70 protein-coding genes, 1 tRNA gene and 3 pseudogenes are annotated in these 83,104 nt (G+C 72.9%); 62 read left to right on the forward strand and 12 right to left on the reverse strand.

Going from position 1 to position 83,104, the window contains the following annotated elements; genetic code table 11:
* Positions 1 to 1,393 (reverse strand): annotated as a pseudogene (locus BJP40_RS29010) (hypothetical protein); the annotation flags it as partial.
* 92 nt (positions 1,394 to 1,485) lie between these two features.
* On the opposite strand from BJP40_RS29010, the gene BJP40_RS29015 reads away from it, so the two are divergent.
* Positions 1,486 to 1,938, forward strand: coding sequence for an SRPBCC family protein (locus tag BJP40_RS29015; RefSeq protein WP_071283507.1), 453 nt, complete (start codon positions 1,486 to 1,488; stop codon positions 1,936 to 1,938).
* A 39-nt stretch (positions 1,939 to 1,977) separates the two neighbouring features.
* Positions 1,978 to 2,049: transfer RNA gene (locus BJP40_RS29020), tRNA-Val, on the forward strand.
* A gap of 86 nt (positions 2,050 to 2,135) precedes the next feature.
* Here BJP40_RS29020 and BJP40_RS29025 read toward each other — a convergent pair.
* Positions 2,136 to 2,864 (reverse strand): 3'-5' exonuclease, encoded by a 729-nt coding sequence (locus tag BJP40_RS29025; RefSeq protein WP_071272156.1) that lies wholly within the window; start codon positions 2,862 to 2,864, stop codon positions 2,136 to 2,138.
* Positions 2,865 to 3,183: 319 nt separating this feature from the next.
* On the opposite strand from BJP40_RS29025, the gene BJP40_RS29030 reads away from it, so the two are divergent.
* The 5 genes from BJP40_RS29030 (at position 3,184) to BJP40_RS29050 (ending at position 8,231) form a co-directional block, all read left to right on the forward strand.
* Entirely contained in the window at positions 3,184 to 3,666 is a 483-nt protein-coding gene (locus BJP40_RS29030) for a DUF4365 domain-containing protein (RefSeq protein ID WP_071274376.1), read from the forward strand.
* On the forward strand, positions 3,666 to 4,796 hold the full coding sequence (locus BJP40_RS29035) for a hypothetical protein (protein WP_107416895.1): 1,131 nt from the start codon (positions 3,666 to 3,668) through the stop codon (positions 4,794 to 4,796). The genes BJP40_RS29030 and BJP40_RS29035 overlap by 1 nt, the downstream gene beginning before the upstream one ends.
* A 114-nt stretch (positions 4,797 to 4,910) precedes the next feature.
* Positions 4,911 to 6,887 (forward strand): threonine--tRNA ligase, encoded by a 1,977-nt coding sequence (thrS, locus tag BJP40_RS29040; protein WP_071283513.1) that lies wholly within the window; start codon positions 4,911 to 4,913, stop codon positions 6,885 to 6,887.
* Positions 6,888 to 7,035: 148 nt separating this feature from the next.
* Positions 7,036 to 7,596: an HIT domain-containing protein gene (locus BJP40_RS29045; protein ID WP_071269029.1), complete on the forward strand. Its 561-nt coding sequence runs from the start codon at positions 7,036 to 7,038 to the stop codon at positions 7,594 to 7,596.
* A 167-nt stretch (positions 7,597 to 7,763) separates the two neighbouring features.
* Positions 7,764 to 8,231, forward strand: coding sequence for an NADAR family protein (locus BJP40_RS29050; RefSeq protein ID WP_071283516.1), 468 nt, complete (start codon positions 7,764 to 7,766; stop codon positions 8,229 to 8,231).
* Between the two features lie 179 nt (positions 8,232 to 8,410).
* On the opposite strand, the pseudogene BJP40_RS32460 reads toward BJP40_RS29050, so the two are convergent.
* The 3 genes and pseudogenes from BJP40_RS32460 to BJP40_RS29065 all read right to left on the reverse strand — a co-directional run.
* Positions 8,411 to 8,614, reverse strand: a pseudogene (locus tag BJP40_RS32460) (helix-turn-helix domain-containing protein); the annotation flags it as partial.
* 189 nt (positions 8,615 to 8,803) lie between these two features.
* Positions 8,804 to 10,426 (reverse strand): hypothetical protein, encoded by a 1,623-nt coding sequence (locus BJP40_RS29060; RefSeq protein ID WP_175499929.1) that lies wholly within the window; start codon positions 10,424 to 10,426, stop codon positions 8,804 to 8,806.
* A gap of 216 nt (positions 10,427 to 10,642) precedes the next feature.
* Positions 10,643 to 12,844 carry an elongation factor G-like protein EF-G2 gene (locus BJP40_RS29065; protein WP_071283522.1) on the reverse strand — a complete coding sequence of 734 codons (2,202 nt, stop codon included), beginning with the start codon at positions 12,842 to 12,844 and terminating at the stop codon, positions 10,643 to 10,645.
* A 251-nt stretch (positions 12,845 to 13,095) separates the two neighbouring features.
* Between BJP40_RS29065 and pgsA the strand changes: the two genes are divergently transcribed.
* Genes pgsA through BJP40_RS29080 form a run of 3 tightly spaced genes read left to right on the forward strand, consistent with a single transcriptional unit; the run spans position 13,096 to position 15,916 of the window.
* Positions 13,096 to 13,827, forward strand: a complete 732-nt coding sequence (gene pgsA / locus BJP40_RS29070) for a phosphatidylinositol phosphate synthase (protein ID WP_071267398.1) — start codon at positions 13,096 to 13,098, stop codon at positions 13,825 to 13,827.
* The gene (locus BJP40_RS29075) at positions 13,824 to 14,756 is read left to right on the forward strand and encodes a phosphatidylinositol mannoside acyltransferase (RefSeq protein ID WP_071283525.1); all 933 of its coding nucleotides are present in this window, start codon (positions 13,824 to 13,826) and stop codon (positions 14,754 to 14,756) included. Before pgsA ends, BJP40_RS29075 begins: the two co-directional genes overlap by 4 nt.
* Entirely contained in the window at positions 14,753 to 15,916 is a 1,164-nt protein-coding gene (locus tag BJP40_RS29080) for a glycosyltransferase family 4 protein (RefSeq protein ID WP_071283528.1), read from the forward strand. The genes BJP40_RS29075 and BJP40_RS29080 overlap by 4 nt, the downstream gene beginning before the upstream one ends.
* Before the next feature lie 212 nt (positions 15,917 to 16,128).
* On the opposite strand, the pseudogene BJP40_RS36435 reads toward BJP40_RS29080, so the two are convergent.
* Positions 16,129 to 16,449: pseudogene (locus tag BJP40_RS36435) on the reverse strand (DUF6193 family natural product biosynthesis protein); the annotation flags it as partial.
* Positions 16,450 to 16,621: 172 nt separating this feature from the next.
* On the opposite strand from BJP40_RS36435, the gene BJP40_RS29085 reads away from it, so the two are divergent.
* The 12 genes from BJP40_RS29085 (at position 16,622) to BJP40_RS29140 (ending at position 29,207) form a co-directional block, all read left to right on the forward strand.
* On the forward strand, positions 16,622 to 17,170 hold the full coding sequence (locus tag BJP40_RS29085; RefSeq protein ID WP_071267393.1) for a hypothetical protein: 549 nt from the start codon (positions 16,622 to 16,624) through the stop codon (positions 17,168 to 17,170).
* A 226-nt stretch (positions 17,171 to 17,396) separates the two neighbouring features.
* Positions 17,397 to 18,317 (forward strand): pyridoxal 5'-phosphate synthase lyase subunit PdxS, encoded by a 921-nt coding sequence (pdxS, locus tag BJP40_RS29090; protein ID WP_071267391.1) that lies wholly within the window; start codon positions 17,397 to 17,399, stop codon positions 18,315 to 18,317.
* Positions 18,318 to 18,323: 6 nt separating this feature from the next.
* Positions 18,324 to 18,917 carry a pyridoxal 5'-phosphate synthase glutaminase subunit PdxT gene (gene pdxT / locus BJP40_RS29095; RefSeq protein WP_071283530.1) on the forward strand — a complete coding sequence of 198 codons (594 nt, stop codon included), beginning with the start codon at positions 18,324 to 18,326 and terminating at the stop codon, positions 18,915 to 18,917.
* A 62-nt stretch (positions 18,918 to 18,979) separates the two neighbouring features.
* Positions 18,980 to 19,729, forward strand: a complete 750-nt coding sequence (locus BJP40_RS29100; RefSeq protein ID WP_071283533.1) for a YebC/PmpR family DNA-binding transcriptional regulator — start codon at positions 18,980 to 18,982, stop codon at positions 19,727 to 19,729.
* 200 nt (positions 19,730 to 19,929) lie between these two features.
* Positions 19,930 to 20,463 (forward strand): crossover junction endodeoxyribonuclease RuvC, encoded by a 534-nt coding sequence (ruvC, locus tag BJP40_RS29105; protein ID WP_071283536.1) that lies wholly within the window; start codon positions 19,930 to 19,932, stop codon positions 20,461 to 20,463.
* Positions 20,460 to 21,080, forward strand: coding sequence for a Holliday junction branch migration protein RuvA (gene ruvA / locus BJP40_RS29110; protein ID WP_071283539.1), 621 nt, complete (start codon positions 20,460 to 20,462; stop codon positions 21,078 to 21,080). The genes ruvC and ruvA overlap by 4 nt, the downstream gene beginning before the upstream one ends.
* A gap of 49 nt (positions 21,081 to 21,129) precedes the next feature.
* On the forward strand, positions 21,130 to 22,212 hold the full coding sequence (ruvB, locus tag BJP40_RS29115; protein WP_071273562.1) for a Holliday junction branch migration DNA helicase RuvB: 1,083 nt from the start codon (positions 21,130 to 21,132) through the stop codon (positions 22,210 to 22,212).
* A 213-nt stretch (positions 22,213 to 22,425) separates the two neighbouring features.
* Positions 22,426 to 22,911 carry a preprotein translocase subunit YajC gene (gene yajC / locus BJP40_RS29120; RefSeq protein ID WP_226962711.1) on the forward strand — a complete coding sequence of 162 codons (486 nt, stop codon included), beginning with the start codon at positions 22,426 to 22,428 and terminating at the stop codon, positions 22,909 to 22,911.
* Positions 22,912 to 23,058: 147 nt separating this feature from the next.
* Positions 23,059 to 24,867: a protein translocase subunit SecD gene (secD, locus tag BJP40_RS29125; protein WP_177204508.1), complete on the forward strand. Its 1,809-nt coding sequence runs from the start codon at positions 23,059 to 23,061 to the stop codon at positions 24,865 to 24,867.
* Between the two features lies 1 nt (position 24,868).
* Positions 24,869 to 25,957: a protein translocase subunit SecF gene (gene secF / locus BJP40_RS29130; protein ID WP_071273559.1), complete on the forward strand. Its 1,089-nt coding sequence runs from the start codon at positions 24,869 to 24,871 to the stop codon at positions 25,955 to 25,957.
* Entirely contained in the window at positions 25,954 to 26,496 is a 543-nt protein-coding gene (locus BJP40_RS29135) for an adenine phosphoribosyltransferase (protein WP_071273556.1), read from the forward strand. The genes secF and BJP40_RS29135 overlap by 4 nt, the downstream gene beginning before the upstream one ends.
* 173 nt (positions 26,497 to 26,669) lie before the next feature.
* Positions 26,670 to 29,207: a bifunctional (p)ppGpp synthetase/guanosine-3',5'-bis(diphosphate) 3'-pyrophosphohydrolase gene (locus BJP40_RS29140; RefSeq protein WP_071283541.1), complete on the forward strand. Its 2,538-nt coding sequence runs from the start codon at positions 26,670 to 26,672 to the stop codon at positions 29,205 to 29,207.
* A gap of 90 nt (positions 29,208 to 29,297) precedes the next feature.
* Here BJP40_RS29140 and BJP40_RS29145 read toward each other — a convergent pair whose 3' ends face one another.
* Together BJP40_RS29145 and BJP40_RS29150 are read right to left on the reverse strand one after the other, a co-directional pair.
* Positions 29,298 to 30,527: a DUF349 domain-containing protein gene (locus BJP40_RS29145; protein WP_071273550.1), complete on the reverse strand. Its 1,230-nt coding sequence runs from the start codon at positions 30,525 to 30,527 to the stop codon at positions 29,298 to 29,300.
* Between the two features lie 234 nt (positions 30,528 to 30,761).
* Positions 30,762 to 31,547 (reverse strand): peptidylprolyl isomerase, encoded by a 786-nt coding sequence (locus BJP40_RS29150; protein ID WP_071283544.1) that lies wholly within the window; start codon positions 31,545 to 31,547, stop codon positions 30,762 to 30,764.
* A gap of 154 nt (positions 31,548 to 31,701) precedes the next feature.
* Here BJP40_RS29150 and BJP40_RS29155 point away from each other — a divergent pair, with 154 nt between their 5' ends.
* From BJP40_RS29155 to BJP40_RS29170, 4 genes are all read left to right on the forward strand, one after another.
* Positions 31,702 to 32,409, forward strand: a complete 708-nt coding sequence (locus BJP40_RS29155) for an MBL fold metallo-hydrolase (protein WP_071273544.1) — start codon at positions 31,702 to 31,704, stop codon at positions 32,407 to 32,409.
* 12 nt (positions 32,410 to 32,421) lie between these two features.
* A complete protein-coding gene (gene hisS / locus BJP40_RS29160; protein WP_071283547.1) occupies positions 32,422 to 33,684 on the forward strand; it encodes a histidine--tRNA ligase in 1,263 nt (420 codons plus the stop codon).
* A 186-nt stretch (positions 33,685 to 33,870) separates the two neighbouring features.
* A complete protein-coding gene (locus BJP40_RS29165; protein ID WP_071273568.1) occupies positions 33,871 to 34,491 on the forward strand; it encodes a vitamin K epoxide reductase family protein in 621 nt (206 codons plus the stop codon).
* A gap of 69 nt (positions 34,492 to 34,560) precedes the next feature.
* Positions 34,561 to 35,919, forward strand: coding sequence for a replication-associated recombination protein A (locus BJP40_RS29170; RefSeq protein ID WP_071283549.1), 1,359 nt, complete (start codon positions 34,561 to 34,563; stop codon positions 35,917 to 35,919).
* A 27-nt stretch (positions 35,920 to 35,946) separates the two neighbouring features.
* Here the strand turns inward: BJP40_RS29170 and BJP40_RS29175 are convergent, their stop codons facing one another.
* A complete protein-coding gene (locus BJP40_RS29175) occupies positions 35,947 to 36,729 on the reverse strand; it encodes a DUF2470 domain-containing protein (protein ID WP_079171553.1) in 783 nt (260 codons plus the stop codon).
* 191 nt (positions 36,730 to 36,920) lie between these two features.
* Between BJP40_RS29175 and rpsD the strand changes: the two genes are divergently transcribed.
* Entirely contained in the window at positions 36,921 to 37,535 is a 615-nt protein-coding gene (rpsD, locus tag BJP40_RS29180) for a 30S ribosomal protein S4 (RefSeq protein ID WP_071273532.1), read from the forward strand.
* Positions 37,536 to 37,623: 88 nt separating this feature from the next.
* On the opposite strand, the gene BJP40_RS29185 is transcribed toward rpsD, so the two are convergent.
* Positions 37,624 to 39,768 (reverse strand): AAA family ATPase, encoded by a 2,145-nt coding sequence (locus tag BJP40_RS29185; protein ID WP_071283554.1) that lies wholly within the window; start codon positions 39,766 to 39,768, stop codon positions 37,624 to 37,626.
* 178 nt (positions 39,769 to 39,946) lie between these two features.
* Here BJP40_RS29185 and BJP40_RS29190 point away from each other — a divergent pair, with 178 nt between their 5' ends.
* From BJP40_RS29190 to nusB, 14 genes are all read left to right on the forward strand, one after another.
* Positions 39,947 to 40,396 (forward strand): DUF948 domain-containing protein, encoded by a 450-nt coding sequence (locus BJP40_RS29190; RefSeq protein ID WP_071283557.1) that lies wholly within the window; start codon positions 39,947 to 39,949, stop codon positions 40,394 to 40,396.
* A gap of 8 nt (positions 40,397 to 40,404) precedes the next feature.
* On the forward strand, positions 40,405 to 40,749 hold the full coding sequence (locus tag BJP40_RS29195) for a hypothetical protein (RefSeq protein WP_071283560.1): 345 nt from the start codon (positions 40,405 to 40,407) through the stop codon (positions 40,747 to 40,749).
* Entirely contained in the window at positions 40,749 to 43,418 is a 2,670-nt protein-coding gene (gene alaS, locus BJP40_RS29200) for an alanine--tRNA ligase (RefSeq protein WP_071266996.1), read from the forward strand. Before BJP40_RS29195 ends, alaS begins: the two co-directional genes overlap by 1 nt.
* Positions 43,418 to 43,891: a Holliday junction resolvase RuvX gene (gene ruvX / locus BJP40_RS29205; RefSeq protein ID WP_071266993.1), complete on the forward strand. Its 474-nt coding sequence runs from the start codon at positions 43,418 to 43,420 to the stop codon at positions 43,889 to 43,891. Before alaS ends, ruvX begins: the two co-directional genes overlap by 1 nt.
* 101 nt (positions 43,892 to 43,992) lie before the next feature.
* The gene (gene mltG / locus BJP40_RS29210) at positions 43,993 to 45,711 is read left to right on the forward strand and encodes an endolytic transglycosylase MltG (protein ID WP_071283562.1); all 1,719 of its coding nucleotides are present in this window, start codon (positions 43,993 to 43,995) and stop codon (positions 45,709 to 45,711) included.
* On the forward strand, positions 45,692 to 46,534 hold the full coding sequence (locus tag BJP40_RS29215) for a shikimate dehydrogenase (RefSeq protein WP_071266989.1): 843 nt from the start codon (positions 45,692 to 45,694) through the stop codon (positions 46,532 to 46,534). The genes mltG and BJP40_RS29215 overlap by 20 nt, the downstream gene beginning before the upstream one ends.
* A 373-nt stretch (positions 46,535 to 46,907) precedes the next feature.
* Positions 46,908 to 48,092, forward strand: a complete 1,185-nt coding sequence (gene aroC / locus BJP40_RS29220; protein ID WP_071266987.1) for a chorismate synthase — start codon at positions 46,908 to 46,910, stop codon at positions 48,090 to 48,092.
* On the forward strand, positions 48,089 to 48,607 hold the full coding sequence (locus BJP40_RS29225) for a shikimate kinase (protein ID WP_071283564.1): 519 nt from the start codon (positions 48,089 to 48,091) through the stop codon (positions 48,605 to 48,607). The genes aroC and BJP40_RS29225 overlap by 4 nt, the downstream gene beginning before the upstream one ends.
* Entirely contained in the window at positions 48,604 to 49,692 is a 1,089-nt protein-coding gene (gene aroB, locus BJP40_RS29230) for a 3-dehydroquinate synthase (RefSeq protein ID WP_071283566.1), read from the forward strand. Before BJP40_RS29225 ends, aroB begins: the two co-directional genes overlap by 4 nt.
* The gene (gene aroQ, locus BJP40_RS29235; protein WP_071283568.1) at positions 49,689 to 50,129 is read left to right on the forward strand and encodes a type II 3-dehydroquinate dehydratase; all 441 of its coding nucleotides are present in this window, start codon (positions 49,689 to 49,691) and stop codon (positions 50,127 to 50,129) included. Before aroB ends, aroQ begins: the two co-directional genes overlap by 4 nt.
* 134 nt (positions 50,130 to 50,263) lie before the next feature.
* Positions 50,264 to 51,097: an AAA family ATPase gene (locus BJP40_RS29240; RefSeq protein ID WP_071283570.1), complete on the forward strand. Its 834-nt coding sequence runs from the start codon at positions 50,264 to 50,266 to the stop codon at positions 51,095 to 51,097.
* A gap of 128 nt (positions 51,098 to 51,225) precedes the next feature.
* A complete protein-coding gene (locus BJP40_RS29245; protein WP_071283649.1) occupies positions 51,226 to 52,341 on the forward strand; it encodes an aminopeptidase P family protein in 1,116 nt (371 codons plus the stop codon).
* 67 nt (positions 52,342 to 52,408) lie between these two features.
* Positions 52,409 to 52,975, forward strand: coding sequence for an elongation factor P (efp, locus tag BJP40_RS29250; RefSeq protein ID WP_071269366.1), 567 nt, complete (start codon positions 52,409 to 52,411; stop codon positions 52,973 to 52,975).
* A gap of 2 nt (positions 52,976 to 52,977) precedes the next feature.
* The gene (nusB, locus tag BJP40_RS29255) at positions 52,978 to 53,406 is read left to right on the forward strand and encodes a transcription antitermination factor NusB (RefSeq protein WP_071269365.1); all 429 of its coding nucleotides are present in this window, start codon (positions 52,978 to 52,980) and stop codon (positions 53,404 to 53,406) included.
* 932 nt (positions 53,407 to 54,338) lie between these two features.
* Here the strand turns inward: nusB and bldD are convergent.
* Positions 54,339 to 54,839 (reverse strand): transcriptional regulator BldD, encoded by a 501-nt coding sequence (gene bldD / locus BJP40_RS29260; RefSeq protein ID WP_030607052.1) that lies wholly within the window; start codon positions 54,837 to 54,839, stop codon positions 54,339 to 54,341.
* Between the two features lie 199 nt (positions 54,840 to 55,038).
* Between bldD and pyrR the strand changes: the two genes are divergently transcribed.
* The 14 genes from pyrR to BJP40_RS29330 all read left to right on the forward strand — a co-directional run bounded on the left by pyrR (position 55,039) and on the right by BJP40_RS29330 (position 72,486).
* Positions 55,039 to 55,617, forward strand: a complete 579-nt coding sequence (pyrR, locus tag BJP40_RS29265) for a bifunctional pyr operon transcriptional regulator/uracil phosphoribosyltransferase PyrR (RefSeq protein ID WP_071269363.1) — start codon at positions 55,039 to 55,041, stop codon at positions 55,615 to 55,617.
* Positions 55,618 to 55,853: 236 nt separating this feature from the next.
* Positions 55,854 to 56,822 carry an aspartate carbamoyltransferase catalytic subunit gene (locus BJP40_RS29270; protein ID WP_071283572.1) on the forward strand — a complete coding sequence of 323 codons (969 nt, stop codon included), beginning with the start codon at positions 55,854 to 55,856 and terminating at the stop codon, positions 56,820 to 56,822.
* Between the two features lie 30 nt (positions 56,823 to 56,852).
* Entirely contained in the window at positions 56,853 to 58,139 is a 1,287-nt protein-coding gene (locus BJP40_RS29275; RefSeq protein WP_071283574.1) for a dihydroorotase, read from the forward strand.
* Complete coding sequence (locus tag BJP40_RS29280; RefSeq protein ID WP_071283576.1) at positions 58,136 to 58,720, forward strand: hypothetical protein; 585 nt, start codon at positions 58,136 to 58,138, stop codon at positions 58,718 to 58,720. Before BJP40_RS29275 ends, BJP40_RS29280 begins: the two co-directional genes overlap by 4 nt.
* On the forward strand, positions 58,717 to 59,856 hold the full coding sequence (gene carA / locus BJP40_RS29285) for a glutamine-hydrolyzing carbamoyl-phosphate synthase small subunit (protein WP_071283579.1): 1,140 nt from the start codon (positions 58,717 to 58,719) through the stop codon (positions 59,854 to 59,856). The genes BJP40_RS29280 and carA overlap by 4 nt, the downstream gene beginning before the upstream one ends.
* On the forward strand, positions 59,849 to 63,157 hold the full coding sequence (gene carB, locus BJP40_RS29290) for a carbamoyl-phosphate synthase large subunit (protein WP_071266662.1): 3,309 nt from the start codon (positions 59,849 to 59,851) through the stop codon (positions 63,155 to 63,157). The genes carA and carB overlap by 8 nt, the downstream gene beginning before the upstream one ends.
* A gap of 62 nt (positions 63,158 to 63,219) precedes the next feature.
* On the forward strand, positions 63,220 to 64,329 hold the full coding sequence (locus tag BJP40_RS29295) for a quinone-dependent dihydroorotate dehydrogenase (RefSeq protein ID WP_071283581.1): 1,110 nt from the start codon (positions 63,220 to 63,222) through the stop codon (positions 64,327 to 64,329).
* The gene (gene pyrF / locus BJP40_RS29300) at positions 64,326 to 65,171 is read left to right on the forward strand and encodes an orotidine-5'-phosphate decarboxylase (protein WP_071283583.1); all 846 of its coding nucleotides are present in this window, start codon (positions 64,326 to 64,328) and stop codon (positions 65,169 to 65,171) included. Before BJP40_RS29295 ends, pyrF begins: the two co-directional genes overlap by 4 nt.
* A gap of 353 nt (positions 65,172 to 65,524) precedes the next feature.
* Positions 65,525 to 65,848, forward strand: coding sequence for an integration host factor (locus BJP40_RS29305; protein WP_071266668.1), 324 nt, complete (start codon positions 65,525 to 65,527; stop codon positions 65,846 to 65,848).
* A gap of 51 nt (positions 65,849 to 65,899) precedes the next feature.
* Positions 65,900 to 66,493: a guanylate kinase gene (gene gmk / locus BJP40_RS29310; RefSeq protein WP_071266670.1), complete on the forward strand. Its 594-nt coding sequence runs from the start codon at positions 65,900 to 65,902 to the stop codon at positions 66,491 to 66,493.
* 32 nt (positions 66,494 to 66,525) lie between these two features.
* Entirely contained in the window at positions 66,526 to 66,798 is a 273-nt protein-coding gene (rpoZ, locus tag BJP40_RS29315; protein WP_003982715.1) for a DNA-directed RNA polymerase subunit omega, read from the forward strand.
* A gap of 94 nt (positions 66,799 to 66,892) precedes the next feature.
* A complete protein-coding gene (coaBC, locus tag BJP40_RS29320; protein ID WP_071283585.1) occupies positions 66,893 to 68,119 on the forward strand; it encodes a bifunctional phosphopantothenoylcysteine decarboxylase/phosphopantothenate--cysteine ligase CoaBC in 1,227 nt (408 codons plus the stop codon).
* 521 nt (positions 68,120 to 68,640) lie between these two features.
* Positions 68,641 to 69,849 carry a methionine adenosyltransferase gene (metK, locus tag BJP40_RS29325; protein ID WP_071283587.1) on the forward strand — a complete coding sequence of 403 codons (1,209 nt, stop codon included), beginning with the start codon at positions 68,641 to 68,643 and terminating at the stop codon, positions 69,847 to 69,849.
* A 477-nt stretch (positions 69,850 to 70,326) separates the two neighbouring features.
* Positions 70,327 to 72,486, forward strand: a complete 2,160-nt coding sequence (locus BJP40_RS29330; RefSeq protein ID WP_071283589.1) for a primosomal protein N' — start codon at positions 70,327 to 70,329, stop codon at positions 72,484 to 72,486.
* A gap of 325 nt (positions 72,487 to 72,811) precedes the next feature.
* Here the strand turns inward: BJP40_RS29330 and BJP40_RS29335 are convergent, their stop codons facing one another.
* Entirely contained in the window at positions 72,812 to 73,357 is a 546-nt protein-coding gene (locus tag BJP40_RS29335; protein ID WP_071266678.1) for a hypothetical protein, read from the reverse strand.
* Positions 73,358 to 73,590: 233 nt separating this feature from the next.
* Here BJP40_RS29335 and fmt point away from each other — a divergent pair, with 233 nt between their 5' ends.
* The 7 genes from fmt to BJP40_RS29370 all read left to right on the forward strand — a co-directional run bounded on the left by fmt (position 73,591) and on the right by BJP40_RS29370 (position 82,983).
* Positions 73,591 to 74,523 (forward strand): methionyl-tRNA formyltransferase, encoded by a 933-nt coding sequence (fmt, locus tag BJP40_RS29340; RefSeq protein ID WP_071283591.1) that lies wholly within the window; start codon positions 73,591 to 73,593, stop codon positions 74,521 to 74,523.
* Between the two features lie 265 nt (positions 74,524 to 74,788).
* On the forward strand, positions 74,789 to 76,228 hold the full coding sequence (locus BJP40_RS29345) for an RsmB/NOP family class I SAM-dependent RNA methyltransferase (protein WP_071266682.1): 1,440 nt from the start codon (positions 74,789 to 74,791) through the stop codon (positions 76,226 to 76,228).
* A gap of 866 nt (positions 76,229 to 77,094) precedes the next feature.
* Positions 77,095 to 77,778 carry a ribulose-phosphate 3-epimerase gene (rpe, locus tag BJP40_RS29350; protein ID WP_071283594.1) on the forward strand — a complete coding sequence of 228 codons (684 nt, stop codon included), beginning with the start codon at positions 77,095 to 77,097 and terminating at the stop codon, positions 77,776 to 77,778.
* Between the two features lie 95 nt (positions 77,779 to 77,873).
* Positions 77,874 to 78,923 (forward strand): sugar-binding transcriptional regulator, encoded by a 1,050-nt coding sequence (locus BJP40_RS29355; protein WP_175499858.1) that lies wholly within the window; start codon positions 77,874 to 77,876, stop codon positions 78,921 to 78,923.
* 177 nt (positions 78,924 to 79,100) lie between these two features.
* On the forward strand, positions 79,101 to 80,543 hold the full coding sequence (locus BJP40_RS29360) for a GuaB1 family IMP dehydrogenase-related protein (protein ID WP_071283597.1): 1,443 nt from the start codon (positions 79,101 to 79,103) through the stop codon (positions 80,541 to 80,543).
* A gap of 498 nt (positions 80,544 to 81,041) precedes the next feature.
* Entirely contained in the window at positions 81,042 to 82,517 is a 1,476-nt protein-coding gene (locus BJP40_RS29365; protein WP_071283600.1) for an amino acid permease, read from the forward strand.
* Positions 82,518 to 82,527: 10 nt separating this feature from the next.
* Entirely contained in the window at positions 82,528 to 82,983 is a 456-nt protein-coding gene (locus tag BJP40_RS29370) for an Lrp/AsnC family transcriptional regulator (protein WP_023589679.1), read from the forward strand.
* Positions 82,984 to 83,104 lie beyond the last annotated feature (121 nt).

An 83,104-nucleotide genomic window follows, 5' to 3' on the forward strand; every position in this document is an offset into this window, starting at 1 on the left:
CCGCCGCACCCAGCAGCGCCGCCACCACCAGCAGCTGCACCGCCGGCACCGCCGCGTACGGCAGCCCCGCCGCCACCGGCAGCGCGCACACCACCAGCGCGCCCAGACCCAGCGCCCCGCACCGCGCGGCCACCCGCACGCCCGGACCCCCGGCCCCGGCGGGCACCGCGGCCCCCGACACCAGCACCCCCGCCACGAGGGCCACCGCGACCACCGCCGGCCACACGGCGAGCGGACCCACCGTGGCCGGCCCCGCCGGGACCGCACCCGACCACACCTCCGGCACCCGCGCCGCCTGCACCAGCACCAGCGGCGGCACGGCCACCAGCAGACCCGCCCACATCAACCCGTCCGACGCCCACACCAGCCCGCGCCGCACCCCCTGCGGCACCACCCGAGTCGCCGGCCGCACCGCCACGGCCACCGCCGGCAGCGCCGCGCACACCACGTACCCCGTCCACACCCACGCGGCGGGCGCCACCGCGCGCAGCAGCCCGCCGCCCGCAGCCGTCCACGCCGACGCCGCCACGACCGCGCACGCCACCGCCCCGACGCCCGACACCCGCCACGCGACCGCCGTACCCAGCACAGCGCCCGCCAGCAGCAGCACGGCGGGCTCCACACCCCCCCGCAGCGACGCCTCCGCACCGGTCAGCAGGGCCGGCCCGGCGGTCAGCGCGGCCGCCACCCACGCGGACGCGCCCACCGCCGCCGAGCGCACCCGCAGCGCCAGCGCCGCATCCGCCGCACCCGTCGCCAGCAGCGCCCACGCGACCGCCTGCCCGTCGCCCCCGAGGGCCACCACCGCCAGCACCGGCGGCAGTTGCCCCGCGCAGACCGCCGCCGGCAGCGGCGCCCGCAGGCCCCGGACCAGCAGCCCGTACCCGGCCCACACCACGGCGAGCAGCGCCGCCGCCACCGCCGCGTACCCCGAAGCGCCCCACGCCCACGGCTCCGCGACGAGGTACAGCGCCAGAGCGTCGAGCAGCGTCAGCACCAGCGCCAGCGCCGCCACCGCCTCCGCCGTCGCCGACAGGCCGCGCCGCAGCAGCAGCACCGGGACACCGAGCGCCACGACCGTCACCACGCTCAGCACCGCCGTACGGCCACCGATTCCGAGCGCCCCCCAACTCACCAGCGTGAACGCCAGCGCGGCGACCGCCAGCAGCGTCCCGCCCAGCGTCAGCAGCGCCGTCCGCACACCCCGCGGCGACGCCTCACCACCCGCCCGGCCGCCCCACCCCGGGGCGTCCGGTGCCTGCGCACCCTCCACCCGCAGAACCCCCAGCAGCCACGTGCGGCGTGCCAGCAGCCACGAGCGGCGTGCGTCCAGGCGTTCCAGTTCGCGATCGATGAGCACCAGCTCCTGAGCCGGTGAAGGGAGGCTGTCCATGCCAGGCAGTGTGGGGCCCGTCACGCCCGCGCGACATGCGCGCGCCTACTCAGATCCGGGTGAGTACGCCTTCCCCGGCGCACACTTCCCCCATGGACTGGAGCCACTACCGCTTCCGCAGCGTCTGGACCCTTCCCGCCGCGCCCGACACCGTCCACGCCATCCTCGCCGCTCCCGAGGACTACCCGCGGTGGTGGCCCCCCGTGCGCGACGTGGCCGTCCACGGCGACACCGCGACCGCCCGGGTCCGCTCCGTCCTGCCGTACACCCTCACCGTGCACCTGTCCCTGACCGAGCGCCGCCGAGACGGCCCCGCGCGCGTCCTCGAAGCGGCCCTCACCGGTGACCTGGAGGGCTGGGCCCGCTGGACGCTCACCCCCCGCCGCGGCCACCGCACCCGTGCCGTCTACGAACAGGACGTCCACGCCCGCGCCCCCCTGCTCCGCCGCCTCGCCCTGCCCGGACGACCCCTCTTCCGTGCCAACCACGCCTGGATGATGCGCGCCGGCCGGCGCGGCCTCACCGCCCGGCTCCGCGCGGTTTGATCGATGCAGCCCGGGGCCTGTATGGTTCAGTGCGTTCCCGGGCGATTAGCTCAGCGGGAGAGCGCTTCGTTCACACCGAAGAGGTCACTGGTTCGAACCCAGTATCGCCCACCGACCGGAAGGCCGGCCCACGTTTCACCGGGTCGGCCTTCGGCCGTTCCCGGCCGTGCGCCGTGGACCCCGGTACCGGTACGCGATCACGCGGCCGCCGCCGACTGCTCGGGTCGCAGCGGCCACGCCGGATCCACCGCCTCCTCCGAGCCGTTCCGCGCGAACCACGCCTGCAGCCCCCGCGCCTGCGCGGCATGCCAGACCGCCTGCCGGGCGTGCAGCTCCGCCACCGACAGCTCCGCGACCCGCTCGGCGAACCGCCGCCCCACCGCCCGTACGACCTCCAGCGCGGCCGCCGCGTCCTGCGCCGCGTCATGCGCCCCGTCCAGCACCACCTCGTAGTGCGCGCACAGGTCCGTCAGCGTGCGGCGCCCCTTGCGGTACCGGTCCAGGTGCTTGTCCAGCACCCGCGGATCCAGCACGCACAGCGACACGTTCTGCAGGTACCGCCCCAGTGAGGACGCCCGGTGCCGCCGCAACTCCCGGTCCAGCAGCGTCAGATCGAAGGGGGCGTTCATCACCACCAGCGGCCGCCCCGCCGCGCACTGCTCCACGAGCAGCCGCGCTATCTCCTCCATCACCGGCGCGGGCCACCGCCCGAACCGCTGGAGGTGCCCGTCCGTCAGACCGTGGACCTCCGTCGCCGCGGCGGGCACCGGGACACCGGGGTTCACCAGCCACCGCGTCGCCCGCAGCCGGCCCCCCGGCACGTCCTGCACCACCACCGCCGCCGAGACGATCCGGTCCCGCTCGACGTCCACACCCGTCGTCTCCGTGTCGAACGCGGCCAGAGGACCCTCGTACCAGTGCGCCATAGCCCGAACTCCTCGCACATCACCGGCAGATGGACCGATCCCCTGCCGAACCGGTGATACCCGGACCGTTTGCCCCGTACGCCGTCCGGTCACAACAACCCTGAAAGAGCACGCAACTGACGCTCAGCCAGCCCGGAAGGCACAAGGAGCCATGGCGCTCGCGGCGTACCCTGACCCCGCAGACCCGGGAGGCTCAAGAGCCCGGGAACACCCCGCCACCCCCCACGCCCCACCCACCACGGCGACCGACAGCACCCCGCCCCCCGCACCGGCACCCCACGTTCCTCACGCGCGCGGCTCCCTCGCCCCCACCGCCTGCATGGAGACCCTCCAGGTGGGCTACCTCCACGCCGTCGCAGCCGCAGCAGGATGCACGCTCTCCCAACCCTTCCCCGACAACGGCATCGACTGGCACGTCAGCCACAGCGCCCCCGGTCACACCGTCGACGACGAAGTCACCATAAAGATCCAGCTCAAGGCCACGTACCAGATACCACCGCAACCCCCCGGACCTGCCTTCTCGTTCACCCTCGACAACGCCCACCTCGCCAAACTGGCCCGCACGCCCGTCGCCGTCCACAAGATCCTCGTCGTCATGCTCGTCCCCCGCACCCAGGACGACTGGCTGCGCGCCCACCACGACCGGCTCGACCTGCGCCACTGCTGCTACTGGACCAACCTCGCCGGCCACCCCGTCACCGGACGGCACCGCACCACCGTCCGCATCCCCACCTCACGGATCTTCGACGACCGGGCCCTCTGCGCGATCATGACCCGGGTCGGCGCGGGAGGGAGACCCTGATGCACCACCGGCCCACCGGACCGGCCGACCCCGACCCCCGCGTCCTCACCGCCCTCCTCCACCGGCACGGCTGGCAGCCCCACGGCAGCCGCACCGGACCCTGCACCCGCTGGACCCCGCCGCCGGGCCACACCGCAGGCCCCGTCAGCCTCCTGGTGCCCGCCGGACGTATCTTCCCCGACTCCGGCGACCTCCTCGCCGAAGCCGTCGCCGCCCTCGTCCGCTGCCCCGACCCCACCGCCCGCGACATCCTCACCGGCCTCACCACCCCCAGCGACGAGATCCGATGGACCCGCGACACCCCCCACCCCGCCGCCCATGACGCCGCACCCTGGACCGCGGACGCACACCTGCGCGCCTCCGCCCGGCAACTCCTCCTCGCCGCCGCCCTCGCCGTCCACGGACCGGCCCGCCACCACGGCGCCCGCCACCGCCGCAGCGCCCGGCGCCTCCTCGACCCCGTCCTCGTCGGCACCGCACCCGCCTCCCGCGCCCTCACCGCCTTCGTTCCCGTCGACCCCGGCCGCCCCCTCACCGAACGCCTCCACCACGCCCTCCACGCCACCCGCGACGCCGTCGACTACCAGCGCGCCACCGGCCGCGCCGACGCCTTCGACACCGCCGTCGCCGCAGGCGCCAGCCGCGAACTCACCGAAGCCCTCATCGCCCTCGTCCACGGCACCCAGGGCGCCGCCGTCACCCTCGCCTGGGCCCCCGCGCCCGGCCCTCCCCGCGACTGCGCCGCCCGCCCCGGGCCCGTCGAGTTCACCCCCGGCGACCTCCCCGCCCTGCGCCGCGCCTCCAGCCGGTACCTGAACGACGAACCCGCCGTACCGGCAAGGATCACCGGCACCGTCGTACGCCTCCGCCGCGCCGCCCCGAGCGGGCCGGGCACCGTCCGGCTCCGCGTGCTGGCCGGCGCCGACGTGGCCCACCTGCGCGTCACCCTCGACGAGGACGGCTACCGCACCGCCGTCCGCGCCCACCTCGCCGGGCTGCCCCTGCGCGTCTCCGGCCGGCTGGAGAGCCGCGGCGGCTTCCGCAGGCTCACCGGCGCCCACGGCGTCGCACCGGTGCAGGTGGACGCGGCGGAGCGGGAGCGGCTGCTCAAGGCGCACGACGAGGACTGAAGGGCCGGGGCGGAACGGTTTCGCGGAGGAGGAGCGCGGCTCGGTACCATGCCAGGACGTATCGCGCGCGCCGTGGGAACGGCCGCGCTGCCCCCCTTCAGTCAGGAGAGACCGGTGTCAGACGTCCGTGTGATCATCCAACGCGATTCCGAGCGGGAAGAGCGCGTGGTGACGACGGGCACTACGGCCGCCGACCTCTTCCCCGGCGAGCGCACCGTCGTCGCGGCCCGCGTGGACGGCGAGCTGAAGGACCTCGCGTACGAGCTGAAGGACGGCGAGACCGTCGAGGCCGTCGGGATCTCCTCCGAGGACGGCCTCGCCATCCTGCGCCACTCCACCGCGCACGTCATGGCCCAGGCCGTCCAGGAGCTCTTCCCCGAGGCCAAGCTGGGTATCGGCCCGCCGGTCAAGGACGGCTTCTACTACGACTTCGACGTCGAGAAGCCGTTCACGCCCGAGGACCTCAAGGCCATCGAGAAGAAGATGCAGGAGATCCAGAAGCGGGGCCAGCGCTTCTCCCGCCGCGTCGTCACCGACGAGGCCGCCCGCGAGGAACTGGCCGGCGAGCCGTACAAGCTGGAGCTCATCGGTCTCAAGGGCTCCGCCTCCAGCGAGGACGGCGCGGACGTCGAGGTGGGCGCCGGCGAGCTGACCATCTACGACAACCTGGACCCGAAGACCGGCGACCTGTGCTGGAAGGACCTGTGCAGGGGCCCGCACCTGCCCACCACCAGGAACATCCCGGCGTTCAAGCTCATGCGGAACGCCGCCGCCTACTGGCGCGGCAGCGAGAAGAACCCCATGCTCCAGCGGATCTACGGCACCGCCTGGCCGTCCAAGGACGAGCTGAAGGCGTACCTGGACTTCCTCGCCGAGGCCGAGAAGCGCGACCACCGCAAGCTCGGCAGCGAGCTGGACCTCTTCTCCATCCCGGAGCAGATCGGCTCCGGCCTCGCGGTCTTCCACCCGCGCGGCGGCATCATCCGCCGCGTCATGGAGGACTACTCGCGCCGCCGGCACGAGGAGGAGGGGTACGAGTTCGTCTACACCCCGCACGCGACCAAGGGGAAGCTCTTCGAGACCTCGGGTCACCTGGACTGGTACGCCGACGGCATGTACCCGCCCATGCAGCTCGACGAGGGCGTGGACTACTACCTCAAGCCCATGAACTGCCCCATGCACAACCTGGTCTTCGACGCGCGGGGCCGCTCGTACCGCGAGCTGCCCCTGAGGCTGTTCGAGTTCGGGACGGTGTACCGGTACGAGAAGTCGGGCGTCGTGCACGGTCTGACCCGCGCCCGCGGCTTCACACAGGACGACGCGCACATCTACTGCACCCGCGAGCAGATGGCCGAGGAGCTCGACAGGACGCTGACCTTCGTCCTGAACCTGCTGCGGGACTACGGTCTGACCGACTTCTACCTGGAGCTGTCGACCAAGGACGAGACGAAGTTCGTCGGCAGCGACGAGGTCTGGGAAGAGGCCACCGAGACCCTGCGCAAGGTCGCCGAGAAGCAGGGCCTGCCCCTCACCCCCGACCCGGGTGGCGCGGCCTTCTACGGCCCGAAGATCTCCGTCCAGGCGCGGGACGCCATCGGCCGCACCTGGCAGATGTCGACCATCCAGCTCGACTTCAACCTGCCGGAGCGTTTCCATCTGGAGTACACGGCGGCCGACGGCACCAAACAGCGCCCGGTCATGATCCACCGTGCGCTGTTCGGCTCCATCGAGCGGTTCTTCGCCGTGCTGCTGGAGCACTACGCGGGCGCCATGCCCCCGTGGCTGGCCCCGGTCCAGGCGGTCGGCATCCCGGTCGGCGACGCGCACGTCGCATACCTCCAGGAGTTCGCCGCCGAGGCTAAGCGGAAGGGCCTGCGGGTCGAGGTGGACGCCTCGTCGGACCGGATGCAGAAGAAGATCCGCAATCAGCAGAAGCAGAAGGTCCCGTTCATGATCATCGTCGGCGACGACGACATGAGCGCGGGCACGGTCTCCTTCCGCTACCGCGACGGTTCGCAGAAGAACGGCATTCCGCGTGACCTCGCGCTGCAGGAGCTCGTCGACGCTGTCGAGCGCCGCATTCAGGTGTGACGCTGTCCCCGTGTGAGCGGGGGTGATCCCGGCCCGGAGAAGGCCGTCGGGTGGGACGCAGTCCGGTCCCCTCACACGCGGGGGTCGTAGGGGGCGGTACCCGGCCGGGTACCGCCCCTCGGCGCATCCGCCGTCCCCGTGAGCCCATATGCTGATCCGCATGACGAATGAGCCGGAGCAGCAGATCGGAGTGGGGACGCCGGACGCGTTCCAGCGCCTGTGGACGCCCCACCGGATGGCCTACATCCAGGGCGAGAACAAGCCCACCGGCTCGGGGGCCGACGACGGCTGCCCGTTCTGCTCGATCCCGGCCAAGTCCGACGAGGACGGTCTGATCGTCGCCCGCGGCGAGAGCGTCTACGCGGTGCTGAACCTGTACCCGTACAACGGCGGGCACCTCATGATCGTCCCGTTCCGGCACGTCGCCGACTACACGGAGCTCGACGGGCCCGAGACCGCCGAGCTGGCCGAGTTCACCAAGCGGGCCATGAAGGCGCTGCGCGCCGCGTCCGGCGCGCACGGCTTCAACCTCGGGATGAACCAGGGAGACGCGGCCGGCGCCGGCATCGCCGCCCACCTCCACCAGCACATCGTCCCCCGCTGGGGCGGCGACACCAACTTCATGCCCGTCACCGCCCACACCAAGGTCCTGCCCCAGCTCCTCGCCGACACCCGGCGCATGCTCGCGGAGGCGTGGCCCGCCGTCTAGTGCTGTGACCGCATAGGTTCACCGGCTTGGCGATGCCGGCGCGCGAAACGGTGGGGGTTCCCGCCCCGTGGGATGAGTCGAGGGCCGTGAGGGGCGAGCGAAACCGGTTGCGGGTGCGGACCGGTGCCTGAGAGCGTGTGGGTTCCCGCAACTGCGACGAGGCTTGGATGACGATCTACTTCTACGGCGCGGACGAAGTCCCCTACGGCTGCTTCTCCAACTTCTCTGCGCACGACCTGGAACTCGATGGGCACATGTGGCCGACCTCGGAGCACTACTTCCAGGCCCAGAAGTTCATCGGCACCCGTCATGCCGATCTCATCCGTCGGGCTCGCACGCCGCTGCGTGCCGCCGAGTTGGGCCGGGACTCTTCCAGGCCGTTGCGGCGGGACTGGGAGCGTGTCAAGGACGACGTGATGCGCCGTGCCGTGGCGGCCAAGTTCCGAGCGCATGCGGACATCCGCGGCATCCTGTTGTCCACCGCCGACGAGGAGATCGTCGAGGACACCGGCACCGACCACTACTGGGGCCGCGGCAGGACCGGGACCGGCAAGAACATGCTGGGCCGGATCCTGATGCGCACCCGCAATCAACTCCGCGCCGAAGCCGACGGAGGTCACGGTCACTTCGGGTAGCGCACTCGGGCCGTGCTGCCCATGCCGGGGCCCGGGGACGGGCGGGGCGGTCAGGCTGCAGCGGCGCGGGAGCGTCCGCCCCAGCGGATGCCCTTCTCGCTCCGGATGCGGGCGCGTTCGCAGCGCTGGGCGGCGAGCACGTCCGGGTGGCGGGCGTTGGCGTTGCGCCAGCGCAGTGTGAGCAGGCGGGGACGGCCTCCCGCCCACCGAGGGTCCAGGCAGGCCAGGCCGATCTCGTTGAACCGGTGGATCACATCCCGCACCGTGTCCTCGTCCGCCTGCACGAGCCGGGCGATCACCGGCACCCGGTTGCCACCGGCCGACGCGAGCAGCATCATTGCCCGCCGGTAGCGCACTGTGTTCGCGCTACCCCGACGCACGATCCGCTGTAACTGCTGACCTTCATGATCGGTGAGATTGCGGATCCTGACCGGCTCTGCCGTGGCGCCCTCCGAGCTGCACGTCTCGCGACATCCAACCGGCCGAGGGCGCGCCGGCGCCACCCCGGTGAACGTTGTCAGTCACAGCACTAGGCCCGGCCCCCGGCCGCGTCGGTCCTCGACCCCCCGGCCTCACGCGTCGTACACGTCGGCCTTCTTCGGGGCCGGGTCCGCGGAGAAGCTGCTGCCCGCCATCGAGCTGGTGTCCACGCCGTGCTCCTCCAGCATCTTCACGGTCGCCGCGTGGACCGCGCGCATCACCGGAGTCGCCGCGCGGATGGCGTCGTCGGCCATGAACCGGTGCTTCCACGGGGCTTCCGCCCACACGTGGCGCAGACCGAAGGGCTCGGGCAGCACCAGCTTCCCGCCGAGGAAGTCCAGGACCGGCGGGAACCACGTCAGGGGGGCGCGCACCGCCAGCCGGACGACCTCGTTCGTCTCGATCAGGGGGAGCTTGACCTCCTTGGTCTCCCAGAACCGGAACGTCTTCGGGACGGACTTCGACCTGCCCGCCGGCTTGTCGAAGAAGAGCCCGTGGACGGGACCGAGGGCGTGGCCGGAGACCTCGATGCGGAGGGTGTGCAGCAGCGCCGTGACGGTGACCAGCATCGTCAGGACGAGCTGGCCGTCCCATAGGACGAACTGGACGCCCAGATAGTGGCGGTTGCCCTTGCCGAACTGGTTCTCGTTGCAGACCCGCTGGATCTCGTGCGGTTTGACCTGGAAGGCGACGACGTCCTCGCCGTCGGGCCGGGACACCGCCTTCGCCCCGTCGCCCACGGGGACCACGATCCAGTGGTTGACCGAAGGGACCGGGAAGCCGCTCTTGAGCGAGCCGCGTTCCAGGAGCTTCAGCTGGTCGTGGATGGGGCGTATGACGTCCCAGGTGCGGAAGGCGTGGATCTCCTTGCCGTCGCGGGGCTTCAGTTCCTCCGCGAGGTGCCAGCCGCCCCAGCGGGTGCCCATGCCGAGTATGCCCCGGGGGCCGGCGTAGAAGACGACGTTGGAGCGCTGCTCCGCGGTGAGCTTCTCCAGGTTCTGGCGGAGCTCCTCGGCAGCCGTCTCGCCGGGGTTGCGGGGCACCGCCTCGGGGATCTTCGCGGCGACGCCGCCGCCGCTGAGGAGGCCGTCCCAGCGGGCGCGCAGGTCCTTCGCGGTCTTCTCGCAGACGTGCTTCGCGAGGTACCAGCCGATCACCGGGGCGATGACCATGGCGCGCACGTACAGCGACCAGAAGCCGGTGACGGGGAGCTTGACCAGGACGAGCACGGCCAGGATCCCGGCGCCGATCAGGAGGGCGGTGCTGAGGGCCCCGGCCTTCTTGCCGTCCGCGCCGGACATGCTGCGGCGGAGCTGGAAGACGACCAGCCACAGCAGGAGCCCGGGGAGGAAGGCGACGCCGCACAGCAGGGTGATGAGGGTGAGGCGGGTGTCGCGCTGCTTGCGGATGCGGTTCGCGGCCAGGCAGTGCTCGACGACGGGCTGCGGCTCGGTGCCGAAGGACTGGATGACGGGTGCGCGGCCGCCGCCGAGCATGCGCACGGTCACGGCGCGGCAGAACGCCTCGCCGAGGTTGGGTTCGAAGAGGCTGAACTTGCCCTTCTTGACGGTGGATTCGTACCAGTCGTTGTTGGCCTTGAGGATGTCCTCGACCGGGCTGTCGCGGTAGGCGGCGGACGCCAGGGCGTTGGTGGCCACCGTCTGCGCTGCCGAGCCCTGGAGCGGGACCTGTGCCCCGGGGCCGAATCCGTCCATTGTCACTGCCGCCCCCATCGACGCCTGTGCCGCCACCGCTGCCCTTGCCTGCCGTGCTCCGCCTTGCGGCCTTCCCAACTCGGTGGCGGCGCACACCTGGTGAGCTGGGCGCTCCAGCCTATCGGGGACACGGGCCGCGCGGCAGGGCGCTTCCCGGCACATGCGGCGCAGCCGGTCGTACCGCCCTCCGCGGGCGGCACGACCGGCTGCGTGCGGTCAGGAGGCGGCGTCGGCGCGCACCTTCTCGGCGAGGTGCGGGGGCATGGCCTCGTGGCGTGCGTAGGTGCGGTGGAAGCGGCCGGTGCCGTGGGACAGGGAGCGCAGGTCGATGGCGTACCGGTCGATCTCCGACTCGGGGACGTCGGCGCGGACGAGCGTCCTGCCGGGGGCGGCCTGCTCGGTGCCGACGACCCGGCCGCGGCGGCCCGACAGGTCGCTCATCACGGGCCCGACGTACTCGTCGGGGATGAGAACCTGCACGTCCGCGACGGGTTCCAGCAGGCGGATGGCGGTGTCGGCGGCGGCTTCGCGCAGGGCCAGGGCGCCGGCGGTCTGGAAGGCGGCGTCCGAGGAGTCCACGGAGTGGGCCTTGCCGTCGAGCAGGGTGACGCGGACGTCGACGAGGGGGTAGCCGGCGGTGACGCCACGGGCGGCCTGGGCGCGCACGCCCTTCTCGACGGAGGAGATGAACTGGCGGGGGACGGCGCCGCCGACGACCTTGTCGACGAACTCGATGCCGGAGCCCTGGGGGAGGGGTTCGACCTCGATCTCGCAGATGGCGTACTGGCCGTGGCCGCCGGACTGCTTGACGTGGCGGCCGCGCGCCGAGGCCCTGCCGCCGAAGGTCTCGCGGAGGGCGACCTTGTGGGGGACGGCGTCGACGTGGACGCCGTAGCGGCTGCGCAGCCGTTCCAGGGCGACCTCCACATGGGCTTCGCCGAGGCACCAGAGGACGACCTGCCGGGTGTCCTGGTTCTGTTCGAGCCGCATGGTCGGGTCCTCGGCGGCGAGCCGGGCCAGCCCCTGGGAGAGCTTGTCCTCGTCGGCCTTGCTGTGGGCCCGGATGGCGACGGGCAGCAGCGGGTCGGGCATGGCCCAGGGTTCCATGAGGAGCGGGTCGTCCTTGGCGGACAGGGTGTCCCCGGTCTCGGCGCGGGTGAGTTTGGCGACGCACGCGAGGTCGCCCGCGACGCACTGGCCGAGAGGGCGCTGCTGCTTGCCGAAGGGGGCGAAGAGCGCGCCGACGCGCTCGTCGACGTCGTGGTCCTCGTGCCCCCGGTCGGTGAGCCCGTGCCCGGACACGTGGACCGTGTCGTCGGGGCGCAGGGTGCCGGAGAAGACGCGGACGAGCGAGATGCGGCCGACGTACGGGTCGGAGGTCGTCTTGACGACCTCGGCGGCCAGCGGGCCCGCGGGGTCGCAGGTGAGGGCCGGACGCGGCCGGCCGTCGGGGGTGGTGACCTCGGGGACCGGGTGTTCGAGGGGGGTGGGGAAGCCGCGGACGATGAGGTCGAGGAGTTCGACGGTGCCGAGGCCGTGGGGGGTGCCCGGGGCGGCGGGGGCGGCGGCGAGCACCGGGTGGAAGGTGCCCCGGGCCACGGCCTTCTCCAGGTCGTCGACGAGGGTCTTCAGGTCGATGTCCTCACCGCCGAGGTAGCGGTCCATGAGGGACTCGTCCTCGCTCTCGGCGATGATGCCTTCGATGAGGCGGTTGCGCGCCTCCTGGAGGAGCGGGGCCTGTGCCTCGTCCGGGAGGTTCTCCTGCCGTTCCCCGGTGGAGTAGTCGAAGATCTTCTGGGTGAGGAGCCCGACGAGCCCGGTGGCGGGCGCGTGTCCGTCGGGGGCCTCGGGGCCGAGGACGGGAAGGTAGAGGGGGAGTACGGCGTCGGGGTCGTCGCCGCCGAAGATCTCGGCGCAGATGCGGGTGAGCTGCTCGAAGTCGGTGCGGGCGGTGTCGAGGTGGGTCACGACGATGGCCCGGGGCATGCCGACGGCGGCGCACTCCTCCCAGAGGAGGCGGGTGGACCCGGCGACGGCGTCGGCTTCCTGCGCCGCGGAGACCACGAACAGCGCGGCGTCGGCGGCGCGCAGTCCGGCGCGGAGCTCCCCGACGAAGTCGGCGTACCCGGGGGCGTCCAGCAGGTTGATCTTGCAGCCGTCCCAGGTGAGGGGCACGAGGGAGAGCTGGACGGAGCGCTGCTGGCGGTGCTCGATGTCGTCGTGGTCGGAGATGCTGGTGCCGTCCTCGACGCGTCCGGCGCGGTTGACGGCGCCGGCGGTGAGGGCGAGCGCCTCGACGAGGGTGGTCTTGCCGGAGCCGCTGTGGCCGACCAGTACCACGTTCCTGAGGGATGAGGGCTGGTCGACCGTCGGAGCCCTGCCGGCGGCCCCGGGGTTGGTGTTCGCCTTGTCGCCCATGGTTCTTCCTCCCGATCGCTGCTGGACGGTGAGGTGGGGGGCGCGGGCGCGGGGGAGCGGTGCGGGTGCGGTCCCGGGCGCGGCGGGCACGGGTCCGGCCCGGTCGGGCAGCTCCGGCGGTGCCCGCGGTCGTCCTTCGAGCTTTCCACTGTGTCGGGTCCGCGTCCATACGGCGGACACCTCGCGCGGCCGCGTCCGGCCGGGGTGTCGTGCGGGTGCCCGGCGGTGCCGCGGTGCGGTGCCTGGCTACGATGGGCCCGCCGGTGGCCGTGGGGGCCGCCCGGCACCTCCGGACCCTCGGGAAGGCCATGCTGAACAAGTACGCGCGTGCATTCTTCACGCGTGTTCTCACGCCGTTCGCCGCGTTTCTGCTCCGCCGTGGGGTGAGCCCCGACGCGGTGACGCTCGTCGGGACGGCGGGTGTCGTGGCGGGGGCGCTGGTGTTCTTCCCGCGGGGGGAGTTCTTCTGGGGCACGATCGTGATCACGCTGTTCGTGTTCTCGGACCTCGTGGACGGGAACATGGCACGGCAGGCGGGGGTGTCCAGCCGCTGGGGCGCCTTCCTCGACTCGACGCTGGACCGGGTCGCGGACGGCGCGATCTTCGGCGGGTTCGCGCTGTGGTACGCGGGGGGCGGGAACGACGACGTGCTGTGCGCGGTGTCGATCTTCTGCCTAGCGAGCGGCCAGGTGGTCTCGTACACCAAGGCGCGCGGCGAGTCGATCGGGCTGCCGGTGGCGGTGAACGGGCTGGTGGAGCGGGCCGAGCGGCTGGTCGTGTCGCTGGTCGCGGCGGGTCTGGCGGGCCTGCACGCCTTCGGTGTGCCGGGCGTCGACGTGCTGCTGCCGGTCGCGCTGTGGTTGGTGGCCGTCGGCAGCCTGGTGACGTTGGGGCAGCGGATGGTCACGGTACGGCGTGAGGCGGCGGAGGCGGACGCCGCGGACAATGGAGGGACGCAGAGGGGGAGCGAGGCCACACCATGAGCCGTGTGAGCGAGCGGTTGACGGACGGGTTGTACGGACTGGGCTGGGGCGCGGTGAAGAAGCTGCCCGAGCCGGCCGCGGCGGGCCTCGGGCGGCGGATCGCCGACAGCGCGTGGAAGCGGCGCGGTGCGGGGGTGCGGCGGCTGGAGGCCAACTTGGCGCGGGTCGTGCCGGACGCCGGCCCGGCGCGGCTCGCGGAACTGTCGCGGGCCGGCATGCGCTCGTACATGCGCTACTGGATGGAGTCGTTCCGGCTGCCTGTGTGGAGCCGGGAGCGGGTGGCGGACTCCTTCTGCCCCAAGGACCTCCACCACCTGACGGACGGCCTGGAGTCCGGGCGCGGTGTGGTGCTCGCCCTGCCCCACCTGGCGAACTGGGACCTGGCGGGCGTGTGGGTCACGCGCGCACTCGGCGTGCCGTTCACGACGGTCGCCGAGCGGCTGAAGCCGGAGTCGCTGTACGACCGGTTCGTGGCGTACCGGGAGTCGCTCGGCATGGAGGTGCTGCCGCACACGGGCGGCGCGGCGTTCGGGACGCTGGCGCGGCGGCTGCGCTCCGGCGGCCTCGTGTGCCTGGTCGCGGACCGCGACCTGTCGGCGTCGGGCGTGGAGGTCGACTTCTTCGGGGAGCGGGCGCGGATGCCCGCGGGGCCGGCGCTGCTGGCCCAGCAGACGGGGGCGCTGCTGCTGCCGGTGACCCTGTGGTACGACGACTCGCCGGTGATGCGGGGGCGGGTGCACCCGCCCGTCGAGGTGCCGGAGTCAGGCAGCCGGGTGGAGAAGACGTCTGTCATGACGCAGGCGCTGGCGGACGCGTTCGCCGGCGGTATCGCCGATCACCCGGAGGACTGGCACATGCTGCAGCGGCTGTGGCTCGCGGACCTGGACCCGGCGAAGGCGCCGCGCGGCGCGGAGGGGCGGCAGCCGTGAGGATCGGCATCGTCTGCCCGTACGCGTGGGACGTGCCGGGCGGCGTCCAGTACCACATCCGGGACCTGGCCGAGGACCTGATCCGGCGGGGGCACGAGGTGTCGGTGCTGGCCCCGGCGGACGACGAGACGCCGCTGCCGCCGTACGCGGTCTCTGCGGGGCGCGCGGTCCCCGTGCCGTACAACGGGTCGGTGGCGCGGCTGAACTTCGGGTTCCTGTCGGCGGCGCGGGTGCGGCGGTGGCTGCACGAGGGCACGTTCGACGTGATCCACATCCACGAGCCGATGTCCCCGTCGCTGGGGCTGCTCGCGTGCTGGGCGGCCGAGGGACCCATCGTGGCGACGTTCCACACCTCCAACCCCAGGTCGCGGGCGATGATCGCGGCCTACCCGATCCTGCAGCCGGCGCTGGAGAAGATCAGCGCGCGGATCGCGGTGAGCGAGTATGCCCGGCGCACCCTGGTCGAGCACCTCGGCGGGGACGCGGTGGTCATCCCGAACGGCGTGGACGTGGACTTCTTCGCCCGGGCCGAGCCCAAGGAAGCGTGGCAGGGCGGGACGCTGGGCTTCATCGGCCGGATCGACGAACCCCGCAAGGGGCTGCCCGTGCTGATGCGGGCCCTGCCGAAGATCTTCGCGGCCCGCCCGGAGGCCCGGCTGCTGGTGGCGGGGCGCGGCGACGAGAAGGAGGCCGTGGCCACGCTGCCGCCGGAGTACCGCGACCGGGTCGAGTTCCTCGGCATGGTCAGCGACGAGGACAAGGCCCGGTTGCTGCGCAGCGTCGACGTGTACGTGGCACCGAACACGGGCGGCGAGAGCTTCGGGATCATCCTGGTGGAGGCCCTGTCCGCGGGCGCACCGGTGCTGGCCAGCGACCTGGACGCGTTCGCGCAGGTGCTCGACGGGGGTGCCGCGGGCGAGCTGTTCGCCAACGAGGACGCGGACGCGCTCGCGGACGCCGCGGTCCGGCTGCTGGGCGACCCGGCCCGGCGCGAGGAACTGCGCACGCGGGGCAGGGCGCACGTGCGGCGCTTCGACTGGTCGACGGTGGGCGCGGACGTCCTCGCGGTGTACGAGACGGTGACGGACGGGGCGGCCTCGGTGGCGGCAGACGAGCGGACGACCGGGCTCAGGGCCCGCTGGGGGCTCGTGCGGGAGTGACGGGCGGCCGCGCGGCCCTCCCGGTGACGGGCGCGGCCGCTGCGGACCTCCCCGCGGTAGGCGGCCGGCCGTGGCGCCTCCCCAGGTCTCCTTGCCTGCTCAGGCTTCCGTGCCCCGATCCGACCACCCGCCCTGGCCGGCTGTCCGCCCAGGCCCCCGTCCCCTGTGGTGTCCTGGCCGGCAGGTCGACCGCCCCCCGCCGGCGGTGCGTGGCGCGTGGCGAAGGCGACTGCCGCCTCCGGTGCCGGGAAGGCGCTGCCCGGCCCTTCGTAGCCGAAGGGGAACACCACGTGCGGCGGTCCGCCGCAGACGATCAGCGGAAGGCCGTCGTGGCCGTCCGCGCCCCAGGGCGGCCCGCTGCGCAGGAAGCGCAGGGTGCCGTGGGGGAAGCAGGGGTAGAGGGCGCACGCCCTCGGCTCGACGTGGGCGGCCGCGGCGACGGCGGCCACCTCGTCGTACGCGGCGCCGCGGGTGCGCGGCTTGCGCTCCAGGAGCCACTGCCAGGCGGTGGGGACGTCGGGGGCTTCGGGCACCGAGCCGTGACCGGCTGCGGGGCCCGCGCGAAACAAGCGATGCGGTCACCGCGGGCCCACGCGCCGCCGCCCTCCTCGGCGCGACCGCCCCGCGGGGCGGAACAGCGGGGCACCCGCGGGACGGCGCCGTGCGGGCGGGGCGCACGCCGGCACCCGGGTAGCCTGTCGGTCCGTGTGGACCACCCTGATCTGGATCGCCGTCGCCCTCGTCGCGATCGGCCTGTACCTGAGCTGGACCGCAGGACGCCTCGACCGCCTGCACGCCCGGCTCGACGCGGCCCGGGCCGCGCTCGACGCGCAGCTGCTGCGGCGGGCGTCGGTGGCGCAGGAGGTGGCCACCTCCGGAATGCTGGACCCGGCGGCGTCGATCGTGCTCTACCAGGCCGCGCACGCCGCCCGGCAGGCCGAGGAGGAGCAGCGGGAGGTCGCCGAGAGCGAGCTCAGCCAGGCATTGCGCGCGGTCTTCGGCGAACCGGAGCAGGTGGAGGCCGTGCGGCGAGTGCCGGGAGGCGAGGAGGCGGCCGGCGAGCTGGCCGCCGCGGTCCGCCGGGTGCCCATGGCGCGGCGCTTCCACAACGACGCGGTGCGCGCGGCGCGGGCGCTGCGCAGGCACCGGAAGGTGCGCTGGTTCCGGCTGGCGGGGCACGCCCCGTTCCCCCTGGCGTTCGAGATGGACGACGAGCCGCCGCACGCCCTGGCCGACCGCGCCGCCCAGGGGTGACCGCCGGGGCGTCGGCCCCGCGGGCCGCCTCGGCCCGGTGGTGCGCCTGGTTCCAGCGGTGCTGCCGGGCGGTGCCGCGTAGGCCCTCACCTGGCACTTCCCGCAAAACGAGCCACCGGCTCACCATTGGCCCTTGATGTGGACCGGTCCCGCCCTGTTTGCTCGCTGTGTTGTCTGGGGCCCCGAACCGTCGGGACCCCGCCCCGTTTTCCGAGTGAGGTCCTCCGTGTCCACCACGCCCACCACCCCGCAGTCCACCGAGTCCCCGGCGACTGGCACCGCGCGCGTCAAGCGCGGCATGGCCGAGCAGCTCAAGGGCGGCGTGATCATGGACGTCGTCACGCCGGAGCAGGCCAAGATCGCCGAGGACGCCGGCGCCGTCGCCGTCATGGCGCTGGAGCGCGTGCCCGCCGACATCCGCAAGGACGGCGGCGTCGCCCGCATGTCCGACCCGGACATGATCGAGGGCATCATCAACGCCGTCTCCATCCCGGTCATGGCCAAGTCCCGCATCGGCCACTTCGTCGAGGCGCAGGTCCTGCAGTCCCTGGGTGTCGACTACATCGACGAGTCCGAGGTGCTCACCCCGGCCGACGAGGTCAACCACTCCGACAAGTGGGCCTTCACCACCCCCTTCGTCTGCGGCGCCACCAACCTGGGCGAGGCCCTGCGCCGCATCGCCGAGGGCGCGGCCATGATCCGCTCCAAGGGCGAGGCCGGCACCGGCAACGTCGTCGAGGCCGTCCGTCACCTGCGCCAGATCAAGAACGAGATCGCCAGGCTGCGCGGCTTCGACAACAACGAGCTGTACGCCGCCGCCAAGGAGCTGCGCGCCCCGTACGAGCTCGTCAAGGAGGTCGCCGAGCTCGGCAAGCTGCCGGTCGTCCTCTTCTCCGCCGGCGGTGTGGCCACCCCGGCCGACGCCGCGCTGATGCGCCAGCTGGGCGCCGAGGGCGTCTTCGTCGGCTCCGGCATCTTCAAGTCCGGCGACCCGGCCAAGCGCGCCGCCGCCATCGTGAAGGCCACCACCTTCTACGACGACCCGAAGATCATCGCGGACGCGTCCCGCAACCTCGGCGAGGCCATGGTCGGCATCAACTGCGACACCCTGCCCGAGGCCGAGCGCTACGCGAACCGGGGCTGGTAAGCAGCCATGAGCACCACCCCCGTGATCGGCGTCCTGGCCCTCCAGGGCGACGTACGGGAGCACCTGATCGCCCTGGCCGCGGCGGACGCCGTGGCCAGGCCGGTCCGGCGCCCCGAGGAACTCGCCCAGGTCGACGGCCTCGTCATCCCCGGCGGCGAGTCCACCACCATCTCCAAGCTGGCCGACCTCTTCGGCATGGCCGCGCCCCTCCGCGAGCGCATCGCGGCCGGCATGCCCGTGTACGGCACCTGCGCCGGCCTGATCATGCTCGCCGACAAGATCCTCGACCCGCGTTCGGGCCAGGAGACCTTCGGCGGCATCGACATGATCGTCCGACGCAACGCGTTCGGCCGGCAGAACGAGTCCTTCGAGGCGGGCGTGGACGTCGCCGGCATCGAGGGCGGCCCGGTGGAGGGCGTCTTCATCCGCGCCCCGTGGGTCGAGTCGGTCGGTGCCGCGGCCGAGGTCGTCGCCGAGTACGACGGCCACATCGTCGCCGTCCGCCAGGGCAACGCCCTCGCCACGTCGTTCCATCCCGAACTGACCGGCGACCACCGGGTGCACGCGCTGTTCGTCGACATGGTGCGCGCCGCCCTGTGACGAGATCCCGGTAGGATCTCTGGGGTTCGTTCGGAATTTGGTTACGCGAAGGAGACAGGCAGATGTCCGGCCACTCTAAATGGGCTACGACGAAGCACAAGAAGGCCGTGATCGACGCCAAGCGCGGCAAGCTCTTCGCGAAGCTGATCAAGAACATCGAGGTCGCGGCCCGCACCGGCGGCGCCGACCCCGAGGGCAACCCCACGCTCTTCGACGCCATCCAGAAGGCGAAGAAGCAGTCCGTCCCGAACAAGAACATCGACTCCGCGGTCAAGCGCGGCGGCGGCCTTGAGGCCGGCGGCGTCGACTACGAGACGATCATGTACGAGGGCTACGGCCCGAACGGCGTCGCGGTGCTCATCGAGTGCCTCACCGACAACCGCAACCGCGCCGCCTCGGACGTCCGTGTCGCCATGACGCGCAACGGCGGTTCCATGGCCGACCCGGGCTCCGTGTCGTACCTGTTCAACCGCAAGGGCGTCGTGATCGTCCCCAAGGGCGAGCTGGCCGAGGACGACGTGCTGGGTGCGGTCCTGGACGCGGGTGCCGAGGAGGTCAACGACCTCGGTGAGAACTTCGAGGTGATCAGCGAGGCCACCGACCTGGTCGCGGTCCGCAGCGCCCTCCAGGAAGCCGGGATCGACTACGACTCGGCAGAGTCCAGCTTCGTCCCGACCATGCAGGTCCAGTTGGACGAGGAGGGCGCGAAGAAGATCTTCAAGCTCATCGACGCCCTGGAGGACAGCGACGACGTGCAGAACGTCTTCGCGAACTTCGACGTGGCCGACGAGGTCATGGCCGCCATCGACTGAGGCCGCCGGACCGCGGCGCCCGGCACGGCCGGGGGCGGTCGGCGTCACGCGGCGCCGACCAGCGGAGGCAGACAGGGCCGGCCGACCGGACACGGTCACCGGCGCGACGCGGCGGGCCGACGGGAACACACCCCGTCGGCCCGCCGCGTTGTCAGTGCCACCCGATAGCCTGCACGAACAGAAGGACCAGGGAGGCTGACGTGCGTGTGCTGGGGGTGGACCCGGGCCTGACCCGCTGCGGGATCGGCGTGGTCGAGGGCGTCGCCGGGCGGCCGCTGACCATGCTCGGCGTCGGAGTGGTCCGCACCCCCGCCGACGCCGACACCCCCGACCGCCTCGTCGCCGTCGAACGGGGCATCGAGGAGTGGCTCGACGCCCACCGGCCCGAACGGGTCGCCGTGGAGCGCGTCTTCAGCCAGCACAACGTCCGCACGGTGATGGGCACCGCCCAGGCAAGCGCGGTCGCCATGCTGTGTGCCGCCCGCCGCGGCATCCCCGTCGCCCTGCACACCCCCAGCGAGGTCAAGGCCGCCGTCACCGGCACCGGCCGCGCCGACAAGGCACAGGTCGGGGCCATGGTGACCCGGCTGCTGCGCCTCGACACGCCACCGAAGCCCGCGGACGCCGCCGACGCCCTCGCCCTCGCCATCTGCCACATCTGGCGGGCCCCCGCACAGAACCGCCTCCAGCAGGCGGTCGCCGCGCACCGAGCTCCGAAAGGCCGCACCGCATGATCGCCTTCGTGAAGGGCCAGGTCGCCGCCCTCGCCCCCACCGCCGCCGTGGTCGAGGTCGGCGGCGTCGGCATGGCCGTCCAGTGCACCCCGAACACCCTCGCCCGCCTGACGGTGGGTCAGCAGGCCGTGCTGCACACCTCCCTGGTGGTGCGTGAGGACTCCCTCACCCTGTACGGCTTCGCGGACGACGACGAGCGACAGGCCTTCGAACTCCTCCAGACCGCCAGCGGCGTCGGCCCGCGCCTCGCCCAGGCGATGCTCGCCGTGCACAGCCCGGACGCCCTGCGCGTCGCGGTCGCGTCAGGCGACGAGAAGGCGCTGACCGCCGTGCCCGGCATCGGCAAGAAGGGCGCGCAGAAACTCCTGCTGGAACTGAAGGACCGGCTCGGGTCCCCCCTCGGCACCCCCGTCGGCACGGCGGGCACCCCGGTCGCCACCGCGCCGCCGCCCTGGCGCGACCAGCTGCACGCCGCTCTGGTCGGCCTCGGCTACGCGCCGCGCGAAGCGGAGGAAGCAGTCGTCGCGGTGGCGCCGCAGGCCGAGGCGGAGGGCGGCGCACCGCAGGTCGGCCAGCTCCTCAAGGCGGCGCTGCAGACCCTCAACCGGGCCCGCTGAGCCGCCCGCCCCCGCACCACCCCGCCCCGCCACTGCGAGGAGAACTTCCGTGAACTGGGACGACACGACCGCCACCGAGGGGTCCGTCGGCCCCGCCGCCGACCGGCTGGTGGGCTCTGTCGCCGACGGTGAGGACCAGGCCGTCGAGGCCGCACTGCGCCCCAAGGACCTGGACGAGTTCATCGGCCAGGAGAAGGTGCGCGAGCAGCTCGACCTCGTCCTCAAGGCAGCTCGCGCCCGCGGCGCCACCGCCGACCACGTGCTGCTCTCCGGCGCCCCGGGCCTCGGGAAGACCACCCTCTCCATGATCATCGCCGCGGAGATGGGCGCTCCCATCCGGATCACCTCCGGCCCCGCCATCCAGCACGCCGGCGACCTCGCCGCGATCCTCTCCTCCCTCCAGGAGGGCGAGGTGCTGTTCCTGGACGAGATCCACCGCATGTCCCGGCCCGCCGAGGAGATGCTGTACATGGCGATGGAGGACTTCCGCGTCGACGTCATCGTCGGCAAGGGCCCCGGCGCCACCGCCATCCCCCTCGAACTGCCGCCGTTCACCCTGGTCGGCGCCACCACGCGGGCCGGTCTGCTGCCGCCGCCGCTGCGTGACCGCTTCGGCTTCACCGCCCACATGGAGTTCTACACGCCACCCGAGCTGGAGCGGGTCATCCACCGCTCCGCCCGGCTCCTCGACGTCGAGATCGGGACCGAGGGCGCCGCGGAGATCGCCGGGCGCTCCCGCGGCACCCCCCGCATCGCGAACCGGCTGCTGCGCCGCGTCCGCGACTACGCCCAGGTCAAGGCCGACGGGGTGATCACCCGCGAGGTCGCCGCGACCGCCCTCGCCGTGTACGAGGTCGACGGTCGCGGCCTCGACCGGCTCGACCGAGCCGTCCTGGAGGCCCTGCTCAAGCTGTTCGGCGGAGGGCCCGTCGGCCTGTCCACCCTGGCCGTCGCCGTGGGGGAGGAGCGCGAGACGGTCGAGGAGGTCGCAGAGCCCTTCCTCGTACGGGAGGGGCTGCTGGCCCGCACGCCCCGGGGCCGCGTCGCCACCCCCGCCGCCTGGGCCCACCTGGGACTCGTGCCCCCGCAGGGCCAGGCGCCCGGCGGTCAGCAGGGACTGTTCGGAGCGTGACGGCCGGCCCGCGCCGGGACGGGGTGACCGGAGCGTGACCCTCATGTGACGGCGCGGACGCTCGCCCGGTCGGGAACCGTGGTGCGATGCTGGGCGTTGTTCCATCGATGCGGACTCGCCTAGACTCCGCCGATGCCGCCCTTTCAGGTCGGCGTGCCCACCCCCGTAGACCAGGCCGCTCACCAGCGCGGTCGTGCGAAGGAAATCCGTCCCGTGGACAATCTCGTCACCCTTCTCCCCTTCATCGTGCTGATCGGGGCCATGTTCCTGATGACCCGCTCTGCGAAGAGGAAGCAGCAGCAGGCGGTGGAGATGCGCAACAGCATGCAGCCCGGAACCGGTGTGCGGACCATCGGGGGGATGTACGCCACCGTCAAGGAGGTCGGCGACGACACGGTCCTCCTCGAAGTCGCCCCCGGCGTCCACGCCGTCTTCGCCAAGAACGCGATCGGCGCGGTCCTCGACGACGAGGAGTACAACCGCATCGTCCACGGCGAGACGGACTCGGCCACCGGCGGTGACCTGAGCACCGACGACCTGCCCGCCGTGCCGGACGACGCCTCCTCGCTGATCGAGTCCTCCGACGACGCCGAGACCAAGGACGACGCCAAGCCGGACCTGACGAAGAAGGCGGACGCCGACGAGGCCGACGCAGCGCGCAAGGACGGCAAGGGCGACGGCGGGACCGACGCGAAGTAGGCGCGGACGGGGACCCGGGGCGCCAGGGCGCCCCGGGTCCCCCTGATCGCGTCCACATCTGCAGCTGCGGGGGCAGGTCCCCACACACACTTCGTGGCCGCCCCGCGCACACCGGCGCGGGGCGGTTGGACAGGGAGAAACGACAAGGTGGCAGCACCGAAGAAGGGCAGAAGGCCGTCGGGGGGCCAGGGGAGGCCAGGGCGCGTCCTGGTCCTGATCCTGATCGCGATGGTCGCGCTGACCGGCGGCATGTTCTGGTCCGGTCACACCACGCCGCGGCTGGGCATCGACCTCGCCGGCGGTACGACGATCACGCTGAAGGCCGAGGCCGAGCCCGGCAAGGAAAGCGCCGTCAACGAGACCAACATGAACACGGCGGTCGGCATCATCGAGCGCCGCGTCAACGGTCTGGGTGTTCAGGAAGCCGAGGTCCAGACCCAGGGCCGCGAGAACATCATCGTGAACATCCCCAAGGGGACGGACCAGGAGCAGGCGCGCCAGCAGGTGGGCACCACCGCGCAGCTCTACTTCCGCCCCGTCCTGGCGGTCGCCCTCAGCGAGCCCGAGGCCCCGAAGCCCTCCGGCAGCGGCTCTCCCAGCCCCTCCACCAGCGGTTCTCCCAGCCCGTCCGCGAGTGGTTCCCCGAGCGCCTCGTCGCCTGACGAGGGCGCGAAGAAGGACGAGTCCGCCGCGCCCTCGGCCGGTGCCACCACCCAGGGCCGCGCCGTCACGGACGCGCTGGCGAAGGCGCCCAGCCCCAGCGCGTCCGCGGGCGCGCCCAGCCCCAGCGCGTCGGCGCCCCAGCTGCCCGCCCCCGCGGTCTCCCCGAGCGCCGACCCCACCGCCGACGCCGCCCTCCAGGCCCGGTTCGCCGAGCTGAAGTGCACCGACGAGAGGCAGCGTGTCGAGGCGGGCAAGGGCGTCAAGCCCGAGCAGCCGATCGTGGCCTGCGGCCAGACCCCGCAGGGCCTGTGGGAGAAGTACCTCCTCGGCCCGGCCGAGGTGGACGGCAAGGACGTCGACGACGCCCAGGGCGTCCTCGACCCGACCCGCGGCCAGTGGATCGTGCAGCTGGAGTTCAGCGGCGCCGGCAGCAAGAAGTTCGCCGACACCACGACCAAGCTGGCCAGTCAGGGCGACCCGAACAACCGGTTCGCGATCGTCCTCGACGGCGAGGTGGTCTCCGCGCCGTCCGTGGACCAGCCGATCACCGGCGGCCAGGCGGAGATCTCCGGCAGCTTCAACCAGAAGAGCGCCCAGGACCTCGGCAACATCCTGTCCTACGGCGCCCTGCCCCTCACCTTCCACGAGCAGTCCGTCGACACGGTGACGCCCGCGCTCGGCAGCGAGCAGCTGCGGGCCGGTCTCATCGCGGGCGCCATCGGCCTCGCGCTGGTCATCATCTACCTGCTGGTCTACTACCGGGGCCTGTCCCTGGTGGCCATCGCCTCGCTGGGCGTGTCCGCGGTCCTCACCTACACGATCATGGCGCTGCTCGGCCCGGCCATCGGGTTCGCGCTGAACCTGCCCGCGGTCTGCGGCGCCATCGTCGCCATCGGCATCACCGCGGACTCCTTCATCGTGTACTTCGAGCGCATCCGCGACGAGATCCGCGAGGGCCGCACCCTGCGCCCCGCCGTCGAGCGGGCCTGGCCGCGCGCCCGGCGCACGATCCTGGTCTCCGACTTCGTGTCGTTCCTGGCCGCCGCGGTGCTGTTCGTGGTCACCGTCGGCAAGGTGCAGGGCTTCGCCTTCACCCTCGGTCTGACCACGGCCCTGGACGTCGTCGTGGTGTTCTTCTTCACCAAGCCGCTCATGACGCTCCTGGCCCGCGGCAAGTTCTTCGGCGGACAGCACCCGTGGTCCGGCCTCGACCCGAAGCGGCTCGGCGCCCAGCCGCCGCTGCGGCGCACCCGCCGCCCCGTGTCCGTCACGACCGAACCGAAGGAGGCGTGAGATGTCGCGACTCGGAAATCTCGGCGCCCGTCTCTACCGCGGTGAGGTCGGCTACGACTTCGTCGCCAAGCGCAAGCTGTGGTACGGCGTCTCGATCCTGATCACCATCACCGCCATCGTCGCCCTCGGCGTGCGCGGCCTGAACATGGGCATCGAGTTCCGGGGCGGCGCGGTCTTCACGACCCCGTCCACCCCGGTCTCCGTCGCCCAGGCGCAGGAGATCACGGAGGAGGCCGCCGGGCACGGCAGCATCGTCCAGAAGCTCGGCAACGGCACCATGCGCATCCAGGTCTCCGACCTGGACACCCAGCGGGCCAACGAGATCAAGGGCGAGATCGCCGAGGGCCTCGGCGTCTCCGAGAAGAGCATCACCGCCGAGCTGGTCGGCCCCAGCTGGGGCAAGCAGATCGCCAACAAGGCATGGACCGGCCTCGGGGTCTTCATGATCCTCGTGGTGATCTACCTGGCGATCGCCTTCGAGTGGCGCATGGCGCTCGCCGCGCTCATCGCCCTCGTCCACGACCTCACCATCACCGTCGGCGTGTACTCCCTCGTCGGGTTCGAGGTCACCCCCGGCACCGTGATCGGTCTGCTGACCATCCTCGGCTACTCCCTCTACGACACCGTCGTCGTCTTCGACGGGCTCAAGGAGGGGTCGAAGGACATCACCAAGCAGACCCGCTACACCTACAGCGAGATGGCGAACCGGAGCCTCAACGGCACCCTGGTCCGTTCCATCAACACCACCGTCGTGGCGCTGCTGCCGGTGGCCGGCCTGCTCTTCATCGGCGGCGGCTTCCTCGGCGCGGGCATGCTCAACGACATCTCCCTGTCGCTGTTCGTCGGCCTCGCCGCCGGCGCGTACTCGTCGATCTTCATCGCCACCCCGCTCGTCGCGGACTTCAAGGAGCGCGACCCGCAGATGAAGGCCCTGCGCAAGCGCGTCCTCGCCAAGCGGGCCGCGGGCGCCGCCAAGGACAACGACGAGCAGGGCGGTGCCGACGGCGGCGAGCTGCCCGAGGGCGCCGCCACCGCGCTCGCCGGCCAGCGCGCCCGCCGCGGCGGACGCCCCACCGGGAGCCGTGGATGACGACCGCCACCCGCGACCTGCTGCTCAGCCGGATCCGCGACATCCCCGACCACCCCAAGCCCGGCGTCATGTTCAAGGACATCACGCCGCTGCTCGCGGACCCGGTCGCCTTCGCCGCCCTCACCGGCGCCTTCGCCGAGCTGTGCACCCGGTACGGCGCCACGAAGATCGTCGGTCTGGAGGCGCGCGGCTTCATCCTCGCCGCCCCCGTGGCCGTCACCGCCCAGGTCGGGTTCGTGCCGGTCCGCAAGGCGGGCAAGCTCCCGGGAGCCACGCTCCGGCAGGCGTACGAGCTGGAGTACGGGACCGCCGAGATCGAGGTCCACGCCGAGGACCTGGCCACGGGCGACCGCGTCCTCGTCATCGACGACGTCCTCGCCACCGGCGGCACGGCGGAGGCGTCTCTGGAACTCATCCGGCGGGCCGGCGCCGACGTCGCCGGCGTAGCCGTCCTGATGGAGCTGGGCTTCCTCGCCGGCCGCAGCCGACTGGAGCCCGCGCTCCGCGGGGCGCCCCTGGAGGCGCTGATCACCGTCTGACACCACCGCGGCCGCTCACCCGGCCGACGGGCCACGGGACGGGCATCCGGGAATCCCCGGGTGCCCGTCCCGTGTTGTCGGGGGACCCGCCCGGGGCGAGAGGGGCGCCCGGGGTCGATACCATGGGATTTCCGGGACTCACCGGGGGACCCGGACCCGCACGAGGAGCGCCCTTGCCAGACGAGGTCAAGCCACTCTCCGCCGCGACCCCCGATCAGCGGGCCGACCAGGCACAGAATGCCGCGGCAACCTCCGCCACGCCGCCGGACAGGGGCGCCGACGCCAAGCCGCCCGCAGCCGGTTCCCGCGGCGGCACGCGCTCCGCACCCGCACCCAAGCCGGGCGCCCCGGCACCGAAGCCGGCACCTCCCGCCAAGCCCGCGCCGACCGCGCCCAGCCGCACCAGCGGCTCGTCCAGCCGCGTCCGCGCCCGCCTGGCCCGGCTCGGCGTGCAGCGCTCCACGACGTACAACCCGGTCCTCGAACCGCTGCTGCGCATAGTCCGCAGCAACGACCCGAAGATCGAGACGGCCACGCTCCGCCAGATCGAGCAGGCCTACCAGGTCGCCGAGCGCTGGCACCGCGGACAGAAGCGCAAGAGCGGCGACCCGTACATCACGCACCCCCTCGCCGTCACCACGATCCTCGCCGAACTCGGCATGGACCCCGCCACGCTCATGGCAGGCCTCCTCCACGACACCGTCGAGGACACCGAGTACGGCCTGGAGGACCTGCGCCGCGACTTCGGCGACCAGGTCGCCCTCCTCGTCGACGGCGTCACCAAGCTCGACAAGGTCAAGTTCGGCGAGGCCGCGCAGGCGGAGACCGTCCGCAAGATGGTCGTCGCCATGGCCAAGGACCCCCGCGTCCTCGTCATCAAGCTCGCGGACCGCCTGCACAACATGCGCACCATGCGCTACCTCAAGCGGGAGAAGCAGGAGCAGAAGGCCCGCGAAACCCTGGAGATCTACGCTCCGCTCGCCCACCGACTGGGCATGAACACCATCAAGTGGGAGCTGGAGGACCTCGCCTTCGCGATCCTCTACCCCAAGATGTACGACGAGATCGTGCGCCTGGTCGCCGAGCGCGCCCCCAAGCGGGACGAGTACCTCGCCATCGTCACCGACGAGGTGCAGTCCGACCTGCGGGCCGCCCGGATCAAGGCCACCGTCACCGGCCGCCCCAAGCACTACTACAGCGTCTACCAGAAGATGATCGTCCGCGGCCGGGACTTCGCGGAGATCTACGACCTGGTCGGCATCCGCGTCCTCGTCGACACGGTCCGCGACTGCTACGCCGCCCTCGGCACCATCCACGCGCGATGGAACCCGGTCCCCGGCCGGTTCAAGGACTACATCGCGATGCCGAAGTTCAACATGTACCAGTCGCTCCACACGACGGTCATCGGCCCCGGCGGCAAGCCCGTCGAACTGCAGATCCGCACCTTCGACATGCACCGCCGCGCCGAGTACGGCATCGCCGCGCACTGGAAGTACAAGCAGGACGCCGTCGCCGGTGCCTCCAAGGTGCGCACCGACACCCCGCGGGCCGGCGGCCGCGGCGGCAAGGACGCGGCCGCCGTCAACGACATGGCGTGGCTGCGGCAGCTGCTCGACTGGCAGAAGGAGACCGAGGACCCCGGCGAGTTCCTGGAGTCCCTCCGCTTCGACCTGTCCCGCAACGAGGTCTTCGTCTTCACGCCCAAGGGCGACGTCATCGCCCTGCCCGCCGGGGCCACCCCCGTCGACTTCGCGTACGCCGTCCACACCGAGGTCGGCCACCGCACCATAGGGGCCCGGGTCAACGGCCGCCTGGTGCCGCTGGAGTCCACCCTCGACAACGGCGACCTGGTGGAGGTCTTCACCTCCAAGGCCGCCGGCGCAGGCCCCTCCCGGGACTGGCTCGGCTTCGTCAAGTCCCCGCGGGCCCGCAACAAGATCCGCGCCTGGTTCTCCAAGGAGCGCCGCGACGAGGCCATCGAGCAGGGCAAGGACGCCATAGCCCGCGCGATGCGCAAGCAGAACCTGCCGATCCAGCGCATCCTCACCGGCGACTCCCTGGTCACCCTCGCGCACGAGATGCGCTACAGCGACATCTCCTCGCTGTACGCGGCGATCGGCGAGGGCCACGTCACGGCCCAGTCCATCGTCCAGAAGCTTGTGCAGGCCCTCGGCGGAGAGGAAGCCGCCACCGAGGACATCGCGGAGACGTCGCCCCCGGCCCGCGGCCGCGGCAAGCGCCGCTCCAAGGCCGACCCGGGCGTCGTCGTCAAGGGCGTCGACGACGTGTGGGTGAAGCTGGCCCGCTGCTGCACCCCCGTGCCCGGCGACCCCATCATCGGCTTCGTCACCCGCGGCAGTGGTGTGTCGGTGCACCGCGCCGACTGCGTCAACGTCGACTCCCTCGCGCAGCAGCCCGAGCGGATGCTCGACGTGGAGTGGGCGCCCACCCAGTCGTCCGTCTTCCTCGTCGCCATCCAGGTGGAGGCGCTGGACCGCTCCCGGCTGCTGTCGGACGTCACCCGCGTCCTGTCCGACCAGCACGTCAACATTCTGTCGGCGGCCGTCCAGACGTCCCGCGACCGGGTGGCCACCTCCCGCTTCACCTTCGAGATGGGCGACCCCAAGCACCTGGGCCACGTCCTGAAGGCGGTCCGGGGAGTGGAGGGCGTCTACGACGTGTACCGCGTGACGTCCGCCCGCAGGCCCTGACGGCGACGGGCGGGCCGGACGACACGTCCGACCCGCCCGTGGCACGCCGCGTACCGGGGGCTCCGGTGGTGGAGCCCCCGGCGCAACCGCTCAGCCGCCGAACTCCCGCAGGCCCTTCAGCGCCTGGTCCAGCAGCGCCTGCCGGCCCTCCAGCTCACGCGCCAGCTTGTCGGCCTTCGCGTCGTTGCCGGCCGCGCGCGCCGCGTCGACCTGCGCCCGCAGCTTGTCCACGGCGTCCTGGAGCTGGCCCGTCAGGCCCGCGGCACGCGCCCGGGCCTCCGGGTTGGTGCGGCGCCACTCGGCCTCCTCGGCCTCCTGCAGCGCCCGCTCCACCGCGTGCATCCGGCCCTCGACCTTCGACCGGGCGTCGCGCGGCACATGGCCGATGGCCTCCCAGCGTTCGTTGACGTCCCGGAACGCGGCCCGCGCCGCCTTCAGGTCCGACACCGGCACCAGCTTCTCGGCCTCGGCGGCGAGCTCCTCCTTCAGCTTGAGGTTCTCGGCCTGCTCCGCGTCCCGCTCGGCGAACACGGCACCGCGCGCCGCGAAGAACACGTCCTGCGCACCGCGGAACCTGTTCCACAGGGCGTCCTCGTGCTCGCGCTGCGCCCGGCCCGCGGCCTTCCACTCCGCCATCAGCTCGCGGTAGCGGGCGGCCGTCGCACCCCAGTCGGTGGAGTCCTGCAGCGCCTCGGCCTCCGCGGCCAGCCGCTCCTTGACCCGCCGGGCGTCCTCACGCTGCGCGTCCAGCGCCGCGAAGTGCGCCTTGCGGCGCTTCGAGAACGCCGACCGGGCGTGCGAGAACCGGTGCCACAGCTCGTCGTCGGACTTCCGGTCCAGCCTCGGCAGACCCTTCCAGGTGTCCACCAGCGCCCGCAGCCGCTCACCGGCCGCGCGCCACTGCTCGCTCTGCGCGAGCTGCTCGGCCTCCGCGACCAGTTCCTCCTTGGCGCGCCGCGCCTCCTCGGTCTGCTGGGCCTTCTTCGCCTTGCGCTCCTCGCGGCGCGCCTCCACCCGCTCGACGAGCCGGTCGAGCCGCTTGGCGAGCGCGTCGAGGTCACCGACCGCGTGGTGCTCGTCCACCTGCGTGCGCAGGTGCTCGATCGCGACCATCGCGTCCTTTGCGGACAGGTCGGTGGTCTTCACGCGTCGCTCGAGGAGGCCGATCTCGACCACCAAGCCCTCGTACTTGCGCTCGAAGTAGGCCAGGGCCTCCTCAGGGGTGCCCGCCTGCCACGATCCGACGACCTTCTCCCCGTCGGCGGTACGCACGTACACGGTGCCCGTCTCGTCGACGCGGCCCCACGGGTCGCTGCTCACAGCGCCTCCTCCACATGATGCCGATGAGGGGTTTCCCCCCTGGGCATCGTCCACGGTTGTCCCGGACGGGCCTCGCCCGTCCTCCACGGCGCACGCACCGGGTCCCGGGGACCCCGTACGCGCTGCACAACGCCAATCTAGGCGAACCGCCGCCCGGCTGTCCGCACTCGTCGGAACACAATTCCCCTGGCCCCCGTGTTCCCCGGCTGTCGCCGGGGACGCGGCGGACGCAGGTCATTTCCCGGTGACGGTCGCCTTCTCGATCGTGACCGGCTTCTTCGGGGCGCCGTCCCCGGCGCTGCCCTCGGCTCCGCCTTCGGCGATCTTCCGTACGGCCTTCAGCCCTGCCTCGTCCATGGTGCCGAAGGGCGTGAAGCCCGGGGGCAGCTTGCTGTCCTCGTACACGAGGAAGAACTGGCTGCCCGCCGTGTTCGGCCCGCTGTTGGCCATGGCCACCGTGCCGGCCTTGTACGTGACCATGCCGTCGGCGCCCGCCTTGCCGAGGGAGTCGAGGTTCTCGTCGGGCAGTTCGTAGCCCGGGTTGCCGTAGCCCGTGCCCTCGGGGTCGCCGCACTGCAGGACGAAGATGCTCGCCGGCTTGGTCGTCAGGCGGTGGCAGGGGGTGTCGTCGAAGAACTTCCTGCCCGCGAGGTGCGAGAAGGAGTTCACCGTGCGCGGGGCCTTGGCGGCGTCCATGGCGATGGCGATGTCGCCGTGGTTGGTCTTGAGCGCCAGGGTGTAGGCGGCCTTCGTGTCGATGGCCATCGACGGCTCCGGCGACTTCTCCGGAGCGCTCGGCGTGGGCTCGCCACTCGCACCGGCCGACGCCTTGTCCTCCTTGCCGCCGCCCAGTACGCCCGTCGCGTAGGCGCCCGCGCCCGCGGCGAGGACGACGGCGAGGGCGCCGGCGATCACCGCGTTGCGCCGCCTGGCCTTCTGCTGGGCCTCCCTGCGCCGCTGCTGCTGGCGCTCGTACCTCTTCCTCGCGGCCTGCCGCCGTCGCTGATCGCTGCTGACCACCGGGTCTGTCTCCTCGTACGTCTCATGTGCGGGACTGGGGCTGGTGTGCCCGTACCGTATACGGGTTGGCCGGGGAATGAGCAGCGCCGGTAGGCTCTGATCTGCTGCCTTCTCTTCCGACGGCCGACCCGCCGACGACAATCCGAGGACGATCGTGCTTATTGCCGGGTTCCCCGCCGGGGCCTGGGGGACCAACTGCTACCTGGTCGCCCCCGCCGCCGGTGAGGAGTGCGTGATCATCGACCCGGGCCACCAGGCCGCGCAGGGAGTCGAGGAGACACTCAGGAAGCATCGGCTCAAGCCGGTCGCCGTCGTGCTCACGCACGGCCACATCGACCACGTCGCCTCCGTCGTGCCCGTCTGCGGGGCCCACGACGTGCCCGCCTGGATCCACCCGTCCGACCGCTACATGATGAGCGACCCGGAGAAGGCCCTGGGCCGCTCCATCGGCATGCCGCTCATGGGGGAGCTGACGGTGGGGGAGCCGGACGACGTCCACGAGCTCACCGACGGCGCCCGCCTGGAGCTGGCGGGGCTGGAACTCACCGTCGCGCACGCGCCCGGACATACCAAGGGGTCGGTGACCTTCGGGCTGCCCGAGGCCGCGGACATCCCGCCGGTCTTCTTCTCGGGCGACCTGCTCTTCGCCGGCTCCGTCGGACGCACCGACCTGCCGGGCGGCGACATGGCCGAGATGCTCGACTCGCTGGGCCGCGTGGTCCTGCCGCTCGACGACTCGACCGTGGTCCTGTCCGGCCACGGCCCCCAGACGACCATCGGCCGGGAGCGCGCCACCAACCCGTATCTGCGGCAGGTGGCCGCCGGCCTCGGGAGCGCCCAGGCTCCCCGACGAGGAATGTGACGAGAGACTTCCGTGAGCACCTTCAAGGCCCCCAAGGGCACGTACGACCTCCTGCCCCCCGACTCCGCCACGTACCTGGCCGTGCGCGAGGCCATCGCCGCCCCGTTGCGGAGGTCCGGCTACGGCTACGTCGAGACGCCCGGCTTCGAGAACGTCGAGCTGTTCGCCCGCGGTGTGGGCGAGTCCACGGACATCGTGACGAAGGAGATGTACGCCTTCGAGACGAAGGGCGGTGACAGGCTGGCCCTGCGTCCGGAAGGCACGGCGTCCGTGCTGCGGGCCGCGCTGGAGGCCAACCTCCACAAGGCGGGCAACCTGCCCGTCAAGCTCTGGTACTCCGGCTCGTACTACCGCTACGAGCGCCCGCAGAAGGGCCGCTACCGCCACTTCTCCCAGGTGGGCGCCGAGGCGATCGGCGCCGAGGACCCGGCGCTCGACGCCGAGCTGATCATCCTGGCCGACCAGGCGTACCGCTCCCTGGGTCTGCGCGGGTTCCGCATCCTGCTGAACTCGCTGGGCGACCAGGAGTGCCGCCCGGTCTACCGCGCGGCCCTCCAGGACTTCCTGCGCGGCCTCGACCTGGACGAGGACACCCGGCGCCGCATCGACATCAACCCGCTGCGGGTCCTCGACGACAAGCGCGCCGAGGTACAGAAGCAGCTGGTCGGCGCGCCGCTGCTGCGCGACTACCTGTGCGACGCGTGCAAGGCGTACCACGAGGAGGTGCGCGAGCTGCTGACGGCGGCGGGCGTGGCCTTCGAGGACGACCCGAAGCTCGTCCGGGGCCTGGACTACTACACGCGCACGACGTTCGAGTTCGTCCACGACGGCCTCGGCTCGCAGTCCGCGGTCGGCGGCGGCGGCCGCTACGACGGGCTGTCCGAGATGATCGGCGGCCCGGCGCTGCCGTCCGTCGGCTGGGCCCTCGGCGTGGACCGCACGGTCCTGGCGCTGGAGGCGGAGGGCGTCGGGCTGGACATCCCGGCCGCCACCGACGTGTTCGCCGTGGCACTGGGCGAGGACGCCAAGCGGCGCGTGTTCGCGCTGGTCACGGAGTTGCGCAAGGCCGGCGTCGCCACGGACATGGCGTACGGCGGCAAGAGCATGAAGGCCGGTATGAAGGCGGCGCACCGCTCGGGCGCCCGCTTCACGGTGATCGCGGGCGAACGCGACCTCGCGGAGGGCGTGGTGCAGCTCAAGGACATGGAGTCGGGCGAGCAGGAAGCGGTCGCGCTGGACGCGCTCACGGACACGCTGCGCGGCAAGCTGGCCTGACCCGCGTGCGGGCCGCCGTGCCCCACGGGCATGCGAGGGCGGGCGCCCGAAGCGGTGCGTCCGCCCTCCGCGGCTGTTTCCGGCCGCTCTTTATCCACACCGAACGGCGCGCACCGCGCCGCGTCCGGCACAATGACCACGGCGCCGCGACGCCCGCAGCAGACCCCCATCGACGGAACGGCCGTGATGACGAAAGCAGTTGCTGACACCGTGTCCCCCGACTCGCGCACGCTCGGCGCGGGCAGGGCGTTCGCCTGGATGCTCGTCGTCACCGGTGCCGCGGGACTGCTCGCCGCGTGGATCATCACCCTCGACAAGTTCAAGCTGCTGGAGGACCCGGACTTCGTCCCCGGTTGCAGCCTGAACCCCATCGTGTCCTGCGGCAACATCATGAAGAGCGAACAGGCGTCGGTCTTCGGGTTCCCGAACCCGATGCTCGGCCTGGTCACGTACGGCATGGTCGTCGCGATCGGGGTCGGCCTGCTCGCCGGAGCCCGCTACCGGCGCTGGTACTGGCTAGGCCTCAACGGCGGCATGCTGTTCGGCGTGGGCTTCTGCACCTGGCTGATGCAGCAGTCCCTGTACGTCATCAACTCGCTGTGCCTGTGGTGCTGCCTCGCCTGGGCCGCGACGATCGTCATGTTCTGGTACGTCACCTCGTTCAACGTGCGCAAGGGCGTGCTGCCCGCGCCGGGATGGCTGCGGCGCTTCTTCGACGAGTTCACGTGGGTCGTGCCGGTCCTGCACATCGGGATCATCGTGATGCTCATCCTGACCCGCTGGTGGGACCTGCTCTGGACGAGCTGACCCCGGAGTTCCGCCCGGGCCGGAGCCGGCCGGGCGGGACTGTCGGCGGGCTCGCTTAGGCTTCATGGCGTGGAGCCCGACCTTTTCACCGCAGCAGCAGAGGAACGCCAGGAGAAGGACCCGTCCAGCAGTCCCCTGGCCGTCCGGATGCGCCCGCGCACCCTGGACGAGGTCGTCGGCCAGCGGCACCTGCTGAAGCCCGGGTCGCCGCTGCGGCGGCTGGTCGGCGAGGGCGGCGGGGGACCCGCCGGCTCCTCGTCCGTGATCCTCTGGGGCCCGCCGGGCATCGGCAAGACGACCCTGGCGTACGTGGTGTCCAAGGCCACCAACAAGCGGTTCGTGGAACTGTCCGCGATCACCGCGGGCGTCAAGGAGGTCCGGGCCGTGATCGACGGGGCCCGGCGCGCGGCGGGCGGCTTCGGCAGGGAGACCGTCCTGTTCCTGGACGAGATCCACCGCTTCAGCAAGGCGCAGCAGGACTCGCTGCTGCCGGCCGTGGAGAACCGCTGGGTCACCCTGATCGCGGCGACCACCGAGAACCCGTACTTCTCGGTCATCTCGCCGCTGCTGTCCCGCTCGCTGCTGCTCACCCTGGAGCCGCTCACCGACGACGACCTGCGCGGACTGCTGCGCCGGGCCTTGGCCGAGGAGCGCGGGCTGGGGGGCGCCGTCACACTGCCGGAGGACGCCGAGGCGCACCTGCTGCGGGTGGCGGGCGGGGACGCGCGGCGGGCGCTGACGGCGCTGGAGGCGGCGGCGGGGGCCGCCCTCGCCCTCGGCGAGCCGGAGATCAGCCTGGCGACGCTGGAGACGGCGGTGGACCGGGCGGCGGTGGCGTACGACCGGGACGGCGACCAGCACTACGACGTGGCGAGCGCCCTGATCAAGTCGATCCGCGGGTCGGACGTGGACGCGGCGCTGCACTACCTGGCGCGCATGATCGAGGCGGGGGAGGACCCTCGGTTCATCGCGCGGCGGCTGATGATCTCGGCGAGCGAGGACATCGGGCTCGCGGACCCGACGGCGCTGCCGCTGGCGGTCGCCGCGGCGCAGGCGGTCGCGATGATCGGTTTCCCCGAGGCGGCGCTCACCCTCAGCCACGCCACGATCGCCCTCGCGCTGGCCCCGAAGTCGAACGCGGCGACGCTGGCCGTCCAGGCGGCCCGGGCGGACGTGCGGGAGGGGCTGGCCGGGCCGGTCCCGTCGCACCTGCGGGACGGCCACTACAAGGGTGCGGCCTCGCTGGGTCACGCGCAGGGGTACGTGTACCCGCACGACGTGCCGGGTGCCATCGCCGCCCAGCAGTACGCACCCGACGCGATCCAGGACCGCCGGTACTACCGGCCGACCCGCTACGGCGCCGAGGCGCGGTACGCGGACGTGGTGGAGAAGGTGCGCGAGCGGCTGCGCGGCGAGGCCGGCGGCTGAGGTGCCCCGCTGCGCCGCCCGCGGGGCTCAGGCGCGCTGCTCCGCCCCGCCGTCCGCCTCCCCGCCCGCGTGCGGCCGCGCCTGGTGTGCGGCGGCGGCCTCGTCGAAGAGCCGGTGCATGGTGCGGCGCAGCCCGTGCACGTCCCGTACCGGGTCGGGGAAGTCGAAGCGCGCGTCGAAGGTGTGCCCCGCGGTGTCCCGGCAGCGCACCCGCAGCCCGAACCGGTCCAGGGCCAGCGGGACGGTGCTCCGCAGCGCCGCCGCGTCCGCGTCGCCCGCGCGGTCCCCCAGCAGGGAGGCCAGCGTGTGCATCCGGTCGCCGTGGGCGGCCGCCAGGTGCTGGAGCAGCTCCGTCTCGTGCTGCCTGAGCGGGTCCGGGGCGGCGCGCGCGAAGTCCTCGGGGTCGACGGGCCCGTCCCCCCACAGGTCGTCGACGTAGAGTTCGCCGACCTCCAGGCGCAGCATCATGTGGCCGGGTGCGGCCAGGCCGGGTACGCAGGTGAGCCAGCCGCGGACCCAGGCCCGGGCGCGGATGCGGTGGGGGACGGCGACCGGCGCCACGTCCGTGAGCTCCAGCACGGCGGGCAGCTCGTCGTCCTGGGCGTGGGTGGCGGCCCGTACGGCCGGGGAGTCGGCCGGGTACAGCAGCAGGATCTCGCCGTCCGGTCCCACGGCGCGGGCGTCGGGCTGGAGGCGGAGCCGGTCGGGAAGCTGCTGCTCCGGGCCGGGGGCAGCGGCCCCCGGGACGAGCAGCTCCGCGGAGCATGTACCCTGTACGAGAGTTCGTGTGCGCTCGGCTGCTGACGGCATCCGAGCGGTTTCCAGCCCGCCGGGACGCGGCTGACCATGAGCTGATCGGACCTCCGTCACGTCGATGCCCTGCTGAGAGGCATCGTTCTTCGTGTTGCCGTCCGTGATGCGTGTGGTGTTCCCAGGGCGAGACATACGATCTCCTTGAGTAAGGTGAGCCTAACCTAACCTATTTCGGAGGTCTGGAGAACGTGCCTAACCAGTCGCGTCCCAAGGTCAAGAAGTCCCGTGCGCTCGGCATCGCCCTGACGCCGAAGGCCGTCAAGTACTTCGAGGCCCGTCCGTACCCGCCGGGCGAGCACGGCCGTGGACGCAAGCAGAACTCGGACTACAAGGTCCGTCTGCTGGAGAAGCAGCGCCTGCGCGCCCAGTACGACATCAGCGAGCGCCAGATGGCCCGCGCCTACGACCGCGCCAAGAAGGCCGAGGGCAAGACGGGTGAGGCCCTGGTGGTCGAGCTCGAGCGCCGCCTCGACGCCCTGGTCCTGCGTTCGGGCATCGCCCGCACCATCTACCAGGCCCGCCAGATGGTCGTCCACGGCCACATCCAGGTCAACGGCCAGAAGGTCGACAAGCCGTCCTTCCGGGTCCGCCCGGACGACGTCGTGATGGTCCGCGAGCGCTCGCGCAGCAAGACCCTGTTCCAGGTCGCCCGCGAGGGTGGTTTCGCCCCCGACGGCGAGACCCCGCGCTACCTGCAGGTCAACCTGAAGGCCCTGGCCTTCCGCCTCGACCGCGACCCGAACCGCAAGGAGATCCCGGTCGTCTGCGACGAGCAGCTCGTCGTCGAGTACTACGCCCGCTGACCCGGGCGCGGTACCCGTACCGCGATCACGGCGCGCCCCTGCCCCGCACGGGACCGGGACGCGCCGCCCGCAGCGCCACGGCGTGCGTTCAGCCCGCCGGCTCCCCGCCCTTCACGGTGGGGGAGCCGGCGGGCTTCCGCATCTCCGGCAGCGGGCCGCGCCCGCCGCCCGCCCGCTCCACCGCGGCTGCCGCCCGGCACGGACGCCCCGACAAGGCCCGCTCCACCGCCGCGTCCAGCCCCAGCGCCCTGCCCTCCGCGACGTGCGCCAGGAACGCCTCCCTCCCCAACGCCTCCCGCACCTGCTGCTCGCACCACCGCCGCGGCGCCCCGAAGTACGCCGAGCCGAACAGCGGCGGCCCCACCGACTCCCACATCCGGCCGGCCGCACCCTGGAGCACAGCCGCCTCCACCGGATCGCCCTCACCCGCGGTCACCAGCGCCAGCAGTTCCACGGCCAGCACGAGACCCACCAGATCGTGGAACGCGTGGTCGATCACCACGCACTCGTCGAGCAGCTCCCGCGCCGCGACCAGGTCGCCCCGCGTCCACGCCGCGTACGCCAGCACGTACAGGGCGTACGCCCGAGTCCACCGCTCGCCCCGCTCCTCACACACCTCCAGCACCTCGCCGCAGAGCGAGACCGCCGCCTCCAGGTCCTCCTGGAACACCTTCGTGATCGCCAGCTCCACCTGACCCATGAGCACCTGGCTGTTCAGCTCGCCCAGCTCGCGGTACTCCGCCAGCGCCCGCCCCAGCAGCTCCTCCGCCCCCTGCATGTCGTCCGACAGCAGCGCCAGGCACCCCTTCCGGTGGGTGGTGTACGCCCGGGCCAGCGCGTGGCCCACGCGCTCCGCCCGCTCCCCGCACTCGTGCAGCGCGCCCACCGCCGCCGTGCCGTCACCCTGCAGGATCGCCACGTAGCCCAGCACCCACAGGGCCTTCAGCCGGGCGTCCTCGTGGCCCGACTCCAGCGCCACCGCCCGGTCCAGCCAGTGCCGCCCCTCCGAGAGCCGCCCGCAGCCCACCCAGTAGAACCACAGCGTCCCCGCCAGGTGCTGCGCCAGATGCGCCTCGCCCGGCGCCTCCAGGCACAGCTCCAGCGCCGCCCGCAGGTTCGGCAGCGCGCTCTCCGCGCACCCCGCCACCTCCGCCTGCCGGGGGCTGAACCACTCCAGCTCGCACCACGTGGCCAGCCCCACGTACCAGTCGCGGTGCCGCCGCCGCAGCCGCTGCGCGTCACCCAGCGCCGCCAGCCACTCGGCGCCGTAGGCCGCGACCGTGTCCAGCATCCGGTAGCGCAGCCCCGCCGGGCCCGAGCCGTCCCGCAGCACCACCGACTGGGCGATCAGCTCGTCCAGCACGTCGAGCACCCGCTCCGGCGGCAGGTCGGGACCGGTGCACACGTACTCCACCGCTTCCAGGTCGAAGGGGCCCGCGAACACCGACAGGCGCGCCCACAGCAGCCGTTCCTCCGGGGTGCACAGCTCGTGGCTCCACCCGATCGCCGTGCGCAGCGTCCCGTGCCGCGCCGTCGCCCCCCGGCTGCCCCGGGTCAGCAGCCGGAACCGGTCGTCCAGCCGCACCAGCACCTGCTGCACGGACAGCGCGGTCAGCCGGCCCGCGGCCAGCTCCAGCGCCAGCGGGATCCCGTCCAGGCGCCGGCACAGCTCCCGTACCGGCTCGGGGTCGCCGGGACCGAAGCCGGGGCACACCGCCGCCGCGCGGTCCGTGAAGAGCCGCACCGCGTCCTCGTCCGGCAGCGGCGCCAACGTCAGCACCGCCTCGCCGTCCACCCGCAACGGCCGCCGCCCCGCCGCGAGCACCGTCAGCCCCGGCGCGCTCAGCAGCAGCCGCCGCACCACGGCGGCACACGCCCCCACCAGGTGCTCGAAGCCGTCCAGCACCAGCAGCACCCGGCGCCCCGCCAGGTGGTCCGCCAGCACCTCGCCCGGCGGGCGGCTGGTCTGGTCGGCCAACCCCAGCGCCTCCACCAGCGCGTGGTCCACCAGCTCCGGATCCCGCAGCCCTGCCAGCTCCACCAGGCAGACACCGTCGCAGTAGCGTTTCTGCGCCTCCCGCGCCGCCTGCACCACCAACCGGGTCTTGCCGACCCCGCCCACCCCCACCACCGTCACCAGGCGGAAGTCCGACATCAGCCGGTCCAGCTCACCGCGTTCCGCGTCGCGCCCGACGAACCGGTTCAGCTCGGCGGGCAGATTGCTCCGTCGCATAGGACACGGAGCGTACCGAGCGGGCTGCTCTCCGTACAAACGCCGTCCCTGGCCGGCACCGCGCGGCCCACAATCCGGTACGGGGCGCCACCACGGGCGCGATAGGCTCGGAGGACGACCTTCAGCGACTGAGATACACGCGAACCAACGGACTTCGACGAGCAGAGAGCGGTGCACAGTGACCGGTGGAGAGGTTGCCGGGATCCTGGTGGCCGTCTTCTGGGCGATCCTGGTCTCCTTCCTGGCCGTGGTGCTGGTGAGGCTGGCCCAGACGCTCAAGGCGACCACCCGTCTCGTGGCGGACGTGACCGAGCAGGCGGTGCCCCTGCTGGCCGACGCCTCCGCGACGGTCCGCTCCGCGCAGACCCAGCTCGACCGCGTCGACGCCATCGCCTCGGACGTCCAGGAGGTCACCTCCAACGCGTCCGCGCTCTCCACGACCGTGGCCTCCACCTTCGGCGGCCCGCTCGTCAAGGTCGCGGCGTTCGGCTACGGCGTACGCCGGGCCATGAGCCGCGACACGGAGGACCGCACCGACAGGCCCGACCGGCCGGCGCCCGCGGCGCGGCGCACCGTCATCGTCGGCCGCACCGTGCCCAAGGCGCGCGGCCGCAACCGGAAGGGCTGACGCGACACATGTTCCGCCGAGCGTTCTGGTTCACCGCCGGCGCGGCAGCCGGCGTGTGGGCCACCAACAAGGCGCACCGCAAGCTCCGGCAGCTGACCCCGGAGAGCCTCGCCGCACAGGCGGCCGACAAGGCCGTCGAGGCGGGCCACCGGCTCAAGGACTTCGCACTCGACGTGCGCGCCGGCATGCTGCAGCGCGAGGCCGAGCTGGAGCAGGCACTGGGGATCGACGCGCCCGTCGACGCCCTGCCCGCCCCCCGCCGGTCGGCCCTCGGCCCCGCCCGAGGCGCCGTCCCCGCCCACCGAGACCGCACCCACCCCACCCACCCGTACGACCGGAATGAGGACCACTGATGGAGTCGGCTGAAATCCGCCGCCGCTGGCTGAGCTTCTTCGAGGAGCGCGGGCACACCGTCGTGCCTTCGGCGTCGCTCATCGCGGACGACCCGACTCTCCTCCTCGTCCCCGCGGGCATGGTGCCCTTCAAGCCCTACTTCCTCGGCGAGGTCAAGCCGCCGTTCGCGCGCGCCGCCAGCGTGCAGAAGTGCGTGCGCACGCCGGACATCGAAGAGGTCGGCAAGACCACCCGGCACGGCACGTTCTTCCAGATGTGCGGCAACTTCTCCTTCGGCGACTACTTCAAGGAAGGCGCCATCAAGCTCGCCTGGGAGCTGCTCACCAGCTCCGTCGAGCACGGCGGCTACGGCCTGGAGCCGGAGAAGCTCTGGATCACCGTCTACCAGGACGACGACGAGGCCGAGCAGATCTGGCGCGACGTCGTCGGCGTGCCCGCCGAGCGCATCCAGCGCCTCGGCAAGAAGGACAACTTCTGGTCCATGGGCGTGCCCGGCCCCTGCGGCCCCTGCTCCGAGATCAACTACGACCGCGGCCCGGAGTTCGGCGCCGAGGGCGGCCCCGCCGTCAACGACGAGCGGTACGTGGAGATCTGGAACCTGGTCTTCATGCAGTACGAGCGCGGCCAGGGCACCGGCAAGGACGACTTCGAGATCCTCGGCGACCTGCCCAGCAAGAACATCGACACGGGCCTCGGCATGGAGCGCCTGGCGATGATCCTCCAGGGCGTCCGGAACATGTACGAGACGGACACCCTGAAGGTCGTCATCGACAAGGCCACCGAGCTCACCGGTGTCGCCTACGGCCGGACCGACGACTCCGACGTGTCCCTGCGCGTGGTCGCCGACCACATGCGCACCTCCGTCATGCTCATCGGCGACGGCGTCACCCCCGGCAACGAGGGCCGCGGCTACGTGCTGCGCCGCATCATGCGCCGCGCCATCCGCAACATGCGACTGCTCGGCGCCACCGGCCCGGTCGTCGGCGAGCTCGTCGACACCGTGATCACGACCATGGGCGAGCAGTACCCGGAGCTGGAGACCGACCGCAAGCGCATCGAGGCGGTCGCCCTGGCCGAGGAGGCCCGCTTCCTCAAGACCCTCAACGCCGGGACGAACGTCCTGGACGGCGCTGTCGCCGAGGCCCGCCAGGCCGGCTCCACCGTCCTCGCCGGCGACAAGGCGTTCCTGCTCCACGACACGTGGGGCTTCCCCATCGACCTCACCCTGGAGATGGCCGCCGAGCAGGGCCTCACCGTGGACGAGGACGGCTTCCGCCGCCTCATGAAGGAGCAGCGCGAGCGCGCCAAGGCCGACGCCCAGGCCAAGAAGACCGGCCACGCCGACGTCACCGCGTACCGCGAGATCGCCGACTCCTCCGGCGCCACCGAGTTCACCGGCTACACCAACACCGAGGGCGAGACCACCGTCGTCGGCCTCCTCGTCAACGGCGTGCCCTCCCCGGCCGCCTCCGAGGGCGACGACGTCGAGGTGGTCCTCGACCGCACCCCGTTCTACGCCGAGGGCGGCGGCCAGCTCGCCGACCAGGGCCGCATCAAGCTGCACAGCGGCGCCGTCATCCAGGTCCGCGACGTCCAGCAGCCGGTCCCCGGGGTGTCCGTGCACAAGGGCTCCGTGCAGGTCGGCGAGGTCACCGTCGGCGCCACCGCCTACGCCACCATCGACGTCCGGCGCCGCCGCGCCATCGCCCGCGCCCACAGCGCCACCCACCTCACCCACCAGGCGCTGCGCGACGCCCTCGGCCCCACGGCCGCCCAGGCCGGCTCCGAGAACTCCCCGGGCCGCTTCCGCTTCGACTTCGGCTCCCCGGCCGCCGTGCCCGGCACGGTCCTCACCGACGTCGAGCAGAAGATCAACGAGGTCCTGTCCCGCGAGCTCGACGTGCACGCCGAGGTCATGCCGATCGACGAGGCCAAGCGGCAGGGCGCCATCGCCGAGTTCGGCGAGAAGTACGGCGAGCGGGTCCGTGTCGTCACCATCGGCGACTTCTCCAAGGAGCTGTGCGGTGGCACCCACGTGCACAACACCGCCCAGCTCGGCCTGGTGAAGCTGCTCGGCGAGTCCTCCATCGGCTCCGGTGTGCGCCGCATCGAGGCCCTCGTCGGCGTCGACGCGTACAACTTCCTCGCCCGGGAGCACACCGTCGTCGCCCAGCTCCAGGAGCTGGTCAAGGGCCGCCCGGAGGAGCTCCCGGAGAAGATCTCCGCCATGCTCGGCAAGCTGAAGGACGCAGAGAAGGAGATCGAGAAGTTCCGCGCGGAGAAGGTCCTCCAGGCCGCCGCCGGCCTCGCGGACTCCGCCCGGGACGTCCACGGCGTGTCCCTGGTCACCGGCCAGGTCCCCGACGGCACCGGCGCCGACGACCTGCGCAAGCTGGTCCTCGACGTGCGGGGCCGTATCCCCGCGAGCCGCCCGGCCGTCGTCGCCCTGTTCACCACCGCGGGCGGCCGCCCGTTGACCGTGATCGCCACCAACGAGACCGCCCGCGAGCGCGGCCTCAAGGCCGGCGACCTCGTCCGCACCGCCGCCAAGACCCTCGGTGGTGGTGGCGGCGGCAAGCCGGACGTCGCCCAGGGCGGCGGCCAGAACCCGGAGGCCGTCGGCGAGGCCATCGCCGCCGTCGAGCGCCTGGTCGCCGAGACGGCCTGATGCACGCCATGCGACGCGGACGCCGACTGGCGATCGACGTCGGGGACGCCCGCATCGGGGTCGCCTCGTGCGACCCCGACGGGGTCCTCGCCACCCCGGTGGAGACCGTGCCGGGACGTGACGTCCCGGCCGCCCACCGGCGGCTGAAGCAACTCGTCGAGGAGTACGAGCCCCTCGAAGTCGTCGTCGGCCTCCCCCGTTCCCTCAGCGGGGGCGAGGGTCCGGCGGCCGCCAAGGTCCGCGCCTTCTCGCGGGAACTGGCCCGGGGCATAGCCCCGGTGCCGGTGCGCCTGGTCGACGAACGCATGACCACGGTCTCCGCGAGCCACGGGCTGCGCGCCTCGGGGGTGAAGGCGAAGAAGGGCCGCTCGGTCATCGATCAGGCAGCCGCTGTGATCATCCTGCAGAACGCTCTTGAGTCCGAACGGGTATCAGGTAATCCGCCCGGTGAGGGCGTCGAAGTGGTCATCTGATCGCGATACGGTAACGTTCCGCGCAATGCGGTGGCGTTCGAACAGCTGCCGCACAACGTAGAGGTGGACGTCCCGGAAGCCTCGCGGCGGTTTGGGGATCGATGACTGAGTACGGCGGCACGCCCGGGCACCAGCCCTGGCACCCCCAGGACCCCCTGTACGGGGACCAGGACTGGGGTGCGCATCACCAGCCCGGCAGCGACCCTTACCACCAGCAGCAGGACCAGTACCACCAGCAGCAGACGTCACCGCAGCAGTACCCGTACGCCGCCGGGCACGACCCCTACCAGCAGCAGGCATACGGCAGCGGCCAGTACGCGGGCCAGGGGTACGCCACCGGCCAGATGCCGTCGGCCCCCGAACAGTACGGTGCCGGACACTGGGACACCGGCACCGGCCAGCAGGCGGCCATGCCCTACGGGGCGCAGCCCCCGCACCCCGACCCGTACGGCACGCAGGGCGCCGACCCGTACAGCACCCCCGAGGCGTACCCACCGCCGCAGCCCCCGGGCCAGCGGCGGGCGGAGCCCGAGCCGGAACCCGAGGACTGGCAGGCGCAGGTCCCCGAGGAGGAGCGGCACCCGTTCTTCGACGGACCCGCCGACACGGACGACGACCGCCCGGAGCGCGACGCGCCCGACGGCCCCGAGGACGACGGTGCCGGCGACGGGGCGACCCCCGGCCGCCGGGGCCGCGGACGCGGCGGACGCGGCGGGAAGTCCGCAGGCACGAAGAAGCGCAAGAGCCGCAACGGCGTGGCCTGCCTCTTCGTCGCCGCCGTCCTCGTGGGCGGCCTGGGCGGCGTCGGCTACTTCGGCTACCAGTTCTACCAGGGCCAGTTCGGGCCGGCACCGGACTACTCGGGGACGGGTACCAAGGAGACGGCACAGATCGAGATTCCGGTGGGCGCGGGCGGCACCGAGATCGGCCGGCGACTGCTGAAGGCCGGCGTGGTCAAGAGCGTGGAAGCCTTCGTCACCGCCCAGGAGAAGAACCCCAAGGGCCGCTTCATCCAGGACGGCATCTACGTCCTCAACAAGGAGATGTCGGCCGCCGCCGCGGTGGAGGCGCTGCTCGACCCGAAGAGCCGCAACGCGCTCAGCATTCCCGAGGGCAGGCGCAACGCCTGGGTGTACGAGCAGATCGACCAGCGCCTCGGCCTGGAGGCGGGTACCACCGCGAAGGTCGCCAAGGAGAAGGCGGGCGAACTCGGTCTGCCGAAGTGGGCGACGGGCCACAAGGACGTCAAGGACCCGCTTGAAGGCTTCCTCTACCCGGCGACGTACCCCGCCGCCAAGGGCGGCAAGCCCGAGGACGTCCTCAAGAAGATGGTGGCCCGGGCGAACAGCGAGTACGCGAAGTACGACATGGAGGCCAAGTCCCGTTCCCTCGGCCTCAAGAGCCCGTGGGAACTGCTCACGGTCGCGAGCCTGGTCCAGGCGGAAGGCAAGACGGAAGACGACTTCCGCAAGATGAGCGAGGTCGTCTACAACCGGCTCAAGCCCACCAACACCGAGACCAACCAGCTGCTCCAGTTCGACTCTGCCTTCAACTACCTCAAGGGCCAGAGCGAGATCAAGATCAGCGAGTCCGAGATCAACAGCAACAAGGACCCGTACAACACGTACACGCGGAAGGGGCTCACGCCCGGCCCGATCGGCAACCCGGGCCGGCAGGCGCTGGAGGCCGCCGTCAACCCCACGTCGGAAGGCTGGATGTACTTCGTGGCGACCGACGGGGCCCACAAGACCGAGTTCGCGAGGACGCACGACGACTTCCTGAAGCTGAAGGCCAAGCTCAATGAGAACCTGGACGACTGAGCCCCGGCGCGCCGCCGTCCTCGGCTCGCCCATCGCGCACTCCCTCTCCCCGGTGCTGCACCGCGCCGCCTACGCCGAGCTGGGCCTGGCGGACTGGACGTACGACCGGTTCGAGGTGGACGAGGCGGCGCTGCCCGACTTCTTCGCGTCGGTGCTGGACGCCTCCTGGGCGGGGCTGTCCCTCACCATGCCGCTCAAGCGCGCGGTGATCCCGCTGCTCGACGGGGTCAGCGAGACCGCCCGCTCCGTCGAGGCGGTCAACACCGTCGTCGTCACCGACGACGGCCGCCGCGTCGGTGACAACACGGACATCCCCGGCATGGTCGCCGCGCTGCGCGAGCGGGGCGTCGACAAGGTGGAGGCCGCCGCCGTCCTCGGCGCGGGCGCCACCGCCTCCTCCGCCCTCGCCGCGCTGGCCCGGATCTGCACGGGCCCGGTCACCGCGTTCGTACGGAGCGGGGCGCGGGCGGCGGAGATGCGCGGCTGGGGCGAGCGTCTCGGCGTCGAGGTGCACACCGCCCCCTGGGAGGAGGCGGCGCACGCCTTCGACGTGCCGCTCGTCATCGCGACGACCCCGGCGGGCACCACCGACGCCCTCGCCCCGTACGTACCGGAGCACGCCGGGACCCTCTTCGACGTGCTGTACGACCCGTGGCCCACGCCGCTCGCGGCCGCCTGGGCGGAAGGCGGCGGCCGGGTCGTCGGCGGCCTGGACCTCCTCGTCCACCAGGCCGTCCTCCAGGTCGAGCAGATGACCGGTCGCACCCCGGCCCCGCTCGCCGCCATGCGCACGGCCGGCGAGGACGCCCTCGCGGCACGGTAGCCGGCGCCGTCCCCCGCCCGGGTGCCCGGCGGCTCCCCGGCGCGCGGTGCGGCCGAGCGCACGCAACGGGCCGTCCGGGCGCGGTGGACCGCGAGAGGTTCGTGCCGCTGCGGCGGCCCGGGGAGAGGCTGAGGGGCCCCGGGCGGCTCCGCCTGTTCGCGGGCGGGGTGCAGGTCCGCGGGGCCGCCCGGTGGTCCCTTCCGGCGGGCGCGGCACCGCGGCGGCGGCAGGCTGTCCGGCGCACCACCGCGGACCCGCGGCCGTCCGTGACCACCGGAGCGTCCGCACAGCGGACGCGGGCGCGGTCCGGGGCGGGACTCGTGGGAGGATCGGGGATGAGTACGTCGCAGGCCCAGGTAATCAAGGAGCACCGTTGAGCAGGTTGCGCTGGCTGACGGCGGGGGAGTCGCACGGCCCCGCCCTGGTGGCGACGCTGGAGGGTCTTCCCGCCGGCGTCCCGATCACCACCGAGATGGTGGCGGACCACCTCGCCAGGCGGCGCCTGGGCTATGGCCGCGGTGCCCGGATGAAGTTCGAGCGCGACGAGGTCACCTTCCTGGGCGGTGTCCGCCACGGGCTCACCCTCGGCTCCCCGATCGCGGTCATGGTGGGCAACACCGAGTGGCCCAAGTGGGAGCAGGTCATGGCCGCCGACCCGGTCGACCCCGAGAGGCTCGCCGAACTCGCCCGCAACGCCCCGCTGACCCGGCCCCGACCGGGCCACGCCGACCTGGCGGGCATGCAGAAGTACGGCTTCGACGAGGCGCGGCCCATCCTGGAGCGGGCCTCCGCCCGGGAGACCGCCGCGCGCGTCGCGCTCGGCGCGGTGGCCCGCTCGTACCTGAAGGAGACCGCCGGGATCGAGATCGTCTCCCATGTCGTGGAACTGGCCGCCGCCAAGGCCCCCTACGGCGTCTACCCGACGCCCGCCGACGTGGAGCGGCTCGACGCGGACCCCGTGCGCTGCCTCGACGCCGACGCGTCGAAGGCGATGGTCGCCGAGATCGACCAGGCCCACAAGGACGGGGACACTCTCGGCGGCGTCGTGGAGGTCCTGGCCTACGGCGTGCCCGTAGGGCTCGGCTCCCACGTGCACTGGGACCGGCGCCTCGACGCCCGCCTCGCCGCCGCACTCATGGGCATCCAGGCGATCAAGGGCGTGGAGGTCGGCGACGGCTTCGACCTCGCACGCGTGCCCGGGTCGAAGGCGCACGACGAGATCGTCCCCACCGACGACGGCATCCGCCGGACCTCCGGCCGCTCCGGCGGCACCGAGGGCGGACTCACCACCGGCGAGCTGCTCCGCGTCCGGGCCGCCATGAAGCCCATCGCGACGGTGCCGCGTGCCCTGAGGACCATCGACGTGACCACGGGGGAGGCCGCCGCGGCGCACCACCAGCGCTCCGACGTGTGCGCCGTTCCCGCCGCCGGCATCGTCGCCGAGGCCATGGTCGCCCTGGTCCTCGCGGACGCCGTCGCGGAGAAGTTCGGCGGCGACAGCGTGGCCGAAACCCGCCGCAACGTGCGGTCCTACCTCGACCACCTGACCATCCGGTGAGCAGCGGGCCGCTGATCGTCCTCGTCGGCCCGATGGGTTCCGGCAAGTCCACGGTGGGCGCGCTCCTCGCGGAGCGGCTCGGCGTGGCGTACCGGGACACGGACGCCGACATCGTCGCGGCCCAGGGCCGCGAGATCTCCGACATCTTCGTCGACGAGGGCGAGCCGTACTTCCGGGACCTGGAGCGGGCGGCCGTGCGCGCGGCGCTCACGGAGCACACCGGGGTCCTCGCCCTCGGCGGCGGCGCCGTCCTGGACGAGGGCACGCGCGGGCTCCTCGCCGGGCTGCCGGTCGTCTATCTGTCGATGGACGTGGAGGAGGCGGTGCGCCGCGTCGGGCTCGGCGCCGCCCGGCCGCTGCTCGCCGTGAACCCGCGCCGCCAGTGGCGGGAACTCATGGAGGCCCGCCGCCACCTGTACACCGAAGTCGCCCGCTTCGTCGTCGCCACCGACGACAAGACCCCGGACGAGGTCGCGGACGCGATCGTCGACGCCCTGGAGTTGAAGGACGCATGACCGAAGTGACCCGGATCCACGTCGGCGGCAGCGCCGGCTCGGAACCGTACGACGTGCTCGTCGGCCGGCAGCTGCTCGGAGAACTGGGCGGGCTGATCGGTGACCGGGCCAAGCGGGTGGCCGTGATCCACCCCGAGGCGCTCGCCGAGACCGGCGAGGCGCTGCGCGCCGACCTCGCCGAACAGGGCTACGAGGCCGTCGCCGTCCAGGTGCCGAACGCGGAGGAGGCCAAGACCGTCGAGGTCGCCGCCTACTGCTGGAAGGCGCTCGGCCAGACCGGCTTCACCCGCACCGACGTGATCGTCGGTGTCGGAGGCGGCGCCACCACGGACCTCGCCGGGTTCGTCGCCGCGACCTGGCTGCGCGGGGTCCGCTGGATCGCCGTGCCGACGACCGTGCTCGCCATGGTGGACGCCGCCGTGGGCGGCAAGACGGGCATCAACACCGCCGAGGGCAAGAACCTCGTCGGGGCCTTCCACCCGCCCGCCGGTGTCCTGTGCGACCTGGCCGCGCTGGACTCGCTGCCCGTGCACGACTACGTCAGCGGTCTCGCCGAGGTCATCAAGGCCGGGTTCATCGCGGACCCGGTGATCCTGGACCTCGTCGAGGCCGACCCGCAGGGTGCCCGCACCCCGGCCGGCCCGCACACCGCCGAGCTGATCGAGCGGTCGATCCGGGTGAAGGCCGACGTGGTGTCCTCCGACCTCAAGGAGTCCGGTCTCCGCGAGATCCTCAACTACGGGCACACCCTCGCGCACGCCATCGAGAAGAACGAGCGGTACAAGTGGCGCCACGGCGCCGCCGTGTCCGTGGGCATGGTGTTCGCCGCCGAGCTGGGCCGGCTCGCCGGGCGGCTCGACGACGCGACCGCCGACCGGCACCGCACCGTCCTCCAGTCCGTCGGACTCCCGCTCACCTACCGCGGTGACCAGTGGCCCAAGCTGCTGGAGACCATGAAGGTGGACAAGAAGTCCCGCGGTGACCTGCTGCGCTTCATCGTCCTCGACGGCCTCGGCAAGCCCGCGGTCCTGGAAGGCCCCGACCCGGCGGTCCTGCTCGCCGCGTACGGGGAGGTCTCCGCGTGAGCCGCCGCGTCCTCGTCCTGAACGGCCCGAACCTGGGCCGCCTCGGCTCACGGGAGCCGGACGTGTACGGCGCCACCTCCTACGCGGGTCTCGTGGAGACCTGCCGCGCCCTCGGCGAGGAACTCGGCTTCGACGTGGAGGTCCGCGAGACCAACGACGAGGGCGAGCTGGTGCGCTGGCTGCACGAGGCGGCCGACGGATCGGTCCCGGTCGTCCTCAACCCGGGCGCGTTCACCCACTACTCGTACGCGATGCGGGACGCGGCGGCGCAGCGCACGGCGCCGCTGATCGAGGTGCACATCTCGAACCCGTACGCCCGCGAGGAGTTCCGGCACACCTCGGTCGTGGCCGCGGTCGCCACCGCCACCATCGCCGGCTTCGGCGTCGGCTCGTACCGGCTGGCGCTGCGCGCGCTCGCCGACGAACTGACGGACTGACGAACCGGCCACACCGCGCCGGGAACCCTCCCGCACCGTTCCCCGTCTTCCGGTGCGGGAGGGTACGGTTTGGTAACGGCGGACCCGAACGGCCGCACGAACAGCGTCAGTCGGACGAGACGGAGTGGCACCGGATGCAGCACGCAGCGGCGGGGTGGACGCAGCAGGCTCACGTGCCCGGCCCGCCCCCGGCCCATCCGCCGGCCCCACCGTCGGCCCACGCCGCGGCCCGCCCGCCGGCCCCGCCCGGCTGGGCCCCGCCCCCGGGCTCCGGCTCCGTCCCGCACCTCCCGCCCGCGCCGCCTCCGTCACCCGCGGGATCCGACGCCACCGGGCACGTCCGACTGCCGCCCGGCGGCCCCGTCGCGGCCCCCACCGCGGCCCCGGCCCAGAACGGCCACGGCACGGGCGCCGCCACCCTCGCCGTCCTCCTCATCGGCCCGGCCGGCGCGGGCAAGACGACGGTCGCCCGCCACTGGGCGCAGCGCCGCCAGGTGCCCACCGCCCACATCAGCCTCGACGACGTCCGCGAATGGGTGTGCGCCGGCTTCGCCGACCCGCAGGACGGCTGGAACGACCGCTCGGAGGCGCAGTACCGCCTGGCTCGCCGCACCTGCGGCTTCGCCGCCCGCAACTTCCTCGCCAACGGCATCTCCTGCATCCTCGACGACGCCGTCTTCCCCGACCGCCCGGTGGTCGGGCTGGGCGGCTGGAAGCGCCACGTGGGGCCCGGCCTGCTGCCCGTGGTGCTGCTGCCCGGACTGGAGGTCGTCCTGGAGCGCAACGCCCGACGCTCCGGCAACCGCCGGCTGTCGGACGAGGAGGTGGCCGGCATCCACGGCCGCATGGCGGGCTGGCACGCCTCCGGCCTGCCGATCATCGACAACTCCACGTACGACGTGGAGACCACGGCCCGCGTCCTCGACGAGATCCTCGGCCGGGCCGTCGCCAGCCCCCCGAACTGGTAGCCCCCCGGGCCCGGCCCGCCGTGCGCGGGCGGTTCGGGGCCGGCGCCGGTTCCGGCCGCCGCGGCGGCCGGAACCCGGTCGGACGCGCCGGACCTGCCGGGCCGCCGCGGGGCTCGTACGCTCGGGACATGTCCGAGGTGTATGCGCCCCGCCGTGAAAGGCTCCGTGAGCGCTGCGCGGCCGGCGGATCCGCGGCGGTGCTCGTCTCCCGCCCCGCCAACGTCCGCTATCTCGCCGGAGGGGCCCCGCCCGGCGCCGCCCTTCTGCTGCACGCGGGAGGCGCGGAGCGGGACGTGCTGCTGTGCCCGCGGCCGCCCGTGGGGGACCCCGCCGAAGGCCGCGTGGACGAGGCGCTGCACGTCACCGTCCTGCCGCAGGCAGGAGGGGACGCCGCCGTGGCCGCGGCCGACCTCGCCGCCGGCAGCGGGGCCGACGTGCTGGCCGTCGAGGAGCACCACCTGAGCGTCGCCCGGTACCGTGCGCTCGGCTCCGTCGCGGACGGCCTGCGCCTCGCCGACCTCGGCACCGCCATCGAGCAGGAGCGGATCGTCAAGGACGACGAGGAGATCACCTGCCTCCGGATCGCCGCCGAGATCGCCGACCAGGCCCTCGGGGAGCTGCTGGAGTCCATCCTCGTGGGCCGCACCGAACGGCACCTCGCCCTGGAACTGGAGCGCCGCCTCGTCGACCACGGCGCCGACGGTCCCGCCTTCCCCACCTCCGTCGCCACCGGCCCGAACTCCGGCCGCGGCGGGCACCGGCCCTCGGACCGGCGCGTCGAGGAGGGCGACTTCCTCTCCGTGTGCCTGGGCGCCAACTACCGGGGCTACCGCTGCGAGATCGGCCGCACGTTCGTCATCGGCTCCACTCCCGCCGACTGGCAGATCGAGCTGTACGACCTCGTCTTCGCCGCGCAGCGGGCCGCCCGGGAGGCCCTCGCCCCCGGGACCCCCTGCCGTGACGTGGACCGCGCCGCCCGGCAGATCCTGGACGGAGCCGGATACGGGGAGGGCCTGGCGCACTCCCTCGGGCACGGGGTGGGGCTGGAAATCGAGGAGGACCCGCAGCTCTCCCCGTCCGCCATGAGTAAACTGGACGCTTGTGTGCCGGTCACCGTCGAACCAGGAGTCCACCTCCCGGGACGGGGCGGAGTCCGGATCGATGACACGCTCGTCGTGCGCCAGGAGGCGGACGGCGGACCCGAGCTACTCACCATCACGACCAAGGAGCTGCTCGCGCTGTAGCCGGCGCGCCGCACGAGAGACCTTTTCCTCGGTCGTCCACAGCGTCAGTCCAGGAGATTCCGCAACCGTGGCCACCACGAACGACCTCAAGAACGGCATGGTGCTCAAGCTCGACAACGACCAGCTCTGGTCCGTCGTCGAGTTCCAGCACGTCAAGCCCGGCAAGGGCCCGGCCTTCGTGCGCACCAAGCTCAAGAACGTGCTCTCCGGCAAGATCGTCGACAAGACCTTCAACGCCGGTGTCAAGGTCGAGACGGCCACCGTCGACCGCCGTGACATGCAGTTCTCGTACATGGACGGCGACTACTTCGTCTTCATGGACATGCAGACCTACGACCAGCTGCACGTCGCCCGCGCCGCCGTCGGCGACGCCGCGAACTTCCTCATCGAGGGCTTCACCGCCACCGTCGCCACCCACGAGGGCGAGGTGCTGTACGTCGAGCTGCCGGCCGCCGTCGAGCTCGTCATCAAGGAGACGGAGCCGGGCGTCCAGGGCGACCGCTCCACCGGCGGCACCAAGCCCGCCATCCTGGAGACCGGCCACCAGATCCAGGTCCCCCTCTTCATCACCACCGGTGAGAAGATCAAGGTCGACACCCGCACGAGCGACTACCTCGGCCGGGTGAACAGCTAACCGTGGCTGCCCGCAACAAGGCCCGCAAGCGCGCCTTCCAGATCCTCTTCGAGGCCGACCAGCGCGGGGCCTCCGCGCAGGAGGTCCTCGCGGACTGGATCCGGCACGCGCGGTCCGACGACCGGCAGCCGCCGGTCAACGAGTACACGATGGAGCTGGTCGAGGGATACGCGCAGCAGGCGCGGCGCATCGACGAGCTCATCGCCACCTACGCGGTGGGCTGGACGCTGGACCGGATGCCGGTCGTCGACCGCAACATCCTGCGCCTCGGCACGTACGAGCTGGTCTGGGTCGACACGGTGCCGGACGCCGTGGCGATCGACGAGGCGGTGCAGCTGGCGAAGGAGTTCTCGACGGACGAGTCGCCGTCCTTCGTGAACGGACTCCTGGCCCGGTTCAAGGACCTGAAGCCCGGCATCCGCCGCGACTGACCGCCGCGCCCGGCCCGCCCACCGGCCAGGCCCGCACCCGCCCGAAGGGCCCGCCGCGCATCGCGCCAGCGGGCCCTTCGGCGTACCGGTCCCTCATGCGGGCACCCGGCCGGCCCGTGGCGCCCTGCGGTGCCCCCACAGCGCCCCAGGCAGCCCCAGGGGTCACAGAGCGGCCCAGTGGACGTCCCACGGGCCGCGGCGGGCCCGCTGACGGTACGGCCTCGCCCGCGCAGGGTTCGTCTGCTCGGGCATCGGCAGTCGGCTCGCCCCGTGGACGGCCCGGCTGTCGGGCGGCGGAGAGCGTGCGGTCCTCGTGAGCCTCGGTACGAGCGCGAGCGGCCTGCTTCTGCTCGGCGTCACCGCAGCATTCACCGGAGTCGGTCCGACGGCCCTCGCCGTCGTCGGCTACGGCCTGGTGTGCCCCGGGCCCGGCGCGGCGAAGCCGAGCGGGAACGACCTCCTGCACCGTCGTGTCACGCGTTCCGGCCGGGCCACCGCCCTGACCGTCCAGTCCCTCGCCCTGCAACTGGCGGCAGCCCTCACGGGCTTGGTCATCAGCGCCCTGTCTCCGGGGCCGTTGCCCTGGGCTGCTGGGAGGCGCCGTGCTGCTCGCAGGAGCCCTCCTGTGGGCCCGTCCCAGCGGCTGCGCCCGCACTCCGGCAGTCACGCCCGAGCCGCGCACGACCAGGGCGACCCCCACGACGAGCACCGGCGGCTGCGACACCCGCCGGGAGCATGCCGGCCCGTGGCGCCGGGCCGACCCGAAGATCCCGGCAGGCGTACTGCGGCCCGGCCGTCCGAGGGCGCGGGGGCCCGGTGGGCGGTGGGGCGGCAGCACCCGGCGGGAAACACCGGAGGGTGGTCCCGGAACACTCCGGGACCACCCTCCGGCGGCAACGTTTCTGCTGGTGCGGGGCAGAGGCCGAACGGCCTCAGCTCTCCTCGTGGGCGACCGCGCGGCGTGCGTCCGCGTCCAGCACGCCCCAGCTGATCAGCTGCTCGGTCAGGACCGACGGCGACTGGTCGTAGATGACCGCGAGGGTGCGCAGGTCGTCCTGGCGGATCGACAGGACCTTGCCGTTGTAGTCGCCGCGCTGCGACTGGATCGTCGCCGCGTAGCGCTGCAGCGGGCCGGCCTTCTCGGCGGGCACGTGGGCCAGGCGCTCCAGGTCCAGGACGAGCTTCGGCGGCGGCTCGGCGGCGCCCCCCGGCGTGGTGCCCGGCAGCAGCTCCTGCACCGGGACGCCGTAGAAGTCGGCCAGCTCGGCGAGGCGCTGCACGGTCACGGCACGGTCGCCGCGCTCGTACGAACCGACCACGACGGCCTTCCAGCGGCCCTGGGACTTCTCCTCCACACCGTGGAGGGAGAGGCCCTGCTGGGTGCGGATGGCACGGAGCTTGGCCCCGAGCTGTTTGGCGTATTCGCTGGACATAGAGCTCCCTGGACACTGTGACGACGTGGCGGCTCCGCCGCGCTTTCGTAACTCACTGTGAGGTTACGCAGCGTTACCTGGACCCGTCAAGCCGGACGGTCCGTACCGACCACCTTCCTGACCCTGGTACGGTGGGCGGCGCAAACCCAGACGTCCTTTAAGGTCCGTCCCGTGAGGCGGAGAAGGAGGTCCTTTCCGTATGGACACCATCCAGCAGGCCGATGCCGCCCGCCCCGTTCTCGAGGGCCCCGACATCGCCCGTGTGCTGACCCGCATCGCCCACGAGATCGTCGAGCGCGCCAAGGGCGCCGACGACGTGGTCCTTCTCGGCATCCCCACCCGGGGTGTCTTCCTGGCCCGGCGCCTCGCCGGGAAGCTGGAGCAGATCACCGGCCGCACGACGCCGGTCGGCTCGCTCGACATCACCATGTACCGCGACGACCTGCGGATGCGCCCGGCGCGAGCACTGGCCCGCACGGAGATCCCCGGCGACGGCATCGACGGCCGCCTCGTCGTCCTCGTCGACGACGTGTTGTTCTCCGGCCGCACCATCCGCGCCGCCCTCGACGCCCTCGGCGACATCGGCCGCCCCCGCGCCGTCCAGCTCGCCGTCCTCGTCGACCGCGGCCACCGGGAGCTGCCCATCCGCGCCGACTACGTCGGCAAGAACCTGCCCACCTCGCTGCGGGAGACCGTCAAGGTCCAGCTCACCGAGGAGGACGGCCGCGACGCCGTACTGCTCGGGCTGCGCGAACCCGCCGCCCCCGGCGGGAACTAGCAGCGGCGGCTCGCCGCACCGGCGCGCCCGCCCCGGACCACCGATCCCGGTCGGCGGAATGGCTCCGGCCCCACGCCGTCCGGCACCCGGCCGCACGCCCGCCCCGACCGCCCACGCCCTCCCGCCCCGGACAGCGCCCCCGTGCGCCCCGGACCGGGACGGCCCCACCGCGGCCACCCGGCCCTGCCGCGACCGGCCCACGGAACCGAGCGACCTCCCACCCAGAGAGACCCCCGATGAAGCGCCACCTCATCTCGGCCGCCGACCTCACCCGCGACGACGCCGTCCTCATCCTCGACACCGCGGAGGAGATGGCCCGGGTCGCCGACCGGCCGATCAAGAAGCTCCCCACCCTGCGCGGCCGGACCGTCTGCAACCTCTTCTTCGAGGACTCCACCCGCACCCGCATCTCCTTCGAAGCGGCCGAGAAGCGGCTCTCCGCCGACGTCATCAACTTCGCGGCCAAGGGCTCCAGCGTCTCCAAGGGCGAGTCCCTCAAGGACACCGCGCAGACCCTGGAGGCCATGGGCGTCGACGCCGTCGTCATCCGGCACAGCGCCTCCGGCGCGCCCTACCGGCTCGCCACCTCCGGCTGGATCGACGCCCCCGTCATCAACGCGGGCGACGGCACGCACCAGCACCCCACGCAGGCCCTGCTCGACGCCTTCACCGTGCGCCGCCGTCTCGTCGGACCGGACGCCGGGCTCGGCCAGGACCTCTCCGGCAAGCGCATCACCCTCGTCGGCGACGTCCTGCACAGCCGGGTCGCCCGCTCCAACGTGGACCTGCTGCACACGCTCGGCGCCGAGGTCACCCTCGTCGCCCCGCCGACCCTCGTGCCCGTCGGCGTCGACGCCTGGCCGTGCGAGGTCTCGTACGACCTCGACGCCGTCCTCCCGAAGTCGGACGCCGTGATGATGCTGCGCGTCCAGCGGGAACGCATGAACGCGGCGTTCTTCCCGACCGAGCGCGAGTACTCCCGCCGCTACGGCCTCGACGCCGACCGGATGGCGCGGATGCCGGAGCACGCCGTCGTCATGCACCCCGGCCCCATGGTCCGCGGCATGGAGATCACCGCCGAGGTCGCCGACTCGCCCCGCTGCACCGTCGTGGAGCAGGTCGCCAACGGCGTGTCCATCCGCATGGCCGTCCTCTACCTGCTGCTGGGCGGCAACGAGCCCGCAGTCACCAGCCCTTCCGCCTAGCCCGCCCCGTACCGAGGAGACGTACGACCCATGAGCAAGACCCTGATCCGTGGTGCGAAGGTCCTCGGCGGCGACGCCCAGGACGTCCTCGTCGACGGCGAGACCATCGCCCAGGCCGGGACCGGCCTCGACGCGGACGGCGCCACCGTCGTCGAGGCGGAGGGCCTGATCCTGCTGCCCGGCCTCGTCGACCTGCACACCCACCTGCGCGAGCCGGGCCGCGAGGACTCCGAGACCGTCCTCACCGGCACCCGCGCCGCCGCCTCCGGCGGCTACACCGCCGTGTTCGCCATGGCCAACACCTTCCCCGTCGCCGACACCGCCGGCGTCGTCGAGCAGGTCTACCGCCTCGGCCGCGAGCACGGCTACTGCGACGTCCAGCCCATCGGCGCCGTCACCGTCGGCCTGGAGGGCAGGAAGCTCGCCGAGCTCGGCGCCATGCACGAGTCCGCCGCCGGCGTCACCGTCTTCTCCGACGACGGCAAGTGCGTCGACGACGCCCAGATCATGCGCCGTGCCCTGGAGTACGTGAAGGCGTTCGGCGGCGTCATCGCCCAGCACGCCCAGGAGCCCCGCCTCACCGAGGGCGCCGAGATGAACGAGGGCGTCGTCTCCGCCGAGCTCGGACTCGGCGGCTGGCCCGCCGTCGCCGAGGAGTCGATCATCGCCCGCGACGTGCTGCTCGCCGAGCACGTCGGCTCCCGCGTCCACATCTGCCACCTGTCGACCGCCGGGTCCGTCGAGATCGTCCGGTGGGCCAAGTCCCGCGGCATCGACGTCACCGCCGAGGTCACCCCGCACCACCTCCTCCTGACCGACGAGCTGGTCCGGACGTACAACCCGGTCTACAAGGTGAACCCGCCGCTGCGCACCGAGCGCGACGTCATGGCACTGCGCGAGGCCCTCGCCGACGGCACCATCGACATCGTGGCCACCGACCACGCCCCGCACCCGCACGAGGACAAGGACTGTGAGTGGGCCGCCGCCGCCATGGGCATGGTCGGCCTGGAGACCGCGCTGTCCGTCGTCCAGCACACCATGATCGAGACCGGGCTGCTGGACTGGTCCGGTGTCGCCGACCGCATGTCCTTCAGCCCCGCCAGGATCGGCGGCGCCACCGGCCACGGACGGCCCGTCTCGGCTGGTGAGCCCGCCAACCTGACGCTGGTCGATCCGGCATACCGTGGAACCGTGGACCCCGCGGGCTTCGCGTCCCGCAGCCGCAACACCCCCTACGAGGGGCGCGAGCTGCCGGGCCGCGTCACCCACACCTTCCTGCGGGGCCGCGCCACGCTCATGGACGGGAAGCTCGCGTGACCACCACTCTCCTCCTGCTCGCCGCCGACGAACCCCGCTCGGCGGAGGTGACCGACTGGGCCGCCCGGCTCGGCTGGGTCGCGGGACTGCTGCTCTTCATCGCCCTCGTGTACTGGCTGATGCGCCAGGGCTGGAAGTGGCGCGGCAGCCTCCAGTCCGCCCTGCCGGAGCTCCCGGGCATGCCGGAAGCCCCCGGCGAGGCCAGACTGAGCATGAGCGGCCGCTACCACGGGTCCACCACCGCCGGGCAGTGGCTCGACCGGATCGTGGCCCACGGGCTCGGTACCCGCAGCCGCGCCGAGCTCACGCTCACCGACGCCGGCCTCCACGTGGCACGGCCCGGGGCGGACGACTTCTTCGTCCCCGCCGGCCGGCTGCGCGGGGCCCGGCTCGACAAGGGCATCGCGGGCAAGGTCCTCGCCGAGGGCGGCCTGCTGGTCGTCACCTGGGAGCACGGAGGACAGCTGATCGACTCCGGCTTCCGCTCCGACCGGGCCGCGGAGCACACCGACTGGGTCGAGGCCCTCGACTCCATGACCGACACGCACACCAAGAACGACACGGAAGGCGCCGCACGATGACGACCTCCTCTAGGGGGACCAGGACCCCCGCCGTACTCGTCCTGGAGGACGGTCGCGCCTTCCGCGGCCGCGCCTACGGGGCCGTGGGGGAGACCTTCGGTGAGGCCGTCTTCTCCACCGGCATGACCGGCTACCAGGAGACCCTGACCGACCCCTCGTACCACCGCCAGGTCGTCGTCATGACCGCCCCGCACGTGGGCAACACCGGCGTCAACGACGAGGACCCCGAGTCCGCCCGCATCTGGGTCTCCGGCTACGTGGTCCGCGACCCCGCCCGCACCCCCTCCAACTGGCGCGCCACGCGCTCCCTCGACGAGGAGCTGGAGCGGCAGGGCGTCGTCGGCATCAGCGGCGTCGACACCCGCGCCCTCACCCGCCACCTGCGTGAGCGCGGGGCGATGCGGGTCGGCATCTTCTCCGGCGACGCCGTCCTCGGCGACGACGAGATGCTCGCCAAGGTGCAGGCGCAGCCCCAGATGAAGGGCGCCGACCTGTCCGCCGAGGTCGCCACCTCCGAGCCGTACGTCGTCCCCGCGATCGGCGGGAAGAAGTTCACCGTCGCCGCGATCGACCTCGGCATCAAGGGCATGACCCCGCAGCGGATGGCCGAGCGCGGCATCGAGGTGCACGTGCTGCCCGCCACCGCCACCGCCGACGACGTCTACGCCGTCAACCCCGACGGGGTGTTCTTCTCCAACGGCCCCGGCGACCCCGCCACCGCCGACCACCCGGTCTCCGTCATGCGGGCCGTGCTGGAGCGGAAGACGCCGCTGTTCGGCATCTGCTTCGGCAACCAGATCCTCGGCCGCGCCCTCGGCTTCGGCACGTACAAGCTGAAGTACGGCCACCGCGGCATCAACCAGCCCGTGCAGGACCGGACCACCGGCAGGGTCGAGGTCACCGCGCACAACCACGGCTTCGCCGTCGACGCGCCGCTCGACGCGGTGTCCGACACCCCCTACGGCCGCGCCGAGGTCTCCCACGTGTGCCTCAACGACAACGTGGTGGAGGGCCTCCGGCTGCTCGACCAGCCGGCCTTCAGCGTCCAGTACCACCCCGAGGCGGCCGCCGGCCCGCACGACGCCGCCTACCTGTTCGACCGCTTCACCGCCCTGATGGAGGCCGAGCGTGCCTAAGCGCACCGATATCCAGTCCGTCCTGGTCATCGGCTCCGGCCCGATCGTCATCGGCCAGGCCGCCGAGTTCGACTACTCCGGCACCCAGGCGTGCCGCGTCCTCAAGGCCGAGGGCCTGCGGGTCGTCCTGGTGAACTCCAACCCGGCGACGATCATGACCGACCCGGAGATCGCCGACGCCACCTACGTCGAGCCGATCACCCCCGAGTTCGTCGAGAAGATCATCGCCAAGGAGCGCCCCGACGCCCTCCTGCCCACCCTCGGCGGCCAGACCGCGCTCAACACCGCGATCTCCCTCCACGAGAACGGCGTCCTCGACAAGTACGGCGTCGAGCTCATCGGCGCCAACGTCGAGGCCATCCACAAGGGCGAGGACCGCGACCAGTTCAAGCTGGTCGTCGAAGCCGTCAAGGCGAAGATCGGGCACGGCGAGTCCGCCCGCTCCGTGATCTGCCACTCCATGGACGACGTCCTGCGGGGCGTCGAGGAGCTCGGCGGCTACCCCGTCGTCGTCCGCCCCTCCTTCACCATGGGCGGCGCCGGTTCCGGCTTCGCCCACGACGAGGAGGAACTGCGCCGCATCGCCGGCCAGGGCCTCACCCTGTCCCCGACCACCGAGGTGCTCCTGGAGGAGTCCATCCTCGGCTGGAAGGAGTACGAGCTGGAGCTGATGCGCGACAAGCACGACAACGTCGTGGTCGTCTGCTCCATCGAGAACTTCGACCCCATGGGCGTCCACACCGGTGACTCGATCACCGTCGCCCCGGCGATGACCCTCACCGACCGCGAGTACCAGGTGCTGCGCGACATCGGCATCGCCGTCATCCGCGAGGTCGGCGTCGACACCGGCGGCTGCAACATCCAGTTCGCCGTCAACCCCGAGGACGGCCGGGTCATCGTCATCGAGATGAACCCGCGCGTCTCCCGCTCCTCGGCCCTGGCGTCGAAGGCCACCGGCTTCCCCATCGCCAAGATCGCCGCGAAGCTGGCCGTCGGCTACACGCTCGACGAGATCCCCAACGACATCACCCGGGAGACCCCGGCGTCCTTCGAGCCCACGCTCGACTACGTCGTGGTCAAGGTGCCCCGCTTCGCCTTCGAGAAGTTCCCCTCCGCCGACTCCACCCTCACCACCACGATGAAGTCGGTCGGCGAGGCGATGGCCATCGGCCGGAACTTCACCGAGGCCCTCCAGAAGGCGCTGCGCTCCCTGGAGAAGAAGGGCAGCCAGTTCACCTTCACCGGCGAGCCCGGCGACAAGGCGGAGCTGCTGCGCGAGGCGGTCCGGCCCACCGACGGCCGGATCAACACGGTCATGCAGGCCATCCGCGCCGGCGCCACCCAGGAGGAGGTCTTCGACGCCACGAAGATCGACCCGTGGTTCGTCGACCAGCTCTTCCTCATCAGGGAGATCGCCGACGAGATCGCCGCCGTCGACAAGCTCGGCCCCGAGCTGCTCGCCGACGCCAAGCGCCACGGCTTCTCCGACCAGCAGATCGCGGAGATCCGCGGCCTGCGCGAGGACGTGGTGCGCGAGGTCCGCCACGCCCTCGGCGTCCGCCCCGTCTACAAGACGGTCGACACCTGCGCCGCCGAGTTCGCCGCGCAGACGCCGTACTTCTACTCCTCGTACGACGAGGAGACCGAGGTGGCGCCGCGTGAGAAGCCCGCCGTGATCATCCTCGGCTCCGGCCCGAACCGCATCGGGCAGGGCATCGAGTTCGACTACTCCTGCGTCCACGCCTCCTTCGCGCTGGCGGACGCCGGGTACGAGACCGTGATGGTCAACTGCAACCCGGAGACCGTCTCCACCGACTACGACACCTCCGACCGGCTGTACTTCGAGCCGCTCACCCTGGAGGACGTCCTGGAGATCGTCCACGCCGAGCAGCAGGCCGGTCCCGTCGCCGGTGTCGTCGTCCAGCTCGGCGGCCAGACCCCGCTGGGCCTCGCCCAGGCGCTGAAGGACAACGGCGTGCCGATCGTCGGCACCTCCCCGGAGGCCATCCACGCCGCCGAGGACCGCGGCGCCTTCGGCCGCGTCCTGAAGGAGGCCGGTCTGCCGGCCCCCAAGCACGGCACGGCCACCACCTTCGCCGAGGCCAAGGCCATCGCCGACGAGATCGGCTACCCGGTCCTCGTCCGCCCGTCGTACGTGCTCGGCGGCCGCGGCATGGAGATCGTGTACGAGGAGGCCCGGCTGGAGGCGTACATCGCCGAGTCCACGGAGATCTCCCCGACCCGCCCGGTCCTCGTCGACCGGTTCCTCGACGACGCCATCGAGATCGACGTCGACGCCCTCTACGACGGGCACGAGCTGTACCTCGGCGGCGTCATGGAGCACATCGAGGAAGCCGGCATCCACTCCGGCGACTCGGCCTGCGCCCTGCCCCCGATCACCCTCGGCGGCTTCGACGTCAAGCGGCTGCGCGCCTCCACCGAGGCGATCGCCAAGGGCGTCGGCGTGCGCGGCCTGATCAACATCCAGTTCGCCATGTCCGGCGACATCCTGTACGTCCTGGAGGCCAACCCGCGCGCCTCCCGCACGGTGCCCTTCACCTCGAAGGCCACCGCCGTGCCGCTCGCCAAGGCAGCCGCCCGCATCTCGCTCGGCGCCACCATCGCGGAGCTGCGCGAGGAGGGCCTGCTGCCGAAGAACGGCGACGGCGGCGAGCTGCCGATGGACGCGCCGATCTCCGTCAAGGAGGCCGTCATGCCGTGGTCGCGGTTCCGCGACATCCACGGCCGCGGCGTCGACACCGTCCTCGGCCCGGAGATGCGTTCCACCGGCGAGGTCATGGGCATCGACGCCGTCTTCGGCACCGCGTACGCGAAGTCGCAGGCCGGCGCCTACGGGCCGCTGCCCACCAAGGGCCGTGCCTTCATCTCCGTCGCCAACCGCGACAAGCGCTCGATGATCCTGCCGGCGCGCGAGCTCGCCGCCCACGGCTTCGAGCTGCTCGCCACCTCCGGCACGGCCGAGGTCCTCAAGCGCAACGGCATCAACGCGACGATCGTGCGCAAGCAGTCCGAGGGCGAGGGGCCGAACGGCGAGAAGACCATCGTCCAGCTCATCCACGCGGGCGAGGTCGACCTGATCGTCAACACCCCGTACGGCACGGGCGGCCGCCTCGACGGCTACGAGATCCGCACCGCCGCCGTGTCCCGTGGCGTCCCCTGCCTCACCACGGTCCAGGCGCTCGCCGCGGCCGTCCAGGGCATCGACGCCCTCAGCCACGAGGGCGTCGGAGTCCGCTCCCTCCAGGAGCACGCGGAACACCTGAACGCGGCCCGCTCCTAGCAGCCCGACCCGAGGGGGACACCGGAACCCGGTGTCCCCCTCCTCATGAGGACACCACTTCGATGTACGCATTGTTCTTCCGGCTCGTCTTCCGGTGGATGGACCCCGAGCGGGCTCACCACGCGGCCGTCCGCTGGATCCGCCTCACCGCCCGCGTCCCCGTCCTGCGCACCTTCGTCGCGGCCTGGTTCGCCCCGCGCCGCAAGGAGCTGCGGACCCAGGCCCTGGGCCTGCGCTTCCACAGCCCCTTCGGACTCGCCGCGGGCTTCGACAAGAACGCCGTCGCCGTCGACGGCCTGGCCATGCTGGGCTTCGACCACGTCGAGATCGGCACGGTCACCGGCGAGCCGCAGCCCGGCAACCCCAAGAAGCGCCTCTTCCGCCTCGTACCGGACCGGGCGCTCATCAACCGCATGGGCTTCAACAACGAGGGCTCGGCCGCCGTGGCCCGGCGCCTGGAGGAGCGGCGCCCGGTGTTCCGCACCGTCCTCGGCGTCAACATCGGCAAGACCAAGATCGTGCCGGAGTCCGAGGCCGTCGGCGACTACGTGAAGTCGACGCAGCGGCTCGCCCCCCACGCGGACTACCTCGTCGTGAACGTGTCGTCGCCGAACACCCCGGGACTCCGCGACCTCCAGGCGGTGGAGCACCTGCGCCCGCTGCTCACCGCGGTCCGCGAGGCCGCCGACCGCGCGGTCACCGGCCGGCGCGTCCCCCTCCTGGTGAAGATCGCCCCCGACCTGGCGGACGAGGACGTCGACGCGGTCGCCGACCTGGCCGTCGAGCTCGGCCTGGACGGCGTCATCGCCACGAACACCACGATCGCCCGCGAGGGACTCGGCCTGCGGTCCGGCCCGGACGTCGTCGGCGAGACCGGCGGACTGTCCGGGGCGCCGCTCAAGGCCCGCTCGCTGGAGGTGCTGCGCCGCCTGTACGCCCGCGCGGGCGACCGCCTCGTCCTGGTGGGCGTGGGCGGCATCGAGAACGCCGAGGACGCCTGGCAGCGCATCCTCGCCGGCGCCACGCTGGTCCAGGGCTACAGCGCCTTCATCTACGAGGGCCCCGGCTACGCCCGCGCCGTCAACCGGGGACTCGCCGCCCTCCTCCAGGACTCCCCGTACGCCACGCTCGCCGACGCCGTCGGCGCCGACACCCGGAAGGCCGCCGCATGAGCCGCCCCGAACCCTTCGGCGCCCGTCTCCGCCGCGTCATGGACGAGCGCGGACCGCTCTGCGTCGGCATCGACCCGCACGCCTCCCTGCTCTCCGCCTGGGGCCTCACCGACGACGTGCGGGGCCTGACGGTCTTCACCCGCACGGTCGTGGAGGCACTGGCCGATACCGTGGCCGTCTTCAAGCCGCAGAGCGCGTTCTTCGAACGCTTCGGCTCCCGGGGCGTCGCGGTCCTGGAGCAGGCCGTCACCGAGCTGCGCCAGGCGGGCGCGCTCGTCGTCATGGACGCCAAGCGCGGTGACATCGGCTCCACCATGGCCGCCTACGCGGAGACGTACCTGCGCCCGGACTCCCCGCTGTTCTCGGACGCGCTGACGGTCTCCCCGTACCTCGGCTACGGGTCCCTGGCCCCGGCCGTGGACCTGGCGCGGGAGAGCGGCGCGGGACTCTTCGTGCTGGCCCTGACCTCCAACCCGGAGGGCGCCGAGGTCCAGCGGGCGGTACGCGCCGACGGGCGCACGGTCGCCGCCACGATGCTGGCCCACCTGGCGGCCGAGAACGCGGGGGAGGCGCACATGGGCTCCTTCGGCGCGGTCGTCGGCGCCACCCTCGGCGACCTGTCCTCCTTCGAGCTGGACGTCAACGGGCCGCTGCTCGCTCCGGGCATCGGTGCGCAGGGAGCCACCCCCGCCGACCTGCCGACGGTGTTCGGCCCCGCGGTCCGCAACGTCGTCCCCAACGTCAGCCGGGCGGTGCTCGGCCGGGGGCCTGACCCGGCGTCCCTGCGCGACGCGGCGGAGCGCTACGCGGACGAGGTCCGGGCCGCGGTCGCCTCCGCCTGAGTCCGTGCGGAGCGGGACCCGACCCCGAGATGTGATGCACTTCACGCATCCTCCGGCGTGCCACCGCGCGGGTCCTGCTCCTGGCCTCGTGTGACGCCCTCGGGACGGGCCGTGACGGGTGTTGACGCAATCGCCACCCAAACAGGTGCGTTATGCCTGGTTTGTCTGGCAAGCTCGATCCTGACCAGGACTTTTCCTTCGTTCTCGCTGACTCAGGCGGCCCTGGCCGCTAGTCTCCGACGAGAGTCAGCGTTCGCGACGGTCCCTGCGTTGCTCGTTGCTCCCTTGGTGTGGGCCGCATAGGTTCCTCACCGGTCCGTATCCGACAGTTCGACATCCGAGGTGACGTAGGCGTGGCTCTTCCGCCCCTTACCCCTGAACAGCGCGCAGCCGCGCTCGAAAAGGCCGCCGCGGCTCGCCGGGAGCGGGCCGAGGTCAAGAATCGACTCAAGCACTCCGGCGCCTCCCTCCACGAGGTCATCAAGCAGGGCCAGGAGAACGAGGTCATCGGCAAGATGAAGGTCTCCGCCCTCCTGGAGTCCCTGCCGGGCGTGGGCAAGGTCCGCGCCAAGCAGATCATGGAGCGGCTGGGCATCTCCGAGAGCCGCCGTGTGCGCGGTCTCGGCTCCAACCAGATCGCGTCCCTGGAGCGGGAGTTCGGCGGCTCCGGCGCCTGACGGCCGACACCTGGCGTCCGGGGCGCTCCGGGAAGCTGGAATAATCGCCCCATGGCAGCAACATCCCGGGGGACGACCCCCGAGCCCCCGGACGCCCGTCCGCGGCTGACCGTGCTCTCCGGCCCCTCGGGCGTGGGGAAGAGCACGGTCGTCGCCCACATGCGCAAGGTCCACCCGGACGTCTGGCTCTCCGTGTCGGCCACCACCCGCAAGCCGCGACCCGGCGAGCAGGACGGCGTCCAGTACTACTTCGTCACGGACGACGAGTTCGACAAGCTCATCGCCAACGGCGAGCTGCTGGAGTGGGCCGAGTTCGCCGGCAACCGCTACGGCACGCCGCGCGGCGCCGTGCAGGAGCGGCTGGAACGCGGCGAGCCCGTCCTGCTGGAGATCGACCTCCAGGGCGCACGCCTGGTGCGCGAGTCCATGCCGGAGGCGCAGCTCGTCTTCCTGGCGCCGCCGAGCTGGGACGAGCTGGTCCGCAGGCTCACCGGGCGCGGCACCGAGTCCCCCGAGGTCATCGAGCGCCGACTGGAGACCGCCAAGATCGAGCTGGCGGCCGAGTCGGAGTTCGACGTGACGCTGGTCAACACCTCCGTCGAGGACGTGGCGCGTGAGCTGCTAGCCTTGATGGACGTTGTCTGAATTACTCTGTCCACTTTTTCGGAAGGTAGAGCGTGTCCTCTTCCATCACCGCGCCCGAGGGCATCATCAACCCGCCGATCGACGAGCTGCTTGAGGCCACGGACTCCAAGTACAGCCTCGTGATCTACGCGGCCAAGCGTGCGCGTCAGATCAACGCGTACTACTCGCAGCTCGGTGAGGGCCTGCTGGAGTACGTCGGCCCGCTGGTGGACACCCACGTCCACGAGAAGCCGCTGTCGATCGCCCTGCGGGAGATCAACGCGGGGCTGCTGACCTCCGAGGCCGTCGAGGGCCCGGCGCAGTAAGCGCTCCCCAGCATCATCACAGGCCCGGCGGGGTGTCCGCCGGGCCTGAGGCGTGTCTACCAGTCGTTCCGTCAGAGCGGGAGGCGCAAGTCCAGTGCCCGAGTCCCAGTCCGCGTCCCAGTCCAAGCCCAGGGTGGTCCTCGGAGTCAGCGGGGGCATCGCCGCGTACAAGGCGTGCGAGCTGCTGCGCCGGCTGACCGAGTCGGGCCACGACGTGCGGGTCGTCCCGACGGCGTCGGCCCTGAGGTTCGTGGGTGCGCCCACCTGGTCGGCGTTGTCCGGCAACCCGGTCTCCACGGAGGTCTGGGACGAGGTGCACGAGGTCCCGCACGTCCGCATCGGCCAGCACGCCGACCTGGTCGTCGTCGCCCCCGCCACCGCCGACATGCTCGCCAAGGCCGCGCACGGCCTCGCCGACGACCTCCTGACCAACACGCTGCTCACCGCCCGCTGCCCGGTGGTCTTCGCCCCGGCCATGCACACCGAGATGTGGGAGCACCCGGCGACGCAGGACAACGTGGCGACCCTCCGCCGCCGCGGCGCCCTGGTCGTCGAGCCGGCCGTCGGCCGCCTCACCGGCGTCGACACGGGCAAGGGGCGACTGCCCGATCCCGCCGAGATCTTCGAGGTCTGCCGCCGCGTCCTGGCCCGCGGCGCCGCGGAACCCGACCTCGCAGGCCGGCACGTCGTGGTCACCGCGGGCGGCACCCGCGAGCCCCTGGACCCCGTCCGCTACCTGGGCAACCGCTCCTCCGGCAAGCAGGGCTACGCACTGGCGCGCACTGCGGCGGCCCGCGGCGCCCGCGTCACCCTCGTCGAGGCCAACACCGGCATCCCCGACCCGGCAGGCGTCGACGTGGTGCACGTCGGCACGGCCGTCCAGCTTCGCGAGGCGGTCCTGAAGGCGGCGGCGGACGCGGACGCGGTCGTCATGGCCGCGGCCGTCGCGGACTTCCGCCCCGCCGCGTACGCCGAGGGCAAGATCAAGAAGAAGGAGGGCCAGGAGCCCGCCCCGGTCACCCTCGTCCGCAACCCCGACATCCTCGCCGAGATCTCCGCCGACCGGGCCCGCCCGGACCAGGTGGTCGTCGGCTTCGCCGCGGAGACCGACGACGTGCTGGCCCACGGCCGCGACAAGCTCCGCCGCAAGGGCTGCGACCTGCTCGTCGTGAACGAGGTCGGCGAGCGGAAGACCTTCGGTTCCGAGGAGAACGAGGCCGTGGTGCTGGGCGCGGACGGCACCGAGACCCCCGTCCCGTACGGGCCGAAGGAGGCCCTCGCGGACACCGTGTGGGACCTGGTGGCCCCCCGCCTGGGCTGAGGGGCGCCGGAAGGGCACCGTGCTTCCGCTGCCCAGGGGGCGGGGGCGGCCGCCGCAGCGTGACACCCCCCGGCGCCCGAGGGAACGCCACCCGGCGGGCTCCTCGGGCGCAGGCCCGTCCCGTCCTGCCCGACGGCACGACGGACGGGCCCGTACGGGGACGACCGGCACGGGTGACTGAGCGCGGACGCCGGCCCGCGCACCGGCCGGGCGGGCTCGCGGACCGCTCGCGGCAGGCCCGGGGGCCCGGGGCCCGCCGAATGGGACGTATCTCTCACCCGATGCGCCCAGCGCGCCTCCCGTGCCCGGATCCGGGCGTTCACCCCTTTCGCGCCGGGCGATCATCGGCCCCGGGAGCCCCGGTTATGGCCGAACATCCGCCCGACAGCCGCCCGACGTGCGAGACACCTGGTCCCATGACCGGGCCCGACCGATAAACTGTCCACGGAACGACGCGGGGCGCAGCCCCCTGCCGGTCCGTCAATGATCAGCCAGCAGCCGCTGCAAACCCAGGGAGCGTTGTGTCCCGTCGCCTCTTCACCTCGGAGTCCGTGACCGAAGGTCACCCCGACAAGATCGCTGACCAGATCAGCGACACGATCCTCGACGCGCTGCTGCGGGAGGACCCGACCTCCCGCGTCGCCGTCGAGACGCTGATCACCACGGGTCTGGTCCACGTGGCCGGCGAGGTCACCACCAAGGCCTGGGCCGACATCCCCACCCTCGTGCGCGAGAAGATCCTGGAGATCGGCTACGACTCCTCGAAGAAGGGCTTCGACGGCGCCTCCTGCGGCGTGTCGGTCTCGATCGGCTCGCAGTCGCCGGACATCGCGCAGGGCGTCGACACGGCGTACGAGAACCGCGTCGAGGGCGACGAGGACGAGCTCGACCGGCAGGGCGCGGGCGACCAGGGCCTGATGTTCGGCTACGCGTCGGACGAGACGCCCGAGCTGATGCCGCTGCCGATCCACCTCGCGCACCGCCTGTCGAAGCGCCTCACCGAGGTCCGCAAGAACGGCACGATCCCCTACCTGCGCCCGGACGGCAAGACGCAGGTCACCATCGAGTACGACGGCGACAAGGCCGTCCGCCTCGACACGGTCGTGGTGTCCTCGCAGCACGCCTCCGACATCGACCTCGACTCGCTGCTCGCGCCGGACATCCGCGAGTTCGTCGTCGAGCACGTCCTCAAGCAGCTCCTCGACGACGGCATCAAGCTGGACACCGAGGGCTACCGCCTGCTGGTCAACCCGACCGGGCGCTTCGAGATCGGCGGCCCGATGGGCGACGCCGGCCTCACCGGCCGGAAGATCATCATCGACACGTACGGCGGCATGGCCCGCCACGGCGGCGGTGCCTTCTCCGGCAAGGACCCGTCCAAGGTCGACCGCTCCGCCGCCTACGCCATGCGCTGGGTCGCCAAGAACGTCGTCGCCGCCGGCCTCGCCGCGCGCTGCGAGGTCCAGGTCGCCTACGCCATCGGCAAGGCCGAGCCCGTCGGCCTCTTCGTGGAGACCTTCGGCACCGCCAAGGTCGAGGCCGAGAAGATCGAGCGGGCCATCTCGCAGGTCTTCGACCTGCGCCCGGCCGCGATCATCCGCGACCTCGACCTGCTGCGCCCGATCTACTCCCAGACCGCGGCCTACGGCCACTTCGGCCGCGAACTGCCCGACTTCACCTGGGAGCGCACCGACCGCGTCGACGCACTCCGCAAGGCGGCCGGGCTGTAAGGCGTCCCGCACCCCGAGAGCCCCGGCACCGTCCCGTACGGCGCCGGGGCTCCGGCGTCGCCCCCGCGCCCCGCACAACGGCAACGGTTCGCAGCGCCACCTCGGTACCCTGCGCAGCCGGGGGTGACGGCAGCCCTCGGGGCCCGGTGACACCACCCCCGGGTCGTCCGTTCGACGGGGGTCACGGTCATGCCGTGCCCGAGGCCGGCGGCCCTCTTGCGGGACCGCGAAGAAGGCGGTGACGGGGCAGCGCCGCGGGCCGGGTGCCCCGGCCCTGCCTCCCGGCGGCCCGCGGACCGGGCGCGGTCGACCCGCCGTCGGCCCGGGCGGGTGCGGCGCAGCAGGCCGCACCGCCGTTCCACCGACCCGTCGGGCGGCGGCCCGCGGCCGGAGGGCCGCGGTGCAGTGGGCCGCCTCAGGCGCCGACACCGGCCTCCGGCGGGGCCCGTGTCAGTGCGGTCTGGTACTCATGGGGCTGTGAGCGGGACGGACGGGGAGCAGGAAGGGCAGCAGCCGGAAGGGCGGCCGCCCGAGCAGCTCGCGCTCATCCGGGAGACCGTGCGGAAGGCCAAGGTGCCCAAGGCCAAACCGCGGACGTGGCGCGGCGCGGCCCTGGCCGCCCGGCTGCCGGTCGCCCGTGTCGTGGTCAACAAGGGCGTCCTGCACCTCGACCAGTACTTCGACTACGCCGTGCCCGCCGAGCTCGACGCCGCCGCACAGCCCGGTGTGCGGGTGCGTGTCCGGTTCGGGGCCGGCGCAGGGAGGGTCCGCGACGGGCGTCGCGAGGGCGGCCGGCTCATCGACGGGTACCTCGTCGAGCGGCGCGCGGAGAGCGACTACGCCGGTCCCCTCGCCGCGCTCGCCGACGTCGTGTCTCCCGAGCCCGTGCTGGGCCCCGAGCTGCTGGGGCTCGCCCGCGCGGTGGCCGACCGGTACGCCGGGAGCCTCGCCGACGTGCTGCAGCTCGCCGTGCCGCCGCGCAGCGCCCGTGCCGAGGGCAAGCCGTCCCCCCCTCCGCTGCCGCCGCCACCCGCACCGGACCCCGGCCCGTGGGAGCGGTACGCGCACGGACCGGCCTTCCTGGAGGCCCTCGCCCGTGGGGACGCTCCCCGCGCCGTGTGGAACGCGCTGCCCGGCCCCTCGTGGGCGGAGGAGATCGCCCGCGCCGTCGCCGCGACCCTCGCCTCCGGGCGCGGCGCCCTCGTCGTCGTCCCCGACGGGCGGGCCGCCGCCCGTGTGGACACGGCCCTGACCGCCGTGCTGGGGGAGGGGAGGCACGCCCTGCTCACCGCCGAGGCCGGGCCGGAGAGGCGCTACGGCCAGTGGCTCGCCGTCCGCCGCGGCTCCGTCCGCGCGGTGGTCGGCACCCGCGCCGCCATGTTCGCGCCGGTGCGGGACCTGGGGCTGGTCGCCGTCTGGGACGACGGGGACACCGCCCACAGCGAACCGCACGCACCCCAGCCGCACGCCCGCGACGTGCTGCTGCTGCGCGCCGCGCACGACCGGTGCGCCTTCCTCGTCGGCGGGGTCACCACGACCGTGGAGGCGGCGCAGCTCGTCGAGAGCGGCTGGGCCAAGCCCCTCCTCGCGCCCCGGGAGCAGGTACGGGCCGTGGCACCGCTGGTGCGGACCGTGGGGGACGCCGAACTCGCGCGGGACGAGGCCGCCCGCGCCGCCCGGCTTCCGACCCTGGCCTGGCGGACGGTGCGGGAGGGGCTGACGACGGGCCCGGTCCTCGTGCAGGTGCCGCGGCGCGGCTACGTGCCGCGGCTGGCGTGCGAGCGGTGCCGGGAGCCCGCCCGCTGCGCGCACTGCGCAGGCCCCCTGGAGGCTCCGGAGCAGCGGGCGCTGCGGTGCACGTGGTGCGGGCGGGACGAGCCCGACTGGCGCTGCGCCGCATGCGGCTCGGCTCGTCTGCGGGCCACCGTGGTGGGCGCGCGCCGCACCGCCGAGGAACTGGGCCGGGCCTTCCCCGCGGTGCCGGTGCGGACCTCAGGACGCGACCACATCCTGGAGTCCGTGCCCGGCAGGCCCGCTCTGGTGGTGTGCACCCCCGGCGCGGAGCCGGTCGCCGAGGGCGGGTACGCGGCCGCCCTGCTGCTGGACGGCTGGGCCCTGCTGGGGCGCCCCGACCTGCGGGCCGCGGAGGAGGCCCTGCGGCGCTGGATGGACGCGGCGTCGCTGGTGCGGGGGCAGAGCGAGGGCGGCACGGTCGTGGTGGTCGCGGAACCGACGCTGCGGCCGGTGCAGGCGCTCGTGCGGTGGGACCCGGTGGGGCACGCCCAGCGGGAGCTGGCCGAGCGGGCCGAGCTGGGCTTTCCCCCGGTCTCCCGCATGGCCTCCGTCGCGGGGGCGCCCGAGGCCGTCGTGGACTTCCTGGCCGGCGTGGAGCTGCCGGCCGACGCCGAGGTGCTGGGGCCGGTCCCCCTGCGGGTCGAGACGGCGGGCGGGCCGCGCAGACCGGGCGGCCCGCCTCCGGGCGAGCGGTGGGAGCGCGCGCTGGTTCGGGTTCCTCCGGGCAGCGGCCAGGCCCTGGCGGCCGCCCTCAAGAAGGCGCAGGCGGCCCGGCTGGCCGCCCGCCGCGGTGAGCAGGGCGGTCCGGTGCGGGTGCGCATCGATCCCCTGGACATCGGCTGAGCCCCACCGGGGGCGTGACGGCGCGTCAAGCCGCGAAGGCCTTCGCCGGCCCGTCGCGCGGGAGCCCTGTGCGCGTCTGCCTGTGCCCGGATCTCTCTCTGCGGGGGCCGCTCGTGCCCGCCGGAACCAGCGGTACAGGCCGCCTGGAGCCGCGGGCCGGGAGGCGGGGCGCGCTGCGGGAGCTGTGCGGCCAAGGGCGTCGAGCGGGGGGACCGGCACTGGACGGGAAGCCGGGGTCACCGTGCGGCCGCGGGCGGCTCGGCCACGTGCCGCTCGCCGTCGCAGGGGGACCCTCGTCCGCCCGGGGTGCGGACCGGCGGGAGGGTCAGCCGTTGCGCGGGCCGGGAAGGACCCCCGGGCGCACGTCGTCCCGCAGGGACTTCTCCCGCAGCGCCGCCGAGGCGCCCGACGTCGGCTGGGGCGGCATCGACCGCGCTGCCGGGACCGACGCCACCGGCATGGTCCGTGTGGCGCCCGGCTCCGTCCCGTGGTCGGCGGCGGGGGCCGCGGCCTGCTGGGCCGCCGCGCGGCGCGAGCCGTACCGGCGGTGCACCGCCTGCTTGGTGACGCCCAGAGCCGAGCCCACCGCGTCCCACGAGAAGCCCAGCGAGCGGTCGAAGTCCACCGCGGCGGTCACCAGGGTCTCGACACTGTCCCGCAGCTCCTGCGCGAGCCGCACGGTGGGGGCGGGGGCCCTGCCGTAGACGACGAAGCCCGTCGACGGGCCGGAGCGACGCGGGCGGTAGACGTTGCCCAACTGCGCGGTGAGCGTGCGCAGGGCGTCCACCTGCCGGCGGACCCGCTCGATGTCCCGCACCAACAGGTGCAGGCTTGCCCGGGCTTGGGCGTCATGGGTTGCGTGGTCGGCCATTGACAAGCCTCTCGAACCGGCGTGGAAAAGGGGCGGGCCGCATCCGAGGGCGGCCCGATTCGGTCAATCTCTCTTGACAACGCGCCACCCGTCCCAGGGTCACGCACCAGGGGCGTATCCGCATATGCGCAGGGCGCACGGATATACGTACGCCCCCCGGTGCACCCGCACCCCTAGACTGGTGTGCTGCCCAACCGCCCGACCTGCCGTGGCCACAAGTGAGGTAACCCCCTTTGAAGCTCGTCTTCGCAGGCACCCCCGAGGTCGCCGTGCCCGCCCTGGACGCCCTGATCGCCTCGGACCGCCACGAGGTCGCCGCCGTCGTCACCCGGCCCGACGCGCCGGCCGGGCGCGGCCGGCGACTGGTCGCCAGCCCGGTGGCCGAACGGGCGGAGGAGGCCGGCATCGAGGTGCTCAAGCCGACCAGGCCCCGCGACGAGGCATTCCTCGCCCGACTGCGGGAGATCGCCCCCGACTGCTGCCCTGTCGTCGCGTACGGGGCGCTGCTTCCCAAGGCGGCCCTGGACATCCCCGCACGCGGCTGGGTCAACCTGCACTTCTCGCTGCTGCCGGCGTGGCGCGGCGCCGCCCCCGTGCAGCACGCGCTGATGGCGGGCGACGAGGTCACCGGCGCGTCGACCTTCCTCATCGAGGAAGGGCTGGACTCGGGCCCCGTCTACGGGGTGCTCACCGAGGAGGTCCGGCCCACCGACACCAGCGGCGACCTGTTGACGCGGCTGGCGTTCGCGGGCGCAGGGCTGCTCGCCGCCACGATGGACGGGATCGAGGACGGCACCCTCAAGGCGGTCCCGCAGCCCGAGGAGGGCGTCACGCTGGCCCCGAAGATCACGGTGGAGGACGCCCGGGTGGATTGGGCGGCGCCCGCGCTGCGCGTCGACCGGGTCGTGCGTGGCTGCACGCCCGCGCCCGGCGCGTGGACGTCGTTCCGGGGGGAGCGCCTCAAGCTGGTCCAGGTGCGGCCGGTGCCCGACCGCGACGACCTGGCTCCCGGTGAGATCGCCGCGGGGAAGAAGAGCGTGCACGTCGGGACGGGCTCCCACGCGGTGGAGCTGCTCTGGGTCCAGGCCCAGGGCAAGAAGCCGATGAACGGCGCCGACTGGGCCCGGGGCGTGCGCATCGCGGCGGGGGAGCGGCTGGGCGGCTGACGGCCGACGCCCCGGGCGGCGGTGCGGGGCCGGCCGCTTGCAGCAGGGCCCGCGGCGGCCCGTCGTCCGTACCGAAGCGCACCGCCCTCCGGGGGCACCGGCGGCGCAGCCGCACGGCCGGTCCCGGTGGCCGTGGTGCGTACCGCCGGTCCGGTGGCCGGCGTGCGTACGGCCGGTCCGAGGGGGTGCTGCGCCCGGCCGTTCGGCGGCGTACCGCCGGGACTACGCTGGAACGGTTCTACCGAAACGAATCGCGGAGCACCTTTTGAGCGAGCAGGCCGCCCGTCGCCGTCCCCCCAAGCAGTACCGGCGCCCCAAGAAGGACCCCGTCAGGGTCCTCGCCTTCGAGGCGCTGCGCGCCGTGGACGAGCGTGACGCCTACGCCAACCTCGTCCTGCCCCCGCTGCTGCGCAAGGCCCGGGAAAAGGACGGTTTCGAGGCGCGGGACGCCGCGCTCGCCACCGAGCTGGTGTACGGGACGCTGCGCCGCCAGGGGACGTACGACGCGGTCATCGCCGCCTGCGTCGACCGGCCGTTGCGCGAGGTGGACCCGCCGGTCCTGGACGTGCTGTCCCTCGGCGCCCACCAGCTGCTCGGGACGCGCATCCCCACGCACGCCGCCGTCTCCGCGACCGTCGAGCTCGCCCGGGTCGTGCTGGGCGACGGGCGCGCCAAGTTCGTCAACGCCGTGCTCCGCAGGATCGCCCAGGACGACCTGGACGGCTGGCTGGAACGGGTCGCCCCGCCGTACGACGAGGACCCCGAGGACCACCTCGCCGTCGTCCACTCCCACCCGCGGTGGGTCGTCTCCGCCCTGTGGGACGCGCTGGGTGGCGGCCGCGCCGGCATCGAGGAGCTGCTCGCCGCCGACAACGACCGGCCCGAGGTCACCCTCGTGGCCCGGCCGGGCCGGGCCACGCCCGAGGAGATCGTCGGCGCGCTGGGTGAGGACGCCGCCCTGCCGGGCCGCTGGTCGCCGTACGCCGTGCGGCTCGCCGAGGGCGGTGAGCCCGGTGCGCTCGACGCCGTGCGGGAGGGGCGGGCGGGCGTCCAGGACGAGGGCAGCCAGCTCGTGGCCATCGCCCTGGCCGGCGCGCCGTTGGAGGGCCCCGACACGCGGTGGCTGGACGGCTGCGCCGGCCCCGGCGGCAAGGCGGCCCTGCTGGGCGCGCTCGCCGCGCAGCGCGGTGCCGTGCTGCTCGCCTCCGAGAAGCAGCCGCACCGTGCGGGCCTCGTCGAACGGGCCCTGGCCGGCAACCCCGGGCCGTACCAGGTCATCGCCGCCGACGGCACGCGGCCGCCGTGGCGGCCCGGCTCCTTCGACCGGGTCCTGGTGGACGTGCCGTGCTCGGGTCTGGGCGCCCTGCGCCGCCGCCCCGAGGCCCGGTGGCGGCGGCGCCCCGAGGACCTGGAGGGGTTCGCCCCGCTCCAGCGCTCCCTCCTCACCGAGGCCCTGCGGGCGGCGCGGGTCGGAGGCGTCGTCGGATACGCGACCTGCTCGCCGCACCTGGCGGAGACCCGCGCCGTCGTGGACGACGTCCTGAAGGGACGCGGAGCGGCTCAGGGCCTGCGGGCCGAGTGGATCGACGCCCGGCCGCTGCTCCCCGGCGTGCCCGACCTCGGTGACGGCCCCGACGTGCAGCTGTGGCCGCACCGGCACGGCACGGACGCGATGTACCTGGCACTGCTGCGCCGCACCGCGTGACGCCACCGGCCGGGGAAGCAGCGCGGCCCGGCCTCGGGTGCGCGTGACGGATGCGGCGGCCGGCCCCTGAGCCGAGGCGGGCACCGGTGCGGTGGCCCGACCGTGCACGGCGGCGGTCACGGGGGGCTACGCGGAGGCGGGCGCGGTCGCCGGAGCCCGGGTGGCGGCGGGCACGGCCTGCGCCGCAGGACCCGTGCGGGCGGGCGCACGGTGCCTCCGTCTGCCGTGGCGCTCGGCCGCAGGCGACCGTTCGTCACGGACCGGCCGGTATCCCGAGCGCTCCGCCCCCGCCGGCCTCGGCGGCACAGCGCCGGGCGCGCTGCTCGCGGGCGCCGGCCGGCAGGCCCTTCGCCTCCACGCGGGGGTCACGGCGGTGTGTACGGCGGGGCCCGGAGCTGGGGAAGGCGGCAGTGGTGGAGCCGCGCCCACCGGCGCTCCGAAGGGCGCCCGCCGCCCGCCGCTGCGCGCCGCGGCGTGGGGGGCCCACACGCTCCGCGGCTCTCGATCAGTGGTGGGACCTGCTGCCGCCCCACGAGGCACTGTTCTGCCGGCCGGGCCACCAGTGGAGCCGGAGCCCCTCGCAGGTACCGCCGCCGACCCACCCGTCAGGGAGCCGGAGGAGTGGGGCTGCCGCCGTTGGCCGCCGCCGCGTGGATCTTCCCGGTGGCCGGGGGCCTCCTCGACGGCCCGTACGGCGAAGTGGGGGCCGAGATCGCGCAGGAGGCGCGCGAAGGATGAGGCGGGGAACAGGCCCCTGGGCGGCAGGGTGGCGATATGCCGGGAAAGGGGAGGTCTGTCTATGGCTCGTCCCGTCCTCGCGCGGGATCGCGTCGAACAGGCGCCGTCGAGCATGGCAGGCTTGGCACATGGCCCAGATCAATCCGAGCATCCTGTCCGCCGACTTCGCCCGGCTTGCCGAGGAGGCCGGTGCCGTCGACGGGGCCGACTGGCTCCACGTCGACGTCATGGACAACCACTTCGTGCCCAACCTGACCCTCGGCGTGCCGGTCGTCGAGTCGCTCAGCAGGGCGACGGGCACCCCGCTGGACTGCCACCTCATGATCGAGGACCCGGACCGCTGGGCGCCCCAGTACGTGGAGGCGGGCGCCGGCTCCGTCACGTTCCACGTGGAGGCCGCGGCCGCTCCCGTGCGACTGGCCCGCGAGATCCGGGCGAAGGGCGCCCGGGCCTCCATGGCGCTCAAGCCGGCCACCCCCATCGAGCCCTTCGAGGACCTGCTCCCCGAACTCGACATGGTGCTGATCATGACGGTTGAACCCGGCTTCGGTGGGCAGGCGTTCCTCGACATCATGCTGCCCAAGATCCGCCGCACCCGTGAGCTGATCTCCAAGCACGGTCTGGAGCTCTGGCTCCAGGTGGACGGCGGTGTGTCCGCCTCCACGATCGAGCGGTGCGCCGAGGCGGGCGCGGACGTCTTCGTCGCCGGATCCGCCGTGTACGGTGCCGACGACCCGGGCGCCGCCGTGCGCGAGCTGCGGGACCAGGCCCGCCGGACCATCGCCGGAGCGGCCTGGGCCTGCGGCCACTGAACACGCCGGGCCACCGGTTGGTCACCGGCAGATGAACGCAAACCAACAGGACTGATCAACGGCCATCGGATCTGCGAGTATGGGCGATCCGGAGTGTGAACAGCAGTGAGGAGAACGCGGTGTCTGCAATGTCGGCGGGACGTCCAGCCCTGCGGATGGGACCCGCGGAGCTGGTGCAGGCGGCGGCCATGGCCCGGCGCTTCTACCTGGAGGGCAAGTCCAAGATCCAGATCGCCGAGGAGTTCGGCGTCAGCCGCTTCAAGGTGGCCCGGGTCCTGGAGACCGCCCTGGAACGGGACCTCGTACGCATCGAGATCCGGGTCCCCGCGGAACTGGACGCGGAGCGCTCCGACGCGCTGCGCGCCCGCTACGGCCTGCGCCACGCCGTCGTGGTCGAGTCGCCCGCCGAAGGCGAGGACGAGTCGCCCGACCCCGAGAACCTCGGCGAGGTCGCGGCCGACCTGCTCGGCGAGCTGGTGAACGAAGGCGATGTCCTCGGCCTGGCCTGGGGCCGGTCCACCATCCACATGGCCGCCGCGCTCGACCGGCTGCCCCCCTGCACCGTCGTCCAGTTGACCGGCGTCTACGACGCGGGGACCGCCGAGCGGGGCTCCGTGGAGGCCGTCCGCCGCGCCGCCCAGGTCTCCGGCGGCGAGGCGCACCCCATCTACGCACCCATGCTGCTGCCCGACCCGGCCACCGCCGCCGCACTGCGCGAGCAGACCGGCATCGCCCGGGCCTTCGAGTACTTCGACAAGGTGACGGTCGCCGCGGTGTCCATCGGCTCCTGGGAACCCGGCATCTCCACCGTCCACGACATGCTGTCCGACGAGGAGCGCGCCCACTACGCGTCCCTCGGTGTCGCCGCCGAGATGTCCGCGCACCTCTTCGACGCGTCGGGCCGCCGCGTCGGCCGCGACCTGGGCGAGCGCTGCATCACCGTCGAGGCCGACCGGCTGCGCCGCATCCCCGAGGTCGTCGCCATCGCGGGCGGTCGCCGCAAGGCCGCGGCCATCGGCGCCGTCCTGCGCTCCGGCCTCGTCACCAGCCTCGTCACGGACACCGTCGCCGCGGACCACCTGCTCACCCAGTCGCAGCCTGGCCCCCGCCCCGCGCTGGAGCGCTTCGACCCGGACAACGCCTGACCCGCCCGGACCGGCCGCCCGCCACCAGGCTTGGAGGAACCTCCCAGGTCACCCGCTGTGACCTGGAGGTTTCGCCTGGGGTTCGAACGCCCGTCGGCATGGGAGAATGAAGTACGTGCTTCTCCCCCTGGCTGAGACGCCCGGGGGCCACCTCCGAACGACTGGGATGTTCAGCACGTGCGTTTCCTCAATGACCTGAAGCCGCCGTACGACCTCACGTACGACGATGTGTTCATGGTGCCGAGCCGCTCGGCCGTCGGCTCCCGGCAGGGCGTGGACCTCTCCAGCCCCGACGGCACCGGCACCACCATCCCGCTGGTCGTCGCCAACATGACCGCCATCGCGGGCCGCCGCATGGCCGAGACCGTCGCCCGCCGCGGCGGCCTCGTCGTCATCCCCCAGGACATCCCGATCGACGTCGTCACCGACGTCGTCACCTGGGTCAAGAGCCGTCACCACGTCCTCGACACGCCCATCGTGCTGGAGCCCCATCAGACCGTGGCGGACGCCCTGTCGCTGCTGCCCAAGCGCGCGCACAACGCCGGCGTCGTCGTGGACGGCGAGCAGCGGCCCGTCGGCGTCGTCACCGACGCCGACCTGACCGGCGTGGACCGCTTCACCCAGCTCTCCGAGGTCATGTCCAAGGACCTGCTGCTCCTGGACGCCGACATCGACCCACGCGAGGCGTTCAACACCCTCGACCACCACAACCGCCGCTACGCCCCGGCGGTGGACGCGAACGGCCGGCTCGCGGGCATCCTGACCCGCAAGGGCGCGCTGCGCGCCACCCTGTACAGCCCGGCCGTCGACGACCGCGGCAGGCTGCGCGTCGCCGCCGCCGTCGGCATCAACGGCGACGTGGCCGGCAAGGCCAAGCAACTGCTGGACGCCGGTGCGGACACGCTCGTGATCGACACCGCGCACGGCCACCAGGAGTCGATGATCAACGCGATCAAGGTCGTGCGCGGCCTCGACCCGCAGGTGCCGATCGTCGCGGGCAACATCGTCTCCGCCGAGGGGGTCCGCGACCTCGTCGAGGCGGGCGCCGACATCATCAAGGTCGGTGTCGGCCCCGGCGCGATGTGCACCACCCGCATGATGACCGGCGTGGGCCGCCCCCAGTTCTCCGCCGTCCTGGAGTGCGCCGCCGAGGCGAGGAAGCACGGCAAGCACGTGTGGGCCGACGGCGGTGTCCGCCACCCGCGCGACGTCGCCATGGCCCTCGCCGCCGGCGCGTCCAACGTGATGATCGGCTCCTGGTTCGCCGGTACGTACGAGTCGCCCGGCGACCTCCAGCAGGACGCCGACGGCCGCCTCTACAAGGAGTCCTTCGGTATGGCGTCCGCGCGTGCCGTGCGCAACCGCACCAGCGAGGAGTCGCCCTACGACCGCGCCCGCAAGGGCCTGTTCGAGGAAGGCATCTCCACCTCCCGGATGTACCTGGACCCGACGCGACCGGGCGTCGAGGACCTCATCGACTCGATCATCGCGGGCGTCCGCTCGTCCTGCACCTACGCCGGTGCCGGGTCGTTGGAGGAGTTCGCCGAGAAGGCCGTCGTCGGCGTCCAGAGCGCCGCCGGCTACGCCGAGGGCAAGCCGCTGCACGCCAGCTGGAGCTGAGCACCCGGGCCCTGCCCGCGCACGTCCCGAGGAGCCGCCCCCGTCCACGTACGGGGGCGGCTCCTCGTCGCGTCCCGGGCCGGAACCGGCCGCCCCGACGTGGCCGAAGCCCCGCGCCCTCTCCGGCGGGAGCCGGCCGTCCGCCCGCGGTGGCGGGCGCCCCGCGCCGCCGCGACCGGCCTCCGGGCTGTCGAGCGCGCGCGGAGGGGCCCGGCGATTTCGTCGTTCAGCGCCCCAATGTGCTGTTTCGTGCAGCAGCGCGCAATGTTTTCCCGTCTGTGCCCGAAGTGTGCAATGATCATCCGCTGATACGCAACAACGATGCATTACGACTGCGATGCTCCGGGGCTTAGGCTCTGGGCTCGTACCTGGAGTGGCGGTGACCGCCTGCTCGGCGGTCCCCCCTTCCCCTGGGCTCTTCCGTGGGCTGTTCCCCGCTGCCCGCACCGCCGTCGGTCGCCGTTGTCCCGACCCCCGCAGCGATGAAGGAGCCACGCAGTGCTCGACCACGGCGCAGCCCCACCGGCCACCGAGCCATCCGCCTCCAAGCCCCCCGCGGCCTCCCCGCTCGCCGCTCTCGGGCGACGCAAGCCGGTGGAAGCCCTGGTCAACGAGGGTGGCCAGGGCGAGGGCGGTTCCCTCCGCCGCTCGCTGACCATGTGGCAGCTCACGATGATCAGCATCGGTGCCACCCTCGGCACCGGGATCTTCGTCGTCCTCGGCGAGGCCGTCCCCGTCGCGGGACCGGCCGTCACGATCTCCTTCGTCATCGCCGGCCTCACCGCGCTGTTCTCGGCCCTGTCGTACGCCGAGCTGGCCGGCACGATCCCCGTCTCCGGCTCCTCGTACTCGTACGCATACGCAACGATGGGCGAACTCGTCGCCTGGGTCTGCGGCTGGTGCCTGATCCTCGAGTACGGCGTGTCGGTCGCCGCCGTGGCCGTCGGCTGGGGCGACTACCTCAACGAACTGCTCAGCGGCACCATCGGCGTCACCATCCCCGAGGTGTTCTCCTCGGCGCCCACCGACGGCGGCATCATCGACGTCCCCGCGGTGCTCGTGGTCCTCCTCGCCATGGTGTTCCTGCTCGGTGGGGCCCGCGAGTCCGCCCGCGTCAACACGATCATGGTCGTCGTGAAGATCGGCGCGCTGGCGCTCTTCTGCGCCGTCGGCTTCATGGGCTTCAAGTCCGGCAACTACGCCGACTTCATGCCGCTCGGCATGGCGGGCGTCACCGGCGCCGGCGCGATGCTCTTCTTCTCGTACATCGGCTTCGACGCCGCCTCCACGGCCGGCGAGGAGGCCAAGAACCCCAAGCGCGACCTGCCCCGCGCGATCATGCTGTCGCTGCTCATCGTGACGGTCCTGTACGTGCTGGTCGCCGGGGTCGCCGTGGGCGCCTGGAACTGGACGAAGTTCGAGGGCTCCGAGGCCTCCCTTTCGGCGATCATGAACGACGTGAGCGGCCAGACGTTCTTCGGCACGCTGCTCGCCGCCGGCGCCGTCATCTCCATCGCGAGCGTCGTCCTCGCCGTGCTCTACGGCCAGACCCGCATCCTGTTCGCGATGTCCCGCGACGGACTCGTCCCCAAGGCGTTCGGCAAGGTCGACCGGAAGACCGGCACGCCGCGCGTCGGCACGATCATTGTGTCCGTGTTCTGCGCCGTCCTGGCCGGCCTGATCCCGCTGGGCCACCTCATCGACGCCACCAGCATCGGCACCCTCTTCGCCTTCGGCCTGGTCAACATCGCGGTCGTCGTGCTCCGCTACACCCGGCCCGACATGGAGCGCTCCTTCAAGGTGCCGTTCGGCCCGCTGTTCCCCGTGCTCGGCTTCGGCTTCTGCGTCTTCAACATGACGGAGCTCGGCACGGCGACGTGGATCGCCTTCGGTCTCTGGATGGCCGCGGGCCTCGTGTTCTACTTCCTGTACGGCATGCGCCGCTCCAGACTGGCCACCCCCGCAGAGAAGTGATCCACCGCCCGTGCGACTGAACGACCTCGACGAACGCATCGTCCACGCCCTCGCGGAGGACGCCCGACGCTCCTACGCCGACATCGGCTCGCTCGTCGGACTGTCCGCCCCCGCGGTGAAGCGGCGCGTGGACCGGCTCCGGGCCGAGGGCGCCATCACCGGCTTCACCGTACGGGTGGACCCGGCGGCGCTCGGCTGGGAGACCGAGGGGTTCATCGAGATCTACGCACGGGGCAACACCTCGCCCGAGACCATCCAGCGCGGTCTTGAGCGCTACCCGGAGATCGCGTCCGCGTCCACCGTGACGGGGGAGGCGGACGCGATCGTCCAGGTCTTCGCCTCCGACATGCGCCACTTCGAGCGCGTGCTGGAGCGCATCGCGGGAGAGCCGTTCGTCGAGCGCACGAAGTCGGTGCTGGTGCTGTCGCCGCTGCTGCGGCGGTTCTCCTCCGGCTCGCCCGCGTAGCCCGCGCGCGGCTGACCCGCGCACGTCCGGTGGCGGAAGCCCGTCACCGGCCCGCGGCCCGGAGACGCCCGTGCGTCGGCCCGCACCCGCTGCTCCGGCTCGTACGCCGCAGCTCCCCCCC

The organism is Streptomyces sp. CC53 (genome assembly GCF_001865245.1).
GTDB lineage: Bacteria > Actinomycetota > Actinomycetes > Streptomycetales > Streptomycetaceae > Streptomyces.

Bases quoted from the DNA above. Each gene is read 5' to 3' on its own strand.
- BJP40_RS29015 (WP_071283507.1), top strand. From the start codon at position 1,486: ATGGACTGGAGCCACTACCGCTTCCGCAGCGTCTGGACCCTTCCCGCC.
- BJP40_RS29025 (WP_071272156.1), bottom strand. From the start codon at position 2,864: ATGGCGCACTGGTACGAGGGTCCTCTGGCCGCGTTCGACACGGAGACG.
- BJP40_RS29030 (WP_071274376.1), top strand. From the start codon at position 3,184: ATGGAGACCCTCCAGGTGGGCTACCTCCACGCCGTCGCAGCCGCAGCA.
- BJP40_RS29035 (WP_107416895.1), top strand. From the start codon at position 3,666: ATGCACCACCGGCCCACCGGACCGGCCGACCCCGACCCCCGCGTCCTC.
- BJP40_RS29045 (WP_071269029.1), top strand. From the start codon at position 7,036: ATGCTGATCCGCATGACGAATGAGCCGGAGCAGCAGATCGGAGTGGGG.
- BJP40_RS29050 (WP_071283516.1), top strand. From the start codon at position 7,764: ATGACGATCTACTTCTACGGCGCGGACGAAGTCCCCTACGGCTGCTTC.
- BJP40_RS29060 (WP_175499929.1), bottom strand. From the start codon at position 10,426: ATGGACGGATTCGGCCCCGGGGCACAGGTCCCGCTCCAGGGCTCGGCA.
- BJP40_RS29065 (WP_071283522.1), bottom strand. From the start codon at position 12,844: ATGGGCGACAAGGCGAACACCAACCCCGGGGCCGCCGGCAGGGCTCCG.
- pgsA (WP_071267398.1), top strand. From the start codon at position 13,096: ATGGGCCCGCCGGTGGCCGTGGGGGCCGCCCGGCACCTCCGGACCCTC.
- BJP40_RS29075 (WP_071283525.1), top strand. From the start codon at position 13,824: ATGAGCCGTGTGAGCGAGCGGTTGACGGACGGGTTGTACGGACTGGGC.
- pdxT (WP_071283530.1), top strand. From the start codon at position 18,324: ATGAGCACCACCCCCGTGATCGGCGTCCTGGCCCTCCAGGGCGACGTA.
- BJP40_RS29100 (WP_071283533.1), top strand. From the start codon at position 18,980: ATGTCCGGCCACTCTAAATGGGCTACGACGAAGCACAAGAAGGCCGTG.
- ruvA (WP_071283539.1), top strand. From the start codon at position 20,460: ATGATCGCCTTCGTGAAGGGCCAGGTCGCCGCCCTCGCCCCCACCGCC.
- secF (WP_071273559.1), top strand. From the start codon at position 24,869: ATGTCGCGACTCGGAAATCTCGGCGCCCGTCTCTACCGCGGTGAGGTC.
- BJP40_RS29135 (WP_071273556.1), top strand. From the start codon at position 25,954: ATGACGACCGCCACCCGCGACCTGCTGCTCAGCCGGATCCGCGACATC.
- BJP40_RS29165 (WP_071273568.1), top strand. From the start codon at position 33,871: ATGACGAAAGCAGTTGCTGACACCGTGTCCCCCGACTCGCGCACGCTC.
- BJP40_RS29175 (WP_079171553.1), bottom strand. From the start codon at position 36,729: ATGCCGTCAGCAGCCGAGCGCACACGAACTCTCGTACAGGGTACATGC.
- BJP40_RS29185 (WP_071283554.1), bottom strand. From the start codon at position 39,768: ATGCGACGGAGCAATCTGCCCGCCGAGCTGAACCGGTTCGTCGGGCGC.
- BJP40_RS29195 (WP_071283560.1), top strand. From the start codon at position 40,405: ATGTTCCGCCGAGCGTTCTGGTTCACCGCCGGCGCGGCAGCCGGCGTG.
- alaS (WP_071266996.1), top strand. From the start codon at position 40,749: ATGGAGTCGGCTGAAATCCGCCGCCGCTGGCTGAGCTTCTTCGAGGAG.
- ruvX (WP_071266993.1), top strand. From the start codon at position 43,418: ATGCACGCCATGCGACGCGGACGCCGACTGGCGATCGACGTCGGGGAC.
- mltG (WP_071283562.1), top strand. From the start codon at position 43,993: ATGACTGAGTACGGCGGCACGCCCGGGCACCAGCCCTGGCACCCCCAG.
- BJP40_RS29215 (WP_071266989.1), top strand. From the start codon at position 45,692: ATGAGAACCTGGACGACTGAGCCCCGGCGCGCCGCCGTCCTCGGCTCG.
- aroB (WP_071283566.1), top strand. From the start codon at position 48,604: ATGACCGAAGTGACCCGGATCCACGTCGGCGGCAGCGCCGGCTCGGAA.
- BJP40_RS29240 (WP_071283570.1), top strand. From the start codon at position 50,264: ATGCAGCACGCAGCGGCGGGGTGGACGCAGCAGGCTCACGTGCCCGGC.
- BJP40_RS29245 (WP_071283649.1), top strand. From the start codon at position 51,226: ATGTCCGAGGTGTATGCGCCCCGCCGTGAAAGGCTCCGTGAGCGCTGC.
- bldD (WP_030607052.1), bottom strand. From the start codon at position 54,839: ATGTCCAGCGAATACGCCAAACAGCTCGGGGCCAAGCTCCGTGCCATC.
- pyrR (WP_071269363.1), top strand. From the start codon at position 55,039: ATGGACACCATCCAGCAGGCCGATGCCGCCCGCCCCGTTCTCGAGGGC.
- BJP40_RS29270 (WP_071283572.1), top strand. From the start codon at position 55,854: ATGAAGCGCCACCTCATCTCGGCCGCCGACCTCACCCGCGACGACGCC.
- BJP40_RS29275 (WP_071283574.1), top strand. From the start codon at position 56,853: ATGAGCAAGACCCTGATCCGTGGTGCGAAGGTCCTCGGCGGCGACGCC.
- carA (WP_071283579.1), top strand. From the start codon at position 58,717: ATGACGACCTCCTCTAGGGGGACCAGGACCCCCGCCGTACTCGTCCTG.
- BJP40_RS29295 (WP_071283581.1), top strand. From the start codon at position 63,220: ATGTACGCATTGTTCTTCCGGCTCGTCTTCCGGTGGATGGACCCCGAG.
- pyrF (WP_071283583.1), top strand. From the start codon at position 64,326: ATGAGCCGCCCCGAACCCTTCGGCGCCCGTCTCCGCCGCGTCATGGAC.
- gmk (WP_071266670.1), top strand. From the start codon at position 65,900: ATGGCAGCAACATCCCGGGGGACGACCCCCGAGCCCCCGGACGCCCGT.
- BJP40_RS29335 (WP_071266678.1), bottom strand. From the start codon at position 73,357: ATGGCCGACCACGCAACCCATGACGCCCAAGCCCGGGCAAGCCTGCAC.
- rpe (WP_071283594.1), top strand. From the start codon at position 77,095: ATGGCCCAGATCAATCCGAGCATCCTGTCCGCCGACTTCGCCCGGCTT.